The sequence below is a fragment of the Chromobacterium paludis genome, assembly GCF_008275125.1.
In the GTDB taxonomy this organism is placed as follows: Bacteria; Pseudomonadota; Gammaproteobacteria; order Burkholderiales; family Chromobacteriaceae; genus Chromobacterium; species Chromobacterium paludis.
Genome location: NZ_CP043473.1, coordinates 1,030,209 through 1,145,283, shown reverse-complemented (window position 1 = coordinate 1,145,283; position 115,075 = coordinate 1,030,209). Strand labels below are relative to the sequence as shown.

General features: G+C 62.7%; 100 protein-coding genes and 5 tRNA genes (1 of these 105 running past the window's edge). 43 read left to right on the top strand and 62 right to left on the bottom strand.

Features of this window, described 5'->3' with window-relative positions; genetic code table 11:
* Positions 1-50 precede the first annotated feature (50 nt).
* A complete protein-coding gene (locus FYK34_RS05165; protein WP_149295368.1) occupies positions 51-551 on the bottom strand; it encodes a YajQ family cyclic di-GMP-binding protein in 501 nt (166 codons plus the stop codon).
* Between the two features lie 126 nt (positions 552-677).
* Between FYK34_RS05165 and FYK34_RS05160 the strand changes: the two genes are divergently transcribed.
* From FYK34_RS05160 to FYK34_RS05135, 6 genes are all read left to right on the top strand, one after another.
* Positions 678-1,313 (top strand): LysE family translocator, encoded by a 636-nt coding sequence (locus tag FYK34_RS05160; RefSeq protein WP_149295367.1) that lies wholly within the window; start codon positions 678-680, stop codon positions 1,311-1,313.
* 104 nt (positions 1,314-1,417) lie between these two features.
* Complete coding sequence (locus FYK34_RS05155; RefSeq protein WP_149295366.1) at positions 1,418-1,615, top strand: hypothetical protein; 198 nt, start codon at positions 1,418-1,420, stop codon at positions 1,613-1,615.
* 2 nt (positions 1,616-1,617) lie between these two features.
* Complete coding sequence (locus FYK34_RS05150; RefSeq protein ID WP_149295365.1) at positions 1,618-2,031, top strand: hypothetical protein; 414 nt, start codon at positions 1,618-1,620, stop codon at positions 2,029-2,031.
* A 36-nt stretch (positions 2,032-2,067) separates the two neighbouring features.
* The gene (locus FYK34_RS05145; protein ID WP_149294873.1) at positions 2,068-3,144 is read left to right on the top strand and encodes an ISAs1 family transposase; all 1,077 of its coding nucleotides are present in this window, start codon (positions 2,068-2,070) and stop codon (positions 3,142-3,144) included.
* A 142-nt stretch (positions 3,145-3,286) separates the two neighbouring features.
* The gene (locus tag FYK34_RS05140) at positions 3,287-4,144 is read left to right on the top strand and encodes a methyltransferase domain-containing protein (protein ID WP_149295364.1); all 858 of its coding nucleotides are present in this window, start codon (positions 3,287-3,289) and stop codon (positions 4,142-4,144) included.
* The gene (locus FYK34_RS05135) at positions 4,128-5,447 is read left to right on the top strand and encodes a hypothetical protein (protein WP_149295363.1); all 1,320 of its coding nucleotides are present in this window, start codon (positions 4,128-4,130) and stop codon (positions 5,445-5,447) included. Before FYK34_RS05140 ends, FYK34_RS05135 begins: the two co-directional genes overlap by 17 nt.
* 23 nt (positions 5,448-5,470) lie before the next feature.
* Here the strand turns inward: FYK34_RS05135 and FYK34_RS05130 are convergent, their stop codons facing one another.
* The 5 genes from FYK34_RS05130 to FYK34_RS05110 all read right to left on the bottom strand — a co-directional run bounded on the left by FYK34_RS05130 (position 5,471) and on the right by FYK34_RS05110 (position 11,012).
* Positions 5,471-5,674, bottom strand: a complete 204-nt coding sequence (locus FYK34_RS05130) for a DUF2788 domain-containing protein (RefSeq protein ID WP_149295362.1) — start codon at positions 5,672-5,674, stop codon at positions 5,471-5,473.
* Positions 5,675-5,678: 4 nt separating this feature from the next.
* Positions 5,679-6,590 carry a DMT family transporter gene (locus FYK34_RS05125; RefSeq protein WP_149295361.1) on the bottom strand — a complete coding sequence of 304 codons (912 nt, stop codon included), beginning with the start codon at positions 6,588-6,590 and terminating at the stop codon, positions 5,679-5,681.
* A 73-nt stretch (positions 6,591-6,663) separates the two neighbouring features.
* Positions 6,664-7,890, bottom strand: coding sequence for an argininosuccinate synthase (locus FYK34_RS05120; protein ID WP_149295360.1), 1,227 nt, complete (start codon positions 7,888-7,890; stop codon positions 6,664-6,666).
* Positions 7,891-7,938: 48 nt separating this feature from the next.
* Positions 7,939-8,862, bottom strand: a complete 924-nt coding sequence (gene argF / locus FYK34_RS05115; RefSeq protein WP_149295359.1) for an ornithine carbamoyltransferase — start codon at positions 8,860-8,862, stop codon at positions 7,939-7,941.
* 191 nt (positions 8,863-9,053) lie between these two features.
* Positions 9,054-11,012 (bottom strand): aminotransferase class I/II-fold pyridoxal phosphate-dependent enzyme, encoded by a 1,959-nt coding sequence (locus FYK34_RS05110; RefSeq protein ID WP_149295358.1) that lies wholly within the window; start codon positions 11,010-11,012, stop codon positions 9,054-9,056.
* 153 nt (positions 11,013-11,165) lie between these two features.
* On the opposite strand from FYK34_RS05110, the gene dinG reads away from it, so the two are divergent.
* The 3 genes from dinG to FYK34_RS05095 all read left to right on the top strand — a co-directional run bounded on the left by dinG (position 11,166) and on the right by FYK34_RS05095 (position 15,066).
* Positions 11,166-13,289: an ATP-dependent DNA helicase DinG gene (dinG, locus tag FYK34_RS05105; protein ID WP_149299776.1), complete on the top strand. Its 2,124-nt coding sequence runs from the start codon at positions 11,166-11,168 to the stop codon at positions 13,287-13,289.
* 110 nt (positions 13,290-13,399) lie between these two features.
* Positions 13,400-13,714 (top strand): DUF3579 domain-containing protein, encoded by a 315-nt coding sequence (locus FYK34_RS05100; RefSeq protein WP_149295357.1) that lies wholly within the window; start codon positions 13,400-13,402, stop codon positions 13,712-13,714.
* Positions 13,715-13,890: 176 nt separating this feature from the next.
* Positions 13,891-15,066, top strand: coding sequence for a porin (locus FYK34_RS05095; RefSeq protein WP_149295356.1), 1,176 nt, complete (start codon positions 13,891-13,893; stop codon positions 15,064-15,066).
* 93 nt (positions 15,067-15,159) lie between these two features.
* On the opposite strand, the gene FYK34_RS05090 is transcribed toward FYK34_RS05095, so the two are convergent.
* The 11 genes from FYK34_RS05090 to FYK34_RS05040 form a co-directional block, all read right to left on the bottom strand.
* Positions 15,160-16,101: an endonuclease gene (locus tag FYK34_RS05090; protein ID WP_231137378.1), complete on the bottom strand. Its 942-nt coding sequence runs from the start codon at positions 16,099-16,101 to the stop codon at positions 15,160-15,162.
* Between the two features lie 13 nt (positions 16,102-16,114).
* Positions 16,115-18,118 (bottom strand): M13 family metallopeptidase, encoded by a 2,004-nt coding sequence (locus FYK34_RS05085; RefSeq protein ID WP_174774502.1) that lies wholly within the window; start codon positions 18,116-18,118, stop codon positions 16,115-16,117.
* A gap of 60 nt (positions 18,119-18,178) precedes the next feature.
* Positions 18,179-18,595, bottom strand: a complete 417-nt coding sequence (locus tag FYK34_RS05080) for an ExbD/TolR family protein (RefSeq protein WP_231137376.1) — start codon at positions 18,593-18,595, stop codon at positions 18,179-18,181.
* A gap of 17 nt (positions 18,596-18,612) precedes the next feature.
* Positions 18,613-19,056 carry an ExbD/TolR family protein gene (locus tag FYK34_RS05075; RefSeq protein WP_149295344.1) on the bottom strand — a complete coding sequence of 148 codons (444 nt, stop codon included), beginning with the start codon at positions 19,054-19,056 and terminating at the stop codon, positions 18,613-18,615.
* Between the two features lie 6 nt (positions 19,057-19,062).
* Entirely contained in the window at positions 19,063-19,809 is a 747-nt protein-coding gene (locus FYK34_RS05070; protein WP_149295343.1) for a MotA/TolQ/ExbB proton channel family protein, read from the bottom strand.
* Positions 19,810-19,845: 36 nt separating this feature from the next.
* The gene (locus tag FYK34_RS05065; RefSeq protein ID WP_231137377.1) at positions 19,846-20,436 is read right to left on the bottom strand and encodes a hypothetical protein; all 591 of its coding nucleotides are present in this window, start codon (positions 20,434-20,436) and stop codon (positions 19,846-19,848) included.
* 255 nt (positions 20,437-20,691) lie between these two features.
* Positions 20,692-23,271, bottom strand: a complete 2,580-nt coding sequence (locus FYK34_RS05060; protein ID WP_149295353.1) for a TonB-dependent receptor — start codon at positions 23,269-23,271, stop codon at positions 20,692-20,694.
* Positions 23,272-23,817: 546 nt separating this feature from the next.
* Positions 23,818-25,521 carry an ABC transporter ATP-binding protein gene (locus FYK34_RS05055; RefSeq protein ID WP_149295352.1) on the bottom strand — a complete coding sequence of 568 codons (1,704 nt, stop codon included), beginning with the start codon at positions 25,519-25,521 and terminating at the stop codon, positions 23,818-23,820.
* Between the two features lie 21 nt (positions 25,522-25,542).
* Entirely contained in the window at positions 25,543-26,601 is a 1,059-nt protein-coding gene (locus FYK34_RS05050) for an ABC transporter permease (RefSeq protein ID WP_149295351.1), read from the bottom strand.
* Between the two features lie 16 nt (positions 26,602-26,617).
* Positions 26,618-27,556, bottom strand: a complete 939-nt coding sequence (locus FYK34_RS05045; protein WP_149295350.1) for an ABC transporter permease — start codon at positions 27,554-27,556, stop codon at positions 26,618-26,620.
* A gap of 21 nt (positions 27,557-27,577) precedes the next feature.
* Positions 27,578-29,359, bottom strand: a complete 1,782-nt coding sequence (locus tag FYK34_RS05040) for an ABC transporter substrate-binding protein (protein ID WP_149295349.1) — start codon at positions 29,357-29,359, stop codon at positions 27,578-27,580.
* Positions 29,360-29,657: 298 nt separating this feature from the next.
* On the opposite strand from FYK34_RS05040, the gene FYK34_RS05035 reads away from it, so the two are divergent.
* Positions 29,658-30,023, top strand: a complete 366-nt coding sequence (locus tag FYK34_RS05035) for a hypothetical protein (protein WP_149295348.1) — start codon at positions 29,658-29,660, stop codon at positions 30,021-30,023.
* A gap of 42 nt (positions 30,024-30,065) precedes the next feature.
* Here the strand turns inward: FYK34_RS05035 and FYK34_RS05030 are convergent, their stop codons facing one another.
* The 7 genes from FYK34_RS05030 to FYK34_RS05000 all read right to left on the bottom strand — a co-directional run bounded on the left by FYK34_RS05030 (position 30,066) and on the right by FYK34_RS05000 (position 39,435).
* The gene (locus FYK34_RS05030; RefSeq protein ID WP_149295347.1) at positions 30,066-33,188 is read right to left on the bottom strand and encodes an efflux RND transporter permease subunit; all 3,123 of its coding nucleotides are present in this window, start codon (positions 33,186-33,188) and stop codon (positions 30,066-30,068) included.
* 10 nt (positions 33,189-33,198) lie between these two features.
* Complete coding sequence (locus FYK34_RS05025) at positions 33,199-34,299, bottom strand: efflux RND transporter periplasmic adaptor subunit (protein ID WP_149295346.1); 1,101 nt, start codon at positions 34,297-34,299, stop codon at positions 33,199-33,201.
* Positions 34,300-34,452: 153 nt separating this feature from the next.
* Positions 34,453-34,869 carry an ExbD/TolR family protein gene (locus tag FYK34_RS05020; protein WP_231137376.1) on the bottom strand — a complete coding sequence of 139 codons (417 nt, stop codon included), beginning with the start codon at positions 34,867-34,869 and terminating at the stop codon, positions 34,453-34,455.
* Between the two features lie 17 nt (positions 34,870-34,886).
* On the bottom strand, positions 34,887-35,330 hold the full coding sequence (locus tag FYK34_RS05015; protein WP_149295344.1) for an ExbD/TolR family protein: 444 nt from the start codon (positions 35,328-35,330) through the stop codon (positions 34,887-34,889).
* A gap of 6 nt (positions 35,331-35,336) precedes the next feature.
* Complete coding sequence (locus FYK34_RS05010) at positions 35,337-36,083, bottom strand: MotA/TolQ/ExbB proton channel family protein (RefSeq protein WP_149295343.1); 747 nt, start codon at positions 36,081-36,083, stop codon at positions 35,337-35,339.
* 36 nt (positions 36,084-36,119) lie between these two features.
* Positions 36,120-36,776, bottom strand: a complete 657-nt coding sequence (locus FYK34_RS05005; protein ID WP_149295342.1) for a hypothetical protein — start codon at positions 36,774-36,776, stop codon at positions 36,120-36,122.
* Between the two features lie 94 nt (positions 36,777-36,870).
* The gene (locus tag FYK34_RS05000; RefSeq protein ID WP_149295341.1) at positions 36,871-39,435 is read right to left on the bottom strand and encodes a TonB-dependent receptor; all 2,565 of its coding nucleotides are present in this window, start codon (positions 39,433-39,435) and stop codon (positions 36,871-36,873) included.
* 737 nt (positions 39,436-40,172) lie between these two features.
* On the opposite strand from FYK34_RS05000, the gene FYK34_RS04995 reads away from it, so the two are divergent.
* Positions 40,173-41,828 (top strand): S53 family peptidase, encoded by a 1,656-nt coding sequence (locus tag FYK34_RS04995; protein WP_149295340.1) that lies wholly within the window; start codon positions 40,173-40,175, stop codon positions 41,826-41,828.
* A 140-nt stretch (positions 41,829-41,968) separates the two neighbouring features.
* Positions 41,969-42,613 carry a HugZ family pyridoxamine 5'-phosphate oxidase gene (locus FYK34_RS04990; protein WP_149295339.1) on the top strand — a complete coding sequence of 215 codons (645 nt, stop codon included), beginning with the start codon at positions 41,969-41,971 and terminating at the stop codon, positions 42,611-42,613.
* Positions 42,614-42,670: 57 nt separating this feature from the next.
* On the opposite strand, the gene argS is transcribed toward FYK34_RS04990, so the two are convergent.
* From argS to FYK34_RS04935, 11 genes are all read right to left on the bottom strand, one after another.
* Positions 42,671-44,389, bottom strand: a complete 1,719-nt coding sequence (gene argS, locus FYK34_RS04985) for an arginine--tRNA ligase (RefSeq protein ID WP_149295338.1) — start codon at positions 44,387-44,389, stop codon at positions 42,671-42,673.
* Between the two features lie 242 nt (positions 44,390-44,631).
* On the bottom strand, positions 44,632-45,471 hold the full coding sequence (locus FYK34_RS04980) for an ABC transporter permease subunit (protein WP_149295337.1): 840 nt from the start codon (positions 45,469-45,471) through the stop codon (positions 44,632-44,634).
* Entirely contained in the window at positions 45,468-46,376 is a 909-nt protein-coding gene (locus FYK34_RS04975) for an ABC transporter permease subunit (protein WP_149295336.1), read from the bottom strand. The genes FYK34_RS04980 and FYK34_RS04975 overlap by 4 nt, the downstream gene beginning before the upstream one ends.
* A 134-nt stretch (positions 46,377-46,510) precedes the next feature.
* Positions 46,511-47,611 carry a polyamine ABC transporter substrate-binding protein gene (locus FYK34_RS04970; RefSeq protein WP_149295335.1) on the bottom strand — a complete coding sequence of 367 codons (1,101 nt, stop codon included), beginning with the start codon at positions 47,609-47,611 and terminating at the stop codon, positions 46,511-46,513.
* 705 nt (positions 47,612-48,316) lie between these two features.
* Entirely contained in the window at positions 48,317-49,663 is a 1,347-nt protein-coding gene (gene trhP / locus FYK34_RS04965; protein ID WP_149299772.1) for a prephenate-dependent tRNA uridine(34) hydroxylase TrhP, read from the bottom strand.
* A 25-nt stretch (positions 49,664-49,688) separates the two neighbouring features.
* Positions 49,689-50,108 (bottom strand): hypothetical protein, encoded by a 420-nt coding sequence (locus tag FYK34_RS04960; protein ID WP_149295334.1) that lies wholly within the window; start codon positions 50,106-50,108, stop codon positions 49,689-49,691.
* A gap of 157 nt (positions 50,109-50,265) precedes the next feature.
* Positions 50,266-50,481, bottom strand: a complete 216-nt coding sequence (locus FYK34_RS04955) for a hypothetical protein (protein WP_149295333.1) — start codon at positions 50,479-50,481, stop codon at positions 50,266-50,268.
* 22 nt (positions 50,482-50,503) lie between these two features.
* The gene (locus FYK34_RS04950; RefSeq protein ID WP_149295332.1) at positions 50,504-51,331 is read right to left on the bottom strand and encodes a ferritin-like domain-containing protein; all 828 of its coding nucleotides are present in this window, start codon (positions 51,329-51,331) and stop codon (positions 50,504-50,506) included.
* Between the two features lie 43 nt (positions 51,332-51,374).
* Positions 51,375-55,223 (bottom strand): PAS domain-containing hybrid sensor histidine kinase/response regulator, encoded by a 3,849-nt coding sequence (locus tag FYK34_RS04945; RefSeq protein WP_149295331.1) that lies wholly within the window; start codon positions 55,221-55,223, stop codon positions 51,375-51,377.
* A gap of 35 nt (positions 55,224-55,258) precedes the next feature.
* Positions 55,259-55,990 (bottom strand): response regulator, encoded by a 732-nt coding sequence (locus FYK34_RS04940; protein ID WP_174774501.1) that lies wholly within the window; start codon positions 55,988-55,990, stop codon positions 55,259-55,261.
* Between the two features lie 9 nt (positions 55,991-55,999).
* Entirely contained in the window at positions 56,000-57,382 is a 1,383-nt protein-coding gene (locus FYK34_RS04935; protein ID WP_149295330.1) for an EAL domain-containing response regulator, read from the bottom strand.
* A gap of 92 nt (positions 57,383-57,474) precedes the next feature.
* On the opposite strand from FYK34_RS04935, the gene fliW reads away from it, so the two are divergent.
* Entirely contained in the window at positions 57,475-57,915 is a 441-nt protein-coding gene (fliW, locus tag FYK34_RS04930; RefSeq protein WP_149295329.1) for a flagellar assembly protein FliW, read from the top strand.
* Positions 57,915-58,484, top strand: a complete 570-nt coding sequence (locus FYK34_RS04925; RefSeq protein WP_149295328.1) for a DNA-3-methyladenine glycosylase I — start codon at positions 57,915-57,917, stop codon at positions 58,482-58,484. The genes fliW and FYK34_RS04925 overlap by 1 nt, the downstream gene beginning before the upstream one ends.
* Positions 58,485-58,564: 80 nt before the next feature.
* Here the strand turns inward: FYK34_RS04925 and clpB are convergent, their stop codons facing one another.
* Positions 58,565-61,144: an ATP-dependent chaperone ClpB gene (gene clpB, locus FYK34_RS04920; protein ID WP_149295327.1), complete on the bottom strand. Its 2,580-nt coding sequence runs from the start codon at positions 61,142-61,144 to the stop codon at positions 58,565-58,567.
* A 96-nt stretch (positions 61,145-61,240) separates the two neighbouring features.
* Positions 61,241-63,271, bottom strand: coding sequence for a methyl-accepting chemotaxis protein (locus FYK34_RS04915; RefSeq protein ID WP_149295326.1), 2,031 nt, complete (start codon positions 63,269-63,271; stop codon positions 61,241-61,243).
* Positions 63,272-63,584: 313 nt separating this feature from the next.
* Here FYK34_RS04915 and mnmC point away from each other — a divergent pair, with 313 nt between their 5' ends.
* Positions 63,585-65,588, top strand: coding sequence for a bifunctional tRNA (5-methylaminomethyl-2-thiouridine)(34)-methyltransferase MnmD/FAD-dependent 5-carboxymethylaminomethyl-2-thiouridine(34) oxidoreductase MnmC (mnmC, locus tag FYK34_RS04910; RefSeq protein ID WP_149295325.1), 2,004 nt, complete (start codon positions 63,585-63,587; stop codon positions 65,586-65,588).
* Position 65,589: 1 nt separating this feature from the next.
* Here mnmC and FYK34_RS04905 read toward each other — a convergent pair whose 3' ends face one another.
* A complete protein-coding gene (locus FYK34_RS04905; RefSeq protein ID WP_149295324.1) occupies positions 65,590-66,015 on the bottom strand; it encodes an acyl-CoA thioesterase in 426 nt (141 codons plus the stop codon).
* Positions 66,016-66,445: 430 nt separating this feature from the next.
* Here FYK34_RS04905 and FYK34_RS04900 point away from each other — a divergent pair, with 430 nt between their 5' ends.
* From FYK34_RS04900 to FYK34_RS04865, 8 genes are all read left to right on the top strand, one after another.
* A complete protein-coding gene (locus tag FYK34_RS04900; RefSeq protein ID WP_149295323.1) occupies positions 66,446-67,234 on the top strand; it encodes an oxygen-binding di-iron domain-containing protein in 789 nt (262 codons plus the stop codon).
* Positions 67,231-68,655 (top strand): hypothetical protein, encoded by a 1,425-nt coding sequence (locus FYK34_RS04895; protein WP_149295322.1) that lies wholly within the window; start codon positions 67,231-67,233, stop codon positions 68,653-68,655. Before FYK34_RS04900 ends, FYK34_RS04895 begins: the two co-directional genes overlap by 4 nt.
* A complete protein-coding gene (locus FYK34_RS04890) occupies positions 68,609-69,703 on the top strand; it encodes a hypothetical protein (protein WP_149295321.1) in 1,095 nt (364 codons plus the stop codon). The genes FYK34_RS04895 and FYK34_RS04890 overlap by 47 nt, the downstream gene beginning before the upstream one ends.
* Before the next feature lie 20 nt (positions 69,704-69,723).
* Positions 69,724-70,266 carry a GTP-binding protein gene (locus FYK34_RS04885; RefSeq protein ID WP_149295320.1) on the top strand — a complete coding sequence of 181 codons (543 nt, stop codon included), beginning with the start codon at positions 69,724-69,726 and terminating at the stop codon, positions 70,264-70,266.
* Position 70,267: 1 nt separating this feature from the next.
* Complete coding sequence (locus tag FYK34_RS04880; RefSeq protein WP_149295319.1) at positions 70,268-70,900, top strand: roadblock/LC7 domain-containing protein; 633 nt, start codon at positions 70,268-70,270, stop codon at positions 70,898-70,900.
* Between the two features lie 17 nt (positions 70,901-70,917).
* Positions 70,918-71,280: a roadblock/LC7 domain-containing protein gene (locus FYK34_RS04875; protein WP_149295318.1), complete on the top strand. Its 363-nt coding sequence runs from the start codon at positions 70,918-70,920 to the stop codon at positions 71,278-71,280.
* Between the two features lie 70 nt (positions 71,281-71,350).
* Positions 71,351-71,731 (top strand): fluoride efflux transporter CrcB, encoded by a 381-nt coding sequence (gene crcB, locus FYK34_RS04870; RefSeq protein ID WP_149295317.1) that lies wholly within the window; start codon positions 71,351-71,353, stop codon positions 71,729-71,731.
* 99 nt (positions 71,732-71,830) lie between these two features.
* Complete coding sequence (locus FYK34_RS04865; RefSeq protein WP_149295316.1) at positions 71,831-72,283, top strand: hypothetical protein; 453 nt, start codon at positions 71,831-71,833, stop codon at positions 72,281-72,283.
* 78 nt (positions 72,284-72,361) lie between these two features.
* Here the strand turns inward: FYK34_RS04865 and gltX are convergent, their stop codons facing one another.
* Positions 72,362-73,750: a glutamate--tRNA ligase gene (gene gltX / locus FYK34_RS04860; protein WP_174774542.1), complete on the bottom strand. Its 1,389-nt coding sequence runs from the start codon at positions 73,748-73,750 to the stop codon at positions 72,362-72,364.
* Positions 73,751-73,833: 83 nt separating this feature from the next.
* Positions 73,834-74,457: a LysE family translocator gene (locus tag FYK34_RS04855; protein WP_149295314.1), complete on the bottom strand. Its 624-nt coding sequence runs from the start codon at positions 74,455-74,457 to the stop codon at positions 73,834-73,836.
* 200 nt (positions 74,458-74,657) lie between these two features.
* Between FYK34_RS04855 and FYK34_RS04850 the strand changes: the two genes are divergently transcribed.
* The gene (locus FYK34_RS04850; RefSeq protein WP_149295313.1) at positions 74,658-76,079 is read left to right on the top strand and encodes an aminotransferase-like domain-containing protein; all 1,422 of its coding nucleotides are present in this window, start codon (positions 74,658-74,660) and stop codon (positions 76,077-76,079) included.
* 7 nt (positions 76,080-76,086) lie between these two features.
* On the opposite strand, the gene FYK34_RS21040 is transcribed toward FYK34_RS04850, so the two are convergent.
* Complete coding sequence (locus FYK34_RS21040) at positions 76,087-76,347, bottom strand: SDR family NAD(P)-dependent oxidoreductase (protein ID WP_149295312.1); 261 nt, start codon at positions 76,345-76,347, stop codon at positions 76,087-76,089.
* A 206-nt stretch (positions 76,348-76,553) separates the two neighbouring features.
* Between FYK34_RS21040 and FYK34_RS04840 the strand changes: the two genes are divergently transcribed.
* A complete protein-coding gene (locus FYK34_RS04840; protein ID WP_149295311.1) occupies positions 76,554-77,831 on the top strand; it encodes an O-acetylhomoserine aminocarboxypropyltransferase/cysteine synthase family protein in 1,278 nt (425 codons plus the stop codon).
* Positions 77,832-77,875: 44 nt separating this feature from the next.
* On the opposite strand, the gene FYK34_RS04835 is transcribed toward FYK34_RS04840, so the two are convergent.
* Positions 77,876-78,754 carry a L,D-transpeptidase gene (locus FYK34_RS04835; protein WP_149295310.1) on the bottom strand — a complete coding sequence of 293 codons (879 nt, stop codon included), beginning with the start codon at positions 78,752-78,754 and terminating at the stop codon, positions 77,876-77,878.
* 138 nt (positions 78,755-78,892) lie between these two features.
* Between FYK34_RS04835 and rlmD the strand changes: the two genes are divergently transcribed.
* The 5 genes from rlmD (at position 78,893) to FYK34_RS04810 (ending at position 84,266) form a co-directional block, all read left to right on the top strand.
* Positions 78,893-80,440: a 23S rRNA (uracil(1939)-C(5))-methyltransferase RlmD gene (gene rlmD / locus FYK34_RS04830; RefSeq protein ID WP_149295309.1), complete on the top strand. Its 1,548-nt coding sequence runs from the start codon at positions 78,893-78,895 to the stop codon at positions 80,438-80,440.
* A 275-nt stretch (positions 80,441-80,715) separates the two neighbouring features.
* On the top strand, positions 80,716-81,906 hold the full coding sequence (locus tag FYK34_RS04825; RefSeq protein ID WP_149295308.1) for a NupC/NupG family nucleoside CNT transporter: 1,191 nt from the start codon (positions 80,716-80,718) through the stop codon (positions 81,904-81,906).
* A 116-nt stretch (positions 81,907-82,022) separates the two neighbouring features.
* Positions 82,023-82,643: a YecA/YgfB family protein gene (locus tag FYK34_RS04820; protein WP_149295307.1), complete on the top strand. Its 621-nt coding sequence runs from the start codon at positions 82,023-82,025 to the stop codon at positions 82,641-82,643.
* Between the two features lie 119 nt (positions 82,644-82,762).
* Positions 82,763-83,593: an undecaprenyl-diphosphate phosphatase gene (locus FYK34_RS04815; RefSeq protein ID WP_149295306.1), complete on the top strand. Its 831-nt coding sequence runs from the start codon at positions 82,763-82,765 to the stop codon at positions 83,591-83,593.
* Between the two features lie 208 nt (positions 83,594-83,801).
* A complete protein-coding gene (locus FYK34_RS04810) occupies positions 83,802-84,266 on the top strand; it encodes an NUDIX hydrolase (RefSeq protein ID WP_407923594.1) in 465 nt (154 codons plus the stop codon).
* Positions 84,267-84,332: 66 nt separating this feature from the next.
* Here FYK34_RS04810 and FYK34_RS04805 read toward each other — a convergent pair whose 3' ends face one another.
* From FYK34_RS04805 to folD, 3 genes are all read right to left on the bottom strand, one after another.
* Positions 84,333-84,923 (bottom strand): hypothetical protein, encoded by a 591-nt coding sequence (locus tag FYK34_RS04805; RefSeq protein ID WP_149295304.1) that lies wholly within the window; start codon positions 84,921-84,923, stop codon positions 84,333-84,335.
* A 7-nt stretch (positions 84,924-84,930) separates the two neighbouring features.
* Complete coding sequence (purU, locus tag FYK34_RS04800) at positions 84,931-85,794, bottom strand: formyltetrahydrofolate deformylase (RefSeq protein ID WP_149295303.1); 864 nt, start codon at positions 85,792-85,794, stop codon at positions 84,931-84,933.
* 147 nt (positions 85,795-85,941) lie between these two features.
* Positions 85,942-86,793, bottom strand: a complete 852-nt coding sequence (gene folD, locus FYK34_RS04795; RefSeq protein WP_149295302.1) for a bifunctional methylenetetrahydrofolate dehydrogenase/methenyltetrahydrofolate cyclohydrolase FolD — start codon at positions 86,791-86,793, stop codon at positions 85,942-85,944.
* A 226-nt stretch (positions 86,794-87,019) separates the two neighbouring features.
* Here folD and FYK34_RS04790 point away from each other — a divergent pair.
* The 6 genes from FYK34_RS04790 to FYK34_RS04765 all read left to right on the top strand — a co-directional run bounded on the left by FYK34_RS04790 (position 87,020) and on the right by FYK34_RS04765 (position 88,380).
* Positions 87,020-87,096: transfer RNA gene (locus tag FYK34_RS04790), tRNA-Pro, on the top strand.
* 20 nt (positions 87,097-87,116) lie between these two features.
* Positions 87,117-87,193 (top strand) — tRNA-Arg (locus FYK34_RS04785).
* 28 nt (positions 87,194-87,221) lie between these two features.
* Positions 87,222-87,297: transfer RNA gene (locus FYK34_RS04780), tRNA-His, on the top strand.
* 45 nt (positions 87,298-87,342) lie between these two features.
* Positions 87,343-87,418, top strand: a tRNA-His gene (locus tag FYK34_RS04775).
* Positions 87,419-87,464: 46 nt separating this feature from the next.
* Positions 87,465-87,540 (top strand) — tRNA-His (locus tag FYK34_RS04770).
* A 165-nt stretch (positions 87,541-87,705) separates the two neighbouring features.
* Positions 87,706-88,380: a GntR family transcriptional regulator gene (locus tag FYK34_RS04765; protein ID WP_149295301.1), complete on the top strand. Its 675-nt coding sequence runs from the start codon at positions 87,706-87,708 to the stop codon at positions 88,378-88,380.
* Positions 88,381-88,431: 51 nt separating this feature from the next.
* Here FYK34_RS04765 and FYK34_RS04760 read toward each other — a convergent pair whose 3' ends face one another.
* Positions 88,432-89,337: a LysR family transcriptional regulator gene (locus tag FYK34_RS04760; protein WP_149295300.1), complete on the bottom strand. Its 906-nt coding sequence runs from the start codon at positions 89,335-89,337 to the stop codon at positions 88,432-88,434.
* Between the two features lie 99 nt (positions 89,338-89,436).
* Between FYK34_RS04760 and FYK34_RS04755 the strand changes: the two genes are divergently transcribed.
* The gene (locus tag FYK34_RS04755; protein WP_149295299.1) at positions 89,437-90,276 is read left to right on the top strand and encodes a pirin family protein; all 840 of its coding nucleotides are present in this window, start codon (positions 89,437-89,439) and stop codon (positions 90,274-90,276) included.
* 69 nt (positions 90,277-90,345) lie between these two features.
* Here the strand turns inward: FYK34_RS04755 and FYK34_RS04750 are convergent, their stop codons facing one another.
* Together FYK34_RS04750 and FYK34_RS04745 are read right to left on the bottom strand one after the other, a co-directional pair.
* Entirely contained in the window at positions 90,346-95,244 is a 4,899-nt protein-coding gene (locus FYK34_RS04750; RefSeq protein ID WP_168209645.1) for a hemagglutinin repeat-containing protein, read from the bottom strand.
* Positions 95,245-95,405: 161 nt separating this feature from the next.
* Positions 95,406-97,136 (bottom strand): ShlB/FhaC/HecB family hemolysin secretion/activation protein, encoded by a 1,731-nt coding sequence (locus tag FYK34_RS04745; protein WP_149295297.1) that lies wholly within the window; start codon positions 97,134-97,136, stop codon positions 95,406-95,408.
* Positions 97,137-97,327: 191 nt separating this feature from the next.
* On the opposite strand from FYK34_RS04745, the gene FYK34_RS21035 reads away from it, so the two are divergent.
* Positions 97,328-98,647, top strand: a complete 1,320-nt coding sequence (locus FYK34_RS21035) for a methyl-accepting chemotaxis protein (RefSeq protein WP_149295296.1) — start codon at positions 97,328-97,330, stop codon at positions 98,645-98,647.
* 61 nt (positions 98,648-98,708) lie between these two features.
* Here FYK34_RS21035 and alr read toward each other — a convergent pair whose 3' ends face one another.
* Both alr and FYK34_RS04730 read right to left on the bottom strand, forming a co-directional pair.
* Positions 98,709-99,779: an alanine racemase gene (gene alr / locus FYK34_RS04735; protein WP_149295295.1), complete on the bottom strand. Its 1,071-nt coding sequence runs from the start codon at positions 99,777-99,779 to the stop codon at positions 98,709-98,711.
* Positions 99,780-99,782: 3 nt separating this feature from the next.
* A complete protein-coding gene (locus FYK34_RS04730) occupies positions 99,783-101,090 on the bottom strand; it encodes a D-amino acid dehydrogenase (RefSeq protein WP_149295294.1) in 1,308 nt (435 codons plus the stop codon).
* A 139-nt stretch (positions 101,091-101,229) separates the two neighbouring features.
* Here FYK34_RS04730 and FYK34_RS04725 point away from each other — a divergent pair, with 139 nt between their 5' ends.
* Together FYK34_RS04725 and FYK34_RS04720 are read left to right on the top strand one after the other, a co-directional pair.
* Positions 101,230-101,721: a winged helix-turn-helix transcriptional regulator gene (locus FYK34_RS04725; RefSeq protein ID WP_149295293.1), complete on the top strand. Its 492-nt coding sequence runs from the start codon at positions 101,230-101,232 to the stop codon at positions 101,719-101,721.
* 351 nt (positions 101,722-102,072) lie between these two features.
* Positions 102,073-102,540, top strand: coding sequence for a YbaK/EbsC family protein (locus tag FYK34_RS04720; RefSeq protein WP_149295292.1), 468 nt, complete (start codon positions 102,073-102,075; stop codon positions 102,538-102,540).
* A 1-nt stretch (position 102,541) separates the two neighbouring features.
* Here the strand turns inward: FYK34_RS04720 and FYK34_RS20835 are convergent, their stop codons facing one another.
* The 12 genes from FYK34_RS20835 to FYK34_RS04665 form a co-directional block, all read right to left on the bottom strand.
* Entirely contained in the window at positions 102,542-103,024 is a 483-nt protein-coding gene (locus FYK34_RS20835) for a TOBE domain-containing protein (RefSeq protein WP_231137375.1), read from the bottom strand.
* Complete coding sequence (locus FYK34_RS20830) at positions 103,012-103,611, bottom strand: ABC transporter ATP-binding protein (protein WP_231137374.1); 600 nt, start codon at positions 103,609-103,611, stop codon at positions 103,012-103,014. Before FYK34_RS20830 ends, FYK34_RS20835 begins: the two co-directional genes overlap by 13 nt.
* A gap of 1 nt (position 103,612) precedes the next feature.
* Positions 103,613-105,214, bottom strand: a complete 1,602-nt coding sequence (locus FYK34_RS04710) for an ABC transporter permease (protein ID WP_149295291.1) — start codon at positions 105,212-105,214, stop codon at positions 103,613-103,615.
* A 64-nt stretch (positions 105,215-105,278) separates the two neighbouring features.
* Positions 105,279-106,271, bottom strand: coding sequence for an extracellular solute-binding protein (locus tag FYK34_RS04705; protein ID WP_149295290.1), 993 nt, complete (start codon positions 106,269-106,271; stop codon positions 105,279-105,281).
* 181 nt (positions 106,272-106,452) lie between these two features.
* A complete protein-coding gene (locus tag FYK34_RS04700) occupies positions 106,453-106,929 on the bottom strand; it encodes an FKBP-type peptidyl-prolyl cis-trans isomerase (protein WP_149295289.1) in 477 nt (158 codons plus the stop codon).
* Between the two features lie 209 nt (positions 106,930-107,138).
* Complete coding sequence (locus FYK34_RS04695) at positions 107,139-108,419, bottom strand: flagellar assembly protein T N-terminal domain-containing protein (protein ID WP_149295288.1); 1,281 nt, start codon at positions 108,417-108,419, stop codon at positions 107,139-107,141.
* A complete protein-coding gene (locus tag FYK34_RS04690; RefSeq protein WP_149295287.1) occupies positions 108,416-109,120 on the bottom strand; it encodes an LPP20 family lipoprotein in 705 nt (234 codons plus the stop codon). Before FYK34_RS04690 ends, FYK34_RS04695 begins: the two co-directional genes overlap by 4 nt.
* Positions 109,121-109,223: 103 nt before the next feature.
* The gene (locus FYK34_RS04685; RefSeq protein ID WP_149295286.1) at positions 109,224-110,138 is read right to left on the bottom strand and encodes a GlxA family transcriptional regulator; all 915 of its coding nucleotides are present in this window, start codon (positions 110,136-110,138) and stop codon (positions 109,224-109,226) included.
* The gene (locus FYK34_RS04680) at positions 110,131-111,036 is read right to left on the bottom strand and encodes an EamA family transporter (protein ID WP_149295285.1); all 906 of its coding nucleotides are present in this window, start codon (positions 111,034-111,036) and stop codon (positions 110,131-110,133) included. Before FYK34_RS04680 ends, FYK34_RS04685 begins: the two co-directional genes overlap by 8 nt.
* Entirely contained in the window at positions 111,023-111,235 is a 213-nt protein-coding gene (locus tag FYK34_RS04675; protein WP_149295284.1) for a DUF1737 domain-containing protein, read from the bottom strand. Before FYK34_RS04675 ends, FYK34_RS04680 begins: the two co-directional genes overlap by 14 nt.
* A 103-nt stretch (positions 111,236-111,338) precedes the next feature.
* The gene (locus tag FYK34_RS04670) at positions 111,339-111,890 is read right to left on the bottom strand and encodes an isochorismatase family protein (RefSeq protein ID WP_149295283.1); all 552 of its coding nucleotides are present in this window, start codon (positions 111,888-111,890) and stop codon (positions 111,339-111,341) included.
* 100 nt (positions 111,891-111,990) lie between these two features.
* Positions 111,991-112,611, bottom strand: coding sequence for a LysE family translocator (locus FYK34_RS04665; protein ID WP_149295282.1), 621 nt, complete (start codon positions 112,609-112,611; stop codon positions 111,991-111,993).
* Positions 112,612-112,794: 183 nt separating this feature from the next.
* Here FYK34_RS04665 and FYK34_RS04660 point away from each other — a divergent pair, with 183 nt between their 5' ends.
* The 3 genes from FYK34_RS04660 to FYK34_RS04650 form a co-directional block, all read left to right on the top strand.
* Positions 112,795-114,240 carry an aminotransferase-like domain-containing protein gene (locus tag FYK34_RS04660; RefSeq protein WP_149295281.1) on the top strand — a complete coding sequence of 482 codons (1,446 nt, stop codon included), beginning with the start codon at positions 112,795-112,797 and terminating at the stop codon, positions 114,238-114,240.
* A 234-nt stretch (positions 114,241-114,474) separates the two neighbouring features.
* Positions 114,475-114,738, top strand: a complete 264-nt coding sequence (gene infA / locus FYK34_RS04655; protein ID WP_149295280.1) for a translation initiation factor IF-1 — start codon at positions 114,475-114,477, stop codon at positions 114,736-114,738.
* Between the two features lie 112 nt (positions 114,739-114,850).
* Positions 114,851-115,075 carry the 5' portion of a glycoside hydrolase family 19 protein gene (locus FYK34_RS04650; RefSeq protein ID WP_149295279.1) on the top strand. 1,095 nt of this gene lie beyond the right edge of the window, so 225 of the gene's 1,320 nt are visible here — the first part of the coding sequence; it begins with the start codon at positions 114,851-114,853; its stop codon lies beyond the right edge, outside the window.

Below are 115,075 nucleotides of genomic sequence, written 5' to 3'. Positions count from 1 at the left end.
GAGACCGCAAACGGTCTCCTTTTTTCCAGCGCGGGCGATGCCGGGCGGACTTAATCGCGGAAGTTGTTGAACTGCAGCGGCGCGCCGTTTTCCAGATCGTTGGCGATATCCTTCTTCAACAGCGCGATGGCTTCCTGCAGCACGTCGCGCTTGGCGCCGGACACGCGCACCGCCTCGCCCTGGATGCTGGCTTGCACCTTCATCTTGGAATCCTTCAGCAACTTGACGATTTTCTTTGCCAGATCACTGTCTAAGCCTTCCTTGACTTTCAATACCTTTTTGACCTTGTTGCCGGACACTTTTTCCAGCTTGCCATAATCCATGCTGCGCACATCCACCCCGCGCTTGGACAGCTTGCCCACCATGATCTCGTTGACCTGGTCCAGCTGGAATTCGGTGTCGGCGTACAGCGTCACTTCCTTGTCGTTGAACTCGATGCGTGCATCGCTGCCCTTGAAGTCATAGCGGGTGGAGACTTCCTTATTGGCCTGATCCAGCGCGTTGCGCACTTCCACCTTGTTTACTTCGGAAACAACATCAAAAGACGGCATAAAACTATCCTCATATGGAACTTGCAGAATTCTAGTAGCGCCCCGTCCGCTTGTCACCCGCGCCAGGTTGCCAAAGCCGGCCGGACATGGTGTGATTTGGCCATAATCCATTCTCCGGTGCATTTCATGCTTATCACGCCGCCGCAGCTGGCCGCCTTCCTGGCCGCCGCCATGCTGATCACGCTCTCCCCCGGCCCCGACAATTTGATGGTGCTCAGCCAGGGCATTTCGCGTGGCCGCCGCCAGGGCATGGCCTTCGGCCTGGGCTGCGCCATGGGCTGTCTCAATCACACCGTATTGGCCGCCTTAGGGGTCAGCGCCCTGATCGCCGCCTCGCCCCTGGCCTTCACGGCCTTGAAGATCGCCGGCGGCGGCTATCTGGTTTATCTGGGCTGGGGCGCCATCCGCAGTCCTGGCGCCAGCTTCCGCGCGGACGGGCAATCCGCGCAACCGCAAAGTTCTCTCGCCGCCACATTTAGGCGCGGGCTCATCGCCAATGCCATCAACCCCAAGGTGGTACTATTTTTCCTGGCCTTCCTGCCGCAGTTCGTCAATCCCGCCCATGGCCCTGTCGGCTTGCAAACCGCCATCCTGGGCGTGGCATTCACTTTGCAAGGCGCGCTGATTTTCGGTGCGCTGGGTTATTTCTCCGGCCATGTAGGACAGTGGCTGGCCCAAAGCCGCAAGGCCAGCCAATGGCTGGACCGAGCCGCCGGCTCCATCTTCATCGCCTTGGGACTGCGCTTAATGCTTAAAAATTAACCTCGACATGGCATCAAAACAAATTAATGCATTTCACAAACTCATAAAAAAGAATTCATGGTAATATTGCGCAATAAAAAATTCACAATAAGGCTATTGTTGAAATGAAAAACCTGAAAATTGCACTTATCCTACTCGCCCTTAGCCCCTACGCCCTTGCCTACATCGACCCAGGCTCCGCAGTATTCGCCTGGCAAGGCTTGCTGGCCCTGATTGGCGGCATTGTCGTCTTCGTCCGCTCCCCCTTTGCCTCAATCAAAAAGCTCATACTTGCCATTTTTAAGAAAAATGAGAACAAATAAAAATGCGTGATCCGCAAGGCTCCATTCGTTTCGAACAAGATCAGGCTATCCGTTCGCTGCGCACCCCTCTGACTGACTCGCACTTTCTGAAAACCCATCATGCGAGAAAACTGGTTGAGCAAGGCGCGTTGCTAGACTTCCAGTTTCACGATGCCCAGACCATTACCTCGCCTCGCCTGCCCTTCATCAGCTACCCGCATGAGTGGTCTCAGTCGCAGCTATATGACGCCGCCAGACTGACCCAAGACATCAATCGCGATCTCGCGGAAAACGGCTGGGAACTCAAGGATGCCTCCGCCTGGAATATATTGTTCCAGGGATGTCAGCCTGTGTTTTGCGACCACCTGTCCTTCAGGGCAATCGCACCTTCTTGTCATAAGCAAACAGACTTGCCAACCCACCCAGACTTGAGGTGAACTCCCAGGTTTTACCGGTGCGGGATGGGAACGTTGATGGAACATTTGGCCGAGGTGCCCGAGCCGAGGACCGGGCGCTACATCGCCCATCCGCTGGACGAAATTCTGGTGATTGCCGTGTGCGCCATCTTCGCGGGGGCGGAGAGCTTTGTGGAGGCGGTCGAGTGGGCTGAGGTTAAGGAAGCTTGGCTGCGGCGCTTCCTGCCGTTGAAGAATGGCATTCCTTCTCACGATACCGTCAACCGCGTGTTCCGACTGCTGGATCCCAAGCAGTTCGAGAACGCCTTCCGCAGCTGGACGCAAGGACTGCTGGGCTCGTTCCAGCAGATCGCCATCGATGGCAAATGCCTGCGCGGCACCGCTCGCGGCGCGCACAGCCCGGTGCACATGGTCAGCGCCTTCGCCACCGAACTGGGCTTGGCGCTGGGGCAGGAGAAAGTCGCCGACAAAAGCAATGAAATCACTGCGATTCCGGCGTTGCTGGCCGCACTGGATGTGGAGGGCTGTCTGGTCAGCCTGGATGCGATGGGCTGCCAGAAAGAGGTTGCCAAGACCATCGTGGCGCGTAAAGCGGACTATTTGCTGGCGGTGAAGGAGAACCAGCCCAAGCTACGTCAGGCCGTAGCGTGCGCGCTGCATGACCATCCCACCGAGCGAGTGGCCAGCGCGCAAAAAGGGCATGGCCGCACGGTGTTGCAACATGTGGTGACAGCCCGGGCGGACGGCATTGTCGACGCTCAGGCCTGGCCCGGCTGCCAAACAGTGGGTCGCGTGGATTCGGTGCGGCTGGATGGTCGCGGACAATCGGCGCTGGAGCAGCGCTATTATTTGTCGTCGCGCGCGTTGAGCGCGGAAGAGCTGGCGCAGGCGGTGCGCCGTCATTGGGCGATCGAAAACGGCCTGCATTGGTGTCTGGATGTGATTTTTCGGGAAGATAACTGCCCATTGCGCGAAGATCATGGACCGCAGAATTTTGCGCTGCTGCTGAAATTCGCGCTCAACCTGCTGCGTAGTTCGCCGTATCAGGCCAAGAAAAGCATGCGGGTGCGACGCAAGCGTGCCGGCTGGGATGATGAGGCCTTGGCTGAGTTGCTGGGCATGTCGCCTTTATGACGTGAAGGTGCGATTGCCCTGCCTGTCCTTCCAGAGCATAGAGAGCCGCCATTGGTGGGCATTCAGCCAATACTTGCAGCACTTCGTCTTCCCGCTGGCCGCCGCGCGGCACTGCGGCTTTCCGGCGCACGATTGCTTTTTGTTGAACCGCAACGGCATCGATATCGATCGCTTCCGCGGCATGATGGGCAGCCGTCTATTGACCAGCCGCTTTTGGCCCCTGCTGATCAGCCGCCTAGGCAGCGATGGGGCCGGCGCTTCCGCCCAGGCGCAGAAGCAGCCGGGCGCAGGCTACCACAACAACCTGTACAACCTGATCGACTGGTTCTTGGGCCGCGCCGCGCCGCGCGCGCGCGACAGCGCCTGGACCGACTATCAGCAGACCAATAGCCACTATTCGTCCAAAGCCCGCGAGGAAAAGCACGCCTTCATCAGCAAATGGCTGGATCAACTTAAACCATCTTGGGTGGCGGACTTTGGCTGCAACACTGGCGAATACTCGCTGCTCGCTCAGCGCTTCGGCGCCAGCGTCATCGCTTTGGACGCGGATTTGGATTGCATCGACAAGCTCTATGCCGCCAATCGCGACAACCGCGCGCTTTATCCCGTGGTGGCGAACCTTGACGACATGAGCGCTGGCCGCGGCTGGGCGGGAGAGGAGTTCTCAAGCCTACCAAGCCGCGTGGGCTCGATATCAGACTTAAGCATGATGCTGGCGCTGATCCATCACCTAGCCATCTCGCTGTCCATTCCCTTCCCTAAAATCGCGGAATTTGCAGCCAAGCTGACGCGCAAATGGCTGATCGTGGAACTCATAGACGAGCAGGACCCATTGGTGGGCAAGCTATGCCAAGACCGTCGCCGCTCCCCATCCGAATTTCCCTTGGCCGCACAGCGAGCCGCTTTTCTCGAACAATTCCACCTCCGAGATGAAACTCCGCTGACCGGCACGCATCGCCATTTACTCCTGTTGGAAAAAAACAATGATGCGTCTCAATAAAGATGCCCTGGCCAGTTTATTGCTGATAGCTCTACTGTCTCTATCGCAAGCTGGCCCGCTTGCCAGCGCGGTGTATCACGGCGGACTCACTATCGCATCCATTCTGCCCGACACATCCATTTTATTGGTCATAGGTTTATTGCTGTGCGGCCTTTTCCTTACCCTATGCCGCCTGAACATGCAGTCGCAAAAGACCTTTGTCTTGACCACCGGTGCATTGTTCGCACTCAAATTTGGGAAAAGCCAGCTTAGCCCAGACCCTTGGCCCTTGGGTGTCAAACTCTTGCTGGCCTTGCTCACTCTCGCGGCCTGCTGGCTTATTGCCAAGCGCATCCCGCAAGAAATATGGCTGAGAGTACGCAATGCCAGCATTGCAGCCATGGCCATCTACTTGCTGACTCCTTACGCGCTATCCCTATTTAACAGCACGCCGGAACAAACGGTCTTTGGGAAAGAACGCCCTTATGCTGCGGCAAGCCAGCATGCCACGCTTGTGCTTCTGCTCGATGAAACAGGTCCGGAGTTTATTGCGCCGTTGCTGCAGACAATCCAAACCGAAAAGCTGCAATCACGCACGGCCATCATCCCTTCTGCGGGTCAAAATACCGTCAACGCCATTCCAGCCATGCTGACCGGGCATCGTTTCGATGACGTCACCCCTTGCGGCAGCACACGCCTATGCTCGCCGACCCGTTCGATAGACTTCTCCAAACTGCATGCCGGACGCCCAGATCTGGATATGGTTGGTTTCTGGCACCCTTACTGCGCCATCCAAGGCCTGCGCTACTGCCATCGAGTCAATGGTGTTTTCATGCCGTCCGCGCAGCAGATCCTGCCATGCAGCCTGCCCTTACTCTCGCAGAGAGCGGAATGTCGCCTCCACTCAGGAGCCAGAGATTTAGCCGTCAATCAGTTACTGAAGGCCACGCTGGAGGCCCCATTTTGGCAAAGCGGCGGTTTGTTATATCTCCACCTCCCGCTCCCACACCCCGCGATGGAGGATGGAATGGAAGCCAAGGAAGATATTGGAGTACACTACCGCGCCAATCTAAACAGGGCCAGCATCGTGCTAGCCGGGCTGCTGGGCCGGATGAAAAACCGTTTTGGCAATGACTTTTCCGTCATCGTCACCTCAGACCATCCCCTGCGCCGGGAAATTTGGTGTGCACCTGGTAGCCCTTATGACAAAAACTCCTGCCAGAACGACATCCCCGCAAATAGGCATCTGGTGCCTTTCATTGTGATCGCACCAACCCTGCCCGCCTCTTTAAGCATGCCAAGCAGCAACTTAGGCGTGTTCTAGAGCAGACGCGGCCGCATCAGAACTCACTTCTTCAACAGGAACTCCACCAGCACGGTCTTGAACACGAAGCCGGTCACGCCGAAGCCCAGCGCCAGGAACAGCACGAACATGCCCAGTTTGCCGGCCTTGGACTGCTTGCCCAAGTCCCAGATGATGAAGCCCATGAACAGGATCAGACCGGTCAGGCAGACCGCCATGGAAATATTGGTGAATTGCTCTTCGGACATCTTGTCAGTTCTCGCCTGCTCCGCCATGGCGGCAGGATGGGGTCATTGAAGGAGAGCGGCCGCCGCGCAACACCAGCGCCACGCCCGCCGCAGCCATAACGATACCGCCCAGGGCCGGGGCGCTCAAGCGCTCGTCAAACAGCCACCAGGCCTGGAGCGCGGTCAGGCCGGGCACCAGATACAGATAGGCCGCCACGCGGCTGACATCGCCATCTCGCAGCATGCGCATCAACAGCAGCACCGCCAGGATGGACAACATGACCACGCTCCAGCCCAGGGCGAACAGGAATTGCCCGCTCCACACCACCTTGTCGCCGCGCTCGAACAGCAAGGCGAGCATGCCGGTCACGGCAAATGCCGCCAGGTATTGATGAAAGGCGCCGGTCAAAGGATGCGCGCCTTGCCCTTTGCGTTTTTGATAGAGCGTGCCGAAAGTAATCATCAACAAGCCGGCAGCGACGAAGACAATGCCTGGGTTGCCGCTCAAGACCAGTCCCTTGCTGCCGGCTATCACCAGCGTCGTGCCGCCCAGGCCCAACGCCATTCCCAGCCATTGGATGGCGCGGAAGCGCTGCCCGTCCAGGCGCCAGGACAGCAAGGCCGTCAGCAGGGGTTGCAGACCCATGACCAGGGCAGCCAGGCCCGCCGGCACGCCCAGCTTGATCGCGGCGAACAAACAGCCCAGATAGCCGCCATGCAACAGGCCGCCGCTGACCCACTGGCTGCGCATCTGCGCCTTGCGGGGCCAGGCCGGCCGCAACACCACCACCAGACCGGCAAAGCACAGCAGGGTCAGGGCCATGCGGATGGCCAGGAAAGTAAATGGCCCGCAGTACGGCAAGCCCAGCTTGGCGCCGGTAAAGCCCGTGCTCCACAACAGCACGAATACCCAAGGTATCCACTGATTGGCGCGCATCACCACTCCCAAAGATTAAGAATGAAAAATGGCGGCCATCGGCCGCCATGTCAATGACATTAACCTGATTGTATCAGCTGCGCTTGCTCCGCGCATTGGCGGCGATGCGCATGCGCAAGGCGTTCAAGCGGATGAAGCCGGCCGCGTCGGCGTGATTGTAAGCGCCGCCGTCTTCGTCGAAAGTGGCGATGGCCGGGTCGAACAGCGAATCGGTCTTGGATTCGCGGCCCACTACGATCACATTGCCCTTGTACAGCTTCAGCCGCACCCAGCCGTTCACCGTGGCCTGGGACGCGTCTATCATCTGCTGCAGCATGACCCGCTCCGGGCTCCACCAGTAGCCCGTGTAGATCAGCTGGGCGTACTTCGGCATCAGCTCATCCTTCAGGTGAGCCACTTCGCGGTCCAGGGTGATGGACTCGATGGCGCGGTGCGCCTTCAGCATGATGGTGCCGCCCGGCGTTTCATAGCAACCGCGCGACTTCATGCCCACGTAGCGGTTCTCGACGATGTCCAGCCGGCCGATGCCGTGCTTGTTGCCCAGGCGGTTCAGCTCGGTCAACACCGCGGCCGGGCTCAGCGCCTGGCCATTCACGGCGACGATGTCGCCCTTGCTGTACTCCAGCTCCACGTACTCGGCCTGGTCCGGCGCGTTTTCCGGGCTGACGCTCCACAGCCACATATCTTCTTCCGGCTCCTGTGCCGGGTCTTCCAGCACCGTTCCCTCGTAGGAGATGTGCAGCAGGTTGGCATCCATGGAATACGGGCTGCCGCCGTTCTTCTTCTTGCTGATGTCGATGCCGTGCGCCTCGGCGTAAGCCAGCAGCTTCTCGCGCGACAGCAGGTCCCACTCGCGCCACGGCGCGATCACTTTCACGTCCGGCTTCAGCGCGTAGTAACCCAGCTCGAAACGGACCTGATCATTGCCCTTGCCGGTGGCGCCGTGCGACACGGCGTCCGCGCCCACCTGGTTGGCGATCTCGATCTGGCGCTTGGCGATCAGCGGCCGGGCGATGGAGGTGCCCAGCAGGTATTCGCCCTCATAGATGGTGTTGGCGCGGAACATCGGGTAGACATAATCGCGCACGAACTCTTCGCGCAGGTCCTCGATGAAGATGTTCTCGGGCTTGATGCCCAACGAGACGGCTTTTTGCCGCGCCGGCTCCACTTCCTCGCCCTGGCCGATGTCGGCGGTGAAAGTCACCACCTCGCATTGGTATTCGTCTTGCAGCCACTTGAGGATCACCGAGGTATCCAGGCCGCCGGAGTACGCCAAAACCACTTTTTTGATGTCAGACATTGCTTCTCTTCCTACTGAATTGTTTGCGGATCGATTGCCGGGCGGGACTCAGTCCTCGCGACGCCCCAGCAATAGATACTCGATCAAGGCTTTCTGCACGTGCATGCGGTTTTCCGCCTCGTCCCACACCACGCTTTGCGGGCCGTCTATCACCTCTGCCGCCACTTCCTCGCCGCGGTGGGCGGGCAGGCAGTGCATGAACAGCGCCTCTGGCTTGGCGTGCTTCATCAGCCCGGCCGTCACCTGATAGCCTTCGAAAGCCTCGCGGCGCGCGGCCTGCTCGGCTTCGAATCCCATGCTGGTGAACACGTCGGTGGTGACGATGTCCGCGCCCCGCACGGCCTGGGCCGGATCCTGGAACAGTTCGAGCGTTTCCGCGCCGTAGGATTGGCCATCCAATGCTTTCAGCTCGTAGCCGGCCGGCGACGCCACCTTGAGCTTGAAGCCCAGCACGGCTGCCGCTTGCAGCCAAGTGCGGCAGACATTGTTGCCGTCGCCAATCCACGCCACCGTCTTGCCCTGGATCGAGCCGTGCCGCTCCACATAGGTGAAGATGTCGGCCAGGATCTGGCACGGATGGTATTCGTTGGTCAGGCCATTGATCACCGGCACGCGCGAATACTGGGCCAGGGTTTCCACCAGGCCTTGCTCATAGGTGCGGATCATGATGATGTCGCTCATCCGGGACAGCACGCGCGCGGTGTCCTCGATGGGCTCCCCGCGGCCGATCTGCGAACTCTTGGTATCCAGAAACATGGCGTGGCCGCCCAGCTGGGCCATGCCGGCTTCAAAGGAAACGCGAGTGCGCGTGGAATTCTTTTCGAACACCATGGACATCACCTTGCCGACTAGCGGCCGATGCAACTCCCCGGCGCTTTGTCGTCGCTTCAGGACCTGGCTTCGCGCGAAGAGATGGTGATACTCATCGGGAGTGAGGTCGCTGAATTGCAGGTAATGCCTTACTGACGTCATGATGCTCCAATCAAAAAAAGAAGCCGCTGCGCGTGCAACACCGAGAGGTGATTTCATGCGCAACGGCACATTACTACACGCTGGTCTCAAGTCACTTTACTAAATGCCGCACCTCCACAAGAACACGGGCATGTTTTATAGAAATGCGACATTTCTTATATTTATCGGAAATCGCACTGTCTGACAAGCACTCAATTGAATAGCGCGCGGCTCGGCAGCTCCGCCCACTCGTCCGGACGCAGCACGCGCAGGTAAAACTCCCCGCCATCCTCGGCCAAACCGTGCATTTCAATGGTTTTCTGCGTCTTCTGCAGCCGCGCGAGATAAGCCAGGATCGTGTCGTCTATCACCTGTCCCGGCACCAAAACGGGGATGCCCGGCGGATACGGCACGATCTGGTCGCAGCACACCCGGCCGCTTAGCGCGGGATTGGGGCGGCCATCGTCATCCAGCAGCGGCAAGCGCTCTCCGGCCTCATAAAAAGCGTCGCGCGGCAGGCACGCCAGCCGCGTGAAACGCGGAATCTCCGGCATGCGTCCCAGCGCGCGGGCGGGGCGGTTTTCCTTGGCCAGGCGCAGCATGGCGTCGTACAGCCGGGACAGTTTGCTGCGCGTGGTGCCTATGGTCAGCAACAAGGTGATGGTGTTGAACGTGGATTTTTCCACCTGAATGTTGTAGCGCTCGAACAGCGCCTGCTGCAGCTCGTCCGCGGTGAAGCCGGACTGGCTGAAATCGACCGTCAGCTTGGTCGGATCGAGCTGGATGCCATCCTCCCTCACGTCCTCCGGCAGCAGGTCTTCCAGCTCCAACACACGGAATGCGCCGGTGGAGTTGATCTTTTCGCGCAATTCCTGCGCCAGCTTCAAGGTGCGGTCCAGCAAGCGGTAGCCTTCCATCACCGCTTGCTTGCGCGCCACGTCCAGACTGGCGATCAGGTTGTACTGCGGACTGGTGGACGCGTGCATATTGAAGTTTTCGCGGAACAGATGCTCGTCGAAGCGCGGGTCGTTGACGTGGATCATGCTGGCCTGCGAGAACGCGGACAGGATCTTGTGCGTGCTCTGCGTGACATAGTCGGCGCCGGATTCCAGCGCCGTCGGCCGGAAGGCAGGATGGAAGCGCGCGAAGCCGTACCAGGCCTCGTCCACGATCACCTTAATGCCCCGCTCGTGCGCGGCCTCGATGATGGGCTTCAGGTCATAGCGCAGGCCATCGTAAGTGCATGAGGTCAGAATCAGCACGCGGGCGTCCGGGTTTTCCTCTATCGCCCGGAAAATGGTGGCCTTGGGCACCGGGCCGAAAATGCCGTACTGGCGATTGATGGAAGAATCCAGATACACCGGCCGCGCGCCGGACAGGATCACGCCGTGATGCACGGACTTGTGGCAATTGCGATCCAGCAGCAGCTTGTCGCCCGGCGCCAGCAAGGTCTGGAAAATCACCTTATTGGATGTGGAGGTGCCGTTGGTGGCGAAGTAAGTCTTGCGCGCGCCGAAGGCCTTGGCGGCCAGCATCTGCGCCTCGGCGATGACGCCGGTGGGATGCAGCAGCGAGTCCAGCATGGGCACCGATACCGACAAGTCGGCCCGCAACAGGTGCTCGCCGGCAAAGTCGTGGAAGTCGCCCACCCACGGGCTGCCCTTCAGCGAATCCCCGCCGGAGTGGCCCGGCGTATGCCAAGAGTCCTTGGCCATGCGCACGTACTGCTTGAGCTTGTCGTAGAACGGCGTGGCGGACTTGTCCGCCAGCTCGGCCACCAGGATGCGGAACCAGCCGTTGAAGTCGGCCTCGTCGCGGTAGAAGTAACCGTCCACGGCATGGCTGGCCAACTCCTCGACCAAGGCGCGCTCGTCGTCGTTCTGCAAAAAAACGTAAAGCGAGATTTCCGGACGGAAATCGCTGATGCGGTTAGCCAGCTGCGCCGCGGCCTCGCCATTGGCCGTGCCTTTCAGTTGCCGATCCACCAGCACCACTTGCACCTCGCCGTCGCGGGCCAGCAAGTCCATGGTTTCCGCCGTGGTGTTGGCGGCGACGAAAGTCAGGCCAAACGGATTCTCCAGCCGCACGGCGGCAGCCCCCAGACCGGCCATCACTTCAGCCTGCCAAGTCACATCGTCGCTGACCACTAGAACGCGGCTAACGGGTTTCATGATGGTTTCTCCTGATATGTATGCCGCGCACATTGTTTTGGGTTCTGGGTCTGTCCGGCCATGCGCGTTTTTTATTTGCTCCTATCCTATCCGCAACTCGCCGCCGCCGTCATTATGCGGACGCACATAGGCCGCATGCGTTACAATTGCCGCATGCTGACCGATGCCGAAAAAGACGCCATTCGCGACCATTACCGCGCCATTTCCGACCGCCTGCCGGGCTTCACTCCGCGCGCCTCGCAAAGGAGGATGCTGGCCGAAATCGCCAATACGCTCTCCCGCGCCCAGGAAAAGACGGATGACGAGTGGCCGGAGCGCGAGGGCGAAAGCATCGCCGTGATCGAGGGCCCCACCGGCGTCGGCAAGAGCCTGGCCTATCTGCTGGCCGGCGGCGTAATGGCGCGCGCGCGCGGCAAGAAGCTGGTGGTCACCAGCGCCACCGTGGCGCTGCAGGAACAGCTGGTCAACCGCGACCTGCCCTTCGTGGTGGAAAACAGCGGCTTGCCGCTGACCTTCGCCCTGGCCAAGGGCCGCGGCCGCTATCTTTGCCCTTACCGCCTGTACGGCCTCACCGCCCAGCACGCGCAACAAAGCCTGCTGCAACCGGACCCCATGATGGCGCTGTGGGACCACAAGCCGGAGCAGGCCGAACTGGACGCGCTCAGCGCCATGGCGGACGCCTTTCACTACCGCAAATGGAATGGCGACCGCGACAGCTGGGACACCATCATCGAGGACGGACTGTGGGCGCGCGTCACCAACGACCGCCACGGCTGCCTGAAAACCGCCTGCCCCAATCGCGCGGAATGCCCGTTCTACCTGGCGCGCGACACACTGGAAAACGTGGACGTGGTGGTGGCCAACCACGACCTGATGCTAGCCGACATTTCGATGGGCGGCGGCGTGATCCTGCCCGCGCCCGAGGAAAGCTTCTATTGCATAGACGAGGCGCACCATCTGGCCAAAAAAGCCATCAACCAGTTCGCCGCCGAGCATTCGCTGGGCCAAGCCCTGGGCTGGCTGGACAAGGTAGGCGCGGTGGTGGTGCATGCAGAGGCGCACACCGGCAAGGCCGAACTGGCCAGCAACGCGATAGACTCTGCCGCCGCTTGCGTGGAGACGCTGACCGAGTGGCAATGGCTGCTGGGCAGCGAGGACGCGCTGGCCGCCAGCAGCGACAATCTGGAGCCGTCCTGGCTGATTGAGGACGGCGTCTTGCCGGAGCGGCTGAAGGCCTCTGCCGCCAATATGGCCATCTCCGCCCGCGCGCTGTCCAAGCAATTGGACGACATGGGCAATGCGCTATCCGAAGCCCGCAAGGACAAGAGCGGCGACGCCGACCTGGACAAAACCGCCACCGAGCTGGGCTTTTTGATCGGCCGCGCGGAACAGTTGATGGCGGTATGGGACCTGTTCGATACCGAAACGCCGGAAAACGCGCCGCCCATCGCCAAATGGATCACGCGCAAGGCAGAGGGCAAGGGCGATTATCTGTTCTCCGCCTCGCCGGTCAGCGCCGCCGCCAGCCTGGCCGCCACGCTGTGGCGCCGCGCCGCCGGCGCCATCCTGACCTCCGCCACGCTGCGCTCGCTGGGTGATTTTGAATTGCTGCTGTCGCAAACCGGCCTGAAATGGCTGCCCAAGGTCAGCTGCATGGCCCTGGAGTCTCCGTTTAACTTCGACGAGCAGGGCGAGCTGTACCTGCCCCCGCTGCTGGCCAGTCCCAAAGACCCAGGCGGCCATACCCGCGAAATCATCGAATGGCTGCCCAAGCTGGTGGATCTGAAAGAACCGGTGGGCACGCTGGTGCTGTTCTCGTCCCGCAAGCAGATGCAGGAAGTGGCAAGCGGGCTGCCGGCTCAGCTGCGCGAACGCTTGCTGATCCAGGGCGACATCCCCAAACGCACCCTGCTGGACACCCACCACCAGCGCATGAAGGATCAGCAAGCCAGCGTGATTTTCGGCCTGGACTCCTTCTCCGAGGGACTGGATCTGCCCGGCGAGAGCTGCGTGCACGTCATCATCGCCAAGCTGCCCTTCGCCATGCCGGACGACCCGGTGGGCAAGACGCTGTCGCGTTGGATTGAAAAACGCGGCGGCAATCCGTTTATCGAACTGACGGTGCCGGAGGCCTCGATCAAGCTGGTACAGGCCGTCGGCCGCCTGATCCGCACCGAGCGGGACTATGGCCGCGTCACCATACTGGACAACCGCCTGACCAAACAGAGTTATGGCAAGAAGCTGCTGGCCTCGCTGCCCCCATTCAAGCGCATATGATTTTCAGGTATGATCATGAAACTTTCGCATTAGCACATGCCAGCTAGCCTACAATACGCCTTAGCAAGCGAAGCAGCTATACCCCAAGCAAATACATTGGTCCCACCGCCATGATCTGTAATCCGTACGAAATTGTGATCCAGGGCCTCACCTCCGAGGGTCGCACCTTCCGCCCCAGCGACTGGGCCGAGCGGCTGGCCGGCATTCTGGCCTCCTTCGACACCAACCAGAAGCTGTCCTACCACGCCTTTGTCCGCCCCATGCTGCTGGAAGGCGTGCGCTGCGTGGCGGTGGATAAAAAGTTGGAAAAAATCTATCCGCAGATCTTCCAGTTCCTGATGGCCTTCGCCAAAGACAATGACCTTCGAGTAGTCGATTGTCGGACACTAATTGACGAAGTCTATCCGAATAAGTTTTTGGCATAAGCGCAACAAGCGTCGCTTTATTGCGACGAAACCAGCCGAATTGGAAACACTCCTGTCATATTCTGTGGTTAAACTAAGACAAGTTGTGAAGCAGACGCATCCAAACCGACAATAACGGTGATTCGAAAACTTCACTGCATCACCACAGAAACTCAGACTTGACTTGGAGTTCCACCATGCAAAAGAAGAATCTGGCAGCCCTGGTTGCCTCCCTGTTCCTCGTTCCGGTTGCGGCACACGCTGACGTCACCATCTACGGCTTCATGAGCGGCGGCATTGAGTCCACCAAGGCGACAGGCAACGGCAACAGCAGCAAGGACTACACCTCCCGCACTCGCGTCGTCGATCACAACTCCCGGATCGGTTTCAAGGGCGCGGAAAACCTGGGCGATGGCCTGAAGGCGATCTGGCAAGTGGAAAGCAGCCTGCGCAACTTCGAGCAAGGCGGCACCAATGACGCGGGGCAATCCGCCACTCTGGGCACCCGTAACACTTTCGTCGGCATCGAAAGCGCCGACTTCGGTAAAGTGCTGCTCGGCCAATACGACTCTGCTTACAAGACCCTGTCCGGCAGCGGCAGCAACGCCCTGGCCATCGATGTAATGACCAACACCACCGCCGACAACTTCGGTAAATCCTCGGTCAACGGTCGCGGCGAAGAACGTCTGAAGAACTCCATCCACTGGTACTCCCCGAACTGGTCCGGCTTCCGACTGGGCGCCTCCTGGGGCGTGGATGAGACTCGTCTACAAGACAACAACAACAACTCCGCAACCGATGCCAAACGGCTGTCTCTGGGCCTTGCCTATAACTGGGGCGCTCTGAACCTGAGCACCGGCTGGGACCGTCGCTATGACACAGCCGTGAAAACCAACACCAACTCCATCTATAACGGTGCAGGCAACACCCCGCCGGATGCCAATGGCACGTCTGGCAAGAATACAACTATGTTCAACATCGCCGGCAGCTACAAGTTCGACTTCGGCACCTATATCGGCGGCTACTACGAGTGGGCCACCTATGACCAAGTCGTTAGTGGCCAAGTGAAGCAGGATGACTGGCAAATAGCCTTGGGCCAAGACTTCGGCGCCGCCTCGGTCAAGCTGGCTTACGGCCAACTGGGCGCATTGAAGAGCGTTGGCGCAGGCGTGAATGGCGACGACTACAAGGCCACGCAATGGATCCTGGGCGGCACTTATAACCTGTCCAAGACCACTCAACTGCTGGGCTACTACACCAAGATCGACAACAAAGCCAAAGCCAGCGCCAACTTCGGCAACAATGGCATCAACGGCCTGGCCGCTGGCAACGACCCGCAAGCGATCGGCTTCGGCATAAAGGTGGCGTTCTAAGCATCCCTGGGAAGCCAATACGCAAAACGCCACGGCATGCCGTGGCGTTTTTCTTTTGTTAAGTCCCGGCTCATGCCCAACCACTGCGCGCCGCTATCTGCAGACCTGCACTAAAGCCTCCGGCTGCGACACCAGAAAGTTGCCCTCTCCCTGCCACTGCCGGATGCGCTTGTCGCGCTGGCGCTCCCATTCATCGACGGGATATTTGCGCGCCCAGGCGCACATCAACTGCCTGTCCTGCTGACTCATGCGCAAGCCGTAGCGCTGGTGCATATACAGAGTGATGCGCGCCGCCGCGCCGCGCACTTCTTCCCTTGGCTGAAAACGCTTCAATTTGAAATCGACAATCGATTGGCACTGTCCATATACCGGCCGCGGATGCAGCTCCCATGCGCCATAGGCGAAATTGGCGCGGTCGCCGTTCACTTCGCCGACAGCCGGCACCAGATTGTTCAAATCGCCCTCAGCCATCTGGAACAGCGCATCGTTATCGGCGCAATTCTTCCTGCCGCCTTGTTGCCAGCACTGCCGTTGATGGCCCAGCACCCAGGCCGGCACCACATGCTCCCATTCGATGCGGCTGGCCCGGGCCTCTGACTTGCGCGGCTGATAGCCGCAAGAAGCCCAATCCACCGCCTTGCCCTGATAGTGACAGCCGCAGTAGAAATCCACCTCCATGCCGGCATACACGCGCGGGAGGATACGCTTGGCCGCGGGAAAATCTCGATGCCCAGTCGCCTTGCTGCCGCTGATCAACGGCGCTGCCTGCACCTGCGGCGGCGCATCGCTTTGCGGCTCTGGACGCACGCCGCTCAACAAGGCCTCGCCTAGCGCGGCCAGCTGCTTGACTTCGCCCGAGCGAGCCGCCTGGCTCAACTGATGCGAGTCGCAGGCGCCCAGACCCAAACTGCTTAGAATCAGGAATATCGATGTACGCATCAGCCGAAGTGTAAGCATTGCGGCCAAGTGCGGCAATATCATTGCCTGGTTTCGCTCAAACAAAAGCCCGCGCTCAATCAAGCGCGGGCTTTTCATCAAACGTGCATGATTACCAGATGTGGATGCGCTGCCCTTCCGGCTTGTACATCTTGTCCCCTGGCTTCACGTCGAACGCCTGCTGGAAGGCGTCGCTATTCGATGCCGCCCCGATCGCGCGGAAGCGCGCCGGGGAATGCGGATCGGAAACCAGGCGGGCCAGCGTGGCCTCATCGCGCATCTTGGCGCGCCAAACCTGAGCAAAACCGTAAAAGAAGCGTTGATCGCCGCTCATGCCATCGATCACCGGCGCCGGCTTGCCGCCCAGAGAAAGCTGGTAGGCTTTGTAGGCGATTTGCAGGCCGGCATTATCCGCGATGTTTTCGCCCAGGGTCAGCTTGCCGTTGATGTGCTTGCCCGGCAGCGGCTCGTAAGCATCGTACTGCGCCACCAGCTTGCTGGTCAGTTCATGGAAACGCGCCTTGTCCTCAGGCGTCCACCAGTCGCGCAAATTGCCGTCGGCATCAAACTGGCTGCCCTGGTCATCAAAACCATGGCTGATCTCATGACCGATCACCGCGCCTATGCCGCCGTAGTTGACCGCATCGTCCGCAGCAATATTGAAGAATGGCGGCTGCAGGATGGCGGCCGGGAATACAATCTCGTTCTGGCTCGGATTGTAATAGGCATTCACGGTTTGCGGCGTCATGCCCCATTCGCTGCGATCCACCGGCTTGCCCAAATGGGACAGATTCCACTGCAGCTCAAAACGATGCGATCGCTTGACGTTGCCAATCAAGTCATCCGCGCTCACCGCCAAGCCGCTGTAATCGCGCCACTTTTCCGGATAGCCTATTTTCAGCATGTATTTGGACAACTTGAGCTGCGCCGCCTTCTTGGTATCGGGCCCCATCCAGCTCAGGCTGTCTATGCTCTGGCTGTAGGCCTTCATCAGATTGCCGACCAACTCCTGCATCTTGCGCTTATGCTCCGGCGGGAAGTACTTGGCTACGTACAACTGCCCAACCGCCTCGCCCAAAGACTCCTCCACCAGTTGCACCCCGCGCTTCCAGCGCGGGCGCTGCTCCTTCACCCCGGACAGAGCCTTGCCGTAGAAATCGAAGCGCGCATCCACCATGGATTTGTTCAGATACGGCGCATAAGCGTCCAGCGTGTGGGCAATCAGATAATCCTGCCAACTTAACAAAGGCTCGCTGCGCAAAAGCCGTCCCAGCTCGGCCACATACGCCGGCTGCGCAACATTGAAGGCGGGCGCGTCATGGATGCCCACCGCCGCGAAGAATCCTGGCCAGTTCAGCTTGGGCGCCAATTTCTTCAGCTGAGCCAGGGTCAGCTTATTGTAGGTTTTCTGCGGATCGCGATTCTCCACCCGGCTGCGCTGAGCCTGAGCAATCTTGGTCTCCAGCGCCATTACCCGCTTGGCGCGCTTCTCCGCCTGCGCATAGCCGGCCTGCCGGAACAGCCTGACCAGGTAATCGCGGTAGGCCGCGCGCGCCTTGGCGAAACGGGCATCGGCGCTCAGGTAATAATCCCGATCCGGCATCGCCAGCCCGCTCTGATACAGATTCAGCTGATACGCCGTGGCATCCTTGACATCGACGGCCACGAATAATCGCAAGGGCAGGCCCACATTGCTTGGCTGCAAGCCGCCTAGCAACTGCAATAACTCGGCTCGGCTGGACAGCAAGGTAATCGCTTTCAAGTCCGGCTCGATCGGGGCCAGCCCGAGCTTTTCTACTGCCGCCTCATTCATGAAACTGGCGTACATCGCGCCGATCTTTTGCGCCTCGCCGCTCGCGCCATGCTCCGCGGCAGCGGCTTCGATCAATTCTCGGCTGCGAGCCTCGCTCAGATCGTACAATTCTTTAAAAGCGCCATCCCAAGATTCGCTGGCGGGAATCTCATGCCCCGCCAGCCACTTGCCGTTCACCGCCGCGTACACATCATCCTGCGGCCGGACCTGCAGGTCGAAATTGGCCTTGTCGATGCCGGCGACACCTTGCGCCCATGCCTGGCCGGCCAGCAGCAAGGCCAGCGCCAATGCTTTCAGCTTCATCTCCATCCCCTATATAAAAAAGGCAGCCGACAGGCTGCCTTTTGGCTCATGCATTCGCATTTACTGCACGAATTGTTCCGAACCCACGATGCCCAGCTTGGTCAGACCCAAACGCTGCGACTCCGCCAACACCATCGCCACCGGCGCGTACGTCGCGTCCTTGTTCGGCTTGATGTGCAGCTCCGGTTGCGGATCCGACTTACCCGCCGCCGACAGCTTCGCCTCCAGCGCCTCCCGGTTCGCCAGCCGCTCGCCGTTCCACAGCACCGCGCTGTCCGGCGTGATGTCGATCTGCACCACCACCGGCTTCGTCTGCGCCTTCGACGGGTTGTTCTGCGGCATGTCCAGCTTCACCGCGTGCGTCTGGATCGGGATCGTGATGATCAGCATGATCAGCATCACCAACATCACGTCGATCAACGGCGTGGTGTTGATTTCCATCATCAGGTCGTCTTCTCCCGACGACCCCACGTTCATCGCCATACTTCCTCCTCCTACTCCGCGCCCACCGGACTCGGCGGCTCGGTGATAAACGCGATCTTCACGATCCCCGCCTGCTGCACCGCCAGCACGATGCGGCCGATCGGCGCGTATTTCGCCGACGCGTCGCCGCGGATGTGCACTTCCGGCTGCGGATCCTTCTTCGCTTCCTTCACCAGACGCGCCAGCAATTCCTGCTGATCCTTCACCGGACTCATGTTCCAGTAGATGCGGCTATCCGGCCCCACCCCCAGCACGATGTTTTCCGGCTTGGTCTGCGTCGGAATGTTGCGCTCCTTCGGCAGCGTCATCTTCACCGTCTGCGTCACCACCGGCACCGTGATCAGAAAGATGATCAGCAGCACCAGCATCACGTCCACCAGGGGTGTGGTGTTGATCGCCGACAGCACCTGGTCTTCTTCACCCTTGCCGTGGCCAAATCGTTTGTAACGCGCCATGGCCGTTTACCGGGTCGGGTTGTTCAGCAGGCTGGCGTGCAGACGGCCCGATACCACGCGTACATTGTCCAGCACCAGCTTGTTGCGACGCACCAGCCAGTTGTAACCCAGCACCGCCGGCACCGCCACGGCCAGGCCGATCGCGGTCATGATCAGCGCTTCGCCCACCGGACCCGCTACCTTGTCGATGGAGGCTTGGCCCGAGGTGCCGATCTTCACCAGCGCGTGGTAGATGCCCCATACCGTGCCGAACAGACCCACGAACGGCGCGGTGGAACCCACGGTGGCGATCACCGACAGACCGTTCTGCATGTGGTGGCTGGCGGAGTCCACCGCGTCTTCGATGGCCATCGCCACCCAGGTGTTCAGGTCTACGCGGTTGGCCAGCTCGCCCTTGTGTTCGCGCGCGGCTTCGATGCCGGCAACCGCCACGGCGCTGTACATCCCTTCGTCGGCCAGTTCGCTGGCGACCTTTTGCAGTTCCACGCCATGGTGGCCCAGCAGTTCATGCCCCTGCTTGATCAGGCGGCGTTGTTCCAGCAGCTTGACGATGCCCACATACCAGGTGGAGGCGGACATGATCAGCAGAATGATCAGCGTACCCTTGGCCACGAAGTCGCCTTGCGACCACAGCGCGTCGATGCCATACGGATTGGAAGTGGAGACGGTTTCTGCCGCCAGTGCCGGCAGTGCGCTCAGCAGGCCGGCTGCGCCCAGGACTTTGCCCAGCAATGCGCGAGTGATCTTGGTCATGGTATTTACTCCTTTGTGTCTTGAGATGCCCTGGTCTTAGGAGCCAGAGTCCATTTTGAAGCCGAATTCCTGTTTCAACTGGGAATTGGCCTGGCAGGTGTAACCCTGCAATGCGGTCACGATGGCGGCCTTGAACGCGCTGCGGTAGCGCGGCGGTATGTCGCCACTGAAGTTGAAGCTGGCGTCGCCGCCAAACTTGCCGCTGGCGCCCACGCTGAACACCACGTTCACCACGCCTTGGATTTCGTCTTCCAGGGCCTTGGCCGGGTATTCCGGGTTTTCCAGGTGGCTGCAGTTGGCCTTGGCCGAGACCGGGCCCTTCGGCGCTTCCACCACCGGCGCCGGCGTCGGGGCCGGTTGCGGCTTCGGATCGGAGGTCACCGATTGGATGGCGTTTTGCGATTGCACCACCGGCGGCGGATTCACCACCGGCGGCACGTAAGCCTGCGGCTTCGGCGGCGCGGCCTGCGGCACCACTTTCTCGATCTTCGGTGGTGGCGGCGGCGGTGGCGGCGGCGGCGGTTCGCTGATCACCGACACTTCCACTTTCTGCTGGATCACCTTGACCACGCCTTGGGCCAGACCGGTCACCAGCGCGTAGATCAGCACGGCGTGGAATATGATCACCCCGGCCAGACCGGCGAATCGTCGGCGCGGCGGAGGTCCTCCTACTCCTTTGGCTGTGATACTAGTCATATGGGTTACCCACTCTTTCAAAACCGGCAAGCCGGACGTTTTCGTCTTATGAACCAAACCGTCCCAGCCTGCCGACGATTACCACACCAAATGGATGCGGTTTCCCGCATCCTTTGGCACCTACTGCTTGGGCGTACTACCCATGACAGAATGCTATACCTGCAGACTAAATACAATAGCCAGCGACTACAGTTTGTATGACGCCTTCAAGAAATATGCACGTCCAACCGAGTCAGCCAAGACCGGATCGAAGCCAAACTGGAAGGTCTTGGTCTGGTTGCTGTACGGCGGCTCCTGATCGAACAGATTCTTCACGCCTGCGGTCACTGTCAACTTCTTGTTCCACAGATAGGTGCCGGACAGATTCCAGTTGGAGTACGGCTTGACATTATGAGCCTCGTCGTTCGGATTCATGTCGGTGTAACCGGACGAATAGTTCTGCACCAGCAGGGCGCTCCAGTTAGCCTTGGACCAGCCCAGCGTCAGGCTGTGCTTCCAGCGCAACGTCGGCACCATGATGTCCTTATACCAACCGCCCAGCGGGCTGTAATAGGTGCCGCCCTTCTCCAACTGCTGAACGTACTTGGAGGTGTAGGTGCCATCCAGCCCCACGTTGAAGTCGCCATAAGCCGTCCTGGGGAAGCGATAGGCAAAGCTCAGATCCACGCCGGCCGCACTCAGGTTGCCCAGGTTTTCAGACGTCGTCTGCACGTAGTCAAGCGATCCATCCGCATTGCGCACGAAACGGTCCGCGTACTTGGATGGATTACCGAAGATGGCGCCAGGATCCATCACGCCAATCGTGTTCTGCACCATGGTCCACCAGAAGTCCGCGCTGGCCTTCAGGTTCCTCACCGGCTCCAGCACAATGCCGAAGGTCAGCGAAGAGGCTTTTTCCGGATTCAAATTGCGGCTGCCGCCTTGCTGCACCATGAACTGCTGATTGCAATCCTGCGCCTTATTGCCGCCATTGGCCGGGGTTCCGCCAGGGCAGCGGACCGGGTCGTTGAACTTGCTGGCGGTATAAGTCTTCGAGTTCGGCATGAACACGTCGTACAGCGTGGGCGCGCGGAAGCCCTTGCTGGCCGAACCGCGCAACAGGACTTGCGCCGCGGGCTGATACTTGAAAGCCACCTTGGGGTTGAAGGAATTGCCAAAATCGTTGTAATGGTCGAAACGCGTGGCCAGTTGCAGCTCCAGGCCCTTCACCACCGGGATTTCGGCTTCGGCGTACAGCGCGGAGACATTGCGCTGCCCTTGGGTGGACTTCGAGTCCGCGATGCCGGAACCGATGGCATTGCGCGCGGCTTCCTGTATCTGGCTATCCAGCTTCTCGTGGCGGATTTCCGCGCCGAAAGCAGCTGCGACCATGCCCGCCGGCAGCGCGAACAATTCCTTGCTGGCCTTGGCGTCCGCCAGCGCAGTCGTGTACTTGGCAATCCAGCCATCGCCGTAGAGGCGCACGCTATCCCAAGCGCCCGGCGCGGAATCGCCGAAGGGATTGATGGTGCCATCCTTGAACGCCTGCTTGATCAGCGTTTCGTTGGCATAGCCATTCTTGTAATTGATGGTGCTCTTGTTCTCCGAGTACACCGCGCCGGCGCGGTAATCCCAGCCCGCCAGCAAGCCTTCGGCATTGAATGCGAGGCGCTGAGTATCCGAGATGCTCTTAGTCGTGCGGCCACCCAACGGTACCGCGCGGGCATAAACCACGACATCGCTGCCGTCGGTCGCGGTGCCGTCCGGCAGGGTCGTCGGATAATATTTATCGCCCTTCGACAAGGTCACGATCTTGGCCAATGGCGTCGGCGAGATACGGGTGGTGCTGATATTGCGCGCGCCCATGTATTGCACCGACAGCTCATGATCGCCGATGCGCTTGGTGCCCTTGGCCAACGCCGTCACCTGCTCCACCTCTGGCGTTAGATCCATGAACAGCGTGGCCATTTCGCCGCAGGAGTTCGCGTCCAACGGTTGCGCATAGGGCGGCTGGCACTTGGGCGCTGCCGGATTGTAGAGATCGCCTTTGTAGACGAAGTTGGCCGGAAATACGGCGGCGCTCAGATTGTCCGCCGTCAGGTTTTTGTAGGCAAAGCTGCGTTCCGGCGTGGTGATGCGTTGGCTGCGCTGGTAAGCCAGCGAGCCGTAGACGTTCCAGCCATCCTGGGCCAGATTGCCTATCCCGCCCAGCAGGCTGACATTGCCGTTATTGCCGCCCTGATGGTCGGTAGACACCCACTCCCCGCCCACGGTCAGGCCCTGGTAGTGTTTCTTGGTGATGAAGTTGATCACCCCGCCGATGGCATCGGTGCCATAAATGGCGGAAGCGCCGTCGCGCAGCACTTCGATGCGTTCGATCGCGGCCAGCGGGATCGCGTTCAGATCAGTGGCGTAGCCCCCAATGGCTTGGCTGGCGACGCGCCGGCCATCCAGCAACACCAGCGTGTATTGCGAGCCCAGGCCACGCAGGCTGGCGTAAGACGCGCCCCCGCTTACGCTGGCCACGGAAGATGCGCCGACCATGGCAGACTGATTGCTGGCCAACGAGTTGACCACTTGCTCCACCGTAGTGAAGCCTTGCTTGGACATCTCCGCCGTGCTGATGATGCTGACCGGCAGCGCCGTTTCTTGCTTGATGCTGCGCTTGATGTTGGAACCAGTCACCTCCACGCGGTCCAGTTCCCCTGAATTGTCGGCAAACGCGAAAGGCGCTTGGGCCCCTATGCCAATGACAGCCAGCGCCAACGCCAGCTTGCTTCTTTTCATCACGAAACTCTCCTTCACTCTATTTCCCGAGCGCCCTCTGCCGTTTCGAACGCCGACATGAGGGCGGTGCGAGGCGGCCCATGAGCGGGCCAGCCATGTTTCGAGTGTGTTAAGGAGTGCGCCAAATTGTCAACATTAGACAATGGGGGTCACAATTGGTCACATTCATGATTTTTCCTGTCGCGTGATTCACCCTTTCGGTCGCCGCGCCCTTCACCCAAAATGCCAAATAGATGCAAAATCAAGCACAAGCAGCTTTCTTGCACAGCGAACCCGTCTGACTTTCCACCTGGCCACCGCCCGAGAATCTGTCGCTGACTCTCATTTTTTTGTCGCAATCCAGCAAAATATGTTGCATTTATGCAAAAAAAGTGTGGATAAACTTTGTATCAGAGAATCAGGTCCATCTAATAAATTGAGTTTTTCTCATTACTATCATGAGAAGATGGTTCCCACTCCTTCCAAATACACAGCGCCACGCCGGCCACCGCCCAAAACAAAACCGGCCAAAAGGCCGGTTTGCTTTGATGCCGATCAGACTCGCGCTCAGGCCAGCGCCAGCGCCGGACTCCAGCCCTGCGGGATCGCCCCCAGCAGCTTCTTGGTGTAGCCGTCCTTCGGCTCGCGGTAGATCACGTCCGCGTCCGCCTGCTCCACCACCTGCCCCTTGTTCATCACCAGCACCTGGTCCGAGATGTGCTTCACCACCGCCAGATCGTGCGAAATGAACAGATAGGACAGCTTGAACTCATCCTGCAGGTCCTGCAGCAGGTTCAGCACCTGCGCCTGCACCGACACGTCCAAGGCCGAAACCGACTCGTCGCAGATCAGCACTTCCGGCTTCAGCGTCAGACAGCGCGCGATGGCGATGCGCTGCCGCTGCCCGCCGGAGAACTCGTGCGGGTACTTGGCCAGGGCCCCGGCCGGGAGGCCCACCTTGTCCAGCAGGTCTTGCGCCAGGCGCCGCCGCTGGCCGGCATCCTGGCCGATGCCGTGCAGCTGCATCGGCTCGGTCAGGATCTGCTCCACCGTGAAGCGCGGATTCAAGGACGCGTACGGGTTCTGGAAGATGATCTGGATGCGCTTCTTGTAGGCGTGGAACGCCTTGGCGCTCATGCCGATCAGGTCCTGGCCGTGGAACAATACCCGGCCGGCCGTGGCCTGGTGCAAGCGCACCAGGGTCAGCCCCACCGTGGTCTTGCCGGAGCCGGACTCGCCGACGATGCCCAGGGTCTTGCCCTTGGCCAGCTGGAAGGACACGTCCTTCACCGCGTGGAACTGCCGTTTGCCGAACAAGCCTTCGCGGATGTCGAAGCTCTTGCACAGGCCCTGCACGTCCAGCACGATCTCGTCGCCCGCCGCGTAGCCGCGCTGGCGGTGCGGCGGCTCCACGTACGGCTCCGGCCTCAGGAAGTCGTCGATCACCGCCAGCCGGGCCGGGCGGCGGTCCAGGTGCGGACGGCACGACAGCAGCGCCTTGGTGTAGGCGTCCTGCGGGTTCTCGAAGATCTGCTTCACCGTGCCCTGCTCGCGGATCACGCCGTGGCGCATCACCACCACTTCGTCGGCGAACTCGCCCACCACGCCCAGGTCGTGGGTGATGAACAGCACCGACATGCCGTGCTTCTTCTGCAGGTCGGCGATCAATTGCAGAATCTGCTTCTGAATCGTGACATCGAGCGCGGTGGTCGGCTCGTCGGCGATCAGCAGCTTGGGTTCGCAGGCGATGGCGATGGCGATCATCACCCGTTGCTGCTGGCCGCCGGACAGTTCGTGCGGGTAGCTCTTCACCCGCTTCTCCGGCTCCGGCAGGCCCACTTCGGTCAACAGCTCCACCGCGCGCTTCCACGCCGCGGAACGCGACAGGCCGGCATGCAGCGTCAGTGTCTCCACAATCTGCTCGCCCACGGTGAACACCGGGTTCAGGGAGCTCATCGGCTCCTGGAAGATCATGGCGATGTCCTTGCCGCGCAGGCGGCGCAGCTCCGACGCGCTCAGCTTCAGCAGGTCGCGCCCGGCAAAGCGCAGCTCGGACGCCGGGTCGATCTCGCTGGTCTGCGGCGGCAAGAGCTGCATGATGGCCATCGACGTCACCGACTTGCCGGAGCCCGATTCGCCCACTAGCGCCACCGTGCGGTGGGCCGGGATATCGAAGCTCACGCCCTTCAAGGCCTCGAAGCGGCCGCCGTTTTCCTGGCGGAAACGCACGCGCAGATCGCGCACCGACAGCAGGATGTTCTTATCGCTCATTTCTGTTTCTCCTCATCCCGCTCACTTCGCCGCCGCGCGCGGGTCCAGCGCGTCGCGCAGGGCGTCCACCAGCAGGCTGAACGCCGTCACCAATATGGACATGGCGATGGTCACCGCCAGCATCTGCCACCAGTAGCCCTGGATCAACTCGGTCGGGGCCTCGGCCAGCATGGAGCCCAGGCTCACCTGGCGCACGCCGACGCCGAAACCCAGGAAGGACAGGATGGCCTCGTACTTGATCAATGCCACCGTCAGCAGGGAGAACTGCACCAAGAGCAGGTGGGAGATATTGGGCAGGATATGGATGAACATCTTGCGCCCGCTGCCGGCGCCGATGGCATCCGCCGCCTGCACGTACTCGCGGCCTTTCAGCTTCAGATACTCGGCGCGCACCAGGCGGTAGGTGCCGGTCCAGCTGGTCAGCGCCATCACCGTGATGATGGTGGTGATGCCGCGGCCGGACACCGCGGCGAAAGACAGCAAGAGCAACATGTCCGGCACCGAGGTGAATACGCTGTAGAACCAGTTCAGGAAGTCGTCGGTCTTGCCGCCGAAATAACCGGACACCGCGCCCAGCACGCAGCCTATCAGCAGCGAAAACACCGCGCCGAACACACCGACGAAAATGGACGTGGACGTGCCCTTCAGCGTCTTCTGGATCACGTCGCGGCCTTGCAGGTCGCCGCCGAAAGGCAGCGACTCCAGCCGCGGCGGCGTGTGGTCGGCGTATTGGTCTACATGCTTCTCTGCCTCATCCAGTTGTTTGCCTATCGGGTCTTCGGCGCGGCTCAGCGTGACGAGGGCGGACGAATCAGCCTTGGCCGCCGGCTCCGGCGGCAGCGCATCATCGGCCGACGCTTGTACCCAGCTGGGCGGGGCGTAAGGCACGCCCACCTCGTCCGCCCAATGGCCGCCCACCAGATTGAGCCAGCCGCCAACGGCGATGACCAGATAGACCACTACGATCCACAAGGAAATCCAGCCCACCTTGTTGCGCTTCAGGCGCTGCCAACCCAAGCCCCACAGGCTGCGGGACGGCGTTGCCAGCTTGGCGCCGGCGGTATTCTGCAATGTCGTCATGATTGTTCTCCCCCGCTCACTTCAGTTGCACACGCGGATCAATCCACTTGTAGACCAGGTCGCCCAGCAGATTGAACACCATGGTGGCGATGGCGATGTAGATGGTGATGGCCTTGATCACCGGGAAGTCGCTCTTATTAACCGCCTGGATCACTTCATTGCCCATGCCGGGAATGCCGAAGAAACTTTCCAGCACCAGCGCGCCCAGCAAGAGATAGGGCAAGGACATCATGATGCTGGTCACCACCGGGATCAGCGCGTTGCGCAGTACGTGCTTCAACATGATCTGGCGTTCGGACAGGCCCTTGGCGCGCGCGGTGCGAACGTAGTCCTGGCCCAACTCCTCGACGAAGAAGCTGCGGTAGAAGCGGATATCCGGCCCCAGCGACACCATCAGGCCCATCAACAGCGGCAGCGGCACGTAGACGAATAGATTGACCCAGAACGAGTCGCCCCAGCCGCGCACCGGGAACCAGCCCAGTTTGAAGCCAAGATAGAACTGGCCGGCGATGATGTAGATCAGCGCGCTGATCGACATCGCCACCGTGCAGATGATGGTGATGATGTGATCGGTCAGACCGCCGCGAAAATAGGCTACCAGCGCGGCCAGCGGAATGGCGATGGCCAGATCCACCACCAGCATGGCGCCGGTCAGGGTCAGAGACGGGCCGACCCGGCTCTTCAGGATGTCCGACACCGGCTGCTGGGTAGACCACGACGTGCCGAAATCCAGGGTCAGCACCTGATGCACGAATACCAGGAACTGCTGCGGCAGGCTCTTGTCCAGGCCCAGCTGGGCGCGGATATTCGCCAGCACTTCAGCCGTCATGTGCTTACCCGCCAGCACCAGCGACGGGTCGCCGCCCACCAGGGTGAACAGTGTGAAAACCAGCAGCATCACCCCGAACAGGGTCGGGATCATTTGCAGCAGCCGGCGTACGATGAATGCAGACATGTTTCTCTCCTCGTTTGCCGCTTATTTCTGCACGTCCAGGAAGCGCCAGATGGCGTTGAAATTAGGATGGACCTTGAAGCCGCGCACCCAGGGCTGAGCAATGCCATTGACATAACGGACATCACTGAACATCCAGGGCGTGTCCCCCATCACCACCTTGTTCATCTCGTCGTAGAGACGATTGCGTTCCGGCCCGTCCGGCAACACGCGGGATTGCTCGTAGAGGCGGTCATAGCGGGAAGATTGATAGCACGAGTAATTGCTGCCGCCGGTATTCGGTCCGTAGAGCAGCTGGGTGAAGTTGTCGCCATCCGGGTAGTCCGCGCTCCAGGCGCCGCCCACCAGCCCATACTTGCAATCACGCAGTGCCTTGACCTGCTCGTTCCACTGCATCACGCGGAAATTGACCCGTACCTTGATGCGATCAAAGGCTTTCTGCCAGTACTCATTCCATTGCTTGTCGATGGCGGTGGGGCCGGTCAGGTAGTCCACCGTCAGCGGCTTGCCGTCAGGCTGATGGCGGTAGCCGTCCGCGCCTATCTTGTAGCCCGCCTGATCCAGCAAGGCGTTGGCCAAGGGCGGGTTGAACGGGTAGGCGCCGCGGAAATTCGGGTTGTGGCCAGATACATTGGGCGGAATGATGTACTGCATCTGCACCGCCTGGTTGCGGCGGATGTCGCGTATGGTTTCCGCATTGTTGAAGGCCATGGAAATGGCCCGGCGCAAGGCGATCCTGTCCTTGCCGTAGCCGCCCACCATCGGATCCTTCATATTAAAGGCATAGAAGGTGACCCCTTCCTCCAGGCTTCGGCTCAATTGGATGCCGCGATCACGGTATTCCGACTTCAACTCCGCGCGCGCCGGATTGCTGGGATCCATGCGCAGTACCTCGCGAATCAAAGGCTGAGGAATACTGGGATTGCCCGACAAGACATCCAGCTCGCCGCTCTTGAACGCCAGCCACGTCGGCTGCTCCTCCTGGATCACCGCCACTTCGATGCGGTCAATCTGCGGATAGCGCTTGCCGTTCATCTCGCGCGCGATCTTCTGATCCTTGGCGTCCGTGCCCGCGGTGTAATGGAAGGTTTCCTGACGGAAATTGGGGTTGCGCACCAGGCTGATGCTGTTGCCCGGTTTCCAATCCTTCAGCATATAGGGGCCGGTGCCCACCGGGTGCGCGTTGCTATTGTCGCCGTAGGCGTCGATCACCTCGCGCGCCTGCGCCTCCACCCAGCTGCCGGCCAGCACAAAGGGCAAGGATGGGAAAGGCTGCTTGAATTTCAACTGCAAGGTATAGCGGTCCAGCGCCTTCACGCCGTCGATAGGCGTGTCGTAATCGAACTTGCCCTTGGCGGCTTTCTTGACCAAGTCCCCCAGGCCCACCAGCTTGCCGGTGAAGGTGTCGCTGAGCGGCGACGCCACGGCGGGATCGGACAGGCGCTTGATGGAATAGACATAATCAGCGGCAGTCAGCTCGCGCTTCTTGCCCTTGAAGGCCGGATCCGGCGCGAAATAGATGCCCTTCTTCAGATGGAAGGTATAGGTCAGGCCGTCCGCGCTGACGGTCGGCATGGCGGTGGTGACATTGGGTATCACCTTGACCGGACGGGCCAGATAATCAAAGGTCAGCAACGGATCATAGATATGCTCGATCACAGCTGCCGAATAGACATCGGACACTTTGGCCGGGTCGAAGCCCGTTTCGGGCGCGTTGAATGCCACATGCAGCACCTTCTCCGCATGGGCGGCGGGCAGCAGGCTGCCCAGCATCATGGCCAGCGCGAAGCTTTTCTTCAGGCGCATGATCTCCTCCTTTGTTGTCAGGCTGGTCCGGAGCTGAATCCGGTCTGGCTTCCCAGCCTGGTTTCCCCTCGACCGGCGACAAGGCCGCCGATCATGATCGCGGGTGTTCCCGCTGTTTTTGCGTGCGTTCACACGCTTGTTAACACACTGCGGCATCACTCGAAACAACGCCGATTGACACCGCCGCGCGGCGCGGCCATCGTAGAATTCTGGCCGTCAAAGCAAAGCAACATGAACTTCCTGCATGATGCCATGCCTATGAATAATGAATACAGTCCATTCACGCGAGGAAATGACGATGAAAACGATTAAGCTCATCGCTGCCTGCGCCGCTCTTGTCGCGCTGGCCGGCTGCGCCACCCAGCAGGGCTATGCCCAGAAGGTCACCGCCTGGCAAGGCCGGGACGCCAACGAACTGTTGGCCACCTGGGGGGCGCCCACCGGACAGATGACCATGCCCAACGGCAAGCTGCTCTACACCTACCGCAGCGCTTACAGCCAGGACATGCCGATGCAGGGCAGCTTCTACGCGCCGTGGGGCATCAGCGGCGGCGGCTCGGTTTATTACAGCTGCACCACCAATTTCGTGATCGACCCCAAGACCCATCAGGTCCAGTCCGTCAGCTTTGACGGCAACGACTGCGTGGCGCCCGCCAAAAAATAAAATCCGTAGCCGGCGCTGCCGGCTACGGTTCGCTGCCTGCCTTTAACTCCCCTCTTTCGCCGGCACGGCCAGCAAGGGCTTGCGCCGGCTCAGCAGTTTGCGGATGCGTCCGCGCAGGCTGTCCATATAGGTGTAAACCACCGGCACCACCAGCAAGGTCAGTAGCGTGGACGTCGTCAAACCGCCGATGATGGCATGCGCCATCGGCCGGTTGCTCTCCGCGCCCTCGCCGGTCCCCAGGGCCAGCGGCAGCATGCCGAAAATCATCGCCAGGCTGGTCATCATGATGGGGCGCAGACGCACGCGCCCCGCCTCCATGATGGCCGCCTCGCGCGACATGCCATCCGCCCGCGCCCGGTTGATGAAGTCCACCAGCAAAATGCCGTTCTTCGCCACCAGGCCCATCAGCATGATGATGCCGATGATGGAGAACATATTGATGGTGGACCCCCACAGGAACAGCGCCACGAACACGCCGCCAAAGGCCAGCGGCAGCGCCATCATGATGGTCACCGGCATGGTGAAGCTGCGGAATTGCGCCGCCAGGATCAGATAGATGAAGATCACGCCCAGGCCCAGCGCGCGCAGCGCGCTGCCTACGGTTTCTTCCATGTCCTTCTGCTGGCCGCGGTGCATGCGCTGCACGCCCGGCGGCAGTTGAATGCCATCCAACACCTTGTCCACGTCCGACATGGCGGAGCCGACGTCACGCCCCTCCACGTTGGCGCTGATGCCGATCTCGCGCATCATATTGGTGCGCTTGATCTGGCGCGGGCTGACCCCCTGCTTGGTTTCAATCAGCGTCGACAAGGGCACCATCTGCGCCGCGCCGTTGACGTCATGATTGCCGGCCACCTTGAGCTGATCCAGCAGCTCCTGGCTGCGCTCCTCCTTGGGCACGCGCAGACGCACATCGTAGTTCTCGCCGTCCGGCGCCTCCCAGGTGGTGACCACGTTGCCGGCCAGCAACATGGACAAGAGATTCCCCACTCGATTGAGATCCACGCCCAGGCTCAAGGCGGCGTCGCGCTTCAGACTCAGGCTCAGCGAGGGGTCGCCCTCGGTCAGATTCGACTCGATGTCCTTGACGCCCTTGACCTTGCCTATCTTGGCCATGACCTCGCGCGACACATCCTCCAGCTCCGCCAGATTGGCGCCGCGCAGGCCGATGAAAATGGGCTTGCCCTGCTGGTCGCTATTGGCCACGGACTTGATCCGCACGCCCGCCACCGGCATCACGCGGCGGCGCGCATCCTCTATCACGTCGTGCAGCTTGCGCTGGCGGGTGGATTTATCGCCGATGTCCAGCGTCAGCGAACCATCGTTTTTGCCCGCGCCAAAATTGCCCGCGCCGACATTCAGGGAAATGGATTTGATCTCCTTGATGCCGCTTAAGACATTGGCCAGCTCCTGGCCTTTCTGCGTCGTATATTCCAGCGACGAGCCGGGCGCGGTCTGATAGGACACGTCTATCTTGCCGTTGTCGGTCTCGGGAATGAATTCGCCGCCTATGCTGGTGGCCAGCAAGAAACAGGCCGCGGTGAAACCCAAGGCCAGGGCGAGCGTGGTCTTGCGGTAGCGCAGCACCCAGCCTATCGCGGCGGCGTAACGGTCGGCCAGCCGGTCCAGCGACGTTTCAAACCAGTCCAGCATGCGGCCCAAGGGGCCGCGATGGTGATCGCCATGATGGTGCGGGTCGTGCCAGATCGACGACAGCATCGGGTCCAGAGTGAAGCTGACGAACATCGAGATCAGCACCGCCACCGCCACGGTCAGGCCGAACTGGTGGAAAAAGCGGCCGATGATGCCATCCATGAAGCCCATGGGCAGGAATACCGCCACCACGGTCAGCGTGGTGGCCAGCACCGCCAGGCCAATCTCATTGGTGCCATCCAGCGCCGCCTGGTAGTGGCTCTTGCCCAAGGCGGCATGGCGCACGATGTTCTCGCGCACCACGATGGCGTCGTCTATCAACAGGCCGATGGACAAGGACAAGGCCAGCAGCGTCAGCACATTCAGCGAGAAACCCAGCACCTGGATGGCAAACAAGGTGCCCACCAGCGCGACCGGCAAGGTCAGGCCGGTAATCACCGTGCTGCGCCAGCTGCCCAGGAACAGGAAGACGATCAAAATCGTCAGGCCCGCGCCCTCCAGCAGCATGGACTCCACGCCATGCACGGCCTTCTTCACATCTTCCGAGCTATCGCTGGTGAAGCGCAGCTTCAAACCAGGCGGCATTTCGCCCTTCATACTGGCCAGCAGCTTCTTCACCCCCGCCGCCACCTCTACCTCGTTGGAGCCGCGCGCCGCCTTGATATCTATGCCCAGACCCGGCTTGCCGTCCACCAGCGACACGCTGTCCTGTTCCGCCACCGTGTCGGCCACGGTGGCGATATCGTCCAGCCGTATCGGCGTGCCGTTGCGGTAGCCCACCGCCAGCGCGGCAAAGTCGTCGGCGGACTTCAACTTGCCGGAAACGCGGATGGCCCACTCCTTGTGCGCGGTGGAGACATTGCCGGCCGGGAAGTCCTGATTGGCGGCCTTGACCGCATCGGCCACATCGGTCAACGCCAGGCCGGAAGCCTCCAGCCGAACCGGGTCGATATCGACGCGGATCTCGCGTCTCACCGCGCCGATCAGGCTGACATCGCCTACCCCGCCCACCATCTGCAGGCGTTTTTTCAGCACATTGTCCGCCCAGCTGCTCAGCTCGCGCGGGCTGATCAGATCGGAGGACAAGGAGAGCGACATCATGGGGTTATCGTTGGGGTCCACCTGAGACACGGTAGGGGTGCCGATTTCGCGCCGGAATGACCCCTGCACCGAAGCCACCTTGTCGCGCACGCTCTGCAAGGCGGAGGCCGGATCGACGGACAGTTCAAACTCCACCACCACGAAGGAGCTGCCTTCGGAGGAGTAAGAACGCATCTCCTTGATGCCGTTGACGGAGTTCAACGCTTCCTCCAGCGGCTTGCTCACCTCGCTCTCCACCACCTCCGGCGAAGCGCCGTTATACGGCGTATAAATCACCGCGATGGGCAGGCGGATGTCAGGCATCTCCTCCACCGGCAGTTTCTGCCAGGAGAACAGGCCCAACACCATCAACGTCATCATCAATACGGCGGCGAAATAGGGATTGCGCACGCTTACGCGGGTCAGCCACATGGCACGCTCCTCAGGTCCGGGCCGCCGGCAGGCTGACGGCGTCGCCCACCTTGCTGCCCATCAATTCGCCCACCACCACGGCGGCGCCCGGCGCCAGGCCGTCTACCGCCACCAGTCGGTCCGCGTCGGCGCGCAGCGCCACGCTGACCGGCTTGCGCGCCAGGCGGCCCTTTTCCGCCACCATCACCCAGGGCTTGCCATCTATGTCTCGCACCGCGGCAAACGGCACCACCACCTTGTCCTTGACCTCGCGCAGCACCACGCCGCCCTTGGCGAACTGGCCCACTTTCAGGCGTCCGTCGCGGTTCTGCACGCGGACGAACAGCGTGAAGCTGCGCGTGCCGGGAATGGCCACCGGGTTGATGCGCACCACTTCGCCGCGCAGCGCCTGCCCATCGCCATCCACGCCGAAGCGCGCGGCCATGCCCACCTTGACCTGCCCCACCAGCCGCGACGGCACGGTGGCGGCGATTTCCAGCACGGACAAATCGGCAACCGAGAACAGCTTCATATTGCGGCTGGCCACTTCGCCCGGATTGATCTTGCGCTCGTACACCACGCCATCTATCGGCGCGCGGACTTCGGCATCGGCCAGGGAGCGCTTGGCCCGCGCCAGCTGCGCGGCCTGGGCGCGCAGCTCGCCTTCCCTCACCCGATAATCGCTTTCCAGCTCGTCATAGGCGATGCGGGAAATAAAGCCCTTGTCCAGCAGCTCGCGCTGCTTGTCCAGCTTGACCTTGGCCAGCTTGAGCCGGGCCAGGGAGTTATCCATCTGGGCGTTCTGCTCCGCCACCGATTGCGCCAGCGCCTCGGTATCGAGCACCGCCAACAGCTGGCCGCGACGCACCGCCTCGCCCTCGCGAACATGCACCTCGCGCACATTAGCATCCACTTCGGACGACACCACGCTATTGCTCAGGGCATTGAGCGAGCCGGTAAACGGCACCGTCGCCGCCAGCGGACGCACTTCGGCGCGCGCGAGGTCGGCGCTGCTAAGGCGCCGCGCAACCGGCGCAGAGGCACTTTTGGCCGAAGCGCCCTCGGCATGGCCGTCGCCGCAGGCGGCAAGCGGCAGGACAATCAAGGCTGCAAGACAGAGACGTGTGTTCATATGCGCATCACCGGCACAAACCCGCCATTATTAACGAGTTTTCTGGCATTTATTATTAAAATCGGGAGAGTAGCATGGCCCGGACAAAACAGGCGGCCCTTAGGGCCGCCTGCTCTCGCTCGATGATGCCATAGGCATCAAAAAATGGGAATGTTACTGCACGAATTGTTCCGAACCCACGATGCCCAGCTTGGTCAGACCCAAACGCTGCGACTCCGCCAACACCATCGCCACCGGCGCGTACGTCGCGTCCTTGTTCGGCTTGATGTGCAGCTCCGGTTGCGGATCCGACTTACCCGCCGCCGACAGCTTCGCCTCCAGCGCCTCCCGGTTCGCCAGCCGCTCGCCGTTCCACAGCACCGCGCTGTCCGGCGTGATGTCGATCTGCACCACCACCGGCTTCGTCTGCGCCTTCGACGGGTTGTTCTGCGGCATGTCCAGCTTCACCGCGTGCGTCTGGATCGGGATCGTGATGATCAGCATGATCAGCATCACCAACATCACGTCGATCAACGGCGTGGTGTTGATTTCCATCATCAGGTCGTCTTCTCCCGACGACCCCACGTTCATCGCCATACTTCCTCCTCCTACTCCGCGCCCACCGGACTCGGCGGCTCGGTGATAAACGCGATCTTCACGATCCCCGCCTGCTGCACCGCCAGCACGATGCGGCCGATCGGCGCGTATTTCGCCGACGCGTCGCCGCGGATGTGCACTTCCGGCTGCGGATCCTTCTTCGCTTCCTTCACCAGACGCGCCAGCAATTCCTGCTGATCCTTCACCGGACTCATGTTCCAGTAGATGCGGCTATCCGGCCCCACCCCCAGCACGATGTTTTCCGGCTTGGTCTGCGTCGGAATGTTGCGCTCCTTCGGCAGCGTCATCTTCACCGTCTGCGTCACCACCGGCACCGTGATCAGAAAGATGATCAGCAGCACCAGCATCACGTCCACCAGGGGTGTGGTGTTGATCGCCGACAGCACCTGGTCTTCTTCACCCTTGCCGTGGCCAAATCGTTTGTAACGCGCCATGGCCGTTTACCGGGTCGGGTTGTTCAGCAGGCTGGCGTGCAGACGGCCCGATACCACGCGTACATTGTCCAGCACCAGCTTGTTGCGACGCACCAGCCAGTTGTAACCCAGCACCGCCGGCACCGCCACGGCCAGGCCGATCGCGGTCATGATCAGCGCTTCGCCCACCGGACCCGCTACCTTGTCGATGGAGGCTTGGCCCGAGGTGCCGATCTTCACCAGCGCGTGGTAGATGCCCCATACCGTGCCGAACAGACCCACGAACGGCGCGGTGGAACCCACGGTGGCGATCACCGACAGACCGTTCTGCATGTGGTGGCTGGCGGAGTCCACCGCGTCTTCGATGGCCATCGCCACCCAGGTGTTCAGGTCTACGCGGTTGGCCAGCTCGCCCTTGTGTTCGCGCGCGGCTTCGATGCCGGCAACCGCCACGGCGCTGTACATCCCTTCGTCGGCCAGTTCGCTGGCGACCTTTTGCAGTTCCACGCCATGGTGGCCCAGCAGTTCATGCCCCTGCTTGATCAGGCGGCGTTGTTCCAGCAGCTTGACGATGCCCACATACCAGGTGGAGGCGGACATGATCAGCAGAATGATCAGCGTACCCTTGGCCACGAAGTCGCCTTGCGACCACAGCGCGTCGATGCCATACGGATTGGAAGTGGAGACGGTTTCTGCCGCCAGTGCCGGCAGTGCGCTCAGCAGGCCGGCTGCGCCCAGGACTTTGCCCAGCAATGCGCGAGTGATCTTGGTCATGGTATTTACTCCTTTGTGTCTTGAGATGCCCTGGTCTTAGGAGCCAGAGTCCATTTTGAAGCCGAATTCCTGTTTCAACTGGGAATTGGCCTGGCAGGTGTAACCCTGCAATGCGGTCACGATGGCGGCCTTGAACGCGCTGCGGTAGCGCGGCGGTATGTCGCCACTGAAGTTGAAGCTGGCGTCGCCGCCAAACTTGCCGCTGGCGCCCACGCTGAACACCACGTTCACCACGCCTTGGATTTCGTCTTCCAGGGCCTTGGCCGGGTATTCCGGGTTTTCCAGGTGGCTGCAGTTGGCCTTGGCCGAGACCGGGCCCTTCGGCGCTTCCACCACCGGCGCCGGCGTCGGGGCCGGTTGCGGCTTCGGATCGGAGGTCACCGATTGGATGGCGTTTTGCGATTGCACCACCGGCGGCGGATTCACCACCGGCGGCACGTAAGCCTGCGGCTTCGGCGGCGCGGCCTGCGGCACCACTTTCTCGATCTTCGGTGGTGGCGGCGGCGGTGGCGGCGGCGGCGGTTCGCTGATCACCGACACTTCCACTTTCTGCTGGATCACCTTGACCACGCCTTGGGCCAGACCGGTCACCAGCGCGTAGATCAGCACGGCGTGGAATATGATCACCCCGGCCAGACCGGCGCCGCGGCGGCTGCGCAGACCTGACTGTTGCCTAACTGCGGGATATGCCATGTTGTCTTTCACTTCCTTAAAACGACTGATTCCAAATACAAAACGCAAAATACCACCCCGGACCCAGCCGGGGTGGCAGCTTCCATTTGCTGAATTACATCTTGTAATTGAACTTCAGGAAGTAGGCGCGGCCGACTGTGTCGGAGAAGCGCGGGTCATAGCCTTGCGGCGTGACCGTATGCTGGTTGCTATACGGAGGCTGCTGATCAAACAGGTTCTTCACGCCTGCAGTCAACGTCAAAGACTTATGCCAGGTATAAGAGCTAGACAGATTCCACGTGGAGTACGGCTTAACCATGTGCACACCGTCGTAGTCGGTGTAACCGGACTTGTAGTTCTGAGCCAGGATCGCGCTCCAGCTGCCCTTGGACCAATTCACGGACAGATTGTGCTGCCAGCGGAACGTCGGGTTCAGGCCATCATACTGACCCAGGTCGGTGAAATACTGGCCGCCCTTTTCATGCTGGTAAACATGCTTGCTCATATAGGTGCCATCCAGCGTGGCGTTGAAGTCACCTATAGAAGTGCGCGGGAAGGTATAGGACAGGGAGAGATCCACGCCTGCCGCGCTGGTATTGCCCAGGTTTTGCGTGGTGGCGATGACATAAGACAGGTCATTGCTGGCGTCGCGCACGAACAGGTTGGCGTACTTGCTCGGATTGCCAAAAATCGTATCCTCGTCAAGACTGTTAATCGTATTCGAGATCATGGTCCACCACATGTCTACGCTGGCCGTCAGGTTCTTATTCGGTTCCAGCACCATGCCGAAGGACAAGGAAGACGATTTTTCCGGCTTCAGGTCTTTGCTGCCGCCAGTCAGCATATAGCGCTGCGACTTCGCATCGCATGCCGACGGACCCGCACCAGGCTGAGGCACGCCGTTTACGCAGTAAAGAGGATCCACATGACCGGTTTGAGTCAGCTGCTGCTCTTGCGGATGGTTGATGTCATACAGGGACGGTGCGCGGAAACCGGTGCTGGCGGAGCTGCGCAGCAACAATTGCGGAATCGGCTGATACTTCAGCGACACCTTGGGGTTAACAGAGCTGCCGGCATCACTGTAGTTGTCGTAGCGCACAGCCAAGTTGGCATCCAGGTGCTTGATCACCGGGATGTCCATTTCGCCATACAGAGCCTTGACGCTGCGCGAGCCGTGACCGTCGGTGGTCTTATCCAGACCCGTACTCAGCGCATCCACTGCTATGGTGTGATTATAAGTATGCTCGATCGTCTCATGGCGAGCCTCCACGCCCAAGGCTACCGCCAGCATGCCCGCGGGCAGTTGGAAGATTTCCTTGCTAGCCTTGAAGTCGGCGATGTCTTGCTTGGACTTCGCCTGTTCAATACGACCACCCAATGCAAAAGGCGCCCAAGCAGCGGAATCCGGCGTGTCCGGATCAAAACCGCTGTTCAATCCAGCTTGCAGCCCGCTCTTGCTCAGATAACCCGCCACCAGATCGTGAGTCACATGGCTTTCCGAATGGCCCAGACCGGCACGATAGTCCCAACCGAGCAAGAGGCCTTCCAGATTCAACTGCAGACGTTGCGTGGTGGCATCGCTCTGATCCACGCGGTCCCCGGCAGGCACCGAACGTCCATAGACTTTGAACGGACCATCCGCCGGATTCTGTCCCGGCGCGGTGGGCGAGGTGACATCGCCCGCGAACGGCAAGGGCGCAGACCAAGCGGTATTCGTGGTCTTCGTGATTACGTATTGAGCGGAAAACTCATGATCGCCAAAGCGAGCCGTGCCTTTCAGCATCCCGGTATGCTGCTCTACTTCAGGCTGGATCGCAGGGAAGAGCGAGAAATATTCCAGACACTGGCTTCCATAAGGAACAGAATACGGCGGATTGCACAACGGCGCACCACTTGCGTCATGCGGACCACTATTCACCTTACCATGCTTGGTTTGGTAGTTCGTGGGATAGGTGTTGCTGCTCTGATTGGTATCATCCGTGATCGTGTGAGCATAATCACGCTGCGAAGCCATGATCTGGGAGGTCTTATGGTATTCGTAGGCGCCGAATACATTGAAATTATCCTTGCCCAAGTTGCCATAGCCGGCAGAAATGGAAGCGCTCCGCTCAATCCCGCCCTTGCGATCCGGCACCAGATAGTCGCCGCCGATCGTCACGCCTTGGGCGGATTTTTTCGTAATGAAGTTGATCACGCCTCCAATGGCGTCAGTACCATAGATAGCGGAGGCGCCGTCACGCACGACTTCCACGCGTTCGATGGCTGACAGCGGGATAGCATTCAAGTCGACGGCAGTGCCATCCATCGGCTGATTCACGATGCGACGGCCATCCAGCAGCACCAGGGTGTACTGCTGCCCCAAACCGCGCAGGCTGGCGTAGGAGGCGCCGCCTGTCGATGCACCAATAGACCCGCTAGCGCCGTTGATGGATTGGTTGGACGACAGGCTGTTGACGACCTGCTCCACCGTGGTCAGACCTTGCTTGGCAAGATCTTCCGTCTTGACGACGGTCATCGGAATGGCGGATTCCTGCTTGATGGAACGCTTAATGTTGGAACCGGTGATTTCCACGCGGTCCAGCGTGCCGGAGCTATCCGAGTCAGCGTGCGCAAAAGGCATGTAGCCGACGCTGCCGATCAGGGACAGCGCCACCACCAGTGTCTTTCTCTTGTAGTTCATGATTTCTCCAAATCCCTTTTGTAGATATGTCGACCGCTCGCCTCGTGGGCGGCTGGCTCTTTGTATTCGTCATACCGCGAAGGTGATTCGAGTGTGAAAGTTTGTAATGACCACCGTCAACAGCCATTTACTTTTCAGATACATTCAATGAAGAAAGCGACTAAATTCTTTCCAATAGAACACGGATCGTCATACTAAAAAATAAAATTTTCCCTTTAAATTCATAGTCAAACCTTATGTCATGTCACAATTGGTCACATTTAAACAAATAGACAAGCGCGCACACCCTCTGCAAATGTTTAAACTTTGTTGCATTTCCGCACCGCACATCGGGCAACTGTTGCGAATTTCACAAAATCTCCACATTCAACATCTCGATAACCATCAACATTTCGCATACATGGCATGAGCCGTGGTATTGCATCGTTTTTATGAAAAATCGAGCAAAAACTCCTTTTTAAAGTCACATTTTGCAAATGTCTTTTCTGTTTTTTATTATTTGTTTCTATTTTGTAAATTAACCTCGATTTTATGTCTTTTGATTAAATGCAATTGGCATTTAATTCTTCTCTGCGCTATGGATATTTGGTCAGCATGATTTGCTGGCATGGCCCCGAAGCACTGGGACCCTCACTGGGTAAACGGACAGAACACAATTCGCAATACAAACCGTGCCCATATCAGGAAAAGGCATACCGCCCGCCTGAATCCACTCACTGCAAAGAGGAGAAACTTGCATGTTTGCAAAACAGCACGCTGTCGCACTGATCGTTGCCGGCCTGTTCGCTGCCGGCGCCCAAGCCGGTGAAGCCTGGGTCAACACCGCCACCCAAGCCCACCCGGTAGCTTCCGCGCTGAGCGCGGCAAGCGCTTCGGTCGCCTCCACCCAAAGCAGCGGCGAAGTGGCCGCCGGCCAATCCGTGCATATCGCTGTGACGCTGAAAGTCCGCAACAAGGCCCAGCTGGATGCGCTGACCAACAGCCTGCTGGCCGGCACCAGCCACAAGACGCTGAGCCACGCCGAGTTCATGGCTGAATTCGCCCCGACCCAAGCCCAAGCGCAAAAAGTCGTGGCTCACTTGCAAAAGAACGGCTTCCGCAATATCAAGGTTGCCGCCAACCGCATGCTCATCACGGCTGACGGCAGCGCCGCCACCGCCAAGACCGCTTTCAACGTGACCATGCACCGCTTCAACAACAATGGCCGCGCCGCCTTCGCCAACGTGACCGCCGCCCAAGTGCCGCAATCGCTGGGCAATATCGTGCTGGCCGTGCATGGCCTGCAAAACGTCAGCACCTTCCACACCATGATGCAGAAGGCGGGCATGAAAACCATGGGCTCGGTCAGGACCGCCAGCGTCATCGGCCACAATCCGACCGACTTCCCGCTGATCTACAATGCCAGCAGCCTGCCGCCGGCCAGCAACACCACCGTGGGCATCATCGCCGAAGGCGACATCAGCCAAACCCTGTACGACCTGCAGGACTTCACCTACGGCGCCGGCTATCCTGACGTCAGCACCAACACCATCTACGCCGGCGACCAAGGTACCGACACCGACGGCGTGGGCGAATGGAACCTGGACAGCCAGGACATCCTGGCGGCAGCCGGCGGCCAAGTTCAGCAGATGAACTTCTACGTCGCCACCTCGATGACCAATGCCGACATCACTGCCGCCTTCAACGCCGCAGTCAGCGACAACACCGCCAAGGTGATCAACGTTTCGCTGGGCGAATGCGAAACCTCGGCCCAAAGCGACGGCATGACCGCTTCCGACGACCAAATCTTCCAGACCGCCATCGCCCAAGGTCAGACCTTCTCCGTCTCCACCGGCGACTCCGGCTCTTACGAATGCGGCGGCCGCACCGCTCGCCAAAGCTATCCGGCGGTTTCCCCGTACGTGATCGCGGTTGGCGGCACCACGGTGAACACCAGCGGTACCACCAACTATTCGTCGGAAACCGTGTGGAATGGCACCGGCGGCGGCGTCAGCTATACCGAGAAGGTGCCGTCCTGGCAGAGCGCCGCCGGCGTGCTGACCACCTCCAAGACCAAGCGCGGCGTGCCGGACATCTCCTTCGATGCCGACCCGAACAGCGGCGCCCTGGTTCTGGTCAATGGCCAAACCCAACAGATCGGCGGCACCAGCCTGGCGGCCCCGCTGTTCACCGGCTTCTGGGCCCGCATCCAGTCCGCCCACGGCAACAGCCTGGTATCGCCGAACCCGGCCATCTACCAATACTTCAAGGCCAACCCGTCCTTGCGTCACGATGTGACCAGCGGCAGCAACGGCGCCTACAAGGCCACTTCCGGTTGGGACTACACCACCGGTTGGGGCAGCCTGAACGTCGCCAATCTGAACAGCTTCATCAACAGCCACAGCGGCTTCTGATACAAGCGCTCAGTCTGAAAACCCCGGCTTATTGCCGGGGTTTTTCTTTGCTCCGTAAGCCTAATGCTTGATGCGCATGCTTGCCGCGGCGACAGCGGCGCATAGAATAGACGCCATTCCCGCACCGTTACGGAACGCGCATGAAGCCTCACCTCGCCATCAGCCTGCTGCATCAATGCCGCCACGCCGCCCTGGCCACGCTGTCTCAGCCATACCCCGGCTATCCTTACGCCACTGCCATCCAGTTTTGCTGCGATGAGCGCCATCGCCCCATATTCGTAGCCAGCGCCTTGGCTGAGCACAGCAAGAACCTGCTGGCCGATCCGCGCGTCAGCCTGTCCTTGCTGGCGCCGGGCGACGATGCCGCGCAGTCGGCCGCGCGGATGACGATATTGGGAGACGCGGAGCGATTCGAACCCTCCGTCGGCGTGCGCCAGCGTCTGTTGCGCTACACTCCGGAAGCCGAGGACTGGCTGGCGCTGGACTTCACATTCTTCCGCCTGAATCCCAAACGGCTGCGCCTGATAGCGGGATTGGGCAGAATGGGCTGGATAGACGAAAGCGCCTGGGATGCGCTGCCGATGCTGGACACCGAAACCGAGCAGTCCTTGCTCGCCGCCGCGCAGGCTGCGCTGCCGGCTACCCTGCAATTGCTGGGCTGCGACTGCTTTGGCGCGGACGTGCTGGATCACGGACGCTACCATCGCGTGGATTGGGACGCTGAGCGGCAAGACCCGGCCAGCATTCGGGAAAGACTGAAGACGCTGGGCCAAGCGCCAATCTAAACAAAAACCCCGCCAAACAGGCGGGGTTTTTTCTGCGCGATCGAGCGGCAAGGCAGCTTACATCGACTCCAGCACCTTGATGCCCAAGAGGTCCAGACCGGTGCGCAGCGTCTTCGCGGTCAGCGCGGCCAGTTGCAGGCGGCTGGCTCTAACCTCGCCCTCGCTCTTCAGGATTGGGCAGGCTTCGTAGAAGCGCGAGAACAGCGTGGCGATGTGGTACAGGTACTGCGACAGATAATGCGGGTAGCAGCCTTCCACCACCGCGTTCAACGTGTCTTCGAACTGCGCCAGCGCGGCGGCCAGCTGCTTTTCGGCCGGCTCGGTGATCACGATCTTGGCGTTGGCGTCGTAGTCCTCGGCCTTGCGGAACACGCTCTGCACGCGGGTGTAGGCGTATTGCAGGTACGGCGCCGTATTGCCCTCGAAAGCCAGCATCGTGTCCCAGTTGAAGATGTAGTCGCTCATCCGGTTCTTGGACAGGTCGGCGTATTTCACCGCGCCAATGCCCACCGCGTTGGCGATTTCATGCTTCTGCGCTTCCGGCAGGTCCGGGTTCTTCTCGGACACCAGCGCGTAAGCGCGCTCTTCGGCCTCGTGCAGCAACTCGATCAGCTTGACCGTGCCGCCGGAACGGGTCTTGAACGGCTTGCCGTCGTCGCCCATCATCACGCCGAAGCCGACATGCTCCAGCGACATGCCTTCCGGCGCGAAGCCAGCCTTGCGGCAGATGGTGAACATCTGGGCAAAGTGCTGGCTCTGGCGCGCGTCCACCACGTAGATCACGCGATCCAGCTTCAGTTCGCGGTGGCGATAGCGCACCGCGCCGATGTCGGTGGTGGTGTAGATGAAGCCGCCGTCCTTCTTCTGGACGATCACGCCCATCGGCTTGTCTTCCTGGGTGCGGAACTCCTCCAGGAACACCACTTGCGCGCCGTCATCCTCGGTCAACAGCCCGCTTTCGCGCAGCTCCTTGACGATCACCGGCAGGTCGTCGTTATACGACGATTCGCCGCGCACGTGCTCGCGCTTGAGGCCGACGTTCAGCTTCTCGTACACGTCCTCGCAGTGCTTCAGCGACACGTCGACGAAGCGGCGCCACAGCTTCAGCACCTCCTCGTCGCCGCCTTGCAGCTTGACCACATAGTCGCGCGCGGTGTTGGCGAAGTCCTCGCTCTCGTCGAAGCGGATCTTGGCGTTGCGGTAGAAGGTTTCCAGGTCGGACAGCTGCAGGTCGGCGTCGCCGGCGTGGCTGGTTTCCACCAGATAAGCCACCAGCATGCCGAACTGGGTGCCCCAGTCGCCCACGTGGTTGGCGCGCACCACGTCGTGGCCCACGTATTCCATCACGCGCGCCAGCGCGTCGCCGATGATGGACGAGCGCAGGTGGCCGACGTGCATTTCCTTGGCCAGGTTGGGCGAGGAATACTCCACCATCACGCGCAGCGGCTTCACCGGCGCGATGCCCAGCTTGTCGTCTTTCAGGGCGGCTTCGCTTCGTCGGGCCAGATATTCAGGGGCTAGATGAATATTGATGAAACCCGGTCCGGCGATTTCCACCTTGTCGGCGATGCCGGCAAGATCCAGCGCGGCGACGACCTTTTCGGCCAGCGCGCGCGGGTTGGTCTTCAGCGCCTTGGCGGCGCCCATGACGCCGTTGGCCTGGTAGTCGCCGAACTCCGGCTTGGAAGCCGGCTGGACCACGGCCGGCGCGTCAGGCGCGCCGGCCGCCGCCAGCGCCGCCTGTACCCGTTCGTTGATCAGTTGATGAATTGTCATTGGATAGCCCCACGAATTGCCGCGAAAACGAAAACGCGTCTTCGCTTCTGAAAATTAACTTGTATTTGATTGTATGCGCCTGCGTCATCACGGGCAATGCTTGATCCATGCGGGAAGCGCACAAAATGGCATTCGCTTGACCCAAGGCATCCAGGCGGCATCCTCTCCGTCGCCAACCGAACAAGCAAAAAGGCGGCGATACGCATCGCCGCCTTGAGCCGGATTCTGGATTATCCCAAGGATCACGCGCCGGCGAAAGCCAGCCTCATTTCTTTCTCTCGCTTGCGATGCAGGGCGCTCATATACGCGTTCGCCGCCACCACGCCCACCGAAACCACGACCACGACCAAGGTGGCCAGCGCGTTCATTTCCGGATTCAAACCCAAGCGCACGCGCGAGAAAATCACCAGCGGCAAAGTGGTGGAACCGGGGCCGGACAGGAAGGCGGTCAGCACCAGATCATCCAGCGACAGCGTGAACGACAGCAGCCAACCCGACACCAGCGCCTGCGAAATCAAGGGCAAGGTGATGACGAAGAACACTTTCAGCGGCCGCGCGCCCAAGTCCATCGCCGCCTCCTCCAGAGACAGGTTCAACTCCCGGACGCGGGACTGCACAACCACGGCGACATAGGACACGCACAGCATCACATGGCCTATCCAGATCGTGAACACGCCCCGCCCCGCCGGCCAGCCGAAGCTCTGCTCCATCGCCACGAACAGCAGCAACAGCGAGATGCCCTGGATCACTTCCGGAATCACCAGCGGCGCGTTGATCATGCCGGTGAACAGCGGAAACAGGCGAAAGCGGCCGAATCGTCCCAGCACGAAGCCGGCCCAAGTGCCGATCACCACCGAGGCCGTGGCCGTCATCAAGGCGATTTTCAAGCTCAGCCAGGCGGCGCCGATCAACTCGTCGTCGCTGAGCAAGGCGACATACCATTTGGTGGAGAAACCGGACCAAACCGTGACCAGCTTGGACTCGTTGAAAGAGTAAATCACCAGCAACACGATGGGCAGATAGAGAAAGGCATAGCCCAACCCCAGCACCAGAAAAGACAAAGGCTTGCTTGGCTTGATCATCGCGCGCTCTCCATGCTCTTGACCTGGTAATGCTGGAACAGCGCCATCGGCACCAGCAACAGCAGCACCATGCAGCAAGTCACCGTGGCGGCCATCGGCCAGTCCATATTATTGAAGAACTCGTCCCACATCACGCGGCCTATCATCAGCGTGTCCGCGCCGCCCAAAAGCTCAGGAATCACGTACTCGCCCACCGCCGGTATGAACACCAGCAGGCTGCCGGCAATGATGCCGTTCTTGGACAGCGGCAGCGTCACCTGCCAGAACGCCCGCCAGGGCTTGGCGCCCAAATCATAGGCCGCCTCCAGCAAGGTCAGGTCCATCTTCACCAAATGAGCGTAGAGCGGCATGATCATGAAGGGCAGATAGGAAAACACCATGCCGATGTAAACGGCCCAATTGGTGTGATACAGGTGCAGCGGGCTGTCTATCACGCCCAGCCACAGCAGGAACTGGTTGAGAAAGCCATCATTCTTCAGGATGCCTATCCAGGCATAAACCCGGATCAGATAGGACGTCCAGAACGGCAGCATCACCATCATCATCAGCGTATTGCGCGTCGCCCCCTCCGCCCGCGCGATGTAATAGGCCATCGGGTAGCCGATCAACAGGCAGAGCACGGTGGAGACGAAGGCCATCTTGACCGAGCTGATATAGGTGGCGAAATACAGGTCGTCCTGCAGCATGAATTTATAGTGGCCGATGTCCAAGGCGATGGAGAAAACATCGTTCTCCAGCTTGGTCAGCGGCGTATACGGCGGAATGCCCAATTGCTGCTGCGAGAAGCTGATGCCGACAACCAGCAGGAAGGGCAGCAGGAAGAATATGAACAAGAACAGGAAAGGCACGGCGATCGCCGCGGTCCTGCCTGATGGCGTCCAGCGTTTCAGATCCGGTAGTTTCATCGCATCACCACGACGCGCTAGGCGTCCGAACATGACATCCCGTCGACCCGCGGGCGGCGCCGACCTCTTTCAGGACAAGCGCGGCGCCTTGCGCGCCGCGCTCTGGCCGGGCGGCAGCGCCCGGCCTGCGTCAATTAATGCCCCGTCTTCAACTGCGTCCACAGCCGGTTTTGAATCCGCTGGATTTCCGGCGACAGCGGCTTGAGCAGGAATAGGGTTTTCATCACCGACGCCGGCGGGTAGATCGTCGGATCATTGGCGATTTCCGGCCTGACGTATTTGCGCGCCGCCGCGTTGACCGTCGGATAGAACACGGTGTTGGTGATCTCCGCGTTCACCTGCGGCGTCTCGATATAGTTGATCCATTTGTGGGCGTTCTGGGCATGCGGCGCGTCCTTGGGAATCACCATCACGTCGAACCAGACCGGCGCGCCGCCCTTGGGCAGCACATACGAAATCTGGTAGCTGCGCTTCGCCTCCATCGCACGGTGCTTGGCGATATGGATGTCGCCCGAGAATCCGTAGGCGAAACAGATGTCGCCATTAGCCAGGTCATTGATATAGCCGGAGGAATTGAACTGGGTGATATACGGCCTAACCTTCTTCAGCATCTCGAAGGCCGCCTGATAATCGGCGGGATTCTTGCTGTTCGGGTCTTTCCCCATGTAATGCAGGGCGGCGGCGAAGACATCGTTGGCCTGATCCAGCACCGACACGCCGCAGCCCTTGAGCTTGGACAGGTACTCCGGCTTGAACAGGATGTCCCAGCTGTCCAGCGGCGCCTTGTCGCCCAGCGCGGCCTTGACCTTGTTCAGATTGTAGCCGTAGCCATCGGTGCCATAGGCCCAGGGCACGCCATGGGCGTTGCCGGGATCGGCGTCGGCGATCTTGGCCATCAGCGTCTTGTCCAGATTGGCCAGATTGGGAATCTTGGACTTATCCAGCTTCATGTACACGCCGGCCTCAATCTGCTTGGCCATGTAGTTGGAGGTCGGCACCACGATGTCGTAGCCGGATCGCCCCGTCAGCATCTTGGCCTGCAGGGTGTCGTCGCTATCGTACACGTCGTACCTCACCTTGACGCCCGCTTGCTTTTCAAAGCCGGGAATCGTGGTCTTGGCGATATAGTCGGACCAGTTGTAAACGTTCAGCATCTTGTCGTCTGCCAGCGCGCCCGCGGCGGGCAGCAGCATCAGCAAGGAGGCTAGGGCTTGGTGAACCAGTTTCTTCTTCATGACAGGCTTCCTAAGTAGCACGACCACAAATACCCCCAAATTAGAATGGGGGATCCCGAGGAACTGCATTCTTCTGCGCGTGTTTGTCCTAATCTGGCGTAGCGAGGGCTGCGTCAATGCCAAAATACACCCAGGACAGACGCGCGCAATATGCTCAAGCGTTACAGCATGCAACCCCGGATTGCATCCGGAATGAAAGACTCGACGGAACGGTTCAGAAAGAGACGGGCGGGCTATGCCGAAAGCGGGGAGGAGAATGAAGGGCGAATGCCAGCAAGCTGGCGCGACAAGGCGCGGGACAGTCAGGCCAATGGCAGGCGATTTGCATCATGATTTCCTCTCTCAATCTCCAAATACGACTCAGGCGTTTAATAAAATGGACGCCATATTTTTTATGTAATTACTTTTTAATCAGATTTACCGATTGCCGCAATAGAAAAGCCAGCGGAATGGCAAAAAATTCAACACCAGGTGTTGCATCTCGTCACTTCTGTTTATGATCATCAACGCATCTGGGGCTGGCCGCTTGCCTCTCTAGGTACACGCGCGGCCCAAGTCAGGACATTATCATTGACAGTCTCGCACTGGAACCCAATCCTCCTTGCCTCACACCTTGCGCCGCAATGCGCGACATCCATGCAACACCGCACACCATGAAGCAAAAAGGCTGCCAGCGGCAGCCTTTTTCACAAAAGAAACAGAAAATCACAGCAAGCGGGTAATCAGCGCCTTGGCGTCATAACCGGCCAGGCCGGGAATCCGCACCTGCATGCCGTTGCCTGGCGCCACCTGCACGGCCTCGCCATTGCGCGTCATCTGGGCCAGCTCGATCACGCGATTGCCCGAAGGATGAATCACTTCCAACTTGTCGCCGACAGCGAAACGATTCTTCACCTCGATCAAGGCCCAGCCTTCGCCATCCACCTCGATCACATCGCCTACGTACTGGCTTTGCTTGGCCTTGGAATGGCCGGTCAGGTAGTTCTGGTAATCCTGGCTCTGGTGGCGCTCCAGGAAGCCCGGCGTGTAGCCGCGGTTGGCCAGGCCATCCAGGTCGGACAGCAGGCTGAGGTCGAATGGACGGCCGGCTACGGCGTCGTCGATGGCCTTGCGGTAGACCTGGGCCGCGCGCGCCACGTAGTACAGGCTCTTGGTGCGGCCTTCTATCTTCAGCGAATCCACGCCTATCTTGGCCAGCTTCTCCACCTGCTCCACGGCGCGCAGGTCCTTGGAGTTCATGATATAGGTGCCGTGCTCATCCTCGATGATGGGCATCAGCTCGCCCGGGCGGCTGCCCTCTTCGATCAGATAGGTTTTGTCGGCCAGCGGATGGCGCTGTTGGCTACCGCAGGACGAGAAGTTCTGATTCGCCTCCTCCAGCGCCTTGTTGAAGTCGAACTGGATCACCTGCACGTCGCCGGCATCGTCGCCCTGGGTATCGTGCACTTTGTAGTCCCAGCGACAGGCATTGGTGCAGGTGCCCTGATTCGGATCGCGGTGGTTGAAGTAGCCCGACAGTAGGCAGCGGCCGGAATAGGCGATGCACAATGCACCATGAACGAACACTTCCAGCTCGATGTCGGGGCATTCCTGGCGGATTTCCGCAATCTCGTCCAGGGACAGCTCGCGCGACAGGATGATGCGCGACACGCCCAGCTTCTGCCAGAACTTGACGCCCATGTAGTTGACGGTATTGGCCTGCACCGACAGGTGGATGGGCACTTCCGGCCACTTCTCGCGCACCATCATGATCAGGCCCGGATCGGCCATGATCAGCGCGTCCGGCTTCATCGCGATCACCGGCTCCATATCGGCCATATAGGTCTTGATCTTGCTGTTGTGCGGCAGGATGTTGCTGGCGACGAAAAACAACTTGCCGCGGGCATGGGCCTCGTCTATGCCCTGCTTCAGCTCTTCCAGCTTAAAGTCGTTGTTGCGGGCGCGCAGGCTGTAGCGCGGCTGGCCGGCGTACACGGCGTCGGCGCCGAAATCATAGGCAGCGCGCATCTTGTCCAGCGTGCCGGCCGGCAATAGCAGTTCGGGGGCTTTGATCATTGCTTGGGGAAGTCTCGATGGTTCAGTTGAGCAGGCAGGCAACCGGCAGCGGCTGCCGGTCCGGCTTGACGAAAGCCTTGCGCGCGGAGTCGGTCTGCAGCTTCTCCGATGAATAGTATTGCGCCAAGACGCTGGGGGCATCCCGCAGCAGGTCATGGCAACGATCCAGAAAAGCCGGCCAGTCCTGCACCAGTTCCGGCTGGGAGTCGACGCGACTATAGGCGATGGCCAGCAGGGCCATCGTCAGCGTATGGTTGTACTTGGTCGCCGCGCCATTGGCCATGGCGTAACGGGACAAGGCGTGCGCGCAGCGCGCAGCGGCCTCCGCGGCTGGATATTCCCGCCGGTATCCCCAAGCCGCGTACAAGTGGGCTTGATGGTTGAAATCCGATGCTGGCAGCGCATTGGTTTCCAGCTGACGCAGGAATACCTGGTGCTCCATGATGCAGACACTCCGCAGTGCAAAAAACGACAGGCTCCACACCATAGCGGAGCCTGTTTCGATCATATTCGGCCGCGATTATGCGCGGCGCGACAGTCAGCGTCAAGCCCATCCCACGCCTCAGCCGCACTTTAAATCGCTGTTTTTAAAAGCCGTTTTATTTTCGTGGTTTTTGCAGCAGGGCTAACAGGGACAGCAGCTGCCCGCCCATGGCCAATAGCAGCAGCACGGGGCAAAACAGCCTCAACAGCACACTTTCAACCTGGCCGCCGCGCCATAGCACGGACATGGCCATGAACAGCAGGGTGGAGGCGATGAGGACGGTCAGGCTCAGCTTGCGGTTGCCGCGCAGGCGGGTAATCAAGTTCTTCATTCAGCAATCCAGGATGATGGAGTCAGGCATCGACGGACGACTCGCCCAAACGGGCCAGCGCCACTAGTTCATCGGCGAAGAATCCGGCCGCTTCGCGCGCCGCCAGATTATATTCACCGGGGTGCAATTGCATCGCGTATTCGTCGAGTAGACGCCGGAAAGTGGACTGAGGTTCCAGTCCCCGCTGGCGGCAGAGCTCACAGAACCAATGATTGCCGATTCGCACATGGCCGATCTCATCGCGCAAAATGATGTCCAACACGGCGACGCTGGCCTCGTCGCCGATGGCCGCCAGCCGCTTCTGAATCCCCGGCGTCACATCCAGCCCCCTCGCCTCCAGCACCCTGGGCACCAGCGCCATGCGCGTCAGCGGGTCGTGGTCGGTCTTGCGCGTCATGGCCCATAGGCCGTCATGCGCCGGGAAATCGCCATAGACGAAATCCAACTCAGCCAGCCGCCCCTTCAGCAGACGGAAATGACCGGCTTCTTCCGCCGCCACCCGCAGCCAGTCGTCGACAAAGGCATCGGGCATGTCGCGGAAGCGCCAGGCGGCATCCAAGGCCAGATTGACGGCATTGAATTCAATATGAGCAATGGCATGCAACAGCGCGCCATGTCCCTGAGGCGTGGACAGGCCCCGGCGCGGCACCTTGGCCGGGTGCACCAAGGGCGGCCGCTCGGGGCGGCCGGCCTCATGCAGCGCGTAAGGACCGGGCGCCGCCAGCCTGGGCAGACGGCCGGCGCGCCAGTCGAGAAATAGACGCTCGGCCAGCTGGAGCTTGACCTCGACCTCGCGGCACAACAAGGCCTGCTCAAGCAAGGGATATAGCGATGAGGAGCATGAATTCATGCCGCGGATTTTAAGCGGCAACAAGACCCAGGCCAAGCCCGCATCACGCCACCGTCTCGGTTTGCGCCGCCAGCCAGCGATCAAAGCGTTCCAATTGCTCGTCAAGCCTGGCCATGGCCTGGCGCGCGGCATCGACATCCTGCTCCTTGCCAGCCTTCTCCACCGCTTCGGCGGCCACGCCCATATCATTGGCGCCCACCATGCGGCTGGCGCCCTTTATCCGGTGGGCGGCGAAACCGATTTTCTCCGCCTCCCCCACCCGCAAAGCCTCGCGCAACATGGCCACATCTTCCACATTGCCCGTCTGGAACTCGCGCAAGATCTCCAGCTCCACGCTTAACTCGCCATTGCTGTAGACCTCCAGCACGCTGCGATCAATCGGGATTTCCTCGTCGCCCACCTGCACCACGTCGTCCACGCCGGAAGGGCCATCCAGCTGCGCGGGGGCGGACACCCCGGCATTCGCCGCGGACATCCATTTGCGCAACGTGGCTTCCAGGGCATGGATGGACAAGGGCTTGGTCAGGAAGTCGTCCATGCCGGCATCGCGCGTCTTGTCCACCTCCTCTTTGGCGGCATTCGCGGTGCAGGCGATGATGGGTATGCGCTCCCGCTCCGGATGCGATGCCTCATGCGCGCGCACCAGCCTGGCCAATTGGTAGCCGTCTATGCCCGGCATGTGGCAATCGGTCAGGATCAAGGAGTAACGGCCGGATAGCCATTTGCTGAAGGCCCGATCGCCATCCTCGGCCCAATCGGCGGGAAAGCCCAGCTTCTCCAGTTGTTTCAAGGTCAGCTTGCGATTGGTCGGATTGTCTTCGGCAAACAGAATGGGGTATTTGCTTTCCTGGCCGCCTGGCTCCGCCCCGCTACTGGAGGGGCAAGCCTGCTCAAGCGGCACCCGTTGCTCGGGCAACACGATGGGCTCCACTTGCTCCGCCAGCCACTCCAACTCCAGCAACAGCCTGGCGCAGCTTCCCTTGCCAGGTTCGCTCTCCATTTCCACATGGCCGCCCATCAGGCCCGCCAGCCGCCTGCAGATGGCCAACCCAAGCCCGGTGCCGCCAAAGCGGCGCGTAGTTTCGGAATCTGCCTGGGTAAATGGCTGGAACAGCTTGCTCAGCTGCTCCTGCGACATGCCAATGCCGGTATCCTCTACTTCGAAGGCCAGCACCTGATAATTGGCCACCGTGTCCATCACCCTGACCCGGATGTTTACCTGACCGCTGGAGGTGAACTTGATGGCATTGCTGATGAAGTTCTGCAGGATCTGCCGCACGCGCAACGGATCCATGACCAGGGTGGGCGCCAGCCTTTCGTCCAGCGTCAAGTTCAGCGCCAGGCCTTTCTTGTTGGCGTTTTCCTGGTAGAGGCTGCGCACGCTGTCCATGAACGGCCGGACGGCGGTGCGCGCCGGGACGATCTCCATCCTGTCGGCTTCGATTTTGGAGAAGTCCAGAATGTCGTCTATGAGCCTCAGCAGGGTATTGGCCGAATCCTGAATGGTTAAAACCGTGTCGCGCTGCTCAGCGTCCAGCCGCGTCATGGCCAGCAGCTCCAGCATGCCCAGCACGCCGTTCATCGGCGTGCGGATTTCGTGGCTCATCGTGGCAAGAAAAGCGCTCTTGGCCCGGTTGGCGGCATTGGCCTGGTCCCGCGCCATCCTGAGTTCGAACTCGGCCATCTTGCGTTCCGTGATGTCCAGGCACGCCAGGATGATCACGGACTCGGTCGCATCGGGAAACAGGAGCTGCCCTTCGAACAGCACCCAGATCGGCCTGCCGGTTCCTGTCAAGCACTCCAGTTCGCAATGGATGCGGGCACTGTCATGCTGCATTTTCGACATCTGCTCCGCCAGCTCATACCAACCATGTTCAGATGCTAGCAACTCCATCAGATGCATTCCGGACAGGCCATATTCATCGCCAACGTCGAAAATGCCTTCCGCCGTCAGATTGGCGCGCGTGATCTGGAAATGCTCGTTCAGCCGCAGCAGACCGACCGGCGAGGCCGAGTACACGGCCTCCTCCTCCTGCAGCACGGCGCGCAACTGCGCTTCCGACAGCTTGCGGCGATCTTCCTCTGCGTAATAGCCAAGAATGTTGGCGTAGGCGCCCAACAAGGGAAGGATGCTGATGCCCAGCTGCGACAAGGTCGGCCGGAGCAGGCAGACCGCCGCCGCCGCCTCGCCGGCCAGCATCACCGGCAAGGACACCCAGGATGGCTGAGCGGACAAGCTGCGAAACAAGGCCGGCAGCGGCGCCTCAGCCTGAGACAACTGCTGGATGGAGGGCAGGAATTCTGGCCATCTCCCCGCTTGCAGCTGCAAGGCATCCTCGCCGGCTTTCTGTTCCGACCAGGCCACCAGCACGCATTGTTCCGACAGGGTGAACTCCACGAAGGTATCGTGCAGGCGCTCGAAAACCGCCTCCCGCGGCGAACGCGACAGCAGCATGGTTTCGATCTCAGAAATCACGGACAGCAGCGCCACGCTGCGCTCCAGCGAGGCCTCGGCCAGACGGCGCTTATGCTCATCTCTCACAATCAGGATATGCATGGGGCGGCGGCCATCCTCCTGAAAGCGATTGATGGTCAACATGGCGTGGAAATGCTCGCCCCCGCTGCCCATGCCGTCCACCGGCATGGATCTGCCCTCCTGGATTTCCAGCGCGGCAAGCACGGCATGCAGCTCCTCGTTCATCACGAACAATTGCCTGGCCGGCATGCCGATCAACATACTCATGGGGTAGCCGAACATCCTGGCCGCGCCCTCGTTTGCCATTTCGATGGCGCCGCTGGCATTGACCGCCAGCATCGCATCACCCGACACATCGAGCATGCGTTGCAGAAAATCCAGCGGCTTGAAGACCTTGCGCACCATGACGTAAAGCAGGAAGGCCAGCAGGATGATTTCGGCCAGGCCTAGCGCGCTCTCGCGCATCCATTCCCGCTGCGCATCGTCTTGGCTCTCCTTCGCGGCCAAGGCGGCATGATCTGACACACTCTGCGACACGAGGGTGAAGACGGCAGTCAATTGGTCCAGATTGGCCTCAAAATCCGTGGCCTGTGAAAACTTCAGCTTGCCATCCATCTGTTCCAGCTGCAGTTGAACCAACAACTGCAGCTTGTCCGCCATCATGACCAGCCTGGAGAATTGCTCAGACAACTGAGCGTCGTGCACGCTGTCGACTCTGGGCCGCAGCTTGGACAAAGTCAGCATCCCCGCCGCCAGCCGCCGCGCCAGGTCCTCCTCCACGCGTCGATCCAGGCGATGCCCCACCCTCTCCCGCAGCGGCAACGCCTGGGCGTTGGACAGCAACCAGAATTCAGACAGGCCCAGGTCCTGCCGCAGCCAGAGCAGGTTGTTGAACCGGGTATCCTTGCTGCCCGCCATCGAAACCACGGCGTAATCGAGGATGTGCTGAGCCTGTTCCTGCACTTCGCGGGTCATCTCATACAAACGCGTCGTCAATGCCTGATTCGGCCCTGAGCGACTGCGCCAGACATCTCCCGCCTCGCCACGCAATTGTTGGAACTGCTTCAGCGACTGCTGCAACCGAATCAGCTTCTCTTCTAGGCGCGCATCTTGCCTGCGATGCAAGGATGCGGCCAGCGTGAAATAGGCTTCATCCACCTGCCTGCCCAGCCGGTCCAGCTTGCTGATCCGCTCGGCGTCCGGCTGCGCGCCCAACAGGAACAATCGCATCTGGCCGCTTTCGCGCTGCTGGACCTGAACCAAGCGGTACAAGGCGTCCGTGTCTCGACTCCATTCGGCCAGATCATTCGCCTGCCGATATTGCTCCCATGTCGCCAGCTGCAGGCGCAGCATGATGCCCACGCCCAAGGCGCCCAATAGCAACACCATGACCAGCACCGTGCGACCGATAGCCACAGCCTGGCTATGTCCGACCCTTTTAGGAGTCATGCTCAATGTCTCGCGACCGGATTCACCGCGGGTTCAGGATTTTCCAACACATAAATCTGCGCCACGCCATAGCGAGCGCTGTAATCCCTCAACACCGACAATTGGTTGGCGGAAATGGTGGCGCCGCGCGGCAAGAGCAGGTGGCCGGCCTTGCTGCGCAAGTCACGCGTCAAGCGCGAGCCTGGCTTGACCCCTTCCAATGACAGGCAGCGCTCCTCCGGCTCGTCCCGCTCCGCCGGGGCCCTGGTCTCGAACAAGCGTCCAAATACCTTTTTGTCATACTCTGTCCCGGTGGAGATATGGTAATAGCTGAACGGGTCTATCTCCGGCCGCGTGCGCTGCATCGCGGCCTGGATGGCCTTTTCCACATCGGCGGGCTTCGGCGGCTTCACCACGAAACCATCGGCATGCAGCTGGCTGGCCAGCACGACATTATTCCGGTCCGCATGGCCCGACAAGAAGACAAAGGGCAGATTCGACACATTGGCGGTATGGCCGCAACGCAGCTCCTTCAATAGATCCATGCCGTTCATCGGTTGCATCTGCACATCGCACAGCACGATGTCGACCATGCGGATATCGAGCAAGCGCATCGCCGCCGTGCCATCCGCAGCCTGAAAAATATGCTCCTGACGCATACCCATGCTCTGCAGCGCCTGGGAAATCAAGCTGCGCACCAATGTCTGGTCATCCACGATCAAGATGCGCAAACGCACCAAATCGACCGATATCATCGCGTCTCCTCAAATGGCGGTTTCATCGCCACCCGTAGCGGATTCACTTCCCCAATATTTTTTTGCGACCTCAACCAACTCATGCTCCGGCACGACCGCTCCCAGCAAATCGCCGATGCCGCTGATGCAGCCCAGCGCCATCGCCAGTTCAAGATCCTCGCTGGCGTCGATCTTCGTGGCGCAGACCGCGGCCTGCGGCAAGCCAAAATAACGCAGCAGGCGAAATGCGCTGGCATCCTCGCCCAGCAAGGCCTGCATCCAGCGCAGCGTTTCCATGGGCACATTGAGTTGGTCAAACGGAAACTTGAACAGATTGCTCACGCTCAGATCGCCTTGGCCAAATTCGCCTACCTGCAACCTAAAACCCAGGTACCTGACCTTGGCGATATTCTCGAAGCAAATCGCGTCCGCGCCCCGCCCCAGGCCATCCGTCAATTCAAACCCTATCCGTCGCGGCTGCACCCCGTATTGCAATAAAACGGTGTAGCAATGATCGAACACGTTGTCCGCGGACAGGCAGGCCTCGTCGATTCTCACGCTGATGGGACATTCATCGAAATCGCTATGCCGCGAGATATCGAGCAGCAAGCCGGCCATTCGCTCCACCAGCGTTTCCAGCGCAATGGCCGAGGCCATCCGCCTGCCGGCGAGCAAGGCCAACAGCTGCTCCAGCGGCAGGCGCGTGCCATCGCCCAGCACCAGCGAACAGAGTCTGAAGCCGCAAAGCGCGCCGTCCACCAGCGTGAAGATGGGCGAAAACTCCAACCGGTAGTCATCGCCGCCGAGGTGCTTGAGCAAACGTTCGACATCCACCTGCATGGGCGGGGCCATCCGCTCCATTTCATTGAAAATGCTGTTGAGCATGCCCAGAAAGGCATCGGCAGAATAGGGTTTGGACAGAAAGCGGGTGCAGGCGATGCCAAGGGCCGTGGACATGTCGGCGATGGTTTGCAAGGTCTTGCCATCGTAGCCGGAGATGATCAACAAGGCGGAATGGTAGCCCAGCCGCGCCACATTCTTGATGAAGTCTATGCCGTTCATGCCCGGCATGCCGATATCGGTGATGACCAGGTGATAACCGCCTTCAGCTATGCTTCTGAGCGCCTCCGCAGGATCGCTGAATTCGTCGATTTCCACCGCGAAGCGGCTGAAAAAACTGGCCTGGCGCGAGATCAGCTTGCGTAGCACCAACTGATCGTCCAGTATCAGGAACCGCTTGGGTTTCCGCTCCATCCACCCCCCCTCCCCGGCAGAGCCGATGCAGTCCGGCAGTGCGTGCCGGGTAACTCCCAGCCTTATCACGGGTTGCCCCGAAGAGGCCGAGCGATGCGCACCTCTCCTGCCGCATTTCAGCGCTACGACAATCGCGTATCCTGGCGTGCGCACTTCCATGTATAGGCGGATATGACAGACTGCACAAGCCGCCCCATGCCTTGCGCTCCCATCTGCTATGATGGCTTTCCGATCCCGCTCAGGAGGTTTCCATGCGTTTCGACTCCAATCAGCTCGGCGCCGTCGAAGTGGACGAAAGCACCGTCATCACTTTTCCGCAAGGCATACCCGCGCTGGAGAACTGCACCCACTTCAAGCTGTTCCACGACGCCACCCATCCGCAGCCCAATATGTTCTGGCTGCAGTCGCTGGACGATCCCGGCATCACCTTCAGTCTGGCCTTGCCCGAACGCCTGGGCGTGCGTTTCGAAATCGAGCTGAACGCGGAGGAGGTGGCCACCTTGCAGCTGCAGGACCCGCAAGATGCGGCCATCCTGCTGATGCTTTACCGCCCGCTGGACCTGGAGCGAGACGCCCATCCGGCACTGGGCCAGCTGCAGGCCAATCTGTGCAATCCGCTGGTGATCAGCCTGTCTTCGCGTCTGGGCATCCAGAAGACCGGCTTGAAGATAGACATCCTGCTGCATAGCTGATGAGCCAGACACAACGCTGTCGGTGGTGCGGCGACGATCCGCTCTACGTCGCCTATCACGACGAGGAATGGGGCCGCCCGGAACGGGATGACCGCAAGCTGTTCGAGATGCTGATTCTGGAAGGCGCCCAGGCCGGGCTGTCCTGGATCACCATTTTGCGCAAGCGCGAGGGCTACCGCGCGGCTTTCCACAACTTCGACCCGGCCAAGGTGGCGGAGATGAGCGATGAAGACGCCGAGCGGCTGATGCTGGACCCTGGCATCGTGCGCAACCGGCTGAAAATCCGCAGCGCCATCCGCAACGCCAAGGTGTTCCTGCAGATGCAGCGCGAGCATGGCAGCTTCGCCACCTGGCTATGGGCCCACGTGGAAGATCAACCCATCGTGCGGCCTCGCGACGATGGCCGTGTTCCAGCCAGCACCGAGCTGTCCGACCGCATCAGCAAGGAATTGAAAAAAGCCGGCATGAACTTCGTCGGCAGCACGGTCATTTACGCCTACCTGCAGGCTTGCGGCGTGGTCAATGACCACCTGCCCGGCTGCTACCTTCATCCGGCCGCGGCCGGCTAGGGCCGTCGCTACCGAGCCGCGCATGAAAAACGGCCGCTTCAAATGAAGCGGCCGTTTTTTGACGCCCCGCGGATGACGACTCAGTCGAACGCCAGTTGTCCGTTGCGCGCCTCCACCATCACCGTGGACTTGGGCGGATATTTGCCAGCCAGGATGGCCTTGGCCAACGGGTTTTCCAGCTCGGCCTGGATCGCGCGCTTCAGCGGCCGCGCGCCGTACACCGGATCGAAACCAGCCTCGGACAGCAGCGCCAGCGCCTCGTCGCTGAGCTGCAGATTCAACTCCAGCTTGGCCAGCCGGTTTTCCAGGCTCTTCAGCTGGATGCGCGCGATGGACTGGATGTGCTTCTCGTCCAAGCCATGGAACACCACCACCTCGTCGATGCGGTTGATGAACTCCGGCCGGAACTGGCTCTTCACCTCAGCCATCACGGCGAGCTTGATCACCTGATAGTCGTCGGTCGCCATCGCCTGGATCTGCTGGCTGCCGATATTGGACGTCATCACGATCACCGTGTTCTTGAAGTCCACGGTGCGGCCCTGGCCGTCGGTCAGCCGGCCGTCATCCAGCACTTGCAGCAGCACGTTGAACACGTCCGGATGCGCCTTCTCCACTTCGTCCAGCAGGATCACGCTGTAGGGCTTGCGGCGCACCTGCTCGGTCAGGTAGCCGCCCTCCTCGTAGCCGACGTAGCCCGGCGGCGCGCCGATCAAGCGCGCGACGGAGTGCTTCTCCATGTACTCGGACATGTCGATGCGGATCAGATGATCTTCGCTGTCGAACAGGAAGCTGGCCAGCGTTTTGCACAGCTCGGTCTTGCCGACGCCGGTCGGCCCCAGGAACAGGAACGATCCATACGGCTTGTTCGGGTCGGCCAGGCCGGAGCGCGAACGGCGGATGGCGTCGGCCACCGCGGTCACCGCCTCGTCCTGCCCCACCACGCGCTGGTGCAGCACCTCTTCCATTTTGAGCAGCTTTTCGCGCTCGCCGGTCAGCATCTTGGACACCGGAATGCCGGTGGCGCGGCTGATCACTTCGGCGATCTCCTCGGCGCCCACTTGGGTGCGCAGCAGTCGGTTGGGCTTGGCCTCGCCCTGGCCGCCGGCGGCCTCGGCCTCTCTCAGCCGCGCCTCCAGCTGCGGCAGCTTGCCGTACTGCAATTCGGCCAGCTTCTGCCAGTCGCCCTTGCGCTTGAGGTCCTCCATGTCCACCTTGAGGCGGTCGATTTCCTCCTTGATGCTTTGCGAACCCTGTTGCGCGGCTTTTTCCGCTTTCCAGATTTCCTCCAGGTCGGCGTACTCGCGCGACAGTTCGGCGATCTCGTCCTCAATCAGCTTCAAGCGCTTTTGAGAGGCCTCGTCGCTTTCCTTTCTCACTGCCTCGCGCTCGATCTTCAGCTGGATCAGGCGGCGGTCCAGCTTGTCCATCGCTTCGGGCTTGGAGTCCAGCTCCATCTTGATGCGGCTGGCGGCCTCGTCTATCAGGTCGATGGCCTTGTCCGGCAGGAAACGGTCGGTGATGTAGCGCTGGGAAAGCTCCGCCGCGGCGACGATGGCCGGGTCGGTGATATCCACGCCATGGTGAATCTCGTACTTTTCCTGCAGGCCGCGCAGGATGGCGATGGTGTCTTCTACCGACGGCTCGCCCACCAGCACCTTCTGGAAGCGGCGCTCCAGCGCGGCATCCTTCTCGATGTACTTGCGGTATTCGTCCAAGGTGGTGGCGCCGATGCAATGCAGCTCACCGCGCGCCAGCGCCGGCTTCAGCATATTGCCGGCGTCCATCGCGCCATCGGCCTTGCCGGCGCCCACCAGGGTGTGGATTTCGTCGATGAAGATCAGGGTCTGGCCGTCGTCCTTGGCCAGATCATTGAGCACCGCCTTCAGCCGCTCTTCGAATTCGCCCCGGTATTTGGCGCCGGCGATCAAGGCCGCCAGGTCCAGCACCAACAGGCGCTTGCCCTTCAGGCTTTCCGGCACTTCGCCGTTGACGATGCGCTGCGCCAGGCCTTCGACGATGGCGGTCTTGCCCACGCCCGGCTCGCCTATCAGCACCGGGTTGTTCTTGGTGCGGCGCTGCAGCACCTGGATGGCGCGGCGGATTTCGTCGTCGCGGCCGATGACCGGGTCCAGCTTGCCCTGGCGCGCGCGTTCGGTCAGGTCCATCGTGTATTTCTTCAGGGCTTCGCGCTGGCCTTCGGCATCGGCGCTGTTGACGCTCTCGCCGCCGCGCACCGCGTCTATCGCCGCCTGGATGGAGGCATGGCTGCCGCCGTGCTCTTTCAGCAGGCGGCCAGTCTCGCCCTTGTCCTGCGACAGCGCGGACAGGAACAGCTCGCTGGCGATGAACTCGTCTCCCAGCTTCATCGCGATCTTGTCGGTGACGTTGAGCAGATTGGCCAGATCGCGCGACACCGTGATCTCGCCGCCATGGCCCTGCACGCGCGGCAAACGCTCGATGGCTTGCTTCAGGCTGGTCTTCAGCGCCGGCACATTGACGCCGGCGCGCGCCAGCAGCCCGCCCACGCCGGCCTCGGCGTCGTCCAGCATGGCCAGCAACAGGTGCTGCGGCTCGATATAAGGGTTGTCATTGGCTACCGCAAGGCTCTGGGCATCCCCCAGCGCCTGCTGGAACTTGGTGGTCAGCTTGTCGAATCGCATGATCTGCGCCTCCCTGAAAACTTGTCGATGTCCTTCATTTTGGGGACGGCGATAACCATTTCAAGAGTGCGGCATCAAGATTTGCGCGACACAGCATCAAGTGCGGAACACGCTCACCTCCTGCTTCAGCGAGTCTGCCAGTTTGGTCATTTCACCCGCGGTATCCGCGGAGCGCTCAGCGGCTTCATTATTGGTTTCCGCCAACCGCGCCACTTGGGCGATCTGCTCGGCGATGTCCGCCACTGTCTGCCGCTGCGCCGCCAGTTCCTGATGGATGGATTCGACCACGGCCATGGAGCGCTCCGCGTCGCTGACGATGGAGGCCATGGCTTGGCGCGCGCTGGCCGTGATGGACGCGCCTTCCGACGCGCAGCTGACCGACTGTCGCATCGCCTGCACCGCCTGCGCCGTCGCCTGCTGCATCGCGGTGATCATTTCGCCGATCTGCCGCGTGGACTGGCTGGTGCGTTCCGCCAGCTTCCGCACTTCGTCCGCCACCACGGCGAAACCGCGCCCCATCTCGCCGGCGCGCGCGGCTTCGATCGCGGCGTTCAGGGCCAACAGATTGGTTTGGTCCGCGATATCGTGGATCACGTTGACGATGTCGCTGATCTGACGCGCGTTGTTCTCCAGCGCCTGCAGGCTGTCGGCCGCGTTGTCCAGGGTGGCGGAGATGCGATTGACCTCATCCACCGCAGCCACCAGGCTGGCGCTGCCGTTGCGCGCCGCCTCGCTGGAGGCCTGCGCCACCTCGCTGGCCTGAGCCGCCACCTGTTCGATCTGCTGCACGCCGACGATCAACTGATCCGCGCTCTGCGCCATCTGCTGGGCGCTGCTGCGCTGCTCGCCGGACGAGGCTGCCGCCGCGCTAGCCTTTTGCGACAGGTCCTGCGCCGCCTGATCCAGGTTTTCCGCATGCTGGCCGGTGCGATTCAGCGCCTGCTGGAAGCTGTCCAGCAAATCATTCAAAGCATGGGCCATTTCGCCCATCTCGTCGCGACGGCTCACCGGCAGACGCCGCTGCAGGTCGCGGTTATCCTGGATGGATGCCACTTCGCCCACCAGGCGGCGCACTGGACGCGTCACCAGCACGCGCGTCACCACCCACGACCCCAGCGCCAGCACCAGCAGCAACACGCCGCAGCCCGCCGCCAGCCACAGGATCAGCATGCGGTTTTCCCGCTGCAGCTCGGCCTCGGCCTCATCGCTGACCAGCAGCCAGTTCCAGGGGGCGAAGGTGGCATAAGACAGCATGTGCACGGCGCTGCCCTTCTCCGCCGGCAACCGCACGGCGAAGCTGCCGCTGCCCGACTTGAGGATATCGCGCAGGTAGGGCTTGCCATCCGCGTCCACGGATTTGTCTATGGCGCGTCCACTCAGCTTGGGATGCAACAGGTAGCGGCCGTAATTGGGCGAGGCGGGGTTGATGTCTATCACGTCGATATGGCCGCTCTCCTCCAGCTTGACCTTGGCCAGCCGCACCAACAGGCTGGCGACACCCTCGGTGGCCCCCACGCCGACGAAAGTGGCGCCTATCACCTTGCCCTCGCCGTTCTTGATCGGGCTGTAGCTGGTGACGTAGTCCTTGCCATACAGATTGGCCAGGCCGATATAGCTCTCGCCTGACTTCAGCTTGTCATAAGCCAGACTGGCATGCTCCAGCTTGCTGCCCATGGCGCGATTGCCGTTTTCCATCAACAGCGTGGTGGCGATGCGGACAAAATCGTCGCCGTCGCGCACATAAATGGAGGCGACGTTGCCGCTGATCACGGAAAAGTGGTCCACCATCTGGTTGTTGCCGTTGAGCACGGTATTGCCCATCAGCAAAGCCGGCGTGACGGTGCCGGCCACGCTCACTTTCTGTTCCGGCTTCAGGCTGAAGCCGCTGGGAAATTCGGCCAGGAACACTTTCTCGAATTGGCGCGTAGAGATCTTCAGCGACTCGTTGAAGCCGTCCACCATGTTCAAGGACTGCGCCAGCAGCTGGCTCTGTACTTTTTGCGTGCGTTCCAGCAGCAGCTTCTGGCTGAACAGATACAAGGGATACATGATGGCGCAGGCCACCACCACCATCAGCAGCGTCTGGGTCAACACCAGGCGGCCGCCAATGCTCATTGCTCGCTTCATTACCGCTCCCCCGACCCCGCCGGCCAGTTGGCCCGGGAGTCATGCTTTGCGCCGCCCCGCCGTGACGGGAACGGGCTGGTCTTATGAGGCGGCCCCATTTCGCAGCCGTCTGTTCATCTTATTACATGCGCCCGGCCTGTGAATGCCCAGCGCGCTGGCGGGAAGCCTGTCGCGCGCAGGCATATCATTTCCATTCAATGACATGCCGCGCCGCCAGCCGTCAAATTATCCGCCGTCGACTGGCGGCAGTGTATTCGCCATGCGACAATTCCGCCCCTGATCCACCTTTGCCGCCCCCAGGCGGCCGCCAAGCATGACACGCACACCTCGCGCCGGCGACACCGGCCCGGCCCAACTGGATTGGCACGAGGGCCAACCGTTTTCCGTCGTTTTCGGCGACGTGTATTTCTCCCGCGACGCCGGCCTGGATGAAACGCGCCACGTATTTCTACGGCACAATCAGCTGGCGGAGCGCTTCGCCGCCCTGCCGTCCGACGGCGCTTTCACCATAGCCGAAACCGGCTTTGGCACCGGCCTGAACTTCCTGTGCGCCTGGCAATGCTTCGAGACGCAGGCTCCTGCCAATGCCCGCCTGCACTTCGTCAGCGCGGAAAAATACCCGCTGACGCCAACCGACCTTGCCCAAGCGCTGGCGCTGTGGCCGGAGCTGGCGCCCTGGGCGGCCCCGTTGCTGGCGCAGTACGACACCCTCACGCCGGGCTGGCACCGCTTCCTGCTGGCCGACGGCCGAGTGACGCTGACGCTGCTGGTGGGCGATGTGCTGGACGTGCTGCCACGACTGGATGCCCGCGTGGATGCCTGGTTCCTGGATGGCTTTGCGCCGTCCAAGAACCCTGACATGTGGCAGCAAAGCTTGTTCGACCAAATGGCGCGGCTATCCGCTCCCGGCGCCAGCTTCGCCACCTTCACCAGCGCGGGCATGGTGCGGCGCGGCCTGGCGGCAGCGGGATTCGAAGTGAAAAAGGCGCCCGGACACGGCCAGAAACGCCATATCAGCCACGGCTGGATAGCCCAGCCTCCGGCTGGCGGCTGGCAAGCGCCCTGGCATCAGCGGCCGCGGCAAAGCTGGCGTGAGCGCAGCGCCATCGTGGTGGGCGGCGGCGTGGCGGGCGCGGCCACTGCGCGCAGCCTGGCGCTGCGCGGCTGGCAGGTGACGCTGATCGAGCGCTTGCCGCAACTGGCTGCCGCCGCGTCGGGCAATCCGCAAGGCGTGCTGTACACCAAACTGTCGCCGCACATGACGCCGCTGACCCAGTTGGTGTTGTCCGGCTATGCCTACAGCCTGCGCACGCTGGCCGCGCTGTTGCCGGAAAACGGCGACGATTGGCAGCGTTGCGGCGTGCTGCAACTGGCGCATGACGGCAAGGAAGCAAACAAGCAGGCCGAGCTGGCGGCGCTGGGCCTGGCGCCGCAGGTGATGCGCCGCCTGGACGCAAGGGACGCCTCAGACCTGGCTGGCCTGCCGCTGCCGCAAGGCGGCCTGTTCTTCCCGCAGGGCGGCTGGGTGCATCCGCCGGCCCTGGTCCGCGCCCTGGCCGATCATCCCAATATCGCGCGCCGGGCCGGACGCAGCGTGCTGGAGCTGAGCCACAACCCATCAGACGGCAGCTGGCTGGCCTGCGACGAAACCGGCCCGCTGGCGGTGGCGTCCGTCGTCGTGCTGGCCGCGGCGGCGGAAACCGCCCAGTTCGATGCCACCCGCCATCTGCCCCTGAAGAAAATCCGCGGCCAGATCAGCGAGGTGGAGGCCACGCCGGCCAGCGTCGCTCTGCGCACCGTGCTGTGCGGGGAAGGCTATGTCTCGCCCGTCCGCCGGCAGCACCACTGCCTGGGCGCGACGTTCAAGTTCGACGATGACGGGCTGGAAGTGCGCGACGAGGAGCATGAGGAGAACCTGGCCATGCTGGCGGAGCTGGCGCCGGCTTTCCGCCAGGCGCTGGGCGAGGCGCCGCGCGTCGCCGGCGGCCGCGCCGCCTTCCGCTGCACCAGTCCTGACTATTTGCCGCTGATCGGTCCCGTGGCGGCCAGGCGCGATTTCGTGTCGGCCTACCGGGAACTGGCCCGCGACGCCAGCTTGCAGCCGCAAACCGCCTGCCCTTGGATGGAGGGGCTGTACGTCAACGCCGCCCATGGCTCGCGCGGCATGATCACGGCGCCCTTGTCCGGCGAAATACTGGCCGCCTTGCTGGAGGGCGAACCGGCGCCCTTGCCGTCCGACCTGATGCAGGCCATCCACCCCAGCCGCTTTCTGCTGCGCGACCTGATCCGCCGCAAGTTGGACCCGGACGCGCCATGAATCAGGCCGCGGGCGCAGCCTTCAGGATGGCGTCCCGGATAGGGTCCGGAATCGGCACAGACTTTTCCGCCTTGTAATCCACCCAGACCAGGGTGACTTCCGCGCTGGCGTAAACCGTGTCGGGGTCGCCCTGCTTGTAAAAGTGGTGGCGCAGCTTCAGGCTGCTGCGCCCCAGCTTTTCCAGCTCGATGGTGATTTCCAGCGTCGCCGGATAAGTCAATTGCTTGCGATAAGTGCAAGCGGTGCTGGCCAGCACCGGGCCGACGGCATCCGGGTCGATGCCGTAACCCAAGGACTGCAGCCACTCCACCCGCACCTGCTCCAAATAGCGGAAGTAATAGGTATTGTTCAAATGCCCCACTGCGTCCATGTCGCCCCAACGCATGGCGATGGTCTTGCGGTCGATTATCGGAAACTGCGTCGTCACGTCGTCCTCCTCATGTCATAAACATTGACATGATAAACACAACCCCCGGCCAATCAAGCCGCAGCGGCCATTCTGAGCGCAATGTTTTCTAAAGTGTTAATTTGACCGGCATTCCATTACATGCCGTCACAAAAGCCTATAACAATCACGCTACAGCCCGGTTTGGCACAGCAGCATAATGCCCTGGTCAGTTCGCGAAACTCTTGGAGCCAGCGAGCCGGACGCGATCGAATGGCGGCCATTGCGGCGCGCGATTCGGTCACCTGAGCGAAGGTGCAATTCAGAGCCCCCCTGGGGCTCTTTTTTTTTTCGCCCCGCCAGATATGACAAGTTGATTTCCATCAACACCCCCGCCGCCGCCTCCTCTTAATATCCCGTTGTCACACTCGCGCACCGCGAGACATCCCGTTTTGCTGAACGAAAGATCATCATGGCGCAGGTGCTTTACGACGACGGTAACCACAAGTGCATCGCCTTCACCGAACTGGTGCAAGGCGAAGGCATCCAGTCCAACCAGTTCGCCATCATCGACCAGGGCGAAGGCATCCTGCTCGATCCGGGCGGCAACCTGACCTACAAGCACCTGCTGGCGGAAATGGCGGAATACTTCCTGCCCTCGCGCACCCGTTACATTTTCGCCTCGCACCAGGACCCGGACATCGTCGCCTCGGCCAATGGCTGGCTGCTGATCACCGATGCCAAAATCATCATCGCCGAGGAATGGGTGCGCTTTCTGCCCCACTTCTGCGTGCGCGGCGCCACCGACGGCAGACTGATCCCCATCCCGCCACCGGGCATGCTGCTGAATCTGGGCGGCAGCGAACTGCGCATCGTGCCGGCGCATTATCTGCACACGGTGGGGTTTTTCCAGATCTACGACCCCATCAGCAAAATCCTGTTCTCCGGCGACATCGGCGCCTCCCTGATGGATGGCAAGGAGGCGGGCCTGCCGGTGACGGACTTTGACCGCCACCTGCGCGACAGCCACATGGAAGGCTTCCATCGCCGCTACATGACCAACAACAAGGCCTGCCGGCTGTGGGTGAACATGGTGCGCCAGCTGGACGTGGAATGGCTGGTGCCGCAGCACGGCGGCTCCTACCAAGGCAAGGAAATGGTGGGCCGATTCCTGGACTGGTTCGAGCGGCTGGAGTGCGGCACCGACCTCATGAGCAGCGACGACTACGCGCTGCGCCAAAAGCACGAACTGCAGCCATGAACGCCGCCTCCTGGAGCGATCTGGTCTTCGCCCACGCCCGCGCCGGCTGGCTGACGCTGGCGGCGCTGACCGGCGGCCTCGCCGCTTGGCTCGCCATGCTGTCCCGCTTGCGCCGGCCTGCAGCGCGCGCCTGCGGCCCAGCCGCCCCCCCGGTCCGCCCCGCGGCCGAAGCGCCGCAAGCACCGCTCGCCGCCGGCCTGGCGGAAACCCTGAACTATGAAGTCGACGCGGTGGACGCCCTGACCGAGGTGGAAGTGTTCGTCGAATTCGGCCAGCTGGAGAATGCCGCCCAAGCCTTGCGCGCCTATGTCGAACAATACGCCAGCCACTCGCGCAAGCATTTGCAGCGGCTGGCGGAACTCTATTTGCAGCTGGGGCAGATCCACGACTACGCCGACACCCTGGCCAGCCTGCACGATCAGGCCTTGCTGGACCGGGCCCAGCTGGAAGAAGCCGTGCTGCAGGGCCTGCGCCAGGACTTCAACAATCTGGACCTGCGGCTGCTGGCCGAGCAGCGCCTGGGCCTGGGCATGCTGGAGCTGGCAAACCTGCTGGGCGATGCGATTGAAACCATCGTCCTGCCGCCCGCGGCGGACGCCCCGCCGGAGAGCGCGTCGGCGCCAGCGCCAACGTTGGCCAGTCGCGGCGCGCCGCTCACCCTGGCCGCGCTGGTCGAAGGCTCTCGGCCCCTGGACGCGCTCAGCCGCATCGAGCGCGAAGTCGTCTCCAGCCTGCTGCCCAGCGAGCGGCAAGCGCGCATCCTGTTGTCCTGTCGAGACTTCCGCCATGCGCTGCCGGTGCTGGAGGGCATCCTGCAACTGCGTCCCGGCTCGCTATCGCACCGGCTGGACGCGCTTTACGTGCACTACCAGCAACGAGACCTGGACGGCTATTGCCGCACGCTCTGGCACTTCCACGTGGCGCTCGGGCCTTACGGCGCGCGGCTGAAGGAACAGCTGGTGCATGCCGGCCTGGTGATGGGAAGCCATCCAGTGCTGAAACAGCTGGCAGGCCGACCGGACCGGCCCGAACTGGAAAGAATCGGCCGCCAAGCCGGCTATGCCCCGCCCGCCGCCGTCCGCGCCGCCAAAACGCGGCTTCGCCTGGTGGAACCCACCGCCACAGCGGCAACAGACGACCAGCCCGACCCATTGCGCGAGGCCGAACGCTATCTCGAATACGGGCAAACCGATCAGGCCTGCAAGACGCTGGAGCTGGCGATTCTGGCCTCGCCCGAAGACGCCACGCTGTATCCGCTCCTGCTGGAGCTGTATGAGAAGCAGGACGATCTGCCGCGTTTCACCTGGCTGCTACGCCGAATGGAAGAAGACGGCCGGCAGCCGCCCGGTGAGATCACGCTGACCTTGAGCGCATTTGTCCAATCCATGCAAGGACGCCGGCACCGTGGACTTGCCGCTTGACGCCACCCGCCTGCTGCGCCCCGTCGACACCCCCATCACCGTGCTGACCGCCGGCATGGACGAACGCAAGCAGGCCCTGCTCAGGCTCGCCTTCAAAATGCACGGCGCCTTGCGCTATCGGCTGGCCGCCGACAGCCCCGACGCCGAGCCGCAGCTCGCCTTGGTGGACATAGACGGAGAAGGCTGGCCCGCCTGGCAACGCTTCCGCCAGGCGCACCCCCGGCTGCCGGCCGCCATCGTCACCATCAGCGCCCCCGAACAGGCGCCCGCGCCCATCCTGCTGAAGCCGCTGCGCATGGAAAAGCTGTTCCCGCTGTTGAGCGAGCTGCGCCATGCCCCAAGCGGCGCGCCGCGCGACTGGACCCCGCCGCCAAGCGCCTCCGCGCCGGCCGCGCCGCCGCGCGCCGCCCCCTCCCGCATCGAGCGCTTTGACGCCGCGAACGGCTTGCTGGGCCAGGCCTGCCTGCTGCAACGGCAAGGCCAGGACGCGCTGATCCTGGCAGACGGCGCGCCCGTGCTGGCCATCGAGGGCAGCCAGGGCCTGGCGCGCCTGCTCTGCACCGAGGACAGGCTGCGCGAACTGTGTCAAGAGGAAACCATCGCCATCCAGCCGCAAACGCTGGCGCCGTTGCCTCAGGCCACGCCGCCCCGTCCGCTGAAACCGCTGTTGTGGCAGCTGGCGATCTGGACCTCGCGCGGGCGCTTGCTGCGTCAGATTCAGGCCGATACCGCCTTGCGCCTGCGCTACTGGCCCAACCTCACCCGCCTGGCGCCGATTGCGGATGCCTGCCGCATCAGCGCGCTGCTGGCCCGCACGCCGGTCAACCTGCGTCTCATCGCCCGCCTGCTGCGCGTGCCCCCGACCAAGCTGTTCGACTTCCTCGCCGCCGCCTATTGCATAGGCGCGCTGGAAATCCGCGGCGAAGAGACTTTGCGCATCATGTCCTCCGCTCCCATCCGGAGGCCTCCGCGCCCGCCCGCCGTCGCGCCCGCCCCAGAGAGCGCAGGCCTGCTGTCGCGCCTGCTGCGCAAGATTACCGGCCTGTGAGCCTTCAGGACCCTTACCCCATGCCAAGCCACGACAACAAGATCATCTTCGCCGGGCCGGTTGGCGCCGGCAAAACCACCGCCATCGCGGCGATCAGCGACATCGAGCCGGTGCGCACCGACGCCGCCGCCTCCGACATGACGCTGCGCCGCAAGGGCGAGACCACGGTCGCGCTGGATTACGGCGTGCTGCGGCTGGACCAGGACTGCAAGGTGCACCTGTACGGCACCCCCGGCCAGGAGCGCTTCAACTTCATGTGGGACATCGTCAGCTGCGGCGGCATCGGCCTGGTGCTGCTGCTGGACAATACCCGCCCCAACCCAGCCAAGGACTTGCAGTTCTTCCTGAAAGCGTTCCAGCCACTGCTGAGCCGGGCGCCGCTGGTGGTGGGCCTGAGCAAGACCGACCTGCAGCCCGCGCCGGACGCCGAATCTTATGCCTTGCTGCTGGCGCGCTTCGGCCTGCGCCCGCCGGTATTCGAAGTGGACTGCCGCCGCCGCGAGGACATCAAGCAGCTGGTGCTGGCGCTGCTGTATTGCGTCGACCCAGGCCTGGAGGCATGAGATGGACGAGACGCTGAAACTCAACGACAGCCTGTACCCGATGGCGACGCCGGCCGGCGCTTACTTTGCCGTGGCTAGCCAGGAGAAGACCCTGGCCCGCCGGCTGTTGTCGCAAATCCTGCGCCTGGGACACAGCGTGCCCTTGACGCGGGACCTATTGGCCGAGTGGTGCGACGGCGACGCGGAAGCCGCCCTGGACGCCCTCTACCGCTTGCAGCGGCTGGACTTTGTCCATGGAACCGAAGCGCCGCGCCCGCCGCTGGGCGGCAATCTGGAAAGCCAGCTGCCGCCGGTGCTGGCCGCCCTGTCTGATTGCGGCCGCGCCATGCTGGCCGACGACAACGGCCTCTACTACGCCGCGGCGGGCTTCCACCACGAAACCGCGGAAGAAGTGGCCGCGCTGGCCGGCGACATCGCCAGCCTGGGCCGTCGCCACGCCCTGCTGCTGCAACAACACCTGCAGCTGGGCAGCTCGGCCTGGGCAGTGGCCAATCCAGCCGGCGCCAGCGAGCTGGCCTTCTACCCGCTCTACATCGGCCAGCAGTCTTTCGTCCTGATCATAGGCGGCGCGCCTCGGCTGCAAGACCAGCACTTCGTGACGCTGGTGGAGCTGCTGGCGCGTCGCTACGCCTAAACCCCGGAGAATGCACCATGCGTGAACAAATGCTCAAATCCATACTGAAGGACCTCAACGGCGCCTCCGCCGACATCGAGGCCTCCGCCATCATTTCGGCCGACGGCCTGACCATGGCGGCGCTGCTGCCGCAGGACGTGGACGAGGACCGGGTGGGCGCCATGGCCGCCGCCATGCTGTCGCTGGGCGAGCGCACCGCGCGCGAACTGGCGCGCGGCGAGCTGGAGCAGGTCATGGTCAAGGGCGACAATGGTTACATCCTGATGAGCCACGCCAGCCGCGACGCCGTGCTGGCGGTGATCGCGCGCAAGGAAGCCAAACTGGGCCTGATCTTCCTGGACGCCAAGCGCGCGGCCAAATCCATCGCTGAAATCCTGTGAAAGCGCGGGGCTGTACGCCGGCGGCGCGGCCGGGCAAAATGCGCATTTAGCTGCTTTTTGACCCGCCATCATGTGGAAATCCATCCTGGCCATCGCCATCGGCGCCGCCGGCGGCGCCGTGCTGCGCTGGTTCCTGGGCCTGCGCCTCAATAGCCTGTTTCCCGCCCTGCCGCCCGGCACGCTGGCCGCCAACCTGTTGGGCGGCTACCTCATCGGCCTGGCCGTGGCCTTCTTCGCCGATTTGCCCAGCCTGTCCCCGCTGTGGCGGCTGTTGATCGTGACCGGCTTCTGCGGCGGCCTGACCACGTTTTCCACCTTCTCTGCCGAAGTGGTGGACTTGCTGCGCCAGGGCCAATTAATACCGGCGCTGACCGCCATCGCCGTGCATGTCAGCGGCTCACTGCTGATGACCATGGCGGGGATCGCCAGCTGGCAGCTGCTGCGCCGCTGATGAAAATCAGCGCCGCCTGATGTTAAGTAATTCCCCCATGTGACGCAACGCGCCGGCTGGCCTATGGTCAAGTTCAGACCCTAGCCAACCGGAGGCGCCATGGCCACCCCGCTCACCCTGATGCTGCCCCTGCGGCAAGACGCCGAACCCGAACAATTGCTGCAGACGATACAAGCCAGCCAGGCCACGCTGAACCGCGCGCTGGATCTGATGGGCGTCATGCATTTCGCGCGGCTCTTGCTGTTGGATCGCGCCTCGCCCAATCTGCAACCGGAGCCAGATTCGCGCGGCAGCCATGTGCTGGCCATGCTGGCCGAATACGACGGCGAACTGGCGGACTGCGTCCAGCAGCTTGCCAGCGAATGGGGGCCGCAGCTGGACGCCATGCTGGACTTCGTCGAAGGCGGCGCCGGACTGATCCCCTGCGTCCACCACGCCGCCGCGCTGGCGGACTTCATCTCCCGCCACGACGCCTCGCGCGCCCAGGCAGACCTGACCCACTTCCAGGCCTATTACGCCACCGCGCGAGAAATCGCCGCCGCCCTGCCCTGAGCGCAGGCACCCTCACCATGACAAACGCCCCGCAAGTCCTTGCGGGGCGTTTGTCATGCGGCAAGCCGAATCAAGCCATCAGCCGCGGATGCGGCGCAGCACTTCGTCCTTGCCGATCAAGGCCAGCACGGCGTCCACCGACGGCGTCTGCGTGGTGCCGCACACCAGCACGCGCAGCGGCATGCCCAGCTGGCCCATCTTGATGCCTTCCTCGGCGCAGAACGGCTTGAACAGCTCGTGGATAGACTCAGCGGTCCAGGCTTCCAGCTCGGCCAGACGGTCGGCGAAACGGCCCATGCGCGCCACGGCGTCGCCGGCCAGGTGCTTTTCCACGTCGGCGGCGGCCGGCTCGCGCTTCTTGTAGAAGTAATCCACTTCCAGCGCCAGCGCGTTCAGGTCCTGCACCCGCTCCTTGACCAGCGCCAGCACGTCGACTACGGCCGGACCGCTGGCGGTATCGACATTGGCTGCGGCCAGGCGCGGCGCGATCAGCTCGGCCAGACGGCCATTGTCGGCGGCCTTGATGTGCTGCGCGTTCAGCCACATGAATTTTTCATGGTTGAAGCGGCTGGCCGACGGGCTCACCGCCTCCAGGCTGAACCATTCGACGAACTGCTCCATGGAGAAGAATTCGTCGTCGCCGTGGCCCCAGCCCAGGCGCGCCAGATAGTTCAGCAGCGCTTCCGGCAGGATGCCCTTGTCGGCGTAGTCCACCACGCTGACCGCATCGCGGCGCTTGGACATCTTCTGGCCGTCTTCATTCAGGATCATCGGCAGGTGGCCGTACACCGGCAGCGGCGCGTTCAGCGCCTGCAGGATGTTGATCTGGCGCGGGGTGTTGTTGACGTGGTCGTCGCCGCGGATCACGTGCGTGATCTGCATGTCCCAGTCGTCCACCACCACGCAGAAGTTATAGGTGGGGCTGCCGTCCGGACGGGCGATGATCAGGTCGTCCAGTTCCTCATTGGAAATCTCGATGCGGCCCTTGACCGCGTCGTCCCAGGCCACCACGCCGGACAGCGGGGTCTTGAAGCGCACCACCGGCTGCACGCCTTCCGGGATGGCCGGCAGGGTCTTGCCGGCTTCCGGACGCCAGCGGCGGTCGTAGCGCGGCTTGTCGCCGCGCGCTTCCTGTTCGGCGCGCATCGCTTCCAGCTCTTCCTTGCTGCAATAGCAATGGTAGGCGTGGCCGGAGGCCAGCAGCTGCTGGATCACTTCCTTGTAACGATCAAAACGTTGCGTCTGGTAGAACGGACCTTCGTCATAGTCCAGGCCCACCCAGTGCATGCCGTCCAGGATCGCCTTCACCGATTCCGGCGTGGAGCGCTCCAGGTCGGTGTCTTCGATGCGCAGCACGAACACGCCGTTATTCTTGCGGGCGTAAGCCCAGGAAAACAGCGCGGTGCGCACGCCGCCGATATGGAGATAGCCAGTGGGGCTGGGAGCGAAACGGGTACGGATCATGATGGCTTGGACTCTAGAAATACGCTTAAAGGCCGCTATTGTACGCCGCCAACAAAAAAGCCCGCAAACCTGCGGGCCTCATTGGATCAGATCATGCCGGGAACCGGTCTGGCCGGCAGCATCTCGGACAGCAGCCACAGCGCAGTCAGCGCCAACAGGGCCGCCATGGCGACATTGAACAGGCGCAAGCGCGTCGGCGAGTCCAGGAAGCGGCGGATGGCCACGCCGGAACCGGCCCACACCGCGATGCACGGCAGACTGGTGGCGAAAGTGACCAGCGTGAACAAGGCCGCGGCATGCCACGGATTCATATTCGCCGGCAGGAACACCATGACCAGATTGAAGCCCATCAGCCACACTTTGGGGTTGAGCCAGTTGAACATCAGGCCGCCGACAAAGCCCATGGGCCGCGCGCCGGCCTCCACGCTCTTGGCGCTGCCCGCGCGCGCCATGCCCCAGGACAGCCACAACAAGTAGCCGCAGCCGGCCAGGGCCAGATACAACTGCAGCGAGGCCATGCTGGCCATCACCTCGCCCAGGAACACCGTCAGCAAGCCTATCTGCAGCGATAGGCCCAGACCCATGCCCAACAAGGATGGCAGGGTGCGGGAGAAACCGAAATTGACGCCGGACGAAGCCAGCACCAGATTATTGGGGCCAGGGGTGATGGACATCACCAAGAGATAAGTGACAAGCGCGAGCAGATTCATGACGATTCCCAGACTGCAACCGGCAAGGCGCCGGCATCCACGGGGCAGACCCCCGACTCAAGGCCGTCATGATAGGTCTTCTGGCTGGACAATTACAGATTCAGAAAAATACAATTGAGACCATAACAGTTTTACAGTTGCAAAACTGTTATGGTCGGTTTCGTTCGAAACTGTACCGTTCCCATGCCAAGGAGCCGGAAATGAGCCAGGAGCCGCTATACCAGCAGCTGGTCAATGAATGGATAGCGCTGATCCAGAACGGCACCGTGCGGCCCGGCGAGCGCCTGCCTTCGGTGCGCAAGGCTTGCGCCATGCACAAGGTCAGCCCGTCCACCATTCTGCTGACCTACCGCACGCTGGAGGACCGCGGCCTGATCGAGGCGCGGCCGCAGTCCGGCTTCTACGTCAAGTCGGCCGCCACCCTGCCCCTGCCGCGCATGCGCCGGCAAAGCGCCGCCCACCACACCGGCGAAGTGGTGGACCAGATCGAGGCGGTGATGGGCGCGCAGAGCCAGGCGGACTTCATCGACCTGTCGCTGGCCAGCCCGCGCGGCAGCGACTTCTACCCCACCAGCCGCTTCAAGCACATCATGGGCCGGCTGCTGCGCCAACAGCCCGAGCTGACCACCGACTACCCCTTCCCGCCCGGCTCTGAGCGGCTGCGCAGGCAGATCGCCCAGCGCGCGGTGAGCTGGGGCTGCGTGCTGGCGGCGGACGACCTGGTGATCAGCAATGGCTGCACCGAGGCGCTGCAATTGGCGCTGCGCGCCACTTGCAAGCCTGGCGACACGGTGGGCGTGGAATCGCCCACCTATTTCGCGCTGCTGCCCATGCTGAAGGATCTGGGATTGAGCGTGATCGAGATTCCCACCCATCCCACCAGCGGGCTGGCGCTGGACGCGCTGGAGTTGCTCTTGTCGGAAAAACGGCTCAACGCCATCGTCGCCATGCCCACCGTGCACAATCCGCTGGGCAGCACCATGCCGCCGGAAGCCAAACAACGCTTGGCGCAGCTGGTCAACGACTACCAGGTACCGCTGATCGAAGACGTGCCGCATGCCGATCTGTTCTACGGCGCCGCGACGCCAAACGCGGTCAAGGCCTACGACCGCGACGGCTGGGTGCTGCTATGCGCCAGCTACAGCAAAACGCTGGCGCCGGGCTTCCGCCTGGGCTGGATCGCGCCCGGCCGCTTTCTCAGCGAGGTGAGGCGGCTGAAATTCTCCAGCAGCCTGGGCCAGCCGGCGCTGCTGGAGGAAACCCTGGCCGAATATCTGGAAAGCGGCGGCTACGACCATCATCTGCGCGTCATCCGCCGCCATTTCAACAGCCAGATGGAGCGGCTGCGCGGCGCGGTGGCGCAGCATTTCCCCGCCGGCACCCGCGCCACCCTGCCCTCGGGCGGCTGCCTGCTGTGGGTGGAGCTGCCCAGCCACGCCGACACCATGCAGCTGTTCCAAGCGGCGCTGGCCGAACGCATCACCGTGGTGCCCGGGGCGATGTATTCGGCCAAGGGCCGCTACCGCAACTGCCTGCGCCTGTCCTGCTGCTACCCCTGGAACGAAGCCTACCAACGCGCGCTGGCGCGGGTGGGCGAACTGGCGGGAGAGCTGGCCGGTTAAACGCCCATCAGCCCCGGCTGACCGACACGCCGCCGTCGGCCAGCAGCGCGGCGCCGGTGGGGAAGCTGGAGGCATCGGAAGCCAAGTACAGCGCCGCCGCGCGGGCCCCTTGATCAGGCAGCTCCGCAATCAAGGCACCCAGCGCCTGCCGCCGCCTCGCCACCAAGACCAAGGCCGCGCCGTTTTGCGCAAACAGCTTGGCCGTCGCGCGGCCTATGCCGGAGCTTGCGCCCGTCACCAGGGCAACCTTGCCCGCCAAAGCCTGCATATCCTGCTCCTTATCGTGTGATGAACACCGGCAAGGTGACAGCTGGACAAGCCAGCGGCGACCCGACTCTTGCCAAACGCCATGACGAAAACTTGATATTTAAAATCGCAATATGGAATACGCATTTTATTTCTTTGCGTTTGCAATACATTACGGATAAGTTCAAGCCAATCGCCATCCCTATCGACTATGCGGAGGATTGCCCCATGAAGCTGGAAACGCTCGCCGTCCACGCCGGCTACAGCCCGGACCCCACCACCAAGGCCGTGGCGGTGCCCTTGTATCAAACCACCAGCTACGCCTTCGACAGCACCCAGCACGGGGCGGACTTGTTCGATCTCAAGGTGCAGGGCAATATCTACACCCGCATCATGAACCCCACGACCGACGTGCTGGAGAAAAGGCTGGCGGCGCTGGAGGGCGGCATAGGCGCGCTGGCGGTGGCGTCGGGCATGGCCGCCATCGCCTACGCCATCCAGACCATCGCGGAGACCGGCGACAACATCATCGCCACCCGCACCTTGTACGGCGGCACCTATAACTTGTTCGCGCATACCTTCCCGCAGCTAGGCATAGAAGTGCGCTTCGTCGACTACAAAGACCCGGCCGCGATAGCCGGCCTGGTGGACGCGCGCACCAAAGCCGTGTTCTGCGAGTCGATCGGCAACCCGCTGGGCAATGTGGTGGACTTCGCCGCCTTCGCAGAAGAAGCGCACAAACATAGCCTGCCGCTGATCGTCGACAACACCGTGCCTTCGCCCTATCTGTGCCGGCCGTTCGAGCATGGCGCCGACATCGTGGTGCACAGCCTGACCAAATACCTGGGCGGCCACGGCAACAGCATAGGCGGCGCCATCGTCGATTCCGGCAAGTTTCCATGGGGACAACACCAGGCGCGCTTCAAGCGACTGAACGAGCCGGACGTCAGCTACCACGGCGTCAACTACGTGGAAGCGCTGGGCGAGGCCGCCTACATCGCCCGCGCCCGGGTGGTGCCGCTGCGCAATATGGGCGCGGCGCTGTCGCCGTTCAACGCCTTTCTGATCCTGCAGGGCATAGAGACGCTGGCGCTGCGCATGGACCGCATCTGCGACAACGCCTTGACAGCGGCGCGCTTCCTGCAAGCCAGTCCGGCGGTGGAATGGGTGGAATACGCCGCCCTGCCGGACCACCCCAGCAAGCCCCTGGCCGACCGCTACCTCGGCGGCCGCGCCTCCGGCATCCTGTCCTTCGGCATCCGGGGTGGCGCGGAGGCTGGCGGCCGCTTCATCGACGCCTTGCAACTGGTGACGCGGCTGGTCAATATCGGCGATGCCAAGTCCTTGGCCTGCCACCCCGCCACCACCACCCATCGCCAACTGTCGCCGGAGGAGCAGCTGCAGGCCGGCGTGCGGCCGGAGCTGGTGCGGCTGTCGATCGGCATCGAGCATATCGACGACATCCTGGCGGATATCAGCCAGGCGCTGAAAGCGGCGGCGCAATAAATAACAAGGGCCGCATCGCGCGGCCCTCGCTCTCCATCTATGCGCTATCCTGCCTTGCCGGCGCCGCGGCCGCGCTGGCTGAGCGGCGGCCCCGGCTCATGCGGGGCAGGCTCCTCTGTAGCCGGCAAGGGCTGCGGCAAACTCATCCGCGACAACCACGGCAGCGGCGTCAGGCCGCCGCTGACCTGCGCCTTGACATTCTGGCAGCTGATGCAGACTGGCGTGCCGTTGCGCTGCTTCAAGGCCGCATCCACGCGCTGGCCGTACAGCGCCACCTGATGCTGATGCTGCCAGGCCAGCAAGGTATCGGCCAGGTACGGCATGGACGGATCGTCCTGCTTGTAGTGATTGCGATAAACCGTCAGCCACAGCTGGCCGGCCTCGTCCTCGTTTAGCAGTATGGTTTGATACGCCACGGTGACGGCGTCACCGCGGCTGACCGTGTTGGCCAGCGCCAGCGCATCGTCGTTGCGCAGGCGCACGCAGCCGTGGCTGCGAAAACCGGGCACGGACGCCGGCGCGTTGGTGCCATGAAAACCCAGCCCCAGCTTGCTTTCGCCAAAGCGCACGAACACCGGCCCCAGGGGGTTGTTGGGCCCCGGCGGCACCACGGTCTGCACCTCCTTGCCGCTGCGCCGCATTTCATCCTGGATGGACTTGGGCACATGCCAGCTGGGGTCGCGGTAAATGCCGGTGATGTCGAAACTGCCTATCGGCGTCTGCGTCAGCATCTTGCCCACCGCCACCGGGAAGATGCGCTTCAGCTTGCCGTCCTCATATAGGAACAACCGCGCCTGCGGCAAATTCAGCACCAAGTGGCGGCCCATCGGATTGATCTCAACATCCGGCACCGGCATGATCGCCGCCACAACCGGAAGGGACAGCGCCCAGCCCAGCATCAGCGGCCAAAACCACTTGCGCATACTGCTTACATCCTTGCTCTGCTTCATGAGGCGATTCTAACAGAAAGCGTTTGCGCCACGGGATTGTAAAAAAACCAGCACGCCCCGGCGATTTTTGAGAAAATCCGCCCCTTACCGTTTGATTTTGCAAGCAAGACGATGACGCACCCACAGACTATTGCCCTGGTCGAATCGCTGGATCACGAAGGCCGGGGGGTCGCCCACGTTGACGGCAAGACCATCTTCATCGATGGCGCCCTGCCCTACGAAAAAGTTATCTACAGCAGCTACCGCAAGAAGCCCAGCTACGAAAACGCCCAGACCAGCGCCGTATTGAAGGAAAGCTTCATGCGCGCCAATCCGCGCTGCCCGCACTACGGCGTATGCGGCGGCTGTTCCATGCAGCACGTGGAATTCACCGCCCAGGTGGCGATCAAGCAGCGCGTGCTGGAAGACAACCTCAAGCGCATCGGCAAGGTCAAGGCCGAGCGCGTGCTCACGCCCATCGCCGGACCGGCCTGGCACTACCGCCATCGCGCCCGCCTGTCCGCCCGCATGGTGGCCAAGAAGGGCGGCGTGCTGGTGGGCTTCCACGAGAAAAGCTCCAGCTATATCGCCGAGATGCGCGAGTGCCACATTCTGCCCCAGCACATCTCCAACCTGATCATGCCGCTGCGCGAAATGATCGCCAAGCTGTCCATCAGCCAGCGCATGCCGCAGGTGGAAGTGGCCGTGGGCGACAAGGTCGACATCCTGGTGTTCCGCAATATGGACGACATCACCGATGCCGACTTCGCCATCCTGAAGGCCTTCTCCGACCAGCACGGCTCGGCTGAGCGCCCGCTGCAGATCTGGCTGCAGCCCAAGGGCCCGGACACCTGCTATCCCATCTATCCGCTGGACGCGCCCAAGCTGAGCTACAGCATGCCCGAGTACGCGGTGGAGATGCCCTACTACCCCACCGAATTCACCCAGGTGAACCCGCAGATCAACGCGGTGATGGTGGCACGCGCGCTGAAATTCCTGGACCCGCAGCCGGGCGAACGCATCGCCGACATGTTCTGCGGCATCGGCAACTTCACCCTGCCCATCGCCCGCTCCGGCGCCGTGGTGCACGGCATGGAAGGCAGCCAGGCGCTGGTCAAGCGCGCGGTGGAAAACGCCACCCACAATCAGCTGCAGGACCGCGTCACTTACGAGATGGCCAACCTGTTTGAGGTGACCGAGGAATCGTTCGCGTCCCTGGGCCAGTTCGACAAGATGCTGGTGGACCCGCCGCGCGACGGCGCGGTGCAGCTCTTGAAGGCCATCACCGAGGAAACCGCGCCCAAGCGCATCGTCTACGTGTCCTGCAACCCGGCCACGCTGGCGCGCGACGCCGGCATCCTGGTCAACACCAAGGGCTACACGCTGAAAGCGGCCGGCATCATCAATATGTTCCCGCACACCGCGCACGTGGAGTCCGTGGCCTGGTTCGAAAAGACCAGCCCGTGCAAGACGCGCAAGGAAGTCGAGGAAATCGAGGCGATCGAAGCCGCCGAGCGCGAAGCCGCCAAGGCCGCGCGCCTGGCCGAGGAAAACGCCGAGAAGGCGCGCAAGGCCCAGGAAGCGGCCGAACGCGCCGCCGCCAAGGAAGCCCGCCGCGCGCATTACTTCGCGGAAAAAGCCCGCCGCGAGCCCGAGTCCGACCCGTCGTCTCAAACGTGAAATGCAGCCCGGCTTTGACCCATGGGTCAAACCGGGCTAAATTATCTTCACCTAAAGACAGATTGTTTGATCTAAAGAAAAGTTTTCCGCCTCACTTCAGCGCATTGTGCACACACCGAAACCGCCCACCCATCGGGCATGGCGGCAAGGGGTGGCGCTGAACCGGTCCGTCCGGAATGGCACCCCCAATAACAATGGGCATCGCCGGCCCTGCCGGCAGCTTGCCTTGCTCGTAACTTGCCCCGTCTACGGGAAACCCAAAAGCGACACTTATCATGCATATCGTTCAATTCCTGATCGGCCTGGTTGTGGTACTGGCCCTGACGCAACTGGTCGCGCGCGACCGGAAGAACATCAAGATCCGCTCCGTCATCCAGCTGCTGGTGGTCGAGATCGCCTTGGCCTTCTTCCTGCTGAACACCCCCTATGGCCTGGCCATCGTCGGCAGCATCTCCAGCGTCTTCACCAAGTTGATGGACTTTGCCAAGGATGGCACCGACTTCGCCTTCGGCGGCATCCTGAACAAGGGCGAATTCAGCTTCTTCCTGCTGGTGCTGATGCCCATCGTGTTCATCTCCGTGCTGATCGGCATCCTGCAGCACATCCGCGTGCTGCCGGTGGTGATCCGCGCCGTGGGCTTCGTGCTGTCCAAGGTCAGCGGCATGGGCAAGATCGAGTCCTTCAACGCCATCAGCTCGATGATGGTGGGCCAGTCCGAGAACTTCATCGCCTACAAGAACATCATCCACACCTTCGACGAAAAACGCATGTACACGCTGGCCGCCACCGCCATGTCCACCGTGTCCATGTCCATCGTCGGCTCCTATATGCAGATGATTGAGCCGCGCTTTGTGGTGACCGCGCTGGTGCTCAACCTGTTCAGCACCTTCGTCATCCTGTCGCTGATCAATCCCTATGACAGCGCCCTGGGCGACGACGAGCTGATCAGCAGCGAGGCGCATCGCGTGTCCTTCTTTGAAATGCTGGGCGAGTACATCCTGACCGGCTTCAAGATCGCCGTGATCGTGGCCGCCATGCTGGTGGGTTTCATCGCCCTGATTTCCTGCGTCAACTTCATCTTCACCGCCATCTTCGGCATCAACTTCCAGACCATGCTGGGCTATGTGTTCTGGCCGTTCGCCTGGCTGATGGGCGTGCCGACGCACGAAGCGCTGACCGCCAGCAGCATCATGGCCACCAAGCTGGTGACCAATGAATTCGTCGCCATGCTGGAACTGAAGAATCAAGCCGCGCACCTGTCCAGCTACACCCGCGGCGTGCTGTCCATCTTCCTGGTGTCCTTCGCCAACTTCAGCTCCATCGGCATCATCGCCGGCGCGGTGAAGGGCCTGAACGAAGAGCGCGGCAATATGGTGTCCCGTTTCGGCCTGAAGCTGGTTTACGGCTCCTCCCTGGTCAGCATCCTGTCCGCGCTGATCGCCGGCCTGGTCCTGGCCACCTACTAAGCCACGCCGCCCATCCGGGCACCGCACGGCCAAGACAAGCCGCCCGCCTCCGCGGGCGGTTTTGTTTTGTTTCGCGCTGACGCATAATGGCCGCCTAAACCACACGGAAACTCCCCATGTCGCACAAGCCGCTCAGCGAACAAGACTACCAACGCCTGTCCTCCACCCTGGCGCGCTTCACCGGCCAGGGCTGCATGAATCTGGAGCAGCTGGACGGCTTCTTCGCCGCGCTGCTGGCCGGCCCGGAAGCCATCCGTCCGGCGGAATGCCTGCCCATCATCCTGGGCGAAGCCTTCGACGACGAGGCCTCTTTTCCCAGCGAGAAGTCGCTGGAGCAGTTCGTTTCCCTGCTGCGCGGTCACTGGCAAGACATCGCCAACGCCTTGCGCGACGGCGAATTCCAGCCCTGGCTGGAAGCGGACGCCGCCGGCGAGGTCCGCGGCAACGACTGGTGCGAAGGCTTCGTATCCGGCATGGAGCTGCTGAATGACGACTGGGGGCTGCTGTTCGACTCGCCCGACAACGCGCCGCTGCTGGAAGCCATCATGGCGCTAGGCTTCGAGCGCCACCCGGACGCCGAGATGCGCCCCTTCGTCGACGGCATCTCCGCCGAAACGCGCGCCGAATTGCTGGCCGCCCTCTCCCCGTCCGTGCACGGCATCCACGATTTCTTCGCCGCCATCCGCCGCCAGCTGGAGCAGGAAGAGCAGGACTCGGAGCCGCATCCGCGTCATTGACATTCCCGCCACGGTAAACCGAAAAGCGAGGCCGCGCGTTAACATCAAGTTAACCATCGCCAGGCCAGCCGACCTGCCTTGATGCGCCGGCAGCCTTCCTCCATTTGCAAGGGGTATTCATGAATCCAATCGAAGCCTTGCTGTTCGCCGTGATCCAGGGCGTCAGCGAACTGTTTCCGGTCAGCAGCCTGGGGCACGGCGTGCTGATTCCGGACTGGCTGCACTGGTCCATCAACCGCACCCACCCAGACTTCCTGCCCTTCATGGTCATGCTGCACTTGGGCACCGCCGCCGCGCTGCTGATCTATTTCCGCCGCGACTGGATAGAGCTGATTGGCGGCTGGCTGAAGGCCGGCGGCCGCGCCAGCAACCCGCACGCGCGCCTGATGTGGCTGGTGATCGCCGGCACGATTCCGGCCGGCCTGTTGGGCCTCTTGCTGGAAAAGCAGCTGCGCGCGCTGTTCACCAGCAGCACCGCAGTGCTGGTCTTCCTGACGCTGAACGGCCTGCTGCTGCTGCTGGGCGACCGCATGAAGAAAAAAACCGCCTCGCACGACCTGTCCCAACTCAGCTTCGCCGGCGCGTTCAAGATCGGCGCCGGCCAGGCGCTGGCGCTGCTGCCGGGCTTCTCCCGCTCCGGCGCCACCCTGGTGAGCGGCCTGGCCCATGGTCTCGATTACGCCTCCTCCGCCCGCTTCTCCTTCCTGCTGGCCACGCCCATCATCACCGCGGCGGGCGTGCTGGAAATCCCCAAGCTGGCCCACCACGGCCAGGGCTCCGTCCAATGGGGCCTGTTGCTGGCCTGCGGCGCGGTGGCGGGACTCTGCGCCTATGCCAGCACCTGGTTTCTGATGCGCTACTTCAAGAAGACGGAAATCGAGTCGCTGCGCCCCTTCGGCTTTTACTGCCTGCTGGTCGGCATCGCCGGCCTGATTGCAAAAATGCTTTAATCGTCTGGACTTACGCCGACAATCCTATAGAATATCGATAGACAGTAATTCTACTTATTGAATTCTGGCTCACGCCAGACTAATGCCATCAGTGGCAATCCCCCCTGCCCGGCTCCACACGCGTGGATCCGGGCTGCGGCTTTTTGGAATCACTGTCCCGGAGGCAAAACCGACCTCCCTCACCTCAATTATTTTTGGAAGCATGAGCTTGGAAGACCGAAACAAGACTGATCGCCTGCCCAATGACTTGGCCAGGCGCGCCACTGCCATCATTGAATTGCCCGACGGCGTCCTCGTCACCGCCAGCCGCGGCGGGCGCTACAACCTGCCTGGCGGCAAAGCCAACCGCGGCGAACTGCGCTCCCAGGCCCTGATCCGCGAGATCCGCGAGGAAACCGGCCTGCGCATCAACTCCATGCTGTACCTGTTCGACCACATCACGCCCTTCAACGCGCACAAGGTCTACCTGTGCATCGCCCAGGGCCAGCCCAAACCGCAGAACGAAATCGAGCGCATCGCCCTGGTGTCGTCGCCGGACACCGACATGGACCTGTTCGTCGAAGGCCGCGCCATCCTGCGCCGCTACGCCCGGCTGCGCAACGAGGAAACCGCCAAGGGCCAGGCCCTGCGCGCCATGCTGGGCTTGGCGCGCTACATCGCCAAGGTGGACTGAAGCCCGTCCCTTGGAACAAAAAAAGACACGCCGCGGCGTGTCTTTTTTCATGCCGGCGCATGCTGGCTATTTGGCGATCGCCGCGGCGCCGCCGCTGGCCACGCCCTTCTCCTGCATCATGGCCACCATGTCGGCCGGCAATTCCACCCAACCCAGGGCATTCGCCAGGGACAAGGTAGCCGCCAACAGCACCAGCGCCAAGGGCGCAAACAGCACCACGCCGGCCAGCACGCGCAGCTTGGACACGCCCGACACAGTGGACAAGGCATTCACCAGCACCACCAAGCCCACCAGCGACAGCAACATATCCACGCCCGCCGCCACATCCTCCGGCAGCCAGCTGGTCAAGGGCTCGATGAACTGCAGGCCGCTGGCCACCACCACCAGGCCGAACAAAGAACCCGCCACCTCCCCCTTGCCCAGACGCAGCCAGAAGGTGATGAAACGGGTGAAGAACCAGGTTTCCAGCCAGGTGAACAGCACCATATAGGCAATGCGTCCGGCGATATTGCCGCCCAGCTCCGCCGTGCCGCCGCTGGAAATCAGGCCCAGCACGGTCAGCAACAGGGCCGGCTGCCACAAGGGATACTGATAGGCGGCCAGCGGCTTCACCCGCAGGCGCAACAGGTCGAATACATCATCAATCAGCAGGCGCATCACGGTCTCAGTCAAAAACCACGGTCTTGTTGCTGTAAGACAGCACGCGATTATCCAGATGCCAGCGCACAGCGCGGGACAATACCACCTTCTCCAGGTCGCGGCCCTTCTCCACCAGATCCTCCACCATGTCGCGGTGAGAAATGCGAGTGACTTCCTGCTCGATGATCGGCCCCTCGTCCAGATCCTCGGTCACATAGTGGCTGGTGGCGCCGATCAGCTTGACGCCGCGCGCGAAGGCGCGGTGATAGGGCTTGGCGCCGTCGAAAGCCGGCAGGAAGCTGTGGTGGATGTTGATGACGCGGTCCGGGTAACGCTTAACGAACTCGCCGGACAGGATCTGCATATAGCGCGCCAACACGATGAAATCGACGCCGGCCTCCTCCAGCAGACGGAACTGTTCGGCCTCGGCTTCCGCCTTATTGTCCTTGGTGACCGGGATCACATGGAAGGGGATGCCGTTGAACTCCACCAGGCGGCGGCAGGTTTCGTGATTGGAAATCACCAGCGGGATGTCGCAACCCAGCTCGCCGATGCGCCAGCGGTGCATCAGGTCCACCAGGCAGTGCTCGTATTGAGAGACGAAGATGGCCATGCGCGGCTTGCGCGTGGACAGCGACACCTTCCAGTTCATGCCATGCTCGTCGGCGATGGGCTGGAAAGCGGCCGCAAAGCTGTCCATCGGCAGGGTAAAGCCGTCCAGATCCCATTGCACGCGCATCAGGAACAGGTTTTCACTGGTGTCCTGATGCTGATCCGCATGCATGATGTTGGCGTTGTAGGTCATCAGGAAGTTGGCGATGGCCGCTACCAGGCCTTTCTTGTCCGGCGCGCTGATCAGCAGCGTGGCCGAGTGTTTGTCGTGACTCATCGGTAAATCCGCATTCATTCGTAAATTAGTTTTACGTAATACTAAAACAGCGGCGCGCGGCTGTCTGCAAAACAAAAATCGCCACAGCCCGGCTGCACCGGCCGCTGTGGCGAACGTGCTCTGGCCCGCCGCGCGCGGCGGACTGGCTCAGGCGTTCAGATTGGCGGAATCCAGGGTATTCTGCAAGAGGGTGGCGATGGTCATCGGTCCCACTCCGCCGGGGACCGGCGTGATGTAGCCCGCGCGCTCGCTGGCGGCGGCGAACTCGACGTCGCCGCACAGCTTGCCGTTATCGAGGCGGTTGACGCCGACGTCGATCACCACTGCGCCCGGCTTGATCCACTCACCCTTGACGAAGTTGGGAATGCCCACGCCCACCACCAGGATGTCGGCGGCGGCCACTTCGGCTTCCAGATTCTTGGTCGCGCTGTGGCACACCGTGACCGTGGCGCGCGCCATCAGCATTTCCAGCGCCTGCGGACGGCCCACGATATTGGACGCGCCGACGATCACCACTTTCTGCCCCTTGGGGTCGATGCCGTACTCTTCCAGCAGCGTCATCACGCCGCGCGGCGTGCACGGCCGCATCAGCGGCATCTTGATGACCAGGCGGCCGACATTATAAGGATGGAAACCGTCCACGTCCTTTTTCGGATCAATGCGTTCGATTACCGTCTGCGGATCAATCTGCTTGGGCAGCGGCAATTGCACCAGAATGCCGTCTATGCCGTCGTCGGCATTCAACCGGTCGATAATTTCCAGCAATTGCTGCTGGCTGGTTTCTGCCGGCAATTCATGCGACACCGAACGCACGCCCGCCTTTTCGCAGCCTTTTTTCTTGGCGCCGACATACACCGCGGAAGCCGGATCATTGCCCACCAGCACCACAGCTAGCGCCGGCGCGCGCTTGCCCTGCGCCAAACGCGCCTCCACGCCCGCCTTTACCTTGCCAACCAAACGCTCCGCCACCGCCTTGCCGTCAATCAATTGCGCCGTCATGCCTGAATCCCATCTTGATGCAGAAAAATAACGGGCGCTATTGTCGCACTAATTGCGCAGTGCAGTAAGAGCGGCGCCATGGTTTATTTTTCTTAAGATCAAGATATATAAAGAGAAAAATTCCACCCTTGCCAAACCCTGCAAAACTGCGCCAAAACGAGACGAAATTATTTGCATGAAGCCGTTGACAGCCCAAGGCCTCATCCGTATAGTTGCGGTCTCTGTTCGGGGCGTAGCGCAGCCTGGTAGCGCACCTGATTTGGGATCAGGGGGTCGCGAGTTCGAATCCCGCCGCCCCGACCAGACACAAGCAGCCCGATAGAGCGCCCGTAGCTCAACCGGATAGAGCACCGGCCTTCTAAGCCGGGGGTTACAGGTTCGATTCCTGTCGGGCGCGCCAAATGCTTGTAGACATGCAGTGCCCAGTGGTGGATGTAGCTCAGTTGGTAGAGTCCCGGATTGTGATTCCGGCTGTCGTGGGTTCGAGTCCCATCATCCACCCCACAATTTGCCTGATTGCGGCATGTCCGCAGTCTTACCGTTTCGGCGGTGGATGTAGCTCAGTTGGTAGAGTCCCGGATTGTGATTCCGGCTGTCGTGGGTTCGAGTCCCATCATCCACCCCAAAAATTAGCCAGACTGCGGCATCGACGCGGTCTCACTGCTTCGGCGGTGGATGTAGCTCAGTTGGTAGAGTCCCGGATTGTGATTCCGGCTGTCGTGGGTTCGAGTCCCATCATCCACCCCAAAATTAAAAAGCCCGGCCTCGCGTCGGGCTTTTTCACATTCCAGCCCTCCAATTACAGATTCGCGACAAAAATATTCAAGTTCGGTGCTTGCCCGAATAGTGAAGCTCCGTATAATCGAATACATTTGCATGTATCCGATTGACTGACAGATAACGACTCCCACCATGACAACCCTGCAGCCGATCAAGCGCCAGACGCTTACCAGCGCCGTCACCGAATCCTTGCGCCGCCGCATCCTGTCCGGCGAGTTCGCCGACGGCCAACAATTGCGCCAAGAGGCGCTGTCCCACGAATACGGCGTCAGCCGGGTGCCGGTGCGCGAAGCGCTGCGCCAGCTGGAGGCGGAAGGACTGATCCAGATCATCGACCACAAGGGCGCCCTGGTGTCCAAGCTGTCGCTGGAAGACATTCTCGAGCTGTTGGAAGTCCGCGCCATGCTGGAGTGCTCGCTGCTCAAGGCCGCCATTCCCTGCCAGACCTCGGCCGATCTGGACGCGGCGCAGCAAACCTTGCGCGAGTTCGAAGTGGCGCTGCGCAATAACGACGTGCGCCACTGGGGCGAGATCAACTCGCGCTACCACCTGGCGCTGTATCGCGCCGCGCGCCGCCCCAACACGCTGGCGCTGATCGAGCAGCTGCACAACAAGACCGACCGCTACACCCGGATGCAGATCCTGTTCACCCGCACCATGGAGCGCGCGCACGAGGAGCACACCCGCCTGCTGGAGCTGTGCCGCCAGGGCAAGGCCGACGAGGCGGCAGAATTCCTGCGCTTCCACATCCTGTCCGCCGGCCACGCGCTGGAAAGCTATTTGAAGGGCCAGCAAGCCAATCACTGAGGCCCGCCCGCCACGGATCCCGTCTTGAGCCGGCGCCCTGGCGCAGCCCGGCTAAGCCTTGCCGTGCCGCCAACGCTCGGCGGCGCGCCTGAGCGCGTCGGCCAGGTACAGGCAGGCCGGCCCGGCCGATGACGGCTCCGCCAGCACCAGGTACAAGGATGCCTTGCGCACCGCGCCGCTCACCAGCGGCAGGGGCTTGAGGCTGCCCTCCAGCAACTGCCGCGCTACGCGGTGCCGCGCCAGCCAGCCGAAGGCCAAGCCCGCCTCCACCATGGCGATGCCGGTTTCGGGCTGCGTCACGGTCCAGCGCTGATGCGCGCCCAGCCAGCCCTCGTCGCGCGGTTGGCGAATGCCGGAATCGCGCAGCACCACCTGCACCTCGCCGCGCAGCTGCGAGCCATCCAGCTCGCCTCCCTGCTCATGCAGCCTATGCCCCGGCGCGGCGCAGGCCACAAACTCGGCGTCCAGCAGCCAGTCGCCCAAAAAACCCTGCGGCACCCGGCTGGCGACGGCCAAGGCGGCATCGCCCTGATACAGCGCGTCGTCCGCGCCCGACATCACCACCTCGTGCAGCTGCAGCCGCGTCTCGCGGCAATGGCCGGCGAAATCGCCGCAGGCAGCCAGCATCACCTCCGCCGGCAACAAGCTATCCAGCGCCACTTTCAACTCCGGCTCCCAGCCTCGTCCCAGGCTGCCGGCTCGACGCTCCAGCTTTTCGGCACCGCGCAGCAACTCCGCCGCCTCGCGCAGCAGCACCGCGCCCTCGGGCGTCAGCTTCATGCGCCGTCCCTCGGGCCGCAACAGCTCCACCCCCAGCTGCTCGCGCAGCCGCGCCATCATATAGCTGACGGAAGACTGACTGCGGTGCAAACGCTCCGCCGCCTGGGCGAAACCGCCCTCCTCCACAATGGCCTGCAACACCTGCCACTGCTCCAGCGTGGTTCTTGGCCCTGCCATATATTTGATTTTCAGATGAATAAAAGCTGAATTTTGCGCTTTTCCATCTGTTTTTTCACTGTAAAAATGACGGTATTGAACTTTAGCCAAGGAAAAACCATGCGAGGCGTGAGCAGAAAAGTGGAACAAGTGGTCAGCGGCCGCGAAGTCTCGGACGGGGCCGGCGTGCGTCTGCAACGCGTGCTGAGCCAATCGCTGCAGCGTCGGCTGGACCCTTTCCTGATGCTGGACGAATTCCGTTCCGACAACCCGGACGACTACATCGCCGGCTTCCCCAGCCACCCGCATCGCGGCTTCGAAACCGTGACCTATATGCTGGACGGCCGCATGCGCCACCGCGACAACGCCGGCAACGAGGGCCTGCTCGGGCCAGGCGGCATGCAGTGGATGACTGCCGGCCGCGGCATCGTGCATTCGGAGATTCCGGAGCAGCAGGACGGACTGATGCACGGCTTCCAGCTGTGGATCAACCTGCCGGCCGACGACAAAATGGCCGCGCCGGGCTATCGCGACATCCAGGCCGCCGACATTCCCAGCTGGCAAGACGAGACGGGCAATACGCTGAAACTGCTGGCCGGCCAATTGAACGGCAAGCGCGGCGCCATCGAGCGCCCGGTTACCGAGCCGCTCTATCTGGACCTCGCTCTGCCGGCCGGCAACAGCCTGTGGCTGCCGCTGCCGGCCGGGCACCACGCCTTTCTCTACCTGTACCAGGGCGCGATCCAGGCCGCCGACAGCGTGGTCGGCGCGCGCCAGCTGGCGGTGCTGGACAATGACGGCGACGGCGTGTCGATCAGCAATGGCAGCGAGGAAAGCCGGTTGCTGGTACTGGCAGCCAAGCCGTTGCGCGAAGCCATCGTGCAGTGGGGGCCTTTTGTGATGAATACCCGCGAGCAAATCCAGCAGGCGATAGAGGATTACAGCGAAGGCCGCTTCTGACTGCGAGCCATCCCAACAAAAACGGCAGCCCAAGGCTGCCGTTTCTCATTGCCGGGCGGAACCCGCCGTTTAGCCGCCGGACTTGACCTCGCCGCTCACCGTCTGCGCCTGCTGGTCAATGCCGACATGCAGCAGCGGCGCCTTGCCGGACGTCACATCCTTGACCGCCTGCTGGATGATGGCCGCCGGCGTGCCATCCAGCTTGACGCCGCCGGCGCCGCTGTAGCGATTGGTCTGGATGGCGCTGGTTTCCACCTTGGCGTCGCCCAGGCTCACCTTGCCGGCGCTGGATGCGATCTGGCCGCCGGCCAGCTCCACTTTGCCGCCCACCGCCAGATTGACGCCCTGCGCGCCGCTGATGGCGCTGACGCTGCCCACGCTGTTGTCGGTCTTGACGCTGACGTCGATCACGCCCGACACCTGGGTGCCCTTGTCCTGCGGGTTCAGCAGCTTGTCCTTCAAGGTGTTGCCGCCCTTGCGCAAGGCGCTGTCCACCACCCCGGACTTGGCCTCGCCGCTGGTCGGCTGCGCCGGCAGCGCCACGCTGCCGCCGTTCGCATCCTTGCTGAACGCCACCGGCTGGGTAGTGTCTTCCTTGAGGCCGTTCTTGAAGGTGAAGCTGTTGTACTTATCCTCCACTTTGTCGGCGGCCTTGTTCACCGCCTCGGTCGCCTTTTCCTTCACCTTGCCGGACAGCGGGCCGGCCAGATTGGCCGCCTGATCCACCAGGCTGGGGTTCTTGGCGTTGGAGCTGTTGACGTTCAGACCCACTTCGACATGAGTGCTGTTGTCGCGATCCTGCTGGCTCTGCACCACCACCTTGCCGCCGACGCTGCCTTCCACCTTGCCGCCGGCGATATTGCCGCCAGCCAGCGTCAGTTGGCCATCGGTCTTGATATTGACCTGATCGCCCTTGACCGTGGCATTGGCGTTGGCAAGCTTGTCCTGTTGATCCACCTTGACGTTGAAGCCGCCATTCGCCTGATAGGTCTTGGTTTCGCCGTCGGCCTTTGGCTGGCCGTTTTCCTTGGCCACACTGTTGTTGCCGCCGCCGCCCAGGTTGGCGCCGGCACTCCAGTCATGCTTCTGGCTGCTGTTCTGCGCCGATTGCAGGCTGACGCCGCCATTATCCGTCGTCAGATTCACCGTCTTGCCCGACAGCTGGCTGCCTTGCAGCGCAACCGCGTTATTGCCGGTGGCGCCGGCGCTGACGCTCAAGGCGCCGCCGCTCGCCACCTGCGCGCCGGTCTGGCTGGCGCTGACTTCGTTCTGGCTGGACAGCTGCACGCCGCCGCCCACGTTGAAGCCTTTGGCCGATGCCTCCTTGCCATTGCTGTTGCTGCCGCCGGCATTGACGTTGAAACCCCAGCCGCTGCCGGTTTTGCTGTCGCTGCCGGTCGCAGCCTGCAGGCTGACCTTGCCGTCGGACTTCAACGTGACGTCGCCGCCGCTCTGCAGACTGCCGCCTTGCACCGTGAGGCCATTGCCCGAGCTCAGCGCGATGCCGCCTGCCGATTGCACCGAGCCGACGACGGCCTGGCTGCTGGCTGCCTGGCTTTGCTGATTGCTCACCGCCAGATTGCCGCTGCCGCCCGCCTTGCCGCCGCCCTCGACCGGACTGGTCACCACGCTCAGGCCGGCCGTCACGCCCACCGCATGCTGCTGGCTGCTGCTGGAGTTGTCAGCCTGGGTCAGCGCCAGCTTGCCGCCCGCCTGGATGCCCACCTGGCCGCTGCCGCCGTTGATGGCCGCGCCCTGGTAGCCGGCGTCATTGCTCACCTGAATGCTCACGCCGCCGGCGGATTGGATGGAGCCGGTCACCGCCTGGCTCCCCGCGCTCTGGCTGTGGCTGTAGCTGCCCTGGCCGCTGCCCTTCACGTTCACATCCTCGCCGGTAGCGGTATAGACGCGCACGGTGGCGCCGCCCTCGCTGGTTTGGCTGCTCTGGCTCTGGGTATTGGCCGCCGCCGTCATCTGGTGGCTGTCAGCGCGGATGCTGACTTGGCCTTGCGTCGCCTGGTACTGGGTGGCCTGATCCTTCAGCGCGCCGCCGGCCGTGACATTGACCGACGCCCCGGCAATGCTGGTGGCCTGCGCGGCGCTGCTCTGGCTTTGCGATTTGGCGCTGCCGCCCGTGGCGCTGACGTCCACGCCCAGATTGGGTCCGCCCAACTGGCCGGCCTGAGCCGCCGCGCCGGCCACATCGCCCTTGGCCACGCTGGTTCCGGCGTTGACCAACGGACGGGTGACGCCGCTGTACTCCGCGTTGACGCCCACATCCACGCCCCAATGGCTGCTGGTCTGCTGGGTGGATTGTTGATTCACGGCCGCCTGATTGCTGACGTCGCCCGCGGCGATATTCACCGCGCCGCCGGACTGGATCTGGCTGCCCTGGTTCTGCACGCCGCCCATGCCGTTGCCGGCGGTGATGTCCAGCTTGCCGCCGGTCTTCACTTCGGTCGTCTGGGCGGCGCTGCCGTCGCTGACGGCGCGGTTGCTGTTCTGGCCGAACTCGATGCCGGCGCCGGCCTTGTCCAGTCCGCCGGTCAGGTACAGGCCGCCGCCGGTCACGGTGGTGGCCTTGTCGCTGTGGCTTGTGTTCTGCGCCGCGTTCAGGCTGACGTTCTGGCCGCTGAGGCTGGCGTCGCCCGCGCTCTCCAGCTTGGATCCCGTCAGCGTCAGATCATTGCCGGCCGCCAGCTTGACGCTGCCGCCGGACAGCTGCGATCCGGTCTGGCTGGTCTGGTCCAGTTGCTGGTCCGTGCTGGTATGTTCCAGCCGCACGCCGCCGCGGTATTGCTTGTCGCCGGTTTCGGCGCCGACGCCGCGCAGCGCCAGCTGGGTGTCGCTGGATTGGCTGTGGGTTTCCGCCGCTTGGCTGGCCACCTGGATGTCGCCCACGGCCTGGATATCCAGCGCCTGCGCCGCCTTGACCAGGCTGCCGGTCACCGCCACGTCGCCGGCGGAAATCAGCTGCAAATCCGCATCGGACTTCAGCGCCGAGCCGACCGCGGTCTGCTGGCTGCTGCTGCCCTTGCTGGAGCTATTGGTGATATTGAAAACCGTGCCGGTGCGCTGATCCGTGCGCGTCTGCGTCAGGTCCAGCGCGCTGTCTATCACCACGCCGCCGGACTGGGTCTTGGCATACGCGCCCTGCGCGCCCTTGGCCTGGCTGCCGTTGATGGCGATGCCGGCGTCGCCGTTGAGGAACAGCTTGCCGCCGGCATTCACCGCGCTGCCGGTATTGAGGGTGGCGCTGCTGCTATTGTTCTGGCTGCCGCCGCCGCCAATGCCGCCCCAGTAGGTCTTGCCGTTCTGCACGCTGCTGTTGTTGGCGCTGGTCTGCGTCGCCAGCGTGGTCTTGCCCTGGGCGGACAGGATGGCGTCGCCGCCTGCCTGCAGCACAGCGGCCTGGGCGTTGATGTCGCCGCTGGCGCTCACGCCCAGCGCGTTGCCGGCGCGCAGTTGCGCCTGCACCAGCCGCTGTTGGCTGCTGCGATTGTTCCAGCTACCGGTTTCCAGCGCCGCGCCGTCGTTCTTGCGGTTTCCGACATCGCTGCGGGTATCGGTTTCGATCAGCGAGGACAATTGAACGCCGCCCACGGCGTTCAGTTTGAGGTTGTTGCCGGCCTGGACGCTGGCGCCGGCGATAGCGATGTCGCCGCCGGTGCTGGAAATGTCCGCGTCGTGGCCAGCCTTGATGCGCGCCACCGATTGCTCCTGGGTGGCGCTGCTTTTGTCTTGGTTGTAGGACCAGGAATTCTTCCAGGCGTGGTCGCTGCTGCTGGCCTGGCTCTCGGCCAATTGGCCATCCAGATTCACGCTGCCGGCTGTCAACTTCACATCCTGGCCCTGGATGTCGGCCGCGCCCACATGGGCGTTGCCGCTGGCGCGGATCGACACCTCATCGCCTTGCAGAGATGCGCGCTTGACGCTGGCGTCTGTCTTGCTGGACGTGCTGTTGCTTTCGCCGGTTTTCCAGATAAACCAGCTTTCGTCATGCTTGCTGTCGCCCGTGGTTTCGCTGTCCACACGGCCGGAGATGTCCACGCTGGCGCCGCTCAGCGCCAGCTGCTTGCCCTTGAGCTGGGCGGCCTGCACCGCCAGCGCGCCGGCGGAGCTGACCGTCAACGCATCGCCGCCGTTGAGGTTGCCGCCCACGTTGACGCCGGCGCCGGCCGCGGTGCTGACGATATGGATGCGGCCCGCCTGCATCGCGCCCAGGAAATAGCTGTCCAGCTTGCCCACGCCGTCCGGCGCGGCGGCGGTGGCAGTGATCTGGCCGCTGGCGTAATCCACGGTATTGAAGCCGGCGCGCGCGCGGATGGCGTCCGCGGCGGAAACATTGGCCCGGATATCGAGGCGCGGCGCGATCAGGTCCAGCACGCTCGCGCCGGACGCGCCGCCGCCATTGATGCTGAGCGCGTTGCCGTTATTGGCGGCCTGCAGCGAGCCGATGGCGCCGTTTTGCAGATTGGCGTTGCCCACCACCAGGGAGGCGCGGGGGATGTTGATGAAGCCGCAGCCGTTGCAGGCGATGCCGTTGGGGTTGGCCAGCACATAGTCTGCGGCCTTGCCGAACACTTCCTGTTTGCCCAGCAACAGCGAGGGATTGCGGCTGACCACTTCGTTCAGGATCACGCTGGCCTGGCTGCCGCCTAGCTGGGCATTGGCGCCCAGCTGGCCCGCCAGCTGCGATTGGCCCGCCTGCAAGGAATTGTTGAACACCGCGCCGGGCTTGCCGACGTTGAAGTCCTGATATTGATTGACCGACACGCCGCCGGCCGTGGGCGCGGTGATATTGATCACCTGCGCGCCGTTGCCCGCGGTGGAAACCTGAGGCTGCTGGCCATTGCCGCCGGCCGCCACGATGCCGCCAGCCTGGACGGCTTCGGCCAACACGAAGGCCAGCGTCAGCGCCGCCGCCACTTTGCCGCTCACGGACAGATCGAATTTGCTTTTTTTCATCATCATCCCCTCGACCAGGTTTACATGGCCGCGACGCCTGGGCCGCGACGCATTCAAACAACTGTTTAGTTTGCAATCTAAGGGACTTTTTAAATCAAATCAATTGAAATACAAATTCACAATCCTATTTCATTACTTTTCCTCGCATTTACAACACCTCCTCACCACTGCCAGTTCAGCCGCGCAAACAGGATATGCCCCTCGGCCACCCAGCCTTGCGGCTTGCGCAGTGGCCGGCTGTAGTCCAGATCCAGCGTCCAGTCGCCCCGCGCCAGACCCAAGCCGGCCGCCATCCCTGCGATGTCTTGCCAGGCCTCGCTGCTGCCGCGCTGCAGCACCCGCCCGCCATCCAGCCCCAGGCGCGGAGTCAGGACAAATCCCGCCACTGCCCCGCGTCGCGACAGGGTATTGCGCCAGTACCAGCCGGTCTCGCTGGCCAGCGCGTTATTACGAAACCCGCGCACCGCGCCGCTATCGGCAACGTCCATCTGCTCCACCCCCGGCAAATGGCTGCGGCTGGCCTGGCCGGCCAAGGTCGTCTGCCACTGGTAAGGCCCGCCCGGCCAGGACAGCGCCATCCCCCAGCTTGCGCTGAATCTGATCTTGAGGAACTGCGGGTCCGGCGCGTCCGGAATGCGCGCATCCCGCCCATCCGCGCCCAATCCGCGCAAGCCGCGCTGCACGCCGCCATCCAGCTGCAGCACGCCGCCAGGCATCAGACGCATCTGCGACAGGCCCAGCTCCAGCACGGTCAGGCTGGGGCTGCTGATGGCCAGCTCCACATCCTGGAAACGATTGCGCACACGCTTTTGCGTCAGTTGCACATCGGCCGTCAGCACTTGGGACTGGTCGCGCGACAACACGCGGTCCAGCCTCATCCCGCCCTGCACCGTGGTGCCGGACAGCTGCACCGTGCTATAGGCCAGGCTTTGCGGATTCAGGTAGTCGGAGCGGCTGGCGAAGACGCTGGCCGTCCAGTAGCCATAGGGCAAGGAATAGAACAGCGATTCGCTGCGACTGTGCCGAACGGCCGGATTGGCCGTCGTAGCCTGAGCCGACAGGCTCAGCATGTCGCTCCAGCCCGTCGGATTGTCCCAAGTCAGGCTGGCGCCGGCCAGCAGCCGGCCGGTGGACTCGCGTCCGGTATTGTCGAGCGACACGCCGCCGCTCAAGCGCCCATCCGGACGATTGCTCAGCTGCAGCACGGTATCCCCTACCGCCGCGCCGGGCAGCACGTCCACGGCGACATGATTGGAGCGCAGGCGGTTGGCCTGGTCCAGGCCCTGATCCAGATCATGCACGTTCAACGGCTTGCCCTGCATGTCCGGAAACAGGTTGCCTGGGCGCAAGCCTGGATCCTGGCTGAGGATGGCCGCCACCCGGCCCTCCTCCACGCTCAGGGTCAGCACGCCATGCGCATCCGGCCCCTCGGCCAGCACTCTGGCCGCGATATACCCTTTTTCGATGTAGCGCGCGGTCAGGGCGCGGCTGAAGCGGTTCAGCTCCGCCACATCCAGGCAGGCCCCGCTGGGCAGACCCAGCGCCGACACCTCTTGATGCGTCAGCAAGCGAATGCCCTTCAAGCGCAAGGCCGACACAGGCAGGCAGCGCCCCGCCTCAGGCTCGGCAGGCGTTTCCGCCTGCGCGCCGCTGCCGCCATGGCGCAGCTGGCGCAGCCTTTGCTGCTGGATCAATTCGTCGAAACGGCGATTGCTATCCTGCAGCAGGCGCCGCGCGTCATCATTGCCCAGCCGCGGGTCAGCCGGAGGCGCTTCCGCCCAGGATGACGAGAAACCGCATAAACAACCCATGGCGGCCAGCCAGTGCCAGACAGCGCGATTGCGCCGCCGTGGTTTCGGCGCGACGCCGCCGGTCGCGTTGAAATGGATCAAGTCAAGTCCTCATGCCCAAAAAATTGAAAATTGGACGTTTAATTCAAACAAAGATTAATCATATCGCAAGTTTCCCCTCCCGCCGCCACCCTGCCGCCGCGCTCGCGCCCTCCGCCACGTATTTCTACGCATTCCGGCCGCATGCCATAAGACTATGCTTAAAAAGTGATCACCAACTGTGGAGAAATACCATGTGGTTTGCGGGCGACAAGATGATCAACCAGTTGGATGCCGCCGCCGAGGCGGTGCTGCGCGGCGAAGCGCCGAAATGGCAGATTCAGGGCAATGAGCGATGGCGAGCGCTAGGCGACAAGCTATCCCGCGTCTGGGAGCACCGCGACCAGCAGATCAGCAAGGTCGGGGCGGAAAAGCAGGCGGCCGATCAACAGCTGTCGCAGCTGCAAAGCGCGCTGGCTCAGGCTGAACAACAACTGGGCCTGGTCAATGTGCGCTTCGATCTGGTCAACCGCGCCGCCAGCGAGGGGCTATGGGACATGTCGGTGGTGGCCGGCGACCCGCTGAACCCCAACAATGTCTTCTGGTGGTCGCAGACTTTCCGCGCCCTGCTGGGCTTCCACGACGAGCGCGACTTCCCCAATGTGCTGGGCAGCTGGGCCGGCCGCCTGCACCCGGATGACAAGAACCGCGTGCTGGACGCCTTCGGCGCCCACCTGAACGACCGCAGCGGCATCACGCCTTACGACATCGAATACCGCCTGCAATGCAAGAACGGCGACTACCGCTGGTTCCGCGCCCGCGGCGCCACCTTGCGCGACGACAAGGGCGTGCCGCTGCGCGTGGCCGGCTCCCTGAGCGACATCACGGAGCGGCGCGAACAACGCCAGCAGCTGGAACGCACCATGACGCGCTTCGAGCTGGGCAGCGCCATGTTGTCCGAAGGCCTGTGGGACATGGAGGTGGACGCGGCCAACCCAGTCAGCGGCAACAATGCCTTCTGGTGGTCGGATCAGTTCCGCCGCTTGCTGGGCTTTGAAAGCGCGCAGGAATTTCCCGACGTGCTGGAGAGCTGGTCCAACCGCCTGCACCCCGAAGACAAGCAGCGGGTGCTGAACGCCTTCTCCGCCCATCTGAACGACCGCAGCGGCCAGACGCCCTATGACCTGGAATACCGGCTGCAATGCAAGAACGGCGAATACCGCTGGTTCCGCGCCCGCGGCCAGACCCGGCGCGCGGCGGATGGCGCGCCGCTGCGCGTGGTGGGCGCCTTGATAGACATAGACGCGGAAAAGCGTTCGGAGGCCTTGAGCAGCGAAAGCCAGCAGCGCCAGCAGCTGGAAAAAAGCCTGAGCGAGATCGCCGCCATCGTCAGCACCATCCAATCCATCGCTGACCAAACCAATCTGCTGGCCTTGAACGCGGCCATCGAGGCGGCGCGCGCCGGCGAAACCGGCCGCGGCTTCGCCGTGGTGGCGGACGAGGTGCGCAAACTGGCCGAACGCACGCGCGACGCGACGCAACGCGTGGAAAAACTTGTATTGCAAAAAAACTGAGCCGCAGACGCCAAAAAAACGCCCGGCTCAAGTCCGGGCGTTTTTTCATTCGACAAACGGCTCAGCGGTAGACGAAACGCGCCCGCTTGACGTTGCACAGCGGCTCGTAGCCTATGGTGCCGGCATGCGCCGCCACCTCATTGACCGATACCGCGTCGCCCCACAGCTCCACCTCGCTGCCGACGCCGGCGTCCGGCAGGTCGGTCAAATCCACCGTCAGCATGTCCATGGATACGCGGCCTATCAATTGCGAAGGCGCGCCGTCTATCCGCACCGGGCTGCCGCTTGACGCGCGGCGCGGGTAGCCGTCGGCATAGCCGCAGGCCACCAGGCCGACGCGGGTGGGTCTATGGGTGACGAAGTTGTCGCCATAGCCTATCGGCTCGCCTATGCCCAGCTCGCGCACGCCAAACACTTTGCTGGAGAAGCGCATCACCGGCCGCAAGACCTTGTCCTGCTCGAAACCCGCCGGCAGCGGCGTGACGCCGTACAGGGCGATGCCGACGCGGCCCCAGTTGCGCTGGGCGCGCGGATGGCACAGGATGCCGGCCGAGTTGGCCACCGATTCATCGCCCGCCGGCAGGCCGCGCACGGCGGCGTCGAACATTTCCAGCTGGGAGAAGGTCATCGGCACATCCGGCTCGTCGGCGCGGGCGAAGTGGGTCATCTTGGTGATCTTGCCCGCCTTGCCGCTGGCCTCCAGCCGCCGCCAGGCCGCATGATACTCCTGCGGCAGGAAGCCCTCGCGGTGCATGCCGGAATCCAGCATCAGCCAGACATGGAAGGGCTTGGCCGGCGCGGATGCTTCCACCATGGCCAGCTGTTGCTCGCTGGTGACCGCCATCCACAAGTCTTGCTCATCCACCGCTTTCAGTTCGTCGGCGTCGAACACGCCCTCCAGCAGCAGGATGGGCAACGCGATGCCGGCGGCGCGCAGTTCCAGCGCCTCCTCCAGGCAGGCCACGGCGAAACCGTCGGCGATGTCCGCCAGCGCCTGGGCGCAGCGCACCGCGCCGTGGCCATAGGCGTTGGCTTTCAGCACCGCCAGCGTCTTGTCGCCATGGGCGGCGCGCGCGGCTTGATAGTTATGGCGCAGATGGTCCAGCCGGATCTCCGCGATCAAGGGGCGCATGGTTCAGGCCCCTTGCACAGCCGGGCGCATCACCGGCACCACCAGGGTTTCGCCCTGCTTGGCGTAGCGCTGCATGGACAGGCCATCCACGCTGATTTCCGGCTTGACGCCGGTGATCAGGTCGGCCAGCACCTTGCCGGAGCCGGCGCACATGGTCCAGCCCAGGGTGCCGTGGCCGGTGTTCAGCGACAGATTGGCGAAGCGCGTGCCGCCGATGATGGGCGTGCCGTCCGGGGTCATCGGGCGCAGGCCGGTCCAGAAGCTGGCCGCCGGGATGTCGCCGCCTTGCGGGTACAGATCGCCCACCACCATTTCCAGCGTTTCGCGGCGGCGCGGGTTCAATTCCAGGTTGTAGCCGGACAGCTCCGCCATGCCGCCGACGCGGATGCGGTCGTCGAAACGGGTGATCGCCACCTTGTAGGTTTCGTCCAGAATGGTGGACACCGGGGCCATGGCCGGGTTGGTGATGGGCACGGTCAGCGAGTAGCCCTTGACCGGATACACCGGGATGTCTATGCCCAGCGCCTTGACCATGTCGCGCGAGTAGCTGCCCATGGCCACGACAAAGTGGTCAGCGGTCAGCGTTTCGCCGCCCACGCGCACGCCGGTCACGCGCTTGCCGTCATTCAGGATGGCGTCCACCGTCACGCCGAAGCGGAAGTCCACGCCCAGGCCCTTGGCCAGTTCGGCCAGGCGGCTGGTGAACAGATTGCAGTCGCCGGTTTCGTCGTTTGGCAGCTGCAGGCCGCCGGTCAGCTTGTGCTTGACCGCCGCCAGCGCCGGCTCCACGCGGGCGCAGCCGTCCGGATCCAGCACATTGAAGTCCACGCCGCACTCGCGCAGCACGGCGATGTCCTTGGCCATGCCGTCCACCTGGGCCTGGCTGCGGAACAGCTGCAGCGTGCCGCCCTGGCGGCCTTCGTAATCCAGGCCGGTTTCGGCGCGCAATTCCTTGATCTTGTCGCGGCTGTATTCGGCCAGGCGCATCATGCGGCCCTTGTTGACCGCATAGGCTTTCTCATTGCAGTTGGCCAGCATCTTGGCGATCCACTGCAGCTGGTACAGGCTGCCGTCCGGGCTGATGGCCAGCGGCGCGTGGCGCTGGAACATCCACTTGACGGCTTTCAACGGAATGCCGGGGGCCGCCCACGGGGCGGAGTAGCCAGGGGAAATTTGGCCGGCGTTGCCGAAACTGGTTTCCAGCGCCACGCCGTCCTGGCGTTCCAGCACCGTCACCTGGCAGCCCGCTTTGGCCAGATACCACGCGGTGGACACGCCCAAAACGCCGCCACCCAGCACGATTACCTTCATGTTCCCGTCTCCGTTTGTAACCTTGACACTACAGCTAGTGAATTCCGCTAGTATATTCATTGATATCTGGTTTTTTTCACTGAAATTGACGAGAATCAATAGATGACTAGCAAGAATTTTCCAGATAAGCAGTGAAAAAATGAAGACAGTCACTCCCTCCGGCAAGACGCTGGACAAAATGGATAGAAAAATCCTGCGCCTGCTGCAGAAAAACGGCCGCATCGCCATGACCGAGCTAGCGGAGAAAGTGGGCCTGTCCACCACGCCCTGCACCGAACGCGTGCGCCGCATGGAGCGCGACGGCATCATCGAGGGCTATTACGCGCGGCTGAATCCGCACGCGCTGGGCGGCTCGCTGCTGGTTTTCGTCGAGATCAAGCTGGAGGCCAAGTCCGGCAATATTTTCGACGCCTTCCGCCGCGAGATCCTGAGCATCCCGGAAATCCTGGAATGCCATCTGGTATCGGGAGACTTCGACTACCTGATCAAGGCGCGCATCCCCGACATGTCCATGTACCGCAAGCTCCTGGGCGACATCCTGCTGCAACTGCCCTCCGCCAAGGAATCCAAGAGCTATGTGGTGATGGAAGAGGTCAAAGAAACGCTGGCCCTGCCCCTGCACGACAGCTAAGTCCCAGGACCTTGCATAATCGGGGTGCAACCCCAGTAGAAATACTTTTCATGGAGAAAGACAGTCTCGCGAACAGGCAGCGCATGCGCCTGGCCGTCCGTCGGCGCCCCCCCCTGGCCGCGCCAACGATAACAAGCGGCTGACCAAGCTCGCAGACACCGTTCCGTCTCTAGACGCCTAACGTTATGCGCGACTTCGTGGCGCACATCGCCAACGCGGCGGAGCAACAGGCCGCCACCGCGCAGGACATCGCAGACAAGCTGACGGAAATCGTCCAGGCGCACTAAGAGCAAGACTGGCCGCGCCGTTCCGGATAGGATAGTTTGAACCTTTGCCCAACCGGAAGCCGCCATGAGCCTGGAATCGGTCCGCCAGTTTTTCGCCAGCCGCCAGCTGGATATCGAGATCATAGAATTGGCGGTCAGCACCGCCACCGTGGCGGAGGCTGCCGCCGCGCACGGGGTGGAGGCCGGCCGCATCGCCAAGACCCTGGCCTTCCGCCTGTCCGACGGCCGCGAAGTGATCCTGGTGGCGCGCGGCGACGCCCGCATAGACAACCGCAAGTTCAAAGACGCCTTCGGCAAGGGCAAGATGCTGCCGCTGGACGAGGTGGAAGCCATCACCGGCCACCCGGTCGGCGGCGTCTGCCCCTTCGGCCTGGCCCGCGAGCTGCCCATCTACCTGGATGTATCGATGCAGACCTACGACGAGGTGCTGCCGGCCGCCGGCGCGGTGCATAGCGCGGTGCGCATCAGCCCGCGCCAGCTGGGCGAAGTGACGGCCGGCCAGTGGGTGGACGTCTGCCAGGCCTTCGACTGACTCAGGCCGGATACGCCAGCAGCCGTCTTGGCTGCAGGCGGATTCCGACATTGTCGCCCGGCGCCAGGGCGGAGTCATGGCGCCATTCCGCCCACAGCCGGCGTCCGGACAGCAGCTCCAGCGCATAGTGGCAAACGCCGCCGCGCGGCAGGCGCTCCGCCACGCGCGCCCGGATCGCGCTGCCCGGCTCCAGCTTCACCTCATCCGGCCGCAGCAAGACCTCCACGGCCGCGCCTTCGTCGAAGGGCAAGGCCTCGTCGCCCCATAGCTCTCCGGTTTCCAGCAGCACGCTGCGGCCGGCCGCCATCCGTCCGGGCAGGAAAGCGCCCTGGCCGATGAAACCGGCCACATAGCGGTCGGCCGGCGCATGGTATAGCGCCTCCGGCTCGCCCCACTGCCGCAAGCGGCCGCCGTGCATCACGCCCACTTGATCGGCGAAGGCGAAGGCCTCGTGCTGGTCATGCGTCACCATCAGCGCGGCCACGCCGCGCGACTCATCAGCGCGGCCACGCCGCGCGACTTCAGCATGGCCCTGACCTCGCGCGCCAGGCGTTCGCGCAAGTCGGCGTCCAGGTTGGAAAATGGCTCGTCCAGCAATAACAGCCGCGGCAGCGGCGCCAGCGCGCGCGCCAGTGCCACCCGCTGCTGCTGCCCGCCGGACAACTGATGCGGATAACGCTCGCCCTCCCCGGCCAGCCCCACCAGACTCAATATCTCCGCCACCCGTTCGCGGCGCCCTGCGCGGCGCAGGGCGGACAGGCCAAAAGCCACATTGCCCGCCGCCGTCAGGTGCGGAAACAGCGCGTGATCCTGAAACACCATGCCCACGCGGCGGCGATGCGCCGGGACAAGCGCGCCATCGCCGGCCACCGTCTCGCCGCCCAGGCGGATGGCGCCCGATGTCGGCGTTTCAAAACCGGCGATGCAGCGCAAGGCGCTGGTCTTGCCGCAGCCGGACGCGCCCAGCAGGCAGGCGATCTCGCCGGCACGCAAAGCAAAGCTCATGCCGTCCAGCACCGGCGCCTCGCCGTAAGCCAGCCCCACCTGGTCGAAATCCAATAAGATTTCCATATCAGCCTCCCTTGTCCTGCCGCGACAACAGCCACACCGGCGCCAGGCCGGCCAGCACGATGGCGATCGAAGGCAACGCCGCGCGCTGCCATTCTCCCTCGCTGGTCAGATTGAAAATGCGCACCGCCAGGGTGTCCCAGCCGAAAGGCCGCGTCATCAGCGTGATCGGCATTTCCTTCATCACATCGACAAACACCATCAGCAGCGCGCTGGCCAAGCCGCCGCGCAGCAAAGGCAGATGCAACCGCCACGCCAGCCGCCAGCCGCTGAGGCCCAGGCTTTGCGCCGCCTCTTCCTGGCTGCGCCCTATCCGCAGCATCCCCGCGTCGACCGACGCATGCCCCACCGCCAAAAAACGCGAGCCATACGCCAGCAACATCACCAGCAGGCTGCCTTTGAACACCGCCGCGGCGCCTTCCGGCAGCCAGGCGCTGAAATGATCCAGCAGCAGATTGTCCAATGCCGCCACCGGCGCGAATATGCCGACCGCCAATACCGTGCCCGGCACCGCGTAGCCCAGCGTAGCCAGGCGCGTCCACGGCCGGCAGCGCGGATCGCGCCGCGCGGCGAAGGCCAACAGCAAGGCCAATGCCGACACCAGCGCGGCGGCCAGCGCCGACAGCAGCAGGGAGTTACGCAGCGGCTCCAGCAAATCGCCCCAGTCCTCCGCCGCCTGCCGCGCGGCCCAAAAGGCTATCTGGCCGAACGGCAGAACAAAGGCCAGCAATAAAACCAGGGAACAGCAGGCGCAAGCCAGCCAGCCGCGCGCGCCGTTCAAGCGCATGCGCGGCGGCGGCGACGCCCGGCCTGTCGCGCCGTAAGCGCGCGCGCCGCGCGCCCGCTGCTCCAGCCACAGCAGCCCCAGGACCAGCAGCACCAGCAAGGACGCCAATTGCTTGGCCGCAGGCAAGGAAAACAGGCTGAACCAGGCTTTGTAGATGGCCGAGGTGAAGGCGTCGAAATTGAATACGGCGACGGTGCCGAAGTCGGCCAGCGTCTCCATCAGCGCCAGGCTCAGCCCGGACAGTATCCACGGCCTGGCCATGGGCAACGCCACGCGGCGGAAGGCTGCCAGCGGATGCAAACCCAGCGATTGCCCCACCTCCAGCGCGCGCCGCCCCATGCTGGCGAAGGCGTTGCGCGCCAAGAGATAGACATAGGGATAGAAGGCCAGCGACAGCACCGCGACCACGCCTGGCGTCGAGCGTATGTCCGGCAGCCGGGCAGCCTCGCCCAAGGTTTGCCGCAGCCAGCTTTGCAGCGGGCCGGCGTACTCGAACAGCCCCAACTGGGAAAAGGCCATCACATAGGCCGGCATGGCCAGCGGCAGCATCAGCGCCCAGGCAAACACGCGGCGGCCGGGAAAATCATGCACGGCGGTCAGCCAGGCCAGCGGCACGCCCAGCAGCAATACGCCGGCGCCGACGCCCAGTAACAGAACGGCGGTGTTCCGCCATAACTCGGGCAGCGCATGCTCGGCCAGGTGGCGCCAAACCTCGGCGTCCGGCTCTAAAAAGCCCAACGCGACCACCGCCAGCGGAATCAGCGTCAGCAGGCTGACCGCCGCGGCCGCCGCGCGCCAGCGGGAAAAGGAAACAAACATGGGGACTATCCAGCGGCGCGTCCCGCCGCGGCGGGACGCATGACGATACAGAAGATTGATAGGCTTACTTGTAGCCGGCCCGGTCCATCAGCTTGACCGCCTCGGCCTGCCGCGCGCCGGCATGGGAGACATTGATGTAGTTGTGCTTGAAATCGCCCCAGGCGGCGACGCGCGCGTCCGGCTTCACCTTGGGATTGACCGGGTATTCCAGATTGACGTCGGCGAATAGGTTTTGCGCCTTGGCCGAGCTCAGCCATTCCAGGAACTTCACCGCGCCCTTCTCGTTCTTGGCATGGCGGGCGACGCCGGCGCCGGAAATATTGACGTGCGCGCCCTTGCCGGCCTGGTCGGCCCAGAAGATGCCCAGCGGCAGCTTGGGCGATTTCTCCATCAGGCGGCCGTAATAATAGGTATTGGCGATGCCCACCTCGCATTGGCCGGCGGCGATGGCCTCCAGCAGCTTGGTGTCGTCCGGGAAAGGCGCCGTCGCCAGATTGGCCACCCAGCCCTTGACCGTCTGTTCGGTCTTGGCCGGCCCCAGCTCGCTCAGCATCATGCCGACCAGGGACTGGTTATAAACCTTTTTAGACGTGCGCAGGCACAGCTTGCCCTTCCACTTGGGATCGGCCAGGTCGGCGTAACTGGACAGCTGGGCCGGCTTCACTTTTTGGGTGTTGTAGAAAATGGTGCGGGCGCGGATGGACAGTCCGTACCATTGGCCGCCCGGATCGCGCAGATGCGCCGGGATATTGGCGTCCAGCGTCGGCGACTTGACGGCGCGCAGCAGGCCCATTTGCTCGGCCTGCCACAGATTGCCGGCGTCCACCGTCAGCAGCAGGTCGGCCGGGCTATTGCGCCCCTCGGCGCGCATGCGCTCCATCAGCGGGCCTTCCTTGTCCGACACCAGCTTCACCGTGACGCCGGTTTCCTTCTGATAGGCGTCGGCCAGCGGCTTCAGCAACTGCTCGGCGCGCGCGCTGTAAACCACCACGTCCTCGGCCAGCGCCTGGCCGGCCAGCGCCGCCAGAACGGCGGCCATCATCATTTGCTGCTTCAAGGTGTATCCCCTGTTTTGGTATGGAGCGAAGTGCGGGGAGCACCGTAGCATTAAATGATAATAAGTATCAATGCCATTTTGTAAACGCGGCCTTACTCAACTACCGGGTCCTGCCGCGAGGTCCATGATGCAAAAAGCCCTCCCGAATGGGGAGGGCTTTGCCTGCGCAGCCGGGATGCGATCAGTGCTGATGCCCGTGCTCGCCATGCACATGCTGGTGGGCGATTTCCTCGGCGGTAGCCGCGCGCACGTCCAACACCTTGATGGCGAAGCGCAAGGCCTTGCCGCACAGCGGGTGATTGCCGTCCAGCAAAACGGTCGGGCCCTTGATCTTGGTGACGAAGTAGTAGCGCGGCTGGCCGTCCGGACCCATGCGCTGGAGCTGCCCGCCCACCTTCACGCCGGGCGGGAAGTCGGCCTTGGGCATGGTGGTGACCAGCGCTTCGTCGCGCTCGCCGAAGGCGTCCTCGGCCGACAGCGCCACCGTGGTTTGGAAGCCCGCTTCCTGGCCTTCCAGCGCGGCTTCCAGCTTGGCGAAGATATTGTCGTAATCGCCATGCAGATAGGAGACCGGATGCTTGCCGTCGTCGTAGACCTGGCCTTGGCTGTCGGTGACTTTCATTCTCAGCGTGACAGCTGTGTTGGCGGTGATTTTCATGGCGGGAACTGGCGAATAAATGAAAGCCGGAAGGGTCGCAGTTTGACTGGGAAGTGTCAACTTCAGCGCCGCGCGGCGGCGCCAGCAAACGGCCGTCTTCCCTCTCTCAGTCAGCCTTCTTTCATCCCGCATAGGAAAGGCGCATGCAGGCCGCGTCTTATCGCCAACCCGCAACATGGCGGGCGAAGGCGAGCTCGCATGCTTGGCGCTCAGCGCGAGGGCACGAAGCGGACGTAATCGCCTTCCGCCACCGGCTGGCTATTGCTCTGCATCACGCCGATGGAGAAATTGGGCTGCACCTGGATCAGCGAGACATCGCCGTTCAGGCTTTCCGGCATGCCCAGATCCGCGCCGGAGATCAGGTCGCGCACCGGCTGCCCGGATGAGCGCTTGTACAGCAGCAGCTTGTCGCCCACCGCCATGCCGTCCAGCAAGCCCGCGTTGATGTACACGCGGTTGCCCTCCTTGCGCACCACGCGCGCGGAGAACGGGATGCAGGACACGATGTCGTCCACGCGCTGCGCCGCCTTGTCCATCAGCTTGTCCACCAGCCGGCCATAATCTGTACTCCAGAATCCGGCGGAGGCGAAGGGCTTGGGCAGCTTGGGCACCACCTCGCCCTTGGCCAGACCGCCCACGCGCTCGTCGGCCAGCAGGGAGCCGGTCAGGCCGTCGTAGACCCATATTTCCATATCAAACTGGCGCTGAATGGGCCGGTATTTGGCGCCGCCGCCAAACAGGCCGGAAAACGGCCCGTTATAAATGGCGCTCTGATCGCTGGTATTGTTCGATTCGAAAAAGGACGGTCGCAGGCTGTTTTCCGTGACCGAGGTCGACAGCACCCTCCCCGCCACGACAAATTGCACGTTTTGGCGCAGGCCCAGCTGACTGGCGATATCGCGGCCCGCCGCCGGCTCGGCGATGCGGCTGTCGGCCAATACCGACACGGTATTGGCGTCGCGCACCTTCAATAGCGGGTTGCGCGCCAGCCGGCGCGCCAGCTCGGTCGGCAACGCCGTCGCCAGGTCCGCCAGGTCAGACGCCTCGGCCGGGCGGTCCACATTGAAATACGTGGTCACCAGCTTGCGCCGCAATGAGCGCCCCGGCGGCATGGCGCAGGAGGGGTCGCGGCTGCGCGCCGGCGCGCCCGCCTCAATGCCATCCGTGTCCACCTCGATCTTGACGTGGTAGAGCTTGCCCTGCTGATATTCGTTGACCACCCGCACCTTGCCCTGCACCGCGCCGCTGGCCGTCAGGGTGGCGGACTCGGCCGGCCTGCCGTTTTCCAGCACCTGCACCGACTCCACCCGCGCGCCCTGGCCGATGGAGATCAGCCGCATCGCGTCGCGGATGGCCATGTCGCGCGCGGCCAGCGCGCCATTGTCCAGCGGCGCCACGCCTTCCGCGCTCAATACCGCCGCGCTGGCTGGCGCGGTCAAAACAAATGCCGCCACAAGGGCGGCAGCAGTCAAGCGCAGACGCATCGTCATTGGTTCACGTAGAAGTTGCTGCTGTAACGCGCCGGCGCCACGCTCATGGCCGGCATGGCCGCCGGCACCACGCGGGTGGCGCCGCAGTTGCCCTCCGGACATTGCGCGCCCACCACATTGGTTTCCTGGGCCGAGCGCATCACGCTGCCGGTCTTGTCCAACGAGTTCTTGAATTGCTTATAGAAGTCCTGATCCAGCGTGATCTCCGCCACCGCCTCGCTGGTGCCGTCCGGCTTCATCGTGGTGGAAACAATGCTGACGCCGCGCAGGTACGCGTCCACATAGGTGCGGAAGCTATCGCTATTGGCGATCATATTGGACACCGTGCTATTGCCCACCAGCTTCATGCCCTGCACTTGCTCGGCGATGGAGCGGAAGGCATCCAGCCGCGCCGCTCGCATCGCCAGCAGCTTGCGTTGCGACGGCGTCAGGCTGTTGGTGTAAGGCGCGGCGCCGCTGCCGGTGACGCGGATCACGATGGGCTGGAAGGGATTGATCTCCTTGACCACCACTTTCACTTCCTCGCCGCTATTGCCCTCGTCGCCAGGGCCGACATAGCCGACGCCGGACGGCACCATGCCGCTGGGCTTGGCCGCCATGGGCGCCGCCATTTTCTGCGGCGCCGACATCACCGAGCAGGCGGTCAGCGATGTCAACAGTGCCAGGGGCAGGAGACAGGTCAGGCTGCGGACAGTTTTCATGGCAATTACCGGTAGATAGTGATGGAATGGTATGAACCATTCTCGGAACTCGTCAACCCGGAATATCGGCCGTTGCCGATGAAACTTGAGCGCCGGCAAGCAATCAATCGCGGCCGGACTGGGCCCGGCTCATCTGCCGCGCGGACGAGAAGCCCGCCGCCAGCGCGGCTTTTTCCTTGCCCAATCCGGCGGCTCGCCATTGACCGGCCAAGGCTAGCCGCAGCGACTGGTGATAATCGTGCGCGCTGATGCCGGCATGTTCGCGGAACAGCCGCGACAGGTGGCGCGCGCTGACGTGGGCGCGGTCGGCCAGCTCTTGCAAGGGCCAGTCGCGCACCGGGTCCGCGCAGATCAAATCCTGCGCGCGATGCAGCGCCGGATGCAGATGGTTGCGGCACGCCAGCCATGGCGACAATTCCGGATCCTGCGGCGAGCGGCGGAAATACACCACCATCTCCCGCGCCACCGCCCTCGCCACGGCCGGATCCAGCAGCTCTCCTATCAGGTGCAGCGCCAGGTCTATGCCGGCGGTGATGCCCGCGCTGCTATAGCAGGAGCCGTCCTGCACGAACACGCGGTTTTCCTGCACCCGCGCTTTCGGCGCCAAGGCGCGCATGCGATCCAGCAGGGTGTGATGGCTGGTGCAGGCCCGCCCGTCCAGCAAGCCCGCCTCGGCCATCAACAAGCTGCCGGAACACACGCCCACCCAGCGCAAGTCCGCCCGATCCCGATGCGCGGCCATCCAGGCCACGATGCGGCGGGCCTCCGGCTTGGCGAACGCCGTCAAAGATGGCTCCGCGCCTGGCAGCAACACCATGGCGCCAGGCGGCAAGGCGTCCGGCAGGGGCGGCAAGCCATCGAAACTCAAGCCCAAGGACGTATCCGCCCTGCCCGTCGGGCTGACGAAGCGCAGCCGGACCTCGCCGCCGAACGCCCCCGCCAGCCGGAAAGCCTCGGCCGGACCAGCCAGGTCCAGCAGCAAGGCATCGGGCGGCAACACAAAAACCACCTCAAGCACGCCCCGCCCTCCCCGCCAGCGCGACCGACAGCGCCCGCCCGCCGAATACCGACACCACCAGGCCCGCCAACAAGAGGCCGCTGCCGGCCAATTGCGCCGGGGTCAGGCTCTCGCCCAGCAAGAGATGCGAGGCCGCCAGCCCCACCACCGGCACCAGCAAGGAAAACGGCGCCACTTTGGCCGCCGCGTGGCGCGTCAACAGCCGGCTCCACAAGCCATAGCCGAACATGGTGGCCACCACGGCCAGGTAGACCACGGCGAACAGCGATTGCAAATCGAAACCGCGCAGCGCCGCCAGCACGCTGCCGCCGCCCTCCAACAGCCAGGACAGCAGCAGAAATGGCAGCGGCGGCACCAGGCTGGACCAGATCACCAGGCCCAGCGGCGCCACTTGATGGCCGGCGCGGCCGATGGCGCGCACCACGATATTGGACGCCGCCCAGCTGCTGGCCGCGACGATGGTCAGGCAAAAGCCCAGGACCGTCATGTCGCCGCCCTTGCCCATGCCGATCAGCGCCAGGCCGCCCAGGGCCAGCGCCAAACCTGCCAGCTGGCTGGCCTGCCAACGCTCGCCCAGGAACAGCCGCGCCAGCAGCAAGGTGAAGAAGGCTTGCGACTGCAGCACCACCGAGGCGAGGCCGGCCGGCATGCCCAGCTTGATCGCGCTGAACAGGCAGCCAAACTGCCCCACGCCCATGGTCAATCCGTACAGCGCCAGCCAGCGCCAAGGCACGGCCGGACGCTTGACGATGAACACCGCCGGCAAGGCCACCAGCGTGAAGCGCAGCGCGCCCAGCAACAACGGCGGCACGCCGGCCACGCCCCACTTGATCACCACGAAGTTGACGCCCCAGGCCAAAACGATGGCCAGCGCCTGGGCCACGTCAATCGGCGGCATGATCGGCCCCCGGCCAAAGCACGGCCTGCGCCACGATGACTCGCTCGCCGTTGAAGGTGGCGGCCGGCGAGCCATAGAGCCGGTAGCCCAGGGCCAGCGCCTCGCTGACGCGTTTGCAGAAGGCCGAATCGTCAGGCCCGGTCAGCAACCGGTAGGCCGGCAGGCCGTCCGGCGGGGGGTTCGATGCAGCATATGGCATGTTTTCTCCTGATTCCGACAAGCTGAATGACCACACCTTATGGCATGCGAATGGCAAGCCGCAAGGGGCCGGCGGCGCTCACCGCTCCCATCCCAACTGACGCTCAAGCATCCAAGCGCCGCAAGGCCTCGTCCACGCTGACCACGGCGGCGAAGCGGCCGTCCAGCACCAGCTCCGTGCGCTCGCGGATCTCTGCCGGACGGAAGAGGCGGCCGCTGACCGGATGCGTCATGGCGAAAGTCAGCGTCGCCTCGCTGACGAAGTCCACCTCGTAACCCAAATCCGACGCCACGCGCGCCGTGGTTTCGCAGCATTGCTCGGTGCGGATGCCGGAAATGATCAGCCGGCGAATACCGCGCCGCTCCAGCCATGGCTTGAGGCCTGAATCGGTCAGCGCGTTGTGCACTTGCTTGACGAAGGTGGCCGCCGGCCTATGCGTCAACCAGGCTTGCGGCCTCACCAGCCCGGACTCCATGCGGAAAGGCTCGTCGCCATCGGTATGCAGGATGTTGATCACCGGCGCGCCGCGCGCCTCCGCGCCGGCGATCAGCCTGAGCTGCGCCTCGCGATAGGCCGGTAGTTCGGCCTCATCCCAGTAGGGCCGGTGAAGAAAAGAATCCTGAACATCAATGACCAGCAGCGCGCTGTCTTGCATCTTGCCTCTCCTTGGCGAGTGGGAATATGGACGCCATGCTAGACCGTCCCTAGCCATGGCAGAAGGCTGCTCCCGGACAAGCGCCTGCCAAAAACGGACATCATGCCAGCTTGGTCAGAACAGGCTTCAGCTCGTCGCACAGCAGCCATAGCGCGGTGGCCGCCATCAATCCGCCCATAGCCAGGTTGTACCACAGCAGCGCGCGCGGCGAGGCCAGCCAACGGCGCAGGCGTTCGCCGCCCCAGGCCCACACGCTGATGCAGGGCAGATTGACCACCGCGAAGGCCAGCGCCAACAAAAAGGCGGCGGCCAAACGTCCGCCCTGCCCGGCCGGCATGAACAGGATGGACGCGTTCAGCACCATGACCCAGGCCTTGGGATTCAGCCACTGAAACAACGCCGCGCCGACGAAACCGAGCGGCCTGGCCTGCTCCCGCACCCGCGGCTGCGCGGCGCGGGCAATCTTCCACGACAGCCACAACAAATACAGGCAGCCGGCCACCGCCAGCGGCAAGCGCCACGACGCCACCCAGCTCAGCGCCTGCGCCAACAAGGCGGCGACGATGAACACCTGCAGCGCGCAGCCCAGGCTGATCCCCAACAGGTGCGGCAAGGTGCGGCGAAAGCCGAAGTTCACGCCGGACGAAGCCAGCATCAGATTATTGGGCCCCGGCGTGATGGACATCAGGGCGATATAGGACAACAAGGCGAATTCCGGCATGGCGAGACTCCCGCAAAACGGCAAGCGGCGACATGCCCTTGCCCGTCCCACCATGCTAGGTCGGCCTGGCTGAAGGATACAGATTCAGAAATTTGCTATTGATATGGTTACAGATTGGTATTTTCAGTAACTGTCACCTTGCTCTATGATAGGCGTTGTGCCCCTCCCGCCAGAAAGCCCGCCATGCAGAACAGCGCCGCCACCCTCTACCAGCAATTGGCCGATGACCTGTCGCTGGCCATCAGCCGCGGCACCTTGCCGCCAGGCTCGCGGCTGCCCTCGGTGCGCCGCGCCGCGCACAGCCGCCAGCTCAGCCTGAACACCGTGGTCAGCGCCTATCGCGTGCTGGAGGACCGCGGGCTGATAGAGGCGCGGCCGCAGTCCGGGTACTACGTGCGCGCGCGGCTGCCGTCCCCGGCGCGCCAGACCAGCACCGAGAGCGGCCCGGCCTCGCCCACCAAACACGCGGTGCTGGACCTGATAGGCACCGTATTGCAAGCGCAGCAAAGCGAGGGCTTCATCGACCTGGCCCTGGCCTGCCCGCGCGGCGGCGACTTCTACCCCGGCAACAAGCTGGCGCGGCTGATGGGGCAGATCCTGCGCCGCCAGCCCGGCATGGTCAGCACTTACGCGCTGCCGCCGGGTTCGGAGCGGCTGCGCACCCAGATCGCGCGCCGCGGCATGGACCTGGGCATGACGCTGCAGCCGGACAACATCATCCTCACTCACGGCTGCATGGAGGCGCTGCAGCTGGCGCTGCGCGCCGTCACCCATCACGGCGACGCCGTGGGCCTGGAGTCGCCCACCTACTTCAACCTGCTGCCGCTCTTGGCCAGCCTGGGACTCAAGGCGGTGGAAATCCCCACCGACCCGCAAACCGGGCTGTCGATAGACGCGGTGGAGGTGTTGCTGGCGGAAAAGCGCATCCAGGCGCTGGTGGCCATGCCCAATGTCCACAATCCGCTGGGCTGCTGCATGCCGCTGGAGAACAAGAAGCGCCTGGCCCGGCTGGTGAACCGGCACCAGGTGCCGCTGATAGAAGACGCGCTGTATGCCGAGCTGCAATTCGCCGACACGTTGGCGCCGGCGGTCAAGGCTTTCGACGAGGACGGCTGGATCATCGTCTGCGCCAGCTACACCAAGACCCTGGCGCCGGATTTCCGCATCGGCTGGATGGAGGGCGGCCGCTTCGACGCGGCGCTGCGCAAGCTGAAGTTCGCCTCCTCGGTGGCGCAGCCGGCGGTGCTGGCTGAAACCCTGGGCGCCTTCCTGGAGTCCGGCGGCTACGACCATCATCTGCGCACGCTGAAGCGGCGCTACGCCGCCCACGTGGAAAAAGTGCGCGGCCTGATCGCGCGCCACTTCCCGCCCGGCACGCGCGCCACCCAGCCGCAAGGCGGCTTTTTGATCTGGCTGGAATTGCCGGAGCATTGCGACAGCGTGGCGCTGTTCCACGCCGCCATGGCGGAGAAGATCAGCCTGATTCCCGGCCCGCTCAGCTCACCCGGCGGCCGTTACCGCAACGCCCTGCGTCTGTCCTGCTGCTACCCGCTGGACGAGCGTTATCTGGCGGCGCTGGTACGTGTGGGACAGCTGGCTTGCGATCAATTGGCGCGCGCCGCGCGCTGACTCGGCGCGCCTCATGAAATTAACGGCTGACGCCGCGGGGCTTTAGCGGTAAAATAAAGGAGCCTCTACTTCTCGCTCGCGCCGGCTCGGCCAGACGCGGCGCCTTGCCTCCCGGGAAAAGCCCGGCCCGCTGGGTTACCGAAATCGAAGCTCCATCGCCCGCCCGCTACAGTCGCAGCAGACCGCCGGCGCGGCCATTGCATTGCCCGTATCAACAAAACAGAAAGGAAGTCCATGTCCAAGGAAGACATGATCGAACTTGAAGGCGTCGTCATTGAAATGCTGCCGGAATCGCGCTTTCGCGTGAGACTGGACAACAATATGGAAATCCTGGCCTACGGCTCCGGCAAAATGAAGATGCACCGCATCCGCGTGCTGCTGGGCGACCGCGTCACCGTGGAAATGTCGCCGTATGACCTGAGCAAGGGCCGCATCAATTTCCGCCACCCGACCGCCAATCCCGGCGCCGGCCCGCGCCCTTCGCATCACCGCCGCTAAGCATCGCGTTCATGAAATCATGAACGAATAAATTTGCATTTGACATATTTCATATTGGTTCCATAGTGGTATTACGTGCCGCCCGGCACAGCCCCGCCACAGGAGGACCAATATGAAACCAATCGCCACACTCGCCCTGCTTTTGCTAGCCGGCCCCGCGCTGGCCGCCCCCTGGAACGCCGCAACCGCCTACCAGAAGGGTCAAGTCGTGCAATGGCAGGGCCGCGACTGGCAGGCCAAATGGCCCAGCCGCGGCGAGGCGCCCGGCATCAACCCCAAGGGCACGTGGATCGCCCATGTCGGCGGCGCGCTGCGCAGGCTCGATGACGTCGCCCCC

Bases quoted from the DNA above. Each gene is read 5' to 3' on its own strand.
- FYK34_RS05165 (WP_149295368.1), bottom strand. From the start codon at position 551: ATGCCGTCTTTTGATGTTGTTTCCGAAGTAAACAAGGTGGAAGTGCGC.
- FYK34_RS05160 (WP_149295367.1), top strand. From the start codon at position 678: ATGCTTATCACGCCGCCGCAGCTGGCCGCCTTCCTGGCCGCCGCCATG.
- FYK34_RS05155 (WP_149295366.1), top strand. From the start codon at position 1,418: ATGAAAAACCTGAAAATTGCACTTATCCTACTCGCCCTTAGCCCCTAC.
- FYK34_RS05150 (WP_149295365.1), top strand. From the start codon at position 1,618: ATGCGTGATCCGCAAGGCTCCATTCGTTTCGAACAAGATCAGGCTATC.
- FYK34_RS05145 (WP_149294873.1), top strand. From the start codon at position 2,068: ATGGAACATTTGGCCGAGGTGCCCGAGCCGAGGACCGGGCGCTACATC.
- FYK34_RS05135 (WP_149295363.1), top strand. From the start codon at position 4,128: ATGATGCGTCTCAATAAAGATGCCCTGGCCAGTTTATTGCTGATAGCT.
- FYK34_RS05130 (WP_149295362.1), bottom strand. From the start codon at position 5,674: ATGTCCGAAGAGCAATTCACCAATATTTCCATGGCGGTCTGCCTGACC.
- FYK34_RS05125 (WP_149295361.1), bottom strand. From the start codon at position 6,590: ATGCGCGCCAATCAGTGGATACCTTGGGTATTCGTGCTGTTGTGGAGC.
- FYK34_RS05120 (WP_149295360.1), bottom strand. From the start codon at position 7,890: ATGTCTGACATCAAAAAAGTGGTTTTGGCGTACTCCGGCGGCCTGGAT.
- argF (WP_149295359.1), bottom strand. From the start codon at position 8,862: ATGACGTCAGTAAGGCATTACCTGCAATTCAGCGACCTCACTCCCGAT.
- FYK34_RS05110 (WP_149295358.1), bottom strand. From the start codon at position 11,012: ATGAAACCCGTTAGCCGCGTTCTAGTGGTCAGCGACGATGTGACTTGG.
- dinG (WP_149299776.1), top strand. From the start codon at position 11,166: ATGCTGACCGATGCCGAAAAAGACGCCATTCGCGACCATTACCGCGCC.
- FYK34_RS05100 (WP_149295357.1), top strand. From the start codon at position 13,400: ATGATCTGTAATCCGTACGAAATTGTGATCCAGGGCCTCACCTCCGAG.
- FYK34_RS05095 (WP_149295356.1), top strand. From the start codon at position 13,891: ATGCAAAAGAAGAATCTGGCAGCCCTGGTTGCCTCCCTGTTCCTCGTT.
- FYK34_RS05090 (WP_231137378.1), bottom strand. From the start codon at position 16,101: ATGAAAAGCCCGCGCTTGATTGAGCGCGGGCTTTTGTTTGAGCGAAAC.
- FYK34_RS05085 (WP_174774502.1), bottom strand. From the start codon at position 18,118: ATGAAGCTGAAAGCATTGGCGCTGGCCTTGCTGCTGGCCGGCCAGGCA.
- FYK34_RS05080 (WP_231137376.1), bottom strand. From the start codon at position 18,595: ATGAACGTGGGGTCGTCGGGAGAAGACGACCTGATGATGGAAATCAAC.
- FYK34_RS05075 (WP_149295344.1), bottom strand. From the start codon at position 19,056: ATGGCGCGTTACAAACGATTTGGCCACGGCAAGGGTGAAGAAGACCAG.
- FYK34_RS05070 (WP_149295343.1), bottom strand. From the start codon at position 19,809: ATGACCAAGATCACTCGCGCATTGCTGGGCAAAGTCCTGGGCGCAGCC.
- FYK34_RS05060 (WP_149295353.1), bottom strand. From the start codon at position 23,271: ATGAAAAGAAGCAAGCTGGCGTTGGCGCTGGCTGTCATTGGCATAGGG.
- FYK34_RS05055 (WP_149295352.1), bottom strand. From the start codon at position 25,521: ATGAGCGATAAGAACATCCTGCTGTCGGTGCGCGATCTGCGCGTGCGT.
- FYK34_RS05050 (WP_149295351.1), bottom strand. From the start codon at position 26,601: ATGACGACATTGCAGAATACCGCCGGCGCCAAGCTGGCAACGCCGTCC.
- FYK34_RS05045 (WP_149295350.1), bottom strand. From the start codon at position 27,556: ATGTCTGCATTCATCGTACGCCGGCTGCTGCAAATGATCCCGACCCTG.
- FYK34_RS05040 (WP_149295349.1), bottom strand. From the start codon at position 29,359: ATGCGCCTGAAGAAAAGCTTCGCGCTGGCCATGATGCTGGGCAGCCTG.
- FYK34_RS05035 (WP_149295348.1), top strand. From the start codon at position 29,658: ATGAAAACGATTAAGCTCATCGCTGCCTGCGCCGCTCTTGTCGCGCTG.
- FYK34_RS05030 (WP_149295347.1), bottom strand. From the start codon at position 33,188: ATGTGGCTGACCCGCGTAAGCGTGCGCAATCCCTATTTCGCCGCCGTA.
- FYK34_RS05025 (WP_149295346.1), bottom strand. From the start codon at position 34,299: ATGAACACACGTCTCTGTCTTGCAGCCTTGATTGTCCTGCCGCTTGCC.
- FYK34_RS05020 (WP_231137376.1), bottom strand. From the start codon at position 34,869: ATGAACGTGGGGTCGTCGGGAGAAGACGACCTGATGATGGAAATCAAC.
- FYK34_RS05015 (WP_149295344.1), bottom strand. From the start codon at position 35,330: ATGGCGCGTTACAAACGATTTGGCCACGGCAAGGGTGAAGAAGACCAG.
- FYK34_RS05010 (WP_149295343.1), bottom strand. From the start codon at position 36,083: ATGACCAAGATCACTCGCGCATTGCTGGGCAAAGTCCTGGGCGCAGCC.
- FYK34_RS05005 (WP_149295342.1), bottom strand. From the start codon at position 36,776: ATGGCATATCCCGCAGTTAGGCAACAGTCAGGTCTGCGCAGCCGCCGC.
- FYK34_RS05000 (WP_149295341.1), bottom strand. From the start codon at position 39,435: ATGAACTACAAGAGAAAGACACTGGTGGTGGCGCTGTCCCTGATCGGC.
- FYK34_RS04995 (WP_149295340.1), top strand. From the start codon at position 40,173: ATGTTTGCAAAACAGCACGCTGTCGCACTGATCGTTGCCGGCCTGTTC.
- FYK34_RS04990 (WP_149295339.1), top strand. From the start codon at position 41,969: ATGAAGCCTCACCTCGCCATCAGCCTGCTGCATCAATGCCGCCACGCC.
- argS (WP_149295338.1), bottom strand. From the start codon at position 44,389: ATGACAATTCATCAACTGATCAACGAACGGGTACAGGCGGCGCTGGCG.
- FYK34_RS04980 (WP_149295337.1), bottom strand. From the start codon at position 45,471: ATGATCAAGCCAAGCAAGCCTTTGTCTTTTCTGGTGCTGGGGTTGGGC.
- FYK34_RS04975 (WP_149295336.1), bottom strand. From the start codon at position 46,376: ATGAAACTACCGGATCTGAAACGCTGGACGCCATCAGGCAGGACCGCG.
- FYK34_RS04970 (WP_149295335.1), bottom strand. From the start codon at position 47,611: ATGAAGAAGAAACTGGTTCACCAAGCCCTAGCCTCCTTGCTGATGCTG.
- FYK34_RS04960 (WP_149295334.1), bottom strand. From the start codon at position 50,108: ATGGAGCACCAGGTATTCCTGCGTCAGCTGGAAACCAATGCGCTGCCA.
- FYK34_RS04955 (WP_149295333.1), bottom strand. From the start codon at position 50,481: ATGAAGAACTTGATTACCCGCCTGCGCGGCAACCGCAAGCTGAGCCTG.
- FYK34_RS04950 (WP_149295332.1), bottom strand. From the start codon at position 51,331: ATGAATTCATGCTCCTCATCGCTATATCCCTTGCTTGAGCAGGCCTTG.
- FYK34_RS04940 (WP_174774501.1), bottom strand. From the start codon at position 55,990: ATGATATCGGTCGATTTGGTGCGTTTGCGCATCTTGATCGTGGATGAC.
- FYK34_RS04935 (WP_149295330.1), bottom strand. From the start codon at position 57,382: ATGGAAGTGCGCACGCCAGGATACGCGATTGTCGTAGCGCTGAAATGC.
- fliW (WP_149295329.1), top strand. From the start codon at position 57,475: ATGCGTTTCGACTCCAATCAGCTCGGCGCCGTCGAAGTGGACGAAAGC.
- FYK34_RS04925 (WP_149295328.1), top strand. From the start codon at position 57,915: ATGAGCCAGACACAACGCTGTCGGTGGTGCGGCGACGATCCGCTCTAC.
- clpB (WP_149295327.1), bottom strand. From the start codon at position 61,144: ATGCGATTCGACAAGCTGACCACCAAGTTCCAGCAGGCGCTGGGGGAT.
- FYK34_RS04915 (WP_149295326.1), bottom strand. From the start codon at position 63,271: ATGAAGCGAGCAATGAGCATTGGCGGCCGCCTGGTGTTGACCCAGACG.
- mnmC (WP_149295325.1), top strand. From the start codon at position 63,585: ATGACACGCACACCTCGCGCCGGCGACACCGGCCCGGCCCAACTGGAT.
- FYK34_RS04900 (WP_149295323.1), top strand. From the start codon at position 66,446: ATGGCGCAGGTGCTTTACGACGACGGTAACCACAAGTGCATCGCCTTC.
- FYK34_RS04895 (WP_149295322.1), top strand. From the start codon at position 67,231: ATGAACGCCGCCTCCTGGAGCGATCTGGTCTTCGCCCACGCCCGCGCC.
- FYK34_RS04885 (WP_149295320.1), top strand. From the start codon at position 69,724: ATGCCAAGCCACGACAACAAGATCATCTTCGCCGGGCCGGTTGGCGCC.
- FYK34_RS04880 (WP_149295319.1), top strand. From the start codon at position 70,268: ATGGACGAGACGCTGAAACTCAACGACAGCCTGTACCCGATGGCGACG.
- FYK34_RS04875 (WP_149295318.1), top strand. From the start codon at position 70,918: ATGCGTGAACAAATGCTCAAATCCATACTGAAGGACCTCAACGGCGCC.
- crcB (WP_149295317.1), top strand. From the start codon at position 71,351: ATGTGGAAATCCATCCTGGCCATCGCCATCGGCGCCGCCGGCGGCGCC.
- FYK34_RS04865 (WP_149295316.1), top strand. From the start codon at position 71,831: ATGGCCACCCCGCTCACCCTGATGCTGCCCCTGCGGCAAGACGCCGAA.
- FYK34_RS04855 (WP_149295314.1), bottom strand. From the start codon at position 74,457: ATGAATCTGCTCGCGCTTGTCACTTATCTCTTGGTGATGTCCATCACC.
- FYK34_RS04850 (WP_149295313.1), top strand. From the start codon at position 74,658: ATGAGCCAGGAGCCGCTATACCAGCAGCTGGTCAATGAATGGATAGCG.
- FYK34_RS21040 (WP_149295312.1), bottom strand. From the start codon at position 76,347: ATGCAGGCTTTGGCGGGCAAGGTTGCCCTGGTGACGGGCGCAAGCTCC.
- FYK34_RS04840 (WP_149295311.1), top strand. From the start codon at position 76,554: ATGAAGCTGGAAACGCTCGCCGTCCACGCCGGCTACAGCCCGGACCCC.
- FYK34_RS04835 (WP_149295310.1), bottom strand. From the start codon at position 78,754: ATGCGCAAGTGGTTTTGGCCGCTGATGCTGGGCTGGGCGCTGTCCCTT.
- rlmD (WP_149295309.1), top strand. From the start codon at position 78,893: ATGACGCACCCACAGACTATTGCCCTGGTCGAATCGCTGGATCACGAA.
- FYK34_RS04825 (WP_149295308.1), top strand. From the start codon at position 80,716: ATGCATATCGTTCAATTCCTGATCGGCCTGGTTGTGGTACTGGCCCTG.
- FYK34_RS04820 (WP_149295307.1), top strand. From the start codon at position 82,023: ATGTCGCACAAGCCGCTCAGCGAACAAGACTACCAACGCCTGTCCTCC.
- FYK34_RS04815 (WP_149295306.1), top strand. From the start codon at position 82,763: ATGAATCCAATCGAAGCCTTGCTGTTCGCCGTGATCCAGGGCGTCAGC.
- FYK34_RS04805 (WP_149295304.1), bottom strand. From the start codon at position 84,923: ATGCGCCTGCTGATTGATGATGTATTCGACCTGTTGCGCCTGCGGGTG.
- purU (WP_149295303.1), bottom strand. From the start codon at position 85,794: ATGAGTCACGACAAACACTCGGCCACGCTGCTGATCAGCGCGCCGGAC.
- folD (WP_149295302.1), bottom strand. From the start codon at position 86,793: ATGACGGCGCAATTGATTGACGGCAAGGCGGTGGCGGAGCGTTTGGTT.
- FYK34_RS04765 (WP_149295301.1), top strand. From the start codon at position 87,706: ATGACAACCCTGCAGCCGATCAAGCGCCAGACGCTTACCAGCGCCGTC.
- FYK34_RS04760 (WP_149295300.1), bottom strand. From the start codon at position 89,337: ATGGCAGGGCCAAGAACCACGCTGGAGCAGTGGCAGGTGTTGCAGGCC.
- FYK34_RS04755 (WP_149295299.1), top strand. From the start codon at position 89,437: ATGCGAGGCGTGAGCAGAAAAGTGGAACAAGTGGTCAGCGGCCGCGAA.
- FYK34_RS04750 (WP_168209645.1), bottom strand. From the start codon at position 95,244: ATGAAAAAAAGCAAATTCGATCTGTCCGTGAGCGGCAAAGTGGCGGCG.
- FYK34_RS21035 (WP_149295296.1), top strand. From the start codon at position 97,328: ATGTGGTTTGCGGGCGACAAGATGATCAACCAGTTGGATGCCGCCGCC.
- alr (WP_149295295.1), bottom strand. From the start codon at position 99,779: ATGCGCCCCTTGATCGCGGAGATCCGGCTGGACCATCTGCGCCATAAC.
- FYK34_RS04730 (WP_149295294.1), bottom strand. From the start codon at position 101,090: ATGAAGGTAATCGTGCTGGGTGGCGGCGTTTTGGGCGTGTCCACCGCG.
- FYK34_RS04725 (WP_149295293.1), top strand. From the start codon at position 101,230: ATGAAGACAGTCACTCCCTCCGGCAAGACGCTGGACAAAATGGATAGA.
- FYK34_RS04720 (WP_149295292.1), top strand. From the start codon at position 102,073: ATGAGCCTGGAATCGGTCCGCCAGTTTTTCGCCAGCCGCCAGCTGGAT.
- FYK34_RS20830 (WP_231137374.1), bottom strand. From the start codon at position 103,611: ATGGAAATCTTATTGGATTTCGACCAGGTGGGGCTGGCTTACGGCGAG.
- FYK34_RS04710 (WP_149295291.1), bottom strand. From the start codon at position 105,214: ATGTTTGTTTCCTTTTCCCGCTGGCGCGCGGCGGCCGCGGCGGTCAGC.
- FYK34_RS04700 (WP_149295289.1), bottom strand. From the start codon at position 106,929: ATGAAAATCACCGCCAACACAGCTGTCACGCTGAGAATGAAAGTCACC.
- FYK34_RS04695 (WP_149295288.1), bottom strand. From the start codon at position 108,419: ATGACGATGCGTCTGCGCTTGACTGCTGCCGCCCTTGTGGCGGCATTT.
- FYK34_RS04690 (WP_149295287.1), bottom strand. From the start codon at position 109,120: ATGAAAACTGTCCGCAGCCTGACCTGTCTCCTGCCCCTGGCACTGTTG.
- FYK34_RS04680 (WP_149295285.1), bottom strand. From the start codon at position 111,036: ATGCCGCCGATTGACGTGGCCCAGGCGCTGGCCATCGTTTTGGCCTGG.
- FYK34_RS04675 (WP_149295284.1), bottom strand. From the start codon at position 111,235: ATGCCATATGCTGCATCGAACCCCCCGCCGGACGGCCTGCCGGCCTAC.
- FYK34_RS04670 (WP_149295283.1), bottom strand. From the start codon at position 111,890: ATGCAAGACAGCGCGCTGCTGGTCATTGATGTTCAGGATTCTTTTCTT.
- FYK34_RS04665 (WP_149295282.1), bottom strand. From the start codon at position 112,611: ATGCCGGAATTCGCCTTGTTGTCCTATATCGCCCTGATGTCCATCACG.
- FYK34_RS04660 (WP_149295281.1), top strand. From the start codon at position 112,795: ATGCAGAACAGCGCCGCCACCCTCTACCAGCAATTGGCCGATGACCTG.
- infA (WP_149295280.1), top strand. From the start codon at position 114,475: ATGTCCAAGGAAGACATGATCGAACTTGAAGGCGTCGTCATTGAAATG.